This is a genomic window from Enterobacter cloacae complex sp. IR5384, assembly GCF_049237265.1.
GTDB classification, from domain to species: Bacteria; Pseudomonadota; Gammaproteobacteria; order Enterobacterales; family Enterobacteriaceae; genus Enterobacter; species Enterobacter cloacae.
Genome location: NZ_JBMKHJ010000004.1, coordinates 114,812 through 230,154, shown reverse-complemented (window position 1 = coordinate 230,154; position 115,343 = coordinate 114,812). Strand labels below are relative to the sequence as shown.

Below are 115,343 nucleotides of genomic sequence, written 5' to 3'. Positions count from 1 at the left end.
TACGGGGTTGGGCGTTTCGCATCTGGTTCATGTTGATAAGCGCTGGGTGAGTCTGCCGGGTGAAGGTGGTCACGTGGATTTTGCGCCAAACAGCGAAGAAGAGGGCATTATTCTGGAAGAGCTACGCGCTGAGATCGGCCACGTGTCGGCTGAGCGCGTGCTTTCCGGCCCGGGGCTGGTGAACCTGTATCGTGCGATTGTGAAGTCTGACGGCCGTCTGCCGGAAAATCTGCAGCCGAAAGACGTGACCGAGCGCGCACTGGCAGACAGCTGCATCGACTGCCGTCGCGCACTGTCGCTGTTCTGCGTGATCATGGGGCGTTTTGGTGGAAACCTGGCGCTTACGCTCGGCACCTTTGGTGGCGTTTACATTGCCGGTGGCATTGTGCCGCGCTTCCTGGAGTTCTTCAAAGCGTCAGGCTTCCGCGGCGGGTTCGAAGACAAAGGACGTTTTAAAAGCTACGTGCAGGACATTCCTGTTTATCTGATTGTGCACGACAACCCGGGTTTACTTGGCTCGGGCGCCCACCTGCGTCAGGTGCTCGGCCAGATCCTCTAAAACCCAGCCCCTCTCTTGCGGGAGAGGGGATTTACAGGTGCATTAACTGGCGGAACTCTTTGACCTTGCTGCGGCTCACTGGCACCTGAAAATCAAGATCCTTCAGGCGCAAAATGTAGGTATTGTTAAACCACGGCTCGATCTCGCGGATCTTGTTTAAATTCACACAAAACGAGCGGTGACAGCGGAAGAAATGCGCTGTCGGCAGCTTGCTGCAAAACTCGGTAATGTTCATCGCCATCACGTACGATTCCCGCCGCGTATAAACAAACGTCATCTTTTCATGGGCTTCGGCATAGTAGATATCGTTAACCGGCGTCACGATGATACGTTCATCCTTCACCAGGTTAATCGTGTCATTCTCACGTACTGCGGGGCTTGCGGTGACAGGGGTGTTCTGCTGTTGCCACGCCGCCTCCAGCTTTTGCAGCATGGTGACGATGCGCGACTCCTGGTAAGGCTTAAGGATATAGTCAAACGCCTCCAGCTCGAAGGCTTCAACCGCATGCTCCTTCCATGCGGTGACGAAGACAATAAACGGCTTATGGGCAAACTGATTGATGTTTTGCGCCAGTAATACGCCATCCAGTGACGGAATGTTGATATCAAGAAAAATGGCGTCAACGCGGTTATGCTGCAAAAACTTCAGCACGTCCAGACCATCGTCAAACGTGCCCACGATCTCCATCTGACTGTGCGTTTTGATGAGCCAGCTCAGCTCCTGTTGAGCCAGAAACTCATCTTCTACAATGATCACTTTCACGGGTTACTCCGGCCTAAGGCAACAGGGATGTAGACGCATGAACGGGAGAGCGTTCATTCGGGATATAAAAGGCGATCTCGGTGCCCGGTTCAAGGCGCTGAATATGCAGCCCGTCGCCGTACAGCAGTTTGACCCGGTGGTGTACATTCAGCAGCCCAATCTTATTCCCAGGCATCTCGTTGGCCTCAACGCGCTCAATGACTTTAGGATCAATTCCGTGGCCGGTATCGCGCACGGCAATTCGCACGCGGTTGCCGCTTTCGGTCACGCTGATGGTCACCACCCCTTTTCCTTTACACGGCTGAATCCCGTGGACAATAGCGTTCTCAACCAGCGGCTGGATCAGCAGGCTTGGGATCACACAGTTGACCTCTTCATCAATATCGTAAATGACCGTGAGTTTGTCACCAAAGCGCGCCTGCTCAATCGCAATGTAATCCTTGATCTGATAAAGCTCTTTTTTAATGTCGATCTGCTCGTCATCTTTTAGCTCAATGTTGTAGCGCAGGTAGCGTGACAGATTGAAAATCAGCTGACGTGCGGTATCCGGATTAAGTCGAATGGACGAGGAGATCGCATTCAGCGCGTTAAACAGAAAATGAGGATTAATTTTACTTTGCAGCGCGCGCAGCTCTGCCTTATTTGCCATCTCGCGCAGCTGTTCCGCGCGGGAGACCTCCAGCTGGGTAGAGATAATCTGCGACAGCCCGATGGCCATCTCCTGCAGGGAGGAGGTGATCTGGTGCGCGTGGCAGTAGTAAATTTTCAGGGTTCCCGTCACCACGCCTTTCTCCCACAGCGGGATCACCAGCATGGAGTGAATTTCTGGGGTTCTGTGGGCTTCATCATTGTTTTTAATGATGATTTTACCGTAATTGATCGCCTGCCTGGTGGTGGGGCTGATGGTGTCATCGCTGTCCTGATAGTTATGCTCACCTACGCCAACATAGGCCAGGACGTGGTCGATATTGGTAATGGCCACGGCATCGGCATGAATATCGCGACGGATGATATCGCAGACCTGACGTAAGGATTCGGCGTTAACATGGCGGAAGAGCGGCAGCGTTTTGTTGGCGATATCCAGCGCCAGCTTGGCCTGACGTGCGGCGCTGGCCTCTTTTTCCCCTTCAACGCTTTGCACCAGCAGCACGATAAAACCGATACAGACGCTGCCGAGGATCATCGGAATACCGATTTTAGAGACAATATCCAGCCCCAGCGCAATGGTGGGAGCCCAGACGACCACCAGAACCATGGTCAGCGTTTCGCATAGCATGCCCGCGATGATCCCGGCGCGCCAGTGCTGCTTTTTCGGTATTTTGCGGTTAATCCAGCCGGAAAGGACACCGGCGATGATGCTGGTGATAAAACACGGCACCGCCGTCACGCCGCCGATATCTATCAGGTAACGATGTGTCCCGGCAATGAGACCCGTAATAATGCCCACCCAGGGGCCAAACAAGATCCCACCGGACATCACGGCGATAACACGCACGTTGACCAGCGACCCTTCTACCGGCACCCCGGACCAGGTGCTGAACAGGGCGAACAGTGAAAAGATGGCGGTAACGGCCAGCAGCTCTTTTGCCGAGTGGGCGGACTTGTGCAAAAGCTCGCGGAACAGGCGAATACGAATGAGGAAAAACAGGCAAATCAGCATTAATGCCGCACGGTCAAAAACCGCCAGCAGCATATCGAATATTTCGTGCACGAGTCGACCAGCGAAAAGAGGAAAGCCCAATGATAAAAAACCTGACGCCTGTTGACCAGCTATCCGTCGGGTTTATCAAATGAGGAAAAACCATAATCTTCAAAGGGGATTGAGGGTGACTTCCTGAAGATGCCAGTTTTTTAACTCCTGGAGAGCGACAAGGTAACAGCTTTGATATCATCATGTTAAACACTGGGTATTAAAATTGCGCAATTAGCAGGAACGCTTCCGCTTTCGGTATCTGAAGGTTCCCGTTTTTAACGCGACATCTTTTTTTTTGCTTAACCCCTCGACAGCATGTTTTTTTTCAGGTTATTTTCTAAACACGCCACATAAGTGGCAGCGTCGCTCGGACGGTCCGGGCGCTAACGTTAATCTGAGGAATCTATGGCTGAATTCAGTCCTGAACGCCGTTTTACGCGTATCGATCGTCTCCCCCCTTATGTTTTCAATATCACTGCTGAACTGAAGATGGCTGCGCGTCGTCGCGGCGAAGATATTATCGATTTCAGCATGGGTAACCCTGACGGCCCAACGCCTGCGCATATTGTTGAGAAGCTCTGCACGGTCGCCCAGCGCCCGGATACGCACGGTTACTCCACCTCTCGCGGCATTCCTCGATTACGTCGCGCGATCTCTCGCTGGTACCAGGATCGCTATCAGGTTGACATCGATCCGGAAAGTGAAGCCATTGTCACCATTGGCTCGAAAGAGGGGCTGGCGCACCTGATGCTGGCTACGCTGGATCATGGTGATACGGTGCTGGTGCCTAATCCAAGCTACCCCATCCATATTTACGGCGCGGTGATTGCCGGCGCGCAGGTTCGCTCCGTGCCGCTGGTGGAAGGGGTCGATTTCTTTAACGAGCTGGAACGTGCGATTCGTGAAAGCTATCCGAAACCGAAGATGATGATCCTCGGCTTCCCGTCTAACCCTACGGCGCAGTGCGTAGAACTCGACTTCTTTGAGAAAGTCGTCGCACTGGCGAAGCGTTACGATGTGCTGGTGGTACACGACTTAGCCTACGCCGATATTGTGTACGACGGCTGGAAAGCGCCTTCCATTATGCAGGTTCCGGGCGCACGTGATGTGGCGGTGGAATTCTTTACCCTGTCGAAAAGCTACAACATGGCGGGGTGGCGTATTGGCTTTATGGTGGGTAACAAAACGCTGGTGAGTGCACTGGCGCGTATTAAGAGTTACCACGATTACGGCACTTTTACCCCATTGCAGGTGGCCGCTATCGCCGCGCTGGAAGGCGATCAGCAGTGTGTTCATGATATTGCCGCCCAGTATAAACGCCGTCGCGATGTGCTGGTGAAAGGGCTGCATGAGGCTGGCTGGATGGTGGAAATGCCGAAAGCGTCAATGTATGTCTGGGCAAAAATCCCTGAGCCTTACGCGGCGATGGGGTCACTGGAGTTTGCCAAAAAGCTGTTGCAGGACGCGAAGGTCTGCGTCTCGCCGGGCATTGGCTTCGGTGATTATGGCGATACCCATGTACGGTTCGCGCTGATTGAAAACAGCGACCGTATTCGCCAGGCGGTGAGGGGCATTAAGAGTATGTTCCGCGCCGACGGGCTTCTCGCATCAAAGAGTGCCGCTGAACAGCACGAATCTTAATGACATAAAAAAACAGGAGCCAACGGCCCCTGTTTTTTTGACTGCATGTTCTTCGCTAGATCATCAGGGCGAAGGTTCCGGCCCACACTAAAACAATCACCGAAATGCCCATAAAGAAATATTTCACGTTTCATCGCTCCGCGTATCTTCTGGTACGCACTTAAAAACAGAGTCCACCTGATTATAGAGAACTGACATTTGCCTGCGACGGAAATGAGAATTATCCCGTTACGATGCAAACTCCAGCTCAGAATTCTGTGCTTTCCTGTTGCCAGACGGCGCTAATGTACGCCTAAAAATGAGGGGTGACAAGAGGCATTTTTTTAAATACTTTCCGTAACTTACGGGTGTCGTGGAACGGCGACAGTTTGATTTCAGAGCGCAATAAATCCACGTTGAGCGACGGCAAGAAAAGACAATTACTCAGGGTGATTACAGGTGATTGAAAAGGTTAGTTTCTTAGCGAAACTAACCTTTCTCCACATTAAATATAGAGAGACGCTTCGCCATGCGGCCGCGTTTTGAAACGGCGATGCATCCACAGATACTGCTCCGGCGCGCGCATAATTTCGGTCTCGATAACTTTATTGATGAACGCTGCGGCTTCGCATTCATTTTCCGGATAGTTTGCCATCTCCGGTGAGATGTGCAGACGATAGCCAGATTTATCAACCTTTCTCACCATTGTCACGGTCAGCATTGCGGCGCCTGACAGACGCGAAATCACGAACGTGCCGTTGGTGGTGGCGACATTTTTAACCGCAAAGAAGGGCGCAAAACTGCTGCCTTTACGTCCGTAGTCCTGATCGGGTGCAAACCAGACGGCTTCGCCTTTCTTCAGGGCGCCGACCATACCGCGCAGATTGTTACGGCTGATCATCGCCTTATTGGAACGCATGCGACCACGGGTTTGTACCCACTCCATCAGCGGACTGTTGTGCGGGCGGTAGGTGGCCATCATCGGCTGACAAAGCCCCATTACTCGGCCGCCCAGCTCCAGCGACATAAAGTGGACACCAACTACCATCACGCCATGGTTTTGCATTTGCGCGCGTTTCAGGTTTTCGAGACCTTCCACGTCAAACCATTTGCGGACGCGCTCATCAGGCCAGAACCAGGCCATGCCGGTTTCAAGCAATGCCATGCCGATAGATTTAAAGTTCTCGGCAATCAGTGTTTCGCGCTGCTGCGCATTATACTGGGGAAAGCACAGTTCGAGATTTTTACGGGCAATAGATTCACGACGTTTGAGGAAGTGGCGGGACGCGCTGCCGAGCCTGGAGCCCAGTACGCGGATCACAGGATAAGGAAGTTGAACCAGAAGCCAGAGTACGCCAAGACCAAACCATGTAAACCAGTAACGCGGGTGTAAAAACGCACGTTTGAAGTGGGATTGAGACAAAATAGTGAACCTATGTAAAGCCTTTGAAAGTAACGCATAAAGCGATACCACGTGCCAATTAGACCGTTGGACAAGGTCATGGTTGCAGGCTTTACCGATCTTTACGGCGTTGCCTGACCACTGCTGACGTTGGGTGGGCGGCGTAATGTAGCACCGTTATACGATATGTGCTATTACTCGTTTTTGATTAAAAAATCGGCACCTGGAAAGGGTGTTGATTTTGTTGCTGTTGTTGATTATCACGCATGCCAGACGGTGAATCCGTGCGCTCAATTCCCGTCGGACAAGCTAACGATCTCCCCTGGAGGGTGTAAATGGAAACCTATTTACAAACCGTAAGGGATGAGTGGATTCAGTTAATCAATGAAACGGATCCCCTCGTTCATCAACTTACTGCGCAACTGGCCAGCGATCATGCTTCTGGTCTGATTACGGAGTTTTATCGTGTGGTCCTGGCCGACCCTCATGCAGCGGAGTTTCTGACCACTGAGCAGGTTGAAAGGCAGCTGCAGGAGGCGCTGCGCCGTTGGCTTGTTGATGTTCTCTCCTGCCGGGTTGAACAGGTTGATGAACAGATGCGGGCTCAGCAGCGCGCCGCCGATGTTCACGCCCGAATAGGTATATCAGTCGACCTGGTTGAGATGGGTTTTCGGATCCTGAAAAAGCTGTTGTTACCTCTTATTAATGCCACACCACACCCTTCTGAGACCAAGTTAAGCATCTATCACTACGCCATTAACAGCATTGATCTGGCAATGGAGGTGATGTCGCGCGCGTATGTCTTCAGCGAGAACAATGCGGCAAAAGAGGACGAGAACTATCGAATCTTCTCGCTGATGGAAAATGCGGAAGTTGAGAAGGAACGGCAGACCGCCGCATTACTGACGTGGGAACTGTCGCTGCTTTATAAAGTGATGCTGGACTCCAGCATCGACAATAGCCGGCCGCTCGGGCAGTCCGACTTTGGGCTGTGGTTCAGTCATAAGGGACGTCACTACTTCAGTGGTATTGCCGAAGCAGGGCATATCTCTCGTCTTATCCAGGAGTTCGACGCGGCTTTTCATGACGTTCGTCAGACAGACGATGCCCTTCACGACAGACTGCGACAGGTGCAATTTTTGCGGCTGACGCGAACGACCTTCTCGCAAATCGTGACCCTGCTGCATGAGCTGTTTGATGAGGTAGCCCGGCACGAGGTGGGCGTGGATGTGCTCACTCGTCTGCTTAACCGTCGCTTCCTGCCAACCATTTTTAAACGTGAAATTACCCAGGCAAGTCGTTCTGGTACGCCGCTGTCGGTGTTGCTTATTGATGTCGATAAGTTCAAGCAAATCAACGATACCTGGGGGCACAACACGGGAGATGAAATATTAAGAAAGGTTGCCGGGGCGTTTTATGACAACGTTCGCACCTGTGACTATGTCTTCCGCTACGGCGGAGATGAGTTTTTGATTGTGCTAACGGAAATCACCGAAGCCGATACCCTGCGCATTGCCGAGCGGATCCGCCGACGCGTGGAAAAAATTAAGGTTCATTCCCCGACAGGCGAGCCAATACCGTTGTCGCTTTCGATTGGGGCGGCCATGTTTAATGGTCATCCTGACTACGAACGTCTGATTCAGGCTGCGGATGAGGCGTTGTATGGGGCAAAACGACGGGGGCGAAACTGCGTGGAGTTATGGAAAGCGCAGTGATGTTTACTATCAAAGTGTCCCCTGCAGGAATCGAACCTGCAACTAGCCCTTAGGAGGGGCTCGTTATATCCATTTAACTAAGGGGACGAGGCGGCACGAGTATACCGTTATTTACACTTTGCGTTAAGCGCATTGCCGCCCGACTGCTCAAAGAGTCACCATTCAGGCCGATTTATTTGCCGACTTTTCATAATTTTCCTGCGCTTTCAGCTCGGCTTTACGCTTATTAGACATGTCGTTACGGATCTGGGCATGACTCAACAGCGCAAAAATAAAGGTTCCGCCGCAGATGTTGCCCGCAAGCGTGGGCAGTGCAAATGGCCAGAAGAAACCGGTCCAGTGAAGCGTGCCGTTAAACACCAGATAGAGGATTTCTACAGTACCCACCACGATATGGGTGGTGTCGGCCAGCGCAATCAGCCACGTCATTAATATGATTACCACAATTTTGGCGCTGCCTGCGGAAGGGAACATCCAGACCATTGTCGCGATAATCCAGCCAGAGATAATGGCGTTAGAGAACATCTCCACGGGCGTGTTTTTCATCACATCCATACCGATTTTCACAAACGCATCCCGGGTGGGTTCATCAAATATCGGCATATATTCAAACGCCCAGGCGGCGATACCTGTGCCGATAAGGTTGCCCAGCAGGACCACGCTCCACAGACGCATCAGTAAGCCAAAGTTACCCAGGGTCGGGTTTTGCATGACCGGCAGAACGGCGGTGACCGTGTTTTCAGTAAAAAGCTGCTGGCGGGCCATAATGACGATGATAAAGCCGAAGGTGTAGCCCAGGTTCTCCAGCAAAAAGCCACCGGGTACACCTTCAAGCTGCACATGGAAAATGCCCTTCGCAAGTAGCGATGCCCCCATCGAGAGGCCTGCCGCGATAGCGGACCACAGCAGGGCCATGGCATCGCGCTCCATCTCCTTTTCCCCATCCTGACGGATATGTTCATGGATCGCCATCGCGCGGGAGGGAAGGCGATCTTCATCAATTTCTATCTTTTCACCGCGCTCTTTTTCCTCGCTCTCAATTTCAAGTTCTTCATTGCTCTCGCCAATTTTCTCTTCGCCCACGTCTTTCATAACCGCTCCAGTTGGGTGTTCTTTCTTTTAAGCGTAGCGGCTTTTAACAAAATGCCCGTGGGGATGCTCTTAAAGTGAGGGTAATGGCAACAAAGGTGAGACATCTCATTCAAAGCCATTATAAAATTGCCAGCGAAACGAATTCTAAAAGCCAGGCTATGCTGAGATCAGAGTGACGGTGGTTACTGCCCGTAATTGTGCTCATAGACATCGGTAAACGTGCTGATACAATCACTTGCACGTTTACAGACGGAGCATCAAATGCTCCGTTACGGATGGCAATCAACGATAGCCATACTGAACAGGGAGAATTTTATGAAACTTCGGCTGTCGGCGCTTGCGCTGGGCGCGACGATGCTTGTGGGCTGCGCCAGCTCCGGGGAGCAAACGGGACGCTCCGATCCTCTCGAAGGATTTAACCGCTCAATGTATAGCTTCAACTATAACGTGCTGGATCCGTATGTGGTTCGCCCGGTGGCGGTTGCATGGCGTGATTATGTTCCCCAGCCTGCGCGTAACGGGTTGAGCAATTTCACCAGTAACCTTGAAGAGCCAGCGGTGATGGTCAACTACTTCCTGCAAGGCGATCCGTATCAGGGGATGGTGCACTTTACTCGCTTCTTCCTGAACTCCCTGCTGGGGATGGGGGGCTTTATCGATGTCGCCGGCATGGCGAACCCGAAACTGCAGCGTGAACAGCCGCACCGCTTCGGGAGTACGCTGGGTCATTATGGCGTCGGTTACGGCCCTTACGTTCATCTGCCGTTCTATGGCAGCTTTACCGTACGTGATGATGGCGGTGATATGGTGGATACGCTGTATCCGGTTCTTTCGTGGCTGACCTGGCCGCTGTCGATTGGTAAATGGACGGTAGAAGGAATTGAAACACGTGCGCAACTGCTCGATTCCGACGGTCTGCTGCGTCAGTCTTCCGATCCATACATCATGGTGCGTGAAGCTTACTTCCAGAATCATGACTTTATTGCCAATGGTGGCAAGCTGAAGCCGGAAGAGAATCCAAACGCGAAGGCAATCGAGAACGAATTAAAAGATATCGATTCGGAATAAATAAAAAAGGTGAGCGATGCTCACCTTTTTTGATCCCTGCGCGAATTAGAACGCGTAGTTGAAGTTCAGGCCATACAGCCAGGCTTTACCTTCGGAAGAGAACTCATACGGACCTTCCTTGAAGCTGACTTTTTGACCGTGCATATACGAAACACCCGCATCGACAGAGGCATCTTTGTTGAATGCATAGGTCGCACCGGCGCTCAGCCAGAAGCGGTCCTGATCCGGAATGGAGATAGAACGTTTGTCAGCCGGAACCGGGCTATCATCGAAGGCAATACCGGTACGGAACGTCCAGTTGTCATCCATATAGTAGGTGGTACCCAGTGCGATGCGGTAGGCATCACGGAAGCTTTCATCTTTATAGAACAGCGTGTCGCCTTTGCTGTTGGTCGCTTTCAGCTCCTGGAACTGGCTCCAGCTGGTGTAGGTCAGGCTATAGTGAATCGCCCACTGTGGTGCCACGCGGTTATAACCGGACAATTCCCACATTTCCGGTAAGTGCAGACTCAGAGAACCGCCAGTGGTACGGCCATCGGTGCCCATTGGCAGGCCGAAGGTGCCGAGGATCTGGTTATAAGCAGAAGGCAGGCTGCTCTTGTAGTCGCCGTCAAAGTCGATTTTCACTTCGGAACGGTAGGTGAAACCGTAACGGTTGTTTTTATCGAGTTCATAAAGGATACCGGCGTTCCAGCCAAAGCCCCACTCGTCACCCTTCAGATACGCGATCTGGGTGTCTGCCGGGATCCCTGCAACCTGTTGTGCCAGAGGCGGCGGCAGTGCGCCGGAGCCCGCAACGATTTTGCCGAGATCGCCCGCGTAACGTTCGATTTTCGCTTTAGCATAAACGGCATCAAAGCCAACGCCGAAGCTCCAGTTACTGTTCAGACGGTAAGCACCGCTCAGGTTCAGGTTCAGAGTCTCAAGGTCGGTCTTACCGCCATAGGCTCCTGCTGCGTAGTCGTTATTAAACTCGGTCGCTAAACCATAGTTAGAGGTTACGGATGCACCCCAGCCAAACTGGTCGTTGATTGGCGCAACGAAGTGCAGGTTTGGCACCCATGCCGTTGGTGCGATGTTATCGGAATTCAGGCTGGCTCCGCTCGGGGAACGGCCCGTAATATCCACACCCGGATCAACAAAGATGGCGCCCGCTGAGAACGTTGGGCGATCAAACATCATGATCAGCGCAGGGTTACGACTGGCGTTACCTGCATCATCAGCAATTGCACCTTCCCCGGAATACGCACGGCCAAGGCCAGAGGAAGAAAATTCGTTTAACTGGAAGCCCGCTGACCAGGCGGACGTAGAGACGATTGCCACTGCGACTGCCAGCGCAGTCTTGTTGAACAGGGTTTTCTGGCTCATGACCATAACCTCATTGAGTTATTTTTATTCAATAATTGTTACATACCGTAACAGGAGCGCGAAGTGTAGGGTCTGAGGTATGACTTACAAATCAGACCAGTGGCCAGAGTATAGGTCTGACCAGCTAGAATGTTGCAAGTTTGTTTATTAATATTTTCAAACATGTTTCTTGAAACGAGATCTGGTTGGCAAAAATGTGACCATCACGACTCACCCAAAAGGGCGAATTTTGTTTTAGATCATTTTTTAGTGTGATATTGGTCACTTATCCCGTTTTGCGCCATTAACGGCTGGAGAGCGTCTGCATCGGGGCGTAAAATATCAGCATCGTGTTTGTCTCGCGTCCTGCGCGAATACAGAGGAAATTGAGATATGAGTAAATGCAGTGCTGATGAAACCCCGGTTTGCTGCTGTATGGATGTTGGTACCATCATGGACAACTCCGATTGCACCGCCTCTTACAGCCGCGTGTTCACCAACCGTGCCGAAGCGGAAGAAACCCTGGCGGCGCTGAGCAAGCGCGCGCGCGACGTAGAATCCGATCCGTGTGAAATCAAGTCCACCTTCACGGAAGTGGACGGCGGCGTGAAGCTGGATATCGACTTTGTCTTCGCCTGCGAAGCTGAAACGCTGATTTTCCAACTCGGTCTGCGTTAATCTCCGCGGCCTGATGCCCTCTCCCACAGGTGAGGGTGCAAACACTCAAAACGGTAACCTCTGGGTTACCGTTTTGTTTTTACCTCGGGGCATTTTCTTTTTTCTTCTCTGTGTTTTAGTTCGCATTTTTTCGTTTCCCCAATTGGCTGAATGTAAAAAAATGGTTAAGACTATTTATCAGGTCAGACCACTTTATGTTTGCAAAATTTTTACAGGGGAATGTTATGAGTCAGGCATTACCGCTTATCACCCGACAAGGTGACCGCATTGCCATTGTCAGTGGATTGCGTACGCCGTTTGCGCGTCAGGCGACAGCGTTTCACGGCATACCGGCCGTCGATCTGGGGAAAATGGTGGTGGGGGAGATGCTGGCTCGCAGCGAAATACCGCCTGATGTCATTGAGCAGCTGGTTTTTGGCCAGGTTGTTCAGATGCCAGAAGCTCCCAACATTGCACGAGAAATTGTCCTTGGCACCGGAATGAACGTGCATACGGATGCTTACAGCGTCAGCCGTGCGTGTGCAACCAGCTTTCAGGCGGTGGCAAACGTGGCCGAAAGCCTGATGGCGGGCACCATTCGCGCGGGGATCGCCGGCGGGGCAGACTCGTCCTCCGTGCTGCCGATAGGGGTCAGTAAAAAGCTGGCCCGCATTCTGGTGGATGCAAATAAAGCGCGCACCACCGGGCAAAAACTCAAGCTCTTCTCGCGTTTACGCCTTCGTGACCTGATGCCTGTTCCACCTGCGGTGGCTGAATACTCCACCGGCCTGCGCATGGGCGACACCGCCGAGCAGATGGCCAAAACCTACGGCATTACCCGGGAGCAGCAGGATGCGCTGGCTCACCGTTCCCATCAGCTGGCGGCGAAAGCCTGGTCGGAAGGCAAGCTTAACGACGAGGTGATGACCGCGTATATCCCGCCTTACCGCGAACCGCTGGTGGAAGATAACAACATTCGTGGCACCTCGACGCTGGCGGACTATGCCAGACTGCGTCCTGCATTCGACCGCAAACACGGCACCGTTACGGCCGCCAACAGTACTCCGCTGACGGATGGTGCTGCCGCGGTGATCCTGATGACCGAATCGCGAGCCAAAGAGCTGGGCCTTACCCCGCTCGGTTATCTGCGCAGCTACGCATTTACGGCAATCGACGTCTGGCAGGACATGCTGTTAGGCCCGGCCTGGTCCACGCCGCTGGCGCTGGATCGCGCAGGGTTGACCCTCGCTGATTTAACGCTGATTGATATGCACGAGGCCTTTGCCGCACAAACCCTGGCCAACGTCCAGCTACTGGCCAGCGAACGTTTTGCTCGCGATGTGCTTGGCCGCGCCCATGCCACTGGAGAAGTGGATCAAAGCAAATTTAACGTACTGGGCGGCTCTATCGCCTACGGTCATCCGTTTGCGGCAACGGGCGCAAGGATGATCACCCAAACATTACATGAGTTACGTCGCCGTGGCGGCGGTTTTGGCCTCGTCACCGCCTGCGCGGCGGGCGGTCTTGGGGCAGCAATGGTTCTGGAGGCTGAATAATGGCAATGGCATCTGCATTTAATCTGACGGTTCGCCTCGATAACGTGGCTGTGATTACCATTGATGTCCCCGACGAAAAGATGAACACCCTGAAGGCGGAATTTGGCGTTCAGGTGCGCGAGATGTTAAAGCAGATCCGCGAGAACAAAGCGATTCGCGGCCTGGTGTTTATCTCGGCAAAGCCAGACAACTTTATTGCCGGGGCCGATATCAACATGATCGCCCGGGCGCAAAGCGCGCAGGAGGCGGAAGAGCTGGCGCGCCAGGGGCAGCAGGTGATGGCGGAGATCCATTCGCTGCCGATCCCGGCGATCGCCGCGATCCACGGTGCATGCCTGGGCGGTGGGCTGGAGCTGGCGCTGGCCTGTCACAGCCGTATTTGTACTGACGACGCGAAAACCGTTCTTGGGTTGCCGGAAGTACAGCTAGGGCTGCTTCCCGGCTCCGGTGGAACGCAGCGTCTGCCGCGGCTGGTTGGCGTTAGTACAGCGCTGGAGATGATCTTAACTGGCAAACAGCTGCGCGCCCGTCAGGCGCTGAAAGCGGGGCTGGTTGATGACGTCGTTCCGCATTCCATTTTGCTGGAAGCCGCCGTAGAGCTGGCGCTGAAGGGACGTCAGGCAAGACGTGCTCTGCCGGTACGTGAGCGCGTCCTGGCCGGGCCGCTGGGGCGGGCGCTGCTGTTTAGCATGGTGGGCAAGAAAACCGAACAAAAGACCAAAGGCAACTATCCGGCGACGAAGCGCATTCTTGAGGTGATTGAAACCGGGTTGTCGCAGGGCAGCAGCAGCGGTTATGCCGCGGAGGCAAAAGCCTTTGGTGAACTGGCGATGACGCCGCAATCGCAGGCGTTGCGCAGCATCTTCTTTGCCAGCACTGACGTTAAAAAAGATCCGGGTAGTGACGCTGAACCTGCGCCGCTCAACGCCGTTGGCGTTCTCGGGGGCGGACTGATGGGCGGTGGTATTGCGTTTGTCACAGCCAGCAAAGCCAAATTGCCCGTACGTATCAAAGACATCAACCCGAAAGGGATTAACCACGCGCTGCAGTACAGCTGGCAGAACCTTGATCGGAAGGTTAAACGCCGCCATATCAAGGCAAGCGAGCGTGATAAAACCGTGGCCATGATCAGCGGCACTACGGACTACCGTGGTTTTGCCCATCGCGATCTGGTGATTGAAGCGGTGTTTGAAGATCTGGCGCTTAAGCAGCAGATGGTTGCGGACGTTGAGCAACATTGTGCGCCGCACACGATTTTCGCCTCGAATACCTCTTCATTACCGATCGGTGATATCGCAGCGAAAGCCGCGCGTCCTGAGCAGGTGATTGGCCTGCACTTTTTTAGTCCGGTTGAAAAAATGCCGCTGGTTGAAGTTATTCCACACGCGTCAACCAGCCCGCAGACTGTCTCTACGGTAGTGAAACTGGCGAAAATGCAGGGCAAAACCCCGATCGTCGTGGCAGATAAAGCGGGTTTCTACGTCAACCGAATTCTGGCGCCGTATATCAACGAAGCGATGCGCCTGCTGGTGGAAGGGGAGAAGATCGAACACGTCGACGAGGCGCTGGTCAAGTTTGGTTTCCCCGTTGGCCCAATCCAACTTTTGGATGAGGTAGGAATAGACACCGGCACTAAAATTATACCTGTGCTGGAGGCCGCATATGGCGAGCGTTTTAGCCCGCCTGCAAACATTGTTTCTGCAATTTTGAAGGACGATCGCAAAGGCAGAAAAAATGAACGCGGTTTCTATCTTTACCGCGCAAAAGGGCGTAAAAGCAAGAAACAGGTCGACCCTTCGGTCTATGGGCTTATCCCAACAACCGGACAGGCGAAACTGTCTGCCGTTCAGTGTGCTGAACGCTGTGTGATGATGATGCTTAATGAAGCCGCACGCTGTTTTGGCGAGCAGGTGATTAAAAGCGCACGCGATGGCGATATTGGCGCCGTATTTGGTATTGGTTTCCCGCCGTTCCTTGGCGGCCCGTTCCGTTACATGGACAACCTCGGAGCGGGTGAAGTGGTTGCGATTCTGCAACGTCTTGCCACGCAGTATGGTCCCCGGTTTACACCCTGTGACGAATTATTGCAGATGGCGGAACGGGGCCAGACATTTTGGCCAGCAAGGGAAACTGTCCTCGTAAGTTGAGGTCAAAGAAGGGTAAATCCGGCGGTGAATGAATCTGATTTGGCGATTTTGTAAACAGAGATTGACTATACTTACGCCATTGAGGTAAAAAACAGCGTTTCATTCACCGAATGGATCAGGCACAATGCCCGGCCATCGGGTTTTCTACCTCAAGCATTAATCGCGGGTAGTTAACGCCGGTGATTCTGGTTAACAAAAGCGGTGCAATATGCAAGTTTTTATCATGCGTCACGGCGACGCGGCACTCGATGCCGCCAGTGACTCAGTACGTCCTTTAACCGTCTGCGGCTGCGACGAATCTCGTCAGATGGCGAACTGGCTTAAAGGTCAAAAAGTGGACATTGAACGCGTTCTGGTGAGTCCGTTCCTGCGTGCTGAACAGACGCTGGATGTGGTAGGGGAGTGTATGAACCTGCCGACCAGCGTGGATGTTCTCCCTGAACTCACGCCGTGTGGTGATGTCGGCCTTGTCAGTGCCTACCTGCAGGCGCTGTGCAATGAAGGTGTCGCTTCTGCACTGGTCATTTCCCACCTGCCACTGGTTGGCTATCTGGTATCTGAACTGTGCCCGGGCGAGACGCCACCGATGTTTACAACCTCCGCCATTGCCAACGTCACCCTCGACGAAACCGGCAAAGGGGTCTTCAACTGGCAAATGAGTCCATGCAATCTCCGGATGGCGAAAGCAATCTGAGGTGACGTGCGATAAGGCGGGAGCCACTATGCCTCCCGCCATGTTCTCAGGGCAGTTCTGGCGGTTGCCACTCCTCAACTTCTATCAACACCAGCAAGGCGGCATCTCCGCCGTACTCTTTGGGCGCCTGATGAAACGCCATCACGTGTGGATGCTGAGCCAGCCACAGCGGCGTTTGTTGCTTAAGAACATGTTTACCGTGGCCGTGCATCACGCAGGCACAAAACACATGTTCGCGGCGACAGGCGGCAATCAACGCCCCCAGCTCCTGTTTCGCCTGCATCTGCGTCAAACCATGCAAATCGAGAAACAGCTCGGGTGAATAATCTCCCCGGCGTAATTTTTTCAGCTCAAAGTGGCTGACATCTTCGCGAACGTACTTGACCGCACCCTGCGTGTTAAGCAGCGGCTGAAACTCATCGGAAAAATAGTGGCTATTATCCGCCTGCTCCTGCAATAGCCTTTTGACCGGTACTTCGCTGACTTTTTTGCGCATCGGCCGGTGGACAATGGTGTCCTGCTTGATTTGACGCGTCCCGGTCATGAGCTGACGGAAGAGCGCCTGATCCTCCTCGCTGAGCGATGTTTTCTTTTTCATTCGTCGTTCTCATCTCGTATTTCCGATAGTGTACCCGACTAAACGCATTTTTTAACCTCAAGCGGTACGCGTCATTGCTGATTTATCGCCGTCTTCATGGCAAACTAGCCGCCGAAAATTATGCGAGCATGCCCTGGAGGAAAGAGTGGATAAAATTTTTGTCGATGAAGCAGTAAACGAGCTGCATACCATACAGGACATGTTGCGCTGGTCGGTTAGCCGCTTCAGCGCCGCCAATATCTGGTACGGACACGGCACGGATAACCCGTGGGATGAAGCTGTTCAACTGGTGCTGCCTTCTCTCTACCTGCCGCTCGATATTCCGGAAGACATGCGCACCGCGCGTCTGACCTCCAGCGAAAAGCACCGCATCGTTGAGCGTGTGATCCGCCGCGTGAACGAGCGTATTCCGGTAGCCTATCTGACCAACAAAGCCTGGTTCTGCGGTCACGAATTCTATGTTGATGAACGCGTGCTGGTGCCGCGCTCGCCGATTGGTGAGCTGATCAACAACCACTTCGAAGGGCTGATTAACCGTCAACCGCAGCACATTCTGGATATGTGTACCGGCAGCGGCTGCATTGCCATTGCCTGCGCTTATGCCTTCCCGGAAGCGGAAGTGGACGCGGTGGACATCTCCACCGACGCACTGGCGGTAACCGAGCACAACATTGAAGAACACGGGCTGATCCACCATGTTACGCCTATCCGCTCCGATCTGTTCCGTGACCTGCCGACGCTGCAGTACGATCTGATCGTAACCAACCCGCCGTACGTGGATGCGGAAGATATGTCCGATCTGCCGAACGAATATCGTCACGAGCCAGAATTGGGCCTGGCATCGGGTTCTGACGGCCTGAAGCTGACCCGCCGCATTCTGGCCTGCGCACCGGATTATCTGACCGACGACGGTGTTCTGATTTGTGAAGTGGGCAACAGCATGGTACATCTGATAGAGCAGTACCCGGATGTGCCGTTCACCTGGCTTGAGTTCGACAACGGCGGTGACGGCGTCTTTATGCTGACCAAAGCGCAGCTGCTCGACGCGCGCGAACATTTCAGCATCTACAAAGATTAATCCAGCGGGCTTCGGCCCGTTTCACAACGCTCACACACAAATAACGACATCGGAGCCGTGATGGCAGGAAACAGTATTGGACAAATATTCCGCGTGACCACCTTTGGTGAGTCGCACGGGCTGGCACTGGGCTGTATCGTTGACGGCGTACCGCCAGGCATCGAACTCACCGAAGCCGATTTACAGCACGACCTTGACCGTCGTCGTCCGGGCACCTCTCGCTACACCACGCAGCGTCGCGAGCCGGACCAGGTCAAAATTCTCTCAGGCGTTTTTGAAGGCCGTACCACCGGGACCAGTATTGGTCTGCTGATTGAAAACACTGACCAGCGTTCTCAGGACTACGGTGCCATCAAAGATGTGTTCCGTCCGGGCCACGCTGACTACACCTACGAACAAAAGTACGGTTTTCGCGACTATCGCGGCGGTGGACGCTCCTCCGCCCGTGAAACTGCGATGCGCGTCGCCGCAGGGGCGATTGCCAAGAAATACCTGCAGCAGAAATTTGGCATCGTGATCCGCGGGTGCCTGACCCAGATGGGTGACATTCCGCTGGCCATTAAAGACTGGGAGCAGGTTGAACAAAACCCGTTCTTCTGTGCTGATGTTGAGAAGCTGGAGGCGCTGGACGAGCTGATGCGTGGCCTGAAAAAAGAGGGCGACTCTATCGGTGCAAAAGTGACCGTGGTGGCTGACGGCGTACCGCCAGGCTGGGGTGAGCCTGTATTTGACCGTCTGGACGCGGACATTGCCCACGCGCTGATGAGCATCAATGCGGTGAAGGGCGTCGAAATTGGCGACGGTTTTGACGTGGTTCAGCTTCGCGGCAGCCAGAACCGTGACGAAATTACAAAAGAGGGCTTCCAGAGCAACCATGCGGGTGGCATTCTCGGCGGCATCAGCAGCGGGCAGCAGATTATTGCCAATATCGCGCTGAAGCCAACGTCCAGCATTACCGTGCCGGGCCACACGATTAACCGCTCTGGTGAAGAAGTTGAGATGATCACCAAAGGACGTCACGATCCGTGTGTCGGGATCCGCGCGGTGCCGATCGCAGAAGCCATGCTGGCAATCGTGTTGATGGATCACTTCCTGCGCCAGCGTGCGCAGAATGCGGATGTGACGACCACCATTCCACGCTGGTAACTATGAAAAAAACCGCAATTGCTCTGCTGGCGCTACTCGCCAGTGGGGCCAGTCTGGCCGCCACGCCATGGCAAAAAATCACTCACCCGGTGGCGGGAAGCGCGCAGTCGATTGGTGCGTTCTCCAATGGCTGTATCGTTGGTGCGCAGGAGCTTCCTCTGCAGTCGGATACTTATCAGGTGATGCGTACCGACCAGCGTCGTTACTTCGGCCACCCGGATCTGGTGCTGTTTATCCAGCGTCTGGGTAACCAGGTGCATAACCTGGGGCTGGGTACGATGCTGATTGGCGATATGGGTATGCCTGCTGGCGGTCGTTTCAACGGTGGGCACGCCAGTCACCAGACCGGGCTGGATGTGGATATTTTCCTGCAGTTGCCTAAAACGCGCTGGACCTCGGCCCAACTGCTGAAGCCGCAGGCGCTGGATCTGGTGGCGCGCGACGGCAAAAGCGTTGTGCCGTCGCTGTGGACCCCGGATGTTTTCAGTCTGATTAAGCTGGCAGCGAAGGACAACGAGGTCACGCGGATCTTCGTTAACCCGGCCATCAAGCAGCAGCTCTGCCTGGATGAGGGAACCGATCGCGACTGGCTGCGCAAAGTGCGTCCGTGGTTCCAGCATCGTGCGCATATGCACGTACGTCTGCGCTGCCCGGCAAACAGTCTGGAATGTGAAGATCAGCCGCTACCACCGCCAGGCGATGGCTGCGGTGCGGAACTGCAAAGCTGGTTTGAACCGGCAAAACCTGGAACCTCTAAGCCTGAGAAGAAGACACCGCCTCCGTTGCCGCCTTCCTGCCAGGCGCTACTGGATGAGCATGTACTTTAATGGATAATTTCGTCGACCTGTTTATGGTGTCACCGCTGCTGCTGGTGGTGCTGTTCTTTGTGGCAATGCTGGCCGGTTTTATCGATGCCCTCGCGGGCGGTGGCGGGTTGCTTACCGTTCCGGCGCTGCTGGCGGCGGGCATGAGCCCGGCTCAGGCGCTTGCCACCAACAAGCTTCAGGCCTGCGGCGGGTCCCTTTCCGCGTCGCTCTATTTTATTCGCCGTAAGGTGGTCAATCTAGCCGACCAGAAGCTCAATATTCTGATGACCTTCATCGGCTCAACCTCCGGTGCGCTGTTGGTTCAGCACGTACAGTCTGACATTCTGCGTCAGATCCTGCCGGTGCTGGTCATCTGTATTGGACTCTACTTTCTGCTGATGCCTAAGCTCGGTGAAGAGGACAGGCAGCGTCGGCTGCATGGTCTGCCGTTCGCGCTTATCGCAGGCGGCTGCGTCGGGTTTTACGATGGCTTCTTTGGCCCGGGCGCCGGGTCGTTCTATGCCCTGGCGTTTGTCACGCTGGCCGGATTTAACCTCGCCAAATCAACCGCCCACGCTAAAGTGCTGAATGCCACCTCGAACGTCGGCGGCCTGCTGCTGTTTATCATCGGCGGCAAGGTTATCTGGGCAACCGGGTTTGTGATGATGGCGGGGCAGTTTTTAGGCGCGCGCGCGGGCTCGCGTCTGGTATTAAGCAAAGGACAGAAGCTGATTCGCCCGATGATCGTCATCGTCTCGGCGGTGATGAGCGCCAAGCTTCTTTATGACAGCCATGGACAGGAGATCCTCACCTGGCTGGGGATGAACGCATGAACAGTACGCATAACTATGAACAGCTGATTGAGATTTTTGACGGCTGTTTTGCTGATGATTTTAATACCCGTCTGATTAAAGGCGACGACGAACCGATCTATCTTCCTGCTGATGCAGAGGTGCCCTATAACCGCATCGTGTTTGCGCATGGTTTTTACGCCAGTGGCCTGCATGAGATTTCACACTGGTGCATTGCGGGAAAAGCGCGTCGCGAGCTGGTGGACTTTGGTTACTGGTACTGTCCGGACGGACGTGACGCGGCCACGCAGGGTCAGTTTGAAGATGTGGAAGTCAAACCGCAGGCGCTGGAGTGGCTGTTCTGTGTGGCAGCGGGTTTCCCGTTCAACGTCAGTTGTGACAATCTCGAAGGGGATTTCGAGCCAGACCGTATTCTCTTCCAGCGCCGCGTACATGCGCAGGTGATGGAGTATCTTGAGAAAGGCATCCCGGAACGCCCGGCACGCCTGATCAAGGCTTTACAGAATTATTACCATACGCCGGAGATCACGGCGGAATGCTTCCCGTGGCCGGAAGATCTTTAACAGAGGAAAGAAGATGATCGCAGAATTTGAATCACGCATTCTGGCGTTAATTGATGACATGGTGGAACACGCCAGTGATGATGAGCTGTTCGCCAGCGGTTATCTGCGTGGTCACCTGACGCTGGCCGTTGCCGAGCTGGAAGCCGGGGACGATCACTCTGCCGAAGCCATTCATGATGAAGTGAGCCGCAGCCTGGAAAAAGCCATCCAGGCGGGCGAGCTTTCTCCCCGCGACCAGTCTCTGGTGCTGGGTATGTGGGACAACCTGTTCCAGCAGGCGAAAGCGAAGTAAGCGTTTCACCTCCCTCTCCCTGTGGGAGAGGGCACCCTATTTAACCTGCTTCCCCTTCAGCAATTTCCGCACCCACAAACGATTCGGATTCAGCCCTGCGAGCGTGGTGCTGTCCAGCGGAATGGGCTCATCGCTCATTTGCGCCGCTAACGCTTCAGCCAGCAGCGGTGCAGAACATAACCCGCGCGAGCCCAGCCCGCCCAGCATAAACAGCTCCGGATGAACCGGTGAGACCACAGCCGTCTCCTTGTGTTCAGCCAGATCCTGATACGCCTCAAGCGTTGCCTCATAGTCCGGTACATTTCCCGCCATGGGCAGATGATCGCGGGTGGCGCAGCGTACGCCGCAGCGCGCTTCGCCCCCGCTGACGTCAACCTCTCTCGCCCACGCCGAGTCCGGGAAGCAGTCAATCAGGCGCTGGCGGTTCTGCTGCTGATCTTCCTCGCGGTAATGCGTGTCTGTTTCACCGCGATGGTAACTGGCACCAATGCAATGATGAGCATTAGACGGATTTTGCGGCGTCAGGTAGCCGTCATAGCACAGCACCTGGCGCAGTTGGCTCAGTGCAGGTGCGGTCGGAATATGGCTCACCTGGCCGCCAACCGGATAAACGGGCAATGTCTCTGTCTGGACAAACTGATTGATGTGATGTCCGTTTGCCAGCACAACGCTGGCATGCGTGGCCTCTTTGCCATCGGCAAAGCGCAGGGTCCAGTGGGCTGTACGGCTAAGCGATGCAACCTTATGAGCATAATGCACCGTCAGCCCGCGTGACTGTGCCAGGGTAATCGCCGCAGTGGTCAATTCGGCAGGGCACAGCCAGCCGCCGAGCGGATACTGAATACCGCCGCAGCCCGTCTCAACGCCGGTGGTGTCTGTCACCGTTTGCGCACTTACCGCGCGGGCAATCTCTTCCGGCAGGCCCAGCGACAGCATCTGCGCGATTTTTTGCTGGCTCTTTTCATCCCAGCCGAGCTGCGTCACGCCGCACCAGTCATGATCGAACGCCACCGGAAGGGTGTCGTATACGCGACGGGCAAAGGTAAAGGCCGCGGGGAAAAACTGGAACAGCGCCGGGTCGTGCGCGCTTAAAAGCGGATAAAGGGCTCCCTGACGGTTGCCGGAGGCGCCGTTTGCCGGAGCCGGGTCAGCACAGTAGAGCGTCACCTGCCAGCCGCGGTGTAAAAGCGCGAGCGAAAGCAGGGCGCTGGCAATCCCTCCGCCGATTAACGCCACCTCACGGGAGGCGCTGGCGCGGCGTGCAAACCAGGGCGCCCGGGCGGGGATCGCCAGCGTCTGCTCCATCGTCCCGACCAGCATGTCGCGCTTGCGGCCAAACCCTTTGGTTTTTCGCATCGTAAAGCCTGCTTCCTGTAAGCCGCGGCGGACAAACCCCGCCGAGGTAAAGGTCGCGAGCGTTGCGCCAGGCCGCGCCAGACGCGCCATGGCGCTAAACAGATGCTGACTCCACATCTCCGGGTTTTTGGCTGGCGCAAACCCGTCAAGGAACCACGCGTCCACCTTCTGGTTCATCGAATCATCAAGCTTATCGGTCAGTTCGTTGATATCGCCGAGCCATAAGTCCAGCGTGACGCGTCCACCGTCCAGCAGCAGACGATGGCAACCGCCGATGGCGGGCGGCCACTGCGCCTGAAGCTGTTCAGCCCAAGGGGCAAGCTCCGGCCAGCGCTGGTGCGCCAGGTGCAGGTCGTGCGCGGTGAGTGGAAATTTTTCGAAACTGATGAAATGTAATCTTTGTAGCGTAGCCTCAGGATGGGCAGCGTGAAACTGGTCGAAAGCCTGCCAGAGGGTCAAAAAATTCAGGCCGGTACCGAACCCGCTCTCTGCGACGACAAACAGACTGCGCGGATGGGCGGGAAAGCGTGCGCTGAGCTGATTTCCGTCGAGGAAAACATAGCGGGTTTCTTCCAGTCCGTTATCATTAGAAAAATAGACGTCATCAAAATCTCGGGAAACAGGTGTACCCTCAGCGTTGAATTCGAGGTTGGCGGGTTGTATAGCGTTTTGTTTCACGTAAGTTACTCGTCTGACAGGCAGTGGCACGATCTTAACGATGTGAGTCCATCGGTGCAAATTTCCGCAGAAAATGTCTGATCGGACTTGTTCGGCGTACAAGTGTACGCTATTGTGCGACTCGAAACTTACTATAGTGCGACTTACAGAGGTATTGAATGAAACGTGCAGTGATTACTGGCCTGGGCATTGTTTCCAGCATCGGTAATAACCAGCAGGAAGTCCTGGCATCTCTGCGTGAAGGACGCTCCGGGATCACTTTCTCTGAAGAGTTTAAAGATTCAGGTATGCGTAGCCACGTATGGGGTAACGTCAAACTGGACACCACCGGTTTGATTGACCGTAAAGTGGTTCGTTTCATGAACGATGCCTCTATTTATGCTTATCTCTCCATGCAGGAAGCGATCAAAGATTCTGGCTTGAGCGAAGAGTTTTACCAGAACAACCCGCGCGTGGGTCTGATTGCCGGTTCCGGTGGTTCATCCAAAGCGCAGGTATTCGGTGCTGACGCCATGCGTAGCCCGCGTGGTCTGAAAGCAGTAGGTCCGTACGTGGTAACCAAAGCCATGGGTTCTGCGGTCTCCGCGTGCCTGGCAACCCCATTCAAAATTCACGGTGTAAACTACTCCATCAGTTCTGCATGTGCGACGTCCGCACACTGCATCGGTAATGCTGTTGAGCAGATCCAACTGGGTAAACAGGACATCGTATTTGCTGGCGGCGGCGAAGAGCTGGGCTGGGAAATGGCTTGTGAATTCGACGCAATGGGTGCCCTGTCTACCAAATACAATGAAACCCCGGCTAAAGCATCCCGTACCTATGATGCGCACCGTGACGGTTTTGTTATCGCAGGCGGCGGCGGTATGGTTGTGGTTGAAGAGCTGGAACACGCTCTGGCACGTGGCGCGCACATCTACGCTGAGATCGTGGGCTACGGTGCAACGTCTGACGGCGCTGACATGGTTGCTCCATCCGGCGAAGGCGCGGTGCGCTGCATGAAGATGGCGATGCACGGCGTTGATACCCCAATCGACTACCTGAACTCCCACGGGACTTCTACGCCAGTAGGCGATGTGAAAGAACTGGGTGCGATCCGTGAAGTCTTCGGCGACAACAGCCCGGCAATCTCCGCGACCAAAGCCATGACCGGTCACTCTCTGGGTGCAGCTGGCGTGCAGGAAGCAATCTACTCTCTGCTGATGCTGGAAAATGGCTTTATCGCGCCAAGCATCAACATCGAAGAGATGGACGAGCAGGCAGCGGGCCTGAACATCGTGACCGAAACCACTGAACGTGAGTTGACGACCGTGATGTCCAACAGCTTCGGTTTTGGCGGCACCAACGCCACGCTGGTCATGCGCAAGCTGAAAGCGTAAGCGTTTGAAGGTATAGTAGAAGGGAGCCGCGAGGCTCCCTTTTTTTATGCCTGAACACGGAGTTACGCATGAAGGCCGTTATCCCTGAGAAGAGTACCCCTTCCGGGAACCTTTCCCTTTTCCGTATCGCCTTTGCGGTATTTCTGACCTACATGACCGTTGGCCTGCCGCTGCCTGTTATCCCGCTGTTTGTTCACCAGGAGCTGGGCTACGGCAATACCCTGGTTGGCATCGCCGTGGGTATTCAGTTTTTAGCTACCGTATTAACCCGCGGCTACGCCGGGCGTCTGGCGGACCAGCACGGTGCCAAACGCTCAGCGCTGCAGGGCATGTTTGCCTGCGGGCTGGCGGGCGCAGCGTGGCTGCTTGCCGCGCTTCTGCCGGTCGACGCAGCGTATAAATTTGCCCTGCTGGTGGTGGGACGTTTGATTCTCGGCTTTGGTGAAAGCCAGTTGCTGACCGGCACCCTGACCTGGGGAATGGGGCTGGTAGGCCCTGCGCGCTCGGGCAAGGTGATGTCCTGGAACGGTATGGCTATCTATGGCGCACTCGCGGCAGGTGCGCCGCTGGGGCTGTTGATCCACAGCCAGTTCGGTTTTGCCGCGCTGGCGGCCACCACCATGCTGTTACCGCTGCTGGCATGGGCGTTTAACGGCTCGGTGCGCAAAGTACCTGCCCATAAAGGTGAGCGTCCTTCCCTGTGGAGCGTAATAGGTCAAATCTGGCAGCCGGGGCTGGGGCTGGCGCTACAAGGCGTGGGCTTCGCGGTGATTGGGACATTCGTTTCGCTGTACTTTATGAGCCGCGGCTGGGCGATGGCGGGCTTTACGCTAACCGCCTTTGGTGGGGCGTTTGTCCTGATGCGCGTGCTGTTCGGCTGGATGCCGGATCGCTTTGGTGGCGTGAAGGTGGCCGTGGCGTCGCTGGTGATTGAAACCCTCGGTTTGCTGCTGCTGTGGTATGCCCCTGTGGCCTCCGTTGCCCTTCTCGGAGCGGCACTGACCGGCTGCGGCTGTTCCCTGATCTTCCCGGCGCTGGGGGTTGAGGTGGTAAAACGCGTTGCGCCACAGGTGCGCGGTACGGCGTTGGGCGGTTATGCGGCGTTTCAGGACATCTCATACGGTGTCACCGGACCGCTGGCGGGGCTCCTGGCCACGTCGTTTGGTTATCCGTCCGTCTTCCTGGCAGGTGCGGTTTCAGCCGTTGTTGGGATCGTGGTGACGCTGGTGGCGTTTCGCAGGCCTTGAGCCGTTGTTGCCGGGTGGCGGCTTCGCCTTACCCGGCCTACCGTTCGGGTCGTTGTAGGCCCGGTAAGCGCAGCGCCACCGGGCAAAACATCAGGCAACCAGCCAGAAAATTGCCAGCGCAATCAGTAACGCAATAAACAGTAATCCCGGACGGGCAGAGAGGTTTCTGAAGGTCTCCACCACCGGCGCAAACAGCGGGCTGTAGATCGGCTGAATATCCCTGACTTCCGGCACGCCGCCTTCGCGCTCGGCGCGGCGAATAAAGATCTGATTCAGCAAATCTTGCACCTGCGCGGTGGTCAGTACCGTTTGCGGCGTGGCCTGCCAGGTCTGCTGGGCGTAATCCCGAATCACCTCAAATTCATGCGGCTCCAGCGGCTGCTTCAGTGCCGCCTGTAGCGTATGCAGGGTAGGGGTACTTTGGGTGCTCAGCGTCTGGCGAGCCTGTAGCCAGGTGACCAGATGCGTAAACTGTTTGGCCGGGATCAGCTCGCCCGCTTTCACGCCGGAAAGCTCCAGCATCGACTGCCAGATAAGCTTCGTTGATTCGCCGGTGGCGGCGGCCAGCCTGGTCACCATCTGGTTCAACGTATTGTGTTCAGCAGGCAGCAGCGGACGCTCGGTTGACGGACGCTGTTGCGGTTGCGGAATGGTCAGCTGATTGGTTTGCAGCAGCGTCAGCACGGTTTTCAGCTGCTCTGGCGTTAGCTGGCTCAGGGCGGTCTGGCCAAACTGCTGGCGAATAAAATCACTGACTGCCTGACGGTTGTTGCCCTGGCTCAACAGCTCGGTTAACTGCGCGACAATCTGGCGAGTGGTGTGATTTTGCTGTGCGGCGGTAATACGCTGATTCAGATTTTGCTCGGCCGCAGGGAAGTGGCGCGACTGCAACGGTGCATCGTTGCGGACGCCTAAATCATGCTTTACCCCGGCCCAGACTTCCGCATTTTGCTGTGAAGTGAGCGCGATCAGGCGCGTGATCAGGCGCTCCAGCACGGTGCGCTGTTGCGTGGAAAGCGGTTGTTCACCTGCAACGTTTGGCGTGACAGGGCCTTCACCCGGAGGGCGTGGTGGCGTACCTGAAATAGGCTGCATCGTCAAAAATCCTTAAAGTCAAAACTCAGCGTAAACCCGGCATGCATATATGCCTGGCGGCCAGATTATGGCACACTTGGCAGGTTTTCTTCCTCTCAAACAGGTACTCAGACGTGAAAATCCTCGTTGATGAAAATATGCCTTACGCCCGCGAGCTCTTTAGCCGCCTTGGTAATGTTAAGGCTGTCCCTGGTCGACCCATTCCGGTAAACGAGCTGGATGATGCCGATGCCCTGATGGTGCGCTCGGTGACCAAAGTAAATGAGGCGTTGCTCTCCGGCAAAGCGATTAAATTCGTCGGAACCGCAACGGCCGGGACGGATCATGTGGATGACAAATGGCTTAAGCAGGCGGGGATCGGGTTTTCCGCCGCGCCTGGCTGTAACGCCATTGCGGTAGTGGAATACGTTTTCTCTTCTCTGCTGATGCTGGCAGAGCGCGACGGTTTTGCGCTGAAAGACCGCACCGTAGGCATTGTCGGGGTGGGCAACGTGGGAGGACGCCTGCAAAAACGCCTTGAGGCGTTAGGCATTCGCACCCTGCTGTGTGACCCGCCGCGTAAAGACAACGGTGATGAAGGCGACTTCCGCCCCCTGGATGAGCTGGTTGAAGCATGCGACGTCATCACCTTCCATACGCCCCTCTTCAAAGAGGGGGCCTATAAGACGCTCCATCTTGCTGATGAGGCGCTGATCCGTCGTCTGAAGGCTAGCACTATTCTGATAAATGCCTGTCGTGGCCCGGTCGTCGATAACGCCGCGTTGCTGAAATGTCTGGAAGAGGGGCAGGATCTCAGCGTGGTGCTGGACGTCTGGGAGCCGGAGCCCGATCTCAACGTTGCGCTGCTGAACAAGGTCGACGTTGCAACCGCGCATATTGCGGGTTATACGCTCGAAGGAAAGGCCCGTGGTACAACCCAGGTCTTTGAGGCCTATAGCGCCTTTATTGGCCGTCCGCAGCAGGTGGCGCTGGACACCTTACTCCCCGCGCCTGAATTTGGCCGCATTACCCTGCATGGCCCGCTCGATCAGGCAACGCTGAAAAGGCTGGTGCATTTGGTGTATGATGTGCGCCGCGATGATGCGCTGCTGCGTAAAGTGGCGGGGATCCCGGGGGAGTTTGACAAGCTGCGCAAGAATTACGTTGAGCGCCGTGAATGGTCTTCTCTGTATGTCATGTGCGATGACGCGTCGGCGGCAGCGCTGCTGCATAAACTGGGTTTTAACGCCGTTCATCACCCGGCGCATTAATGTCTTCTTAACGCTCCCTGTTGGATACTCCGACAGGGACGCTTTTTTATTTCTGGAGTAAACCACCATGTCTGAAGGCTGGAACATTGCCATTTTAGGTGCCACGGGTGCCGTGGGTGAAGCCCTGCTCGAAACCCTTGCTGAGCGTCAGTTCCCGGTGGGTGATATCTATGCACTGGCGCGCACTGACAGCGCCGGTGAGCATCTGCGTTTTGGCGGCAAATCCGTCATGGTTCAGGATGCCGCCGAATTCGACTGGACGCAGGCGCAGCTGGCCTTTTTTGCGGCAGGTGCTGAAGCCACCGCGTCGTACATTGAAGACGCGACGAATTCTGGCTGTCTGGTGATCGATCTGAGCGGCCTGTTCTCGATGGAGCCGGATGTCCCGCTGGTGGTGCCGGACGTGAACCCGTTTGTCCTGGCCGACTACCGTAACCGCAATATCATTGCGGTTCCCAATAGCCTGACCAGCCAGCTGCTGACCGCTCTTAAACCTTTAATCGACGATGGCGGTCTGTCGCGTATCACCGTGACCAGCCTGCTTTCCGCTTCTGCGCAAGGCAAAAAGGCCGTCGACGCGCTGGCCGGACAGAGTGCGAAGCTCCTGAACGGCATCCCGATTGACGAAGACGATTTCTTCGGCCGTCAGCTGGCATTCAATATGCTGCCGCTGCTGCCGGATCGTGAAGGCTCCGTGCGTGAAGAGCGCCGTATCGTCGACGAAGCGCGCAAAATTCTGCAGGACGAGGGGCTGATGATCTCCGCAAACGTCGTGCAGTCGCCGGTCTTTTACGGTCATGCGCAGATGGTAGGTTTCGAAGCCCTGCGTCCGCTGGCCGCTGAAGAAGCGCGTGATGCGTTCGGCCGCGGTGAAGACATTGTGCTCTCCGAAGAGAGTGAATTCCCGACGCAGGTTGGCGATGCCACCGGCAGCGCACACCTCTCGGTGGGCTGCGTACGGAATGATTACGGTATGCCGGAGCAGGTTCAGTTCTGGTCCGTAGCCGATAACGTGCGCTTCGGCGGCGCGCTGATGGCGGTCAAAATCGCTGAAAAACTGGTGCAGGAGTATCTGTACTGATGTCAGACGTGGAACAAAAGCCGGTTCATAAAGTCGCCCTCGGTATCGAGTACGACGGCAGTAAATATTATGGCTGGCAGCGTCAAAATGAGGTGCGCAGTGTCCAGGAAAAACTGGAGAAAGCGCTCTCTCAGGTGGCGAACGAACCGATTAACGTCCTGTGTGCAGGACGCACTGACGCCGGTGTCCACGGAACGGGGCAGGTGGTTCACTTTGAAACCACCGCCGTGCGCAAGGACGCTGCCTGGACGTTGGGTGTAAATGCGAATTTACCTGGTGACATTGCGGTGCGCTGGGTGAAAGCTGTGCCGGATGATTTTCATGCGCGTTTCAGCGCCACTGCGCGCCGTTATCGCTATGTCATCTACAATCAGCGTCTTCGTCCGGCGGTGTTAAGCCAGGGCGTGACGCATTTTTATGAACCGCTGGATGCAGAACGTATGCATCGTGCGGCGCAGTGTCTGATTGGTGAAAATGACTTTACCTCGTTCCGTGCGGTGCAGTGTCAGTCCCGCACGCCGTGGCGTAACGTCATGCACATAAACGTCAGCCGTTTTGGCGCGTATGTGGTGGTGGATATCAAAGCCAATGCCTTTGTACATCATATGGTGCGGAATATTGTGGGCAGCCTGATGGACGTGGGTGCCGGACACCAGCCGGAGAGCTGGATTGCAGAACTGCTGGCAGCGAAGGACAGAACGCTTGCGGCAGCAACGGCGAAAGCGGAAGGGCTGTATCTGGTCTCGGTGGACTATCCGGACCGGTTTGACCTGCCAAAACCGCCAATGGGCCCGCTGTTCCTGGCGGACTAAACAAAGGTGCAATTAAGGCTTAGACAATATGGACGTAATACGTTTTCTGATTGATTTCATTCTGCATATTGATGTTCACCTGGCGGAGCTGGTCGCGCAGTATGGCGTCTGGGTGTATGCCATTCTGTTCCTCATTCTGTTCTGTGAAACCGGTCTGGTAGTCACGCCGTTTCTACCGGGGGATTCGCTGCTGTTCGTCGCGGGGGCGTTATCTGCGCTGCCTGGCAACGATTTGAATGTGCACATAATGGTGGTGCTGATGGTGATCGCCGCAATTGTCGGTGACGCGGTCAACTACACCATTGGACGGGTCTTCGGTGAGCGCTTATTCAGCAATCCGGACTCAAAAATATTCCGTCGTAGCTATTTAGATAAAACCCATGCGTTTTATGAGCGCCACGGTGGAAAAACTATTATCCTTGCGCGTTTTGTGCCTATTGTGCGTACATTTGCGCCATTTGTGGCGGGAATGGGGCACATGTCCTATCGTCATTTTGCGGCATACAACGTCATTGGCGCGCTGCTGTGGGTGCTGCTCTTTACCTATGCAGGCTACCTGTTTGGCGATCTCCCTGTAGTTCAGGAAAACCTTAAGTTACTGATTGTAGCGATTATTGTGCTTTCTGTTTTACCGGGTGTTATCGAAATTATTCGTCACAAGCGCGCGGCAGCAAAGCAAGCGAAGTAAATGCACGCAGGCGGTTCGACCACTTTTTTATCCAAAGTTTCGGGCTGTTATGTTTTAATGTGCAACATTCATGGTCTGTTGGAGGCAAAAATGGCATTATTCGCCTCTTACAGCAAAACTGGCATACGACCAGGTTCAGGCAGAAAGGTTATCAATGAGCTGGATTGAACGAATTAAAAGCAACATTACCCCAACGCGTAAAGCGAGCATTCCTGAAGGGGTATGGACGAAGTGTGATAGCTGTGGTCAGGTTCTGTATCGCGCAGAACTGGAACGCAATCTTGAGGTGTGTCCGAAGTGTGACCACCACATGCGCATGACGGCGCGTAATCGCCTGCACAGCCTGCTGGACGAAGGTTCTCTGGTAGAACTGGGTAGCGAGCTTGAGCCAAAAGATGTGCTCAAGTTCCGTGATTCCAAAAAATATAAAGATCGTCTGGCCTCTGCACAGAAAGAGACCGGCGAGAAAGACGCGCTGGTCGTGATGAAAGGCACCCTGCACGAGATGCCGGTAGTGGCCGCCGCGTTTGAGTTCTCCTTCATGGGTGGCTCAATGGGTTCCGTGGTCGGTGCGCGCTTTGTGCGTGCTGTTGAGCAGGCGCTGGAAGACAACTGCCCGCTGATCTGCTTCTCCGCCTCTGGCGGTGCACGTATGCAGGAAGCGCTGATGTCCCTGATGCAGATGGCGAAAACCTCTGCTGCGCTGGCTAAAATGCAGGAGCGCGGTCTGCCGTACATCTCTGTACTGACCGACCCAACCATGGGTGGCGTCTCTGCAAGCTTTGCGATGCTGGGCGATCTGAACATCGCTGAGCCAAAAGCGCTGATCGGCTTTGCTGGTCCTCGCGTTATTGAGCAGACCGTACGTGAAAAACTGCCGCCGGGCTTCCAGCGCAGTGAGTTCCTCATTGAGAAAGGCGCGATTGACATGATCGTCCGCCGCCCGGAAATGCGCCTGAAACTGGCGAGCATCCTGGCGAAGCTGATGAATCTGCCGGCGCCGAACCCGGATGAGCCGCGCGAAGGCGTGGTAGTACCGGATCAGGAACCCGAGGCCTGATAACTGAAAAGGGCAGGGCCGGTTGGCGCTGCCCTTTTGCTTTATAAACTGTTAATGACAACCGGGCATCATGGAAAATAAAAGCATTCCCCAAGCCACGTCGCCCCTGGCCACGTGGCTTTCTTATCTGGAAAACCTGCACAGTAAAACCATTGATATGGGGCTTGAACGCGTAAGCCAGGTTGCTGCGCGTCTCGATGTGCTGAAACCTGCGCCGTTTGTTTTTACCGTCGCCGGAACCAACGGTAAAGGCACCACCTGCCGTACGCTTGAAGCTGTCCTGATGGCTGCCGGTTACAAGGTTGGTGTCTACAGCTCTCCGCACCTGGTACGTTATACCGAGCGGGTTCGCGTGCAAAACAGCGAACTGCCAGAGTCTGCGCATACGGCGTCGTTCGCAGAAATTGAAGCGGCGCGCGGTGAGATTTCATTAACCTATTTCGAATACGGCACTCTGTCGGCGCTGTGGCTGTTTAAACAGGCGCAACTGGACGTGGTGATTCTGGAAGTGGGCCTCGGCGGGCGTCTGGATGCCACCAATATGGTGGATGCCGATGTGGCGGTGGTCACCAGCATTGCCCTGGATCATACCGACTGGCTGGGCCCCGATCGCGAAAGTATTGGCCGTGAGAAGGCCGGTATTTTCCGCACGAATAAGCCCGCGGTGGTTGGCGAGCCGGATATGCCGCACACCATTGCCGACGTGGCAAAAGAGAAGGGCGCTCACCTGCTGCGCCGGGGTGTGGACTGGCAGTATGAGGTTCAGAACAACGGCTGGCGCTTCACCGATGCGCAGGGAACGCTGGAGAATCTGCCCCTGCCGCAGGTACCGCAACCTAATGCCGCCACCGCCCTGGCGGCATTGCGCGCAAGCGGGCTGGCGGTGAGCGAACAGGCCATCCGCGACGGTATTCAGAATGCGATTCTGCCCGGGCGTTTTCAGATTGTCAGCGACGCTCCGCGGCTGATACTGGATGTCGCGCATAACCCGCATGCTGCGGCGTATCTCGCCGCGCGTCTCAAATCGTTACCAAAAACCGGGCGCGTGCTGGCGGTTATCGGTATGCTTCATGATAAAGATATCGGCGGTACGCTGGCTTGCATGGAGAGTGTGGTCGATAGCTGGTATTGTGCTCCTCTGGAGGGGCCGCGCGGTGCGACGGCTGAGCAGTTGCTGGAACATCTCGGCAAAGGCGCAATCTACAATAGCGTGGCTCAGGCCTGGCAAGCCGCGATGGCGGATGCTAAACCAGAAGATACCGTGCTGGTGTGTGGTTCGTTCCACACGGTGGCACATGTCATGGAAGTGATGGACGCGGGGAGAACCGGTGGCGAGTAAGTTTCAGAACCGTTTAACAGGAACCATTGTGCTGGTCGCGCTCGGGGTGATTATCCTCCCGGGTCTGCTCGACGGGCAGAAAAAGCATTACCAGGATGAATTTGCAGCCATTCCGCTGGTGCCGAAGCCGGGCGATCGCGACGAACCGGATATGCTGCCTGCGGCGACCCAGGCGCTGCCTGCTCAGCCGCCGGAAGGGGCGGCTGAAGAGGTGCGTGCCGGGGATGCGGCCGCGCCGTCCCTCGATCCGTCTCGTCTGGCGGCGAATAACAACATCGAAATCGATCCGGTGCCGGTAGAGCAGCCGAAACCGGTTGAAAAACCGAAGCCGGTGGAAAAAACACAGCCGAAACCGCAGCGGGATAAAGCAGCAGAACAACTGGCCGCGGCTTCAGAGACGCCGCCTGCGGCAAAACCGGCCCAGCAAGAGGCTGCACCGACGGGTAAAGCCTACGTTGTGCAGTTGGGTGCGCTGAAAAATGCCGATAAGGTCAATGAGGTAGTGGGTAAGCTGCGCAGTGCGGGTTATCGCGTTTACACTTCACCTTCCACGCCGGTGCAGGGTAAAATCACCCGTATCCTTGTGGGGCCAGAAGCGTCTAAGGATAAGCTCAAAGGCTCGCTCGGTGAGCTGAAGCAGATCTCTGGCCTGAGCGGTGTGGTGATGAACTACAGCGCGAACTGATAAGGTTCCCCTCACCCCGGCCCTCTTCCCAAAGGGGAGAGGGTGAGGGGGAGTGGCAGACGTCCAAAGAGACGTAATAAGCCAACGGCGTTGAACATTTTTTCAGCGCCTTTTTTATTTACGCGCGGGAAGGAAATCCCTACGCAAACGTTTTCTTTTTCTGTTAGAATTCGCCCCGAACTGGATGACAGGGCGTTAAATCGTGGGACACATATGGTCTGGATTGATTACGCCATCATTGCGGTGATTGGTTTTTCCTGTCTGGTTAGCCTGATCCGTGGCTTTGTTCGTGAAGCGTTATCGCTGGTGACTTGGGGTTGTGCTTTCTTTGTTGCCAGTCATTACTACACTTACCTGTCTGTCTGGTTCACGGGCTTTGAAGATGAACTGGTCCGAAATGGAATCGCCATCGCGGTGCTGTTTATCGCGACGCTGATTGTCGGCGCTATCGTGAATTACGTGATAGGTCAGCTGGTCGAGAAAACCGGTCTGTCAGGAACGGACAGGGTGCTCGGGATCTGTTTCGGGGCATTACGAGGCGTGCTGATTGTGGCCGCGATACTGTTCTTCCTGGATACCTTTACCGGGTTCTCCAAAAGCGAAGACTGGCAGAAATCGCAGCTCATTCCAGAGTTCAGCTTCATCATCAGGTGGTTCTTTGACTATCTGCAAAGCTCGTCGAGTTTCTTGCCCAGAGCGTAACCCGCTCTGAGATGTGGCTTAACGAGGAAAAGACGAATGTGCGGTATTGTCGGTATCGCCGGTTTCATGCCGGTAAACCAGTCGATTTATGACGCGTTAACGGTGCTTCAGCACCGTGGGCAGGATGCTGCGGGTATCATCACCATTGATGCAAACAACTGCTTCCGTTTACGTAAGGCGAATGGCCTGGTAAACGATGTGTTTGAAGCCCGCCATATGCAGCGTCTGCAAGGTAATATGGGGATCGGTCACGTTCGTTATCCTACTGCTGGCAGTTCCAGCGCCTCTGAGGCACAGCCTTTCTACGTCAACTCACCGTATGGCATCACGCTTGCTCACAACGGCAACCTGACCAACGCGCATGAGCTGCGTAAAAAGCTGTTTGAAGAGAAACGTCGCCACATTAACACCACCTCTGATTCAGAAATCCTGCTCAACGTGTTCGCGAGCGAGCTGGATAATTTCCGCCACTATCCGCTGGAAGCAGACAATATCTTTGCCGCCGTTGCTGCGACAAACCGCCAGATCCGCGGTGCCTACGCCTGCGTGGCGATGATTATCGGTCACGGAATGGTCGCCTTCCGCGATCCAAACGGTATCCGCCCGCTGGTGCTCGGTAAGCGTGACCTGGGTGATGGCCGTACCGAATATATGGTTGCCTCTGAAAGCGTGGCGCTGGACACCCTGGGCTTCGAATTCTTGCGTGATGTAGCCCCTGGCGAAGCGGTCTATATCACTGAGAAGGGCCAGCTGTTTACCCGCCAGTGTGCAGACAACCCGGTCAGCAACCCGTGCCTGTTCGAATACGTGTATTTTGCCCGTCCGGACTCGTTTATCGATAAGATCTCCGTCTACAGCGCCCGCGTGAACATGGGAACCAAGCTGGGTGAGAAGATTGCCCGCGAGTGGGACGATCTGGACATCGACGTGGTCATTCCTATCCCGGAAACGTCCTGTGATATCGCGCTGGAAATCGCCCGCATTCTGGATAAGCCATACCGTCAGGGCTTCGTGAAGAACCGCTACGTTGGCCGTACCTTTATCATGCCGGGTCAGCAGCTGCGCCGTAAGTCCGTGCGTCGTAAACTGAACGCTAACCGCGCTGAGTTCCGCGACAAGAACGTGCTGCTGGTGGATGACTCCATTGTACGTGGCACCACCTCAGAGCAGATTATCGAGATGGCGCGTGAAGCCGGTGCGAAGAAAGTGTATCTGGCCTCTGCGGCGCCAGAGATTCGCTTCCCGAACGTGTATGGCATTGATATGCCTACCGCGAACGAGCTGATTGCCCACGGCCGTGAAGTGGACGAGATTCGCCAGATCATCGGTGCCGATGGCCTGATTTTCCAGGATCTGAACGATCTTATCGACGCGGTGCGCGCCGAGAACCCGGATATTCAGCAGTTTGAATGTTCCGTGTTTAACGGGGTTTACGTCACCAAAGATGTTGATCAGCAGTATCTGGACTATCTCGATTCGCTGCGCAACGACGATGCGAAAGCCGTCCAGCTGCAAAACGATCTCGAAAGCTTAGAGATGCACAACGAAGGTTAATTGTGCAGGCAGGTGAGGGCCTTCGCCCTCACTTGCAACTCCCCGCAAAATCCTGCACAGTCTGCCCTGAAATCAGTAAGGGCGAAAATCATGAAACGACTCATTGTTGGGCTTAGCGGCGCCAGTGGCGCGATCTACGGCGTGCGTCTGCTGCAGGTGCTGCGTGACGTGGCGGAAGTCGAAACCCATCTGGTGGTGAGCCAGGCTGCGCGTCAGACCCTCTCCCTCGAAACCGATCTCTCCCTGCGCGATGTCCAGGGGCTGGCGGATGTGGTACACGATGCCCGCGATATCGCTGCCAGCATCTCCTCCGGCTCGTTTAAAACCGCGGGCATGGTGATATTGCCTTGTTCAATTAAGACCCTCTCCGGCATCGTTAACAGCTATACCGACACGCTGGTGACGCGTGCGGCGGACGTGGTGCTGAAGGAGCGTCGTCCTCTGGTGCTTTGCGTGCGCGAAACGCCGCTGCATCTGGGGCATCTGCGTTTAATGACCCAGGCCGCTGAACTGGGCGCGGTGATCATGCCGCCGGTGCCGGCGTTTTATCATCGTCCGGCCTCGCTCGATGACGTGATTAATCAGACAGTGAACCGCGTGCTGGATCAGTTTGATATCGACCTGCCCGAAGACCTCTTCACCCGCTGGCAGGGCGCCTGATTCTGTGCACAAACAGCGTGCATGAACAGAGACGATGCCCTGTTTCAGGGCAAAATTGCAACGGCGATCATATCCTCGACATTTAATTCGTTTTTTCCCTTTTTCTCTTTCCGGTTCGTTCGGCAGACCTGCTATCTTTCACCATTAAGGCAATATCGCAACGTTTTATTAACATATTTAACGTCGAAGTTTTGACCCGACGGCAATGTGGCATAAGACCTGCAAGAGAAGCCTGCAACACAACACACAACACAATACATAATAAAATCACGGTACTTGAGGGTAAATGTATGAAGAAGACGGTTCTGGCTCTGTCTTTGCTGGTGGGGTTAAGTGCAGCAGCAGGTAGCTATGCAGCGCTTCCACAGACAGTGCGTATCGGTACAGACGCAACCTACGCGCCATTCTCTTCCAAGGATGCGAAAGGCGATTTCGTAGGGTTTGATATCGATCTGGGTAATGAGATGTGCAAACGCATTGCGGTGAAATGCACATGGGTGGGCAGCGACTTTGACGCGTTAATTCCGTCGCTGAAAGCCAAGAAAATCGACGCCATTATCTCTTCTCTTTCCATCACCGAAAAACGTCAGCAGGAGATTGCCTTCTCTGACAAGCTCTACGCCGCGGATTCCCGTCTGATTGCGGCAAAAGGCTCCCCCATTCAGCCAACCATTGACTCCCTGAAAGGCAAGCATGTCGGCGTGCTGCAGGGGTCGACTCAGGAAGGTTATGCCAATGCAAACTGGCGTGAGAAGGGCGTTGACATGGTGGCTTACCAGAACCAGGATCTGATTTATTCTGACCTGGCGGCCGGTCGTCTGGATGCGGCATTCCAGGATGAGGTTGCCGCAAGTGAAGGCTTCCTGAAACAGCCGGCAGGTAAAGACTACGCCTTTGCTGGCCCGTCCGTGAAAGACAAAAAATACTTTGGTGACGGCACCGGTATTGGCCTGCGTAAAGATGATACCGAGCTGAAAGCCGCCTTCGACAAAGCGTTTGCAGAACTGCGCAAAGACGGTACCTACGACAAACTGGCGAAGAAATACTTCGACTTCAACGTCTACGGTGATTGATACTCGATGATGGTGCACTGTTCTGGTGCATTGCGGGTGTGATTGATCCAATATGGTGCGTTTCGTGCACCGTATTGGATCGCTGTGTGCATACTTACGCATTTATCATGCAAAAAATCTCGCCTGAAAGGCATTAATCTTTGCCTGATGGCGTGGATTGATGGCACATTAGCACCACCCCGTCGTCGTAAAAATCACGTAAGAAGACAGTTTGTTGAGGACAGATATGAAAAAACTCGTGTTGTCGTTATCTCTGGTGCTGGCCTTTTCCAGCGCTACCGCGGCGTTCGCAGCAATTCCGCAGAAAATTCGTATTGGTACCGACCCTACCTATGCCCCGTTCGAATCTAAGAATTCGAAGGGTGAACTGGTCGGTTTTGACATTGATCTGGCCAATGAGCTGTGCAAACGCATCAAAGCGCAGTGTACCTACGTTGAGAACCCGCTGGATGCACTGATCCCATCACTGAAAGCCAAAAAAATCGACGTTATCATGTCCTCGCTTTCCATCACTGAAAAACGTCAGCAGGAGATTGCCTTCACCGACAAACTCTATGCGGCAGATTCTCGTCTGGTGGTGGCTAAATCGTCTGATATCCAGCCTACCCTCGAATCACTGAAAGGCAAACGCGTGGGCGTGCTGCAGGGCACTACCCAGGAAACCTACGGTAATGAACACTGGGCACCGAAGGGGATTGAAATCGTCTCTTATCAGGGCCAGGAAAATATCTACGCTGATCTGACGGCAGGCCGTATCGACGCCGCTTTCCAGGATGAAGTCGCCGCGAGCGAAGGCTTCCTGAAGACGCCGGTAGGTAAAGATTACAAATTTGGCGGCCCATCCATTAAAGATGTGAAGTTGTTTGGTGTCGGCACCGGTATGGGCCTGCGTAAAGAAGACAACGAGCTGCGCGAAGCGCTGAACAAAGCGTTTGCTGAAATGCGCGCTGACGGCACGTACGACAAACTGGCGAAAAAGTACTTCGATTTTAATGTTTACGGCGGCTAATCGCCCCGTCAAATAACGTGCGGCCCCTCCCGCTCAGGGAGGGGATAAGACACGGTCCATCACTCACGATACGACAGGGCTCGCGGTATGCTGTACGGATTTTCTGGCGTTATTTTACAGGGCGCGCTTGTCACCCTTGAGCTGGCTATCAGCTCCGTGGTGCTGGCGGTGCTGATAGGTCTGGCAGGCGCAGGGGCGAAGCTTTCGGCTAACAAACCGCTGGCGCTGATTTTTGAAGGTTATACCACGCTGATTCGCGGCGTTCCCGATCTGGTGCTGATGCTGCTTATCTTTTACGGGCTGCAGATCGCGCTTAACAGCGTGACGGACGCCATGGGAATGGAGCAGATCGATATCGACCCGATGGTGGCCGGTATTATCACTCTCGGTTTTATCTACGGCGCGTACTTTACCGAAACTTTCCGCGGTGCTTATATGGCGGTACCGAAAGGACACATAGAAGCGGCGACCGCCTACGGTTTTACCTCCTCCCAGACGTTTCGCCGGATTATGTTCCCGGCCATGATGCGCTACGCGCTTCCGGGCATTGGCAACAACTGGCAGGTTATCCTCAAGGCCACGGCGCTGGTCTCTCTGCTGGGGCTTGAAGATGTGGTAAAGGCCACGCAGCTTGCCGGTAAAAGTACCTGGGAGCCGTTCTACTTTGCGGTAGTGTGTGGCGTGATCTATCTGGTTTTTACGACGGTCTCCAATGGTGTGCTGCTTCTGCTCGAACGTCGCTACTCCGTGGGTGTGAAGAGGGCTGACCTGTGATTGAGATTATTCAGGAATACTGGAAATCGCTGCTGTGGACGGACGGCTATCGCTTTACCGGCGTGGCCATTACGCTGTGGCTGCTGATCTCTTCGGTGGTGATGGGTGGCATTCTGGCGGTGTTTCTTGCCATTGGCCGCGTGTCGAACAATAAATTTATTCAGTTCCCGATCTGGCTGTTTACCTACGTATTCCGTGGTACACCACTTTACGTACAGCTGCTGGTGTTCTATTCGGGCATGTATACGCTGGAGATTGTGAAAGGCACCGAGATGCTGAACGCCTTCTTCCGCAGCGGCCTGAACTGTACGGTGCTGGCGTTGACGCTCAACACCTGCGCCTACACCACCGAGATTTTCGCCGGGGCTATCCGCTCCGTTCCTTACGGAGAAATCGAAGCGGCGCGCGCGTACGGTTTCTCGTCGGTGAAACTGTACCGCTGCATTATTCTGCCGTCGGCGCTGCGTATCGCATTGCCAGCCTACAGTAACGAAGTGATTTTAATGCTCCACTCCACCGCGCTGGCCTTTACCGCCACGGTGCCGGACCTGCTTAAAATCGCCCGCGATATCAACTCTGCGACCTATCAGCCGTTTACCGCGTTTGGCATTGCGGCAGTGCTCTATTTGATTATTTCATACGTCCTGATTAGCCTGTTCCGTAAGGCAGAAAAGCGCTGGTTGCAGCATATAAAACCCTCTTCGACGCACTGAGAATGATGATGGCTGAGAACAAATTAAACGTAATTGATTTGCACAAACGCTACGGCGAACATGAAGTGCTGAAAGGGGTGTCGCTGCAGGCAAATGCAGGCGACGTGATCAGTATTATCGGATCATCCGGCTCGGGGAAAAGTACCTTCCTGCGCTGCATCAACTTCCTCGAAAAGCCGAGTGAAGGCTCAATTGTGGTGAGCGGGCAGAATATCAATCTGACCCGGGATAAAGACGGCCAACTGAAGGTGGCAGATAAGAACCAGCTGCGCCTGCTGCGCACGCGACTGACAATGGTTTTCCAGCACTTCAACCTCTGGAGCCACATGACGGTGCTGGAGAACGTGATGGAAGCACCGGTTCAGGTGCTGGGTTTAAGCAAGCAGGAGGCCCGTGAGCGCGCGGTGAAATACCTGGCGAAAGTGGGTATCGATGAGCGACAGCAGATAAAGTACCCGGTGCATCTCTCTGGTGGTCAGCAGCAGCGTGTCTCTATCGCCCGCGCGCTGGCGATGGAGCCTGAAGTATTGCTGTTCGACGAACCGACCTCAGCACTTGACCCGGAACTGGTTGGCGAAGTACTGCGCATCATGCAGAAGCTGGCGGAAGAGGGTAAAACCATGGTCGTGGTAACGCACGAGATGGGCTTTGCCCGCAACGTCTCGAACCACGTGATCTTCCTGCATCAGGGGAAAATCGAAGAGCAGGGACATCCGGATGAGGTGCTGGCGAATCCGCAAAGCCCGCGTTTGCAGCAGTTCCTGAAGGGCTCTTTGAAGTAGGTTTTGCCTCCTCTCCCTCTCCTCCAGGGAGAGGGCCACAGTGCAGCCCAATCGCCCGGTGGCGCTTCGCTTACCGGGCCTACAGGCTGGGTTTTCTCCCTCTCCTGTGGGAGAGGGCCGGGGTGAGGGCATCAGACCGCACCGCACTCCAGCCGATACACCCAGTCGTCATACCGTACGCCGTCAATCTCGTACGCCTTCTCCAGCACCCGCACCGACCCGCCGTTGTCCGCCAGTACGTAGGCGTTAATCGCTTTCACGCCGGTCTGGTTAAACGCATATTCACATACCGCGCGCAACGCCTCACTGGCGATACCTTTCCCCTGCGCGGCAGGCACAACCGTATAGCCAATATCAGCCTCTTCACGATTCTCTGGGCTGATCTGCAGGCCGATATCGCCCAGCGGCGTGTCATCATCATGAAAACGAATCACAAAAACGTGCGCCGCCGTTAAGCGCGCAGCAAATACGCGCCGGGTCTCTTTTTCCGGCGCGATGGCGGCCATGTAACGCATGATATTGCGATCTTCCCGCAACGAGCGGAAGAAGGCCCAGTCAGTGGGTTCGAAAGGGGTGAGGTGAAGCCGGGGTGTGGTAATGGTTGCCATTGTTACGCCATTTCATCGGGACATGGCGTACAAATGTAACATATTCACCCCACCACATCCCTCAACGCCTCTTCTAAGTCATACCAGCGAAACGCAAACCCGGCCGCTTCCAGCCGTTTAGGCAGCGCGCGCTGCCCGCCCAGCACCAGCACGGACGCTTCACCCATCATCAGGCGAATCACCGTTGCGGGCACGCGTAAAATCGCCGGGCGATGCAGGGCATGGCCCAGCGCGTGGGCAAACTGCTCGTTACGCACCGGGTACGGCGCAACCATATTGAACGGCCCACGCAGATCGTTATCCAGCAGCCAGAGAATACCGTTGACCATATCGTCGATGTGGATCCACGGCAGATACTGACGGCCATTACCGATGGGGCCGCCCAGTCCGAGCCGGAACGGAGGAAGCATTTTCGCCAGAATGCCGCCTTTCGGCGCGAGAACGACGCCGGTACGCAGCAGGCACACGCGGGTATTATCGCTCTGGGCAGCACAGGCAATACGTTCCCACTGAGCGCAGAGCTTATGGGTAAACTCGTTGTGCGGCGGCTCTTCTTCGGTCACGACCACCTCACCGAGATCGCCGTAATAGCCTACCGCAGAACCGGAAATCAGTACCGATGGCGGGGTATGGCTGTTACGGATGAGCTCGACCAGCTTTTCGGTGATGTTCCAGCGGCTGCTGCATAACAGCTGTTTTTGCTCTTCCGTCCAGCGTTTGTCGGCGATAGGTTCACCGGCCAGGTTGATGACGGCGTCAAAACCGTCCAGATTCTGCCGGTCAGCCAGATTTTTCCAGATGTCGATACCGGCACCCAGCACCTGGCGCGCTTTCTCAGGGCTGCGCGTTACCACGGTAATGTCGTGATGTAACGCCTGCAGGCGCGCAATGAGATGACGGCCAATCAGGCCTGTACCGCCGGTCAGCAGAATCTTCATACAACCTCCAGGTTTACGCCCGGCGCTGCCAGCTTAACGTCATGGAGACGGAGTCGGCATAACGCAGGGCGTGAAGTTTATCGATCTCTACTTCAGCATAAGTGACCCAGTGATGTTCGCGTGCGATGTCGAGCACATCATGAGTTAATTTTTCCAGCAGAGAGAAGCGGTTATTTTCCACGTACTGAATGATGCTTTTCGTAATCGTGCGATAGTTCAGCGCGTCATTGATATCTTCACTGCCTCTCGCTTTGTCTGCCGGATAGTGGATAACCACATTAATCACGATATCCTGACGGTTGGCGATCTCCTCGTCTTTGATACCGATAAAAGTACGTAAGCGTAAATTTTTTATACGAATAATAGCGTCATGCTGCGACATTGCAGGTCTTCTCCGTGTCAGTATTTCCTCCCCATAATACATGAGAGCCTGACACGCGCCCAACCGGGCGCAGGCCTAAATCTCCTGGATTTTTTTCATCGCACGCTCGGTCGCCGGGCGGGTGCGGATACGTTCAAACCAGTTGTTAACCGCCGGGTAAGAGGCTAAATCAATACGGTGACGTTCATGGGTATTCACCCACGGCCAGCAGGCGATATCGGCGATACTGTAATGATCGCCCCCGAGCCACGGTGATTTTTCCAGCCGACGGTTCAGTACGCCGTACAGCCGCTGCGTTTCCACCTGATAGCGCTCTATCGCATACGGGATGGGTTGTGGCGCGTAAGCGGTAAAGTGGTGGTTCTGCCCCAGCATCGGGCCCAGGCCGCTTGTCTGCCAGAACAGCCACTGTAGCGTGTGGTGACGCTCGCGCAGTTCCTCGCTCAGCAGTTTGCCGGTTTTCTCCGCCAGATACAGCAAAATCTCCCCGGATTCAAACAGGCTCAACGGTTTGCCGCCATCAGCTGGCAGGTTATCGATGATGGCCGGGATTTTGTTGTTCGGTGAGATGGCCAGAAAGAGAGGCCTGAACTGATCGCCTTTGCTGATATCCACGCGGATGATCCTGTATTCCAGCTCGGCTTCTTCAAGAAAGAGGGTGATCTTATGGCCGTTTGGAGTAGGGGCGTAATAAAGGTCGATCATTCTCAACTCCTGTCAGTGTGAAGTGTAATGCCATGACCAATCAGTATAGGTGGTTGTGCAAAATCGTGAGTTTTCATCAAGTGACAGCGGCGTAAAGAGACTATATGTTGAGGGAATACCGATCAGCCGATGAGGATGTTATGAACCAGCCTGTAATCACGTTGTGGTCCGATGCCCAATTCTTTTCACCCTATGTCATGAGCGTGTACGTGGCGCTGGCGGAAAAAGGGCTGTCATTTAGCCTGAAAACCGTTGATCTGGACGGCGGTGAACACCTGAAACCGCAGTGGCAGGGCTACGATCTGACCCGGCGCGTGCCGGTACTGGACATTGATGGTTTCGCCCTGAGCGAATCGTCGGCGATCGATGAATACCTGGAAGATCGGTTCGCGCCACCAGAGTGGGAGCGTATTTATCCTCACGATCTGCAAAAGCGGGCCCGGGCACGGCAAATCCAGGCGTGGTTACGCAGCGATTTGGTGCCGATTCGCGTTGAACGCTCCACGGATGTGGTATTTGCGGGTGTGAAAAAGCCCGCCCTAAGTACTGAGGGGGCGCAGAGCGCGCAAAAGCTGATTGACACCGCCACCTCGCTGCTGGCCCACGGTAACCCGAACCTGTTTGGCGAATGGTGTATTGCCGATACCGACCTGGCGCTGATGCTGAACCGCTTGATCCTTAACGGCGATGACGTCCCCCAGCTGCTGGTGGATTACGCCACTTTCCAGTGGCAACGTGCGTCGGTGCAGCGCTATGTGGCACTCTCCGCTAAGCGCGTCGGCTGATAAGCCCTGGCGCTTAAGGTATGATAAGGGCAGTCTGTTTTTCTGAGGAGTGACTGATGAAACTGATGTTTGCGTCGGATATCCATGGATCGCTGCCCGCGACCGAGCGCGTTCTTTCCCTGTTCGCACAAAGTGGGGCGCAGTGGCTGGTTATTCTGGGTGACGTGTTGAACCATGGTCCACGTAACGCATTGCCGGAAGGCTATGCCCCTGCGCAGGTGGCGGAAAAACTCAACCCCTATGCCTCGCGCATTATTGCCGTGCGCGGTAACTGCGACAGCGAAGTGGACCAGATGCTGCTGCACTTCCCCATGACCGCTCCGTGGCAACAGGTGCTGCTGGAAAAATGCCGTCTGTTCCTCACCCATGGTCATCTTTTTAGCCCGGATAATCTCCCGGCGCTGGCCGCTGGCGATGTCCTGGTTTACGGCCATACTCATATTCCGGTAGCAGAAAAACGCGGGGAGATTTATCACTTCAACCCAGGTTCGGTCAGCATTCCGAAAGGCGGATACCCGGCGAGCTATGGCATGCTTGATGAGCATACGTTAAGCGTTATCGCACTTAATGATCAGCAAGTTATTGCACAGGTAGCGATTAATCCGTAAGTTACACCTCAACTGTAAACGCGCCGTAAGAGCGCTTAGACGAGAAGGTTTCCCGATGGTGGAGCAGAGTCATTTGGCAAGTACAGAGTGGGTTGACATTGTCAACGAAGAGAATGAAGTGATCGCGCAGGCCAGCCGCGAACAAATGCGCGCTGAACGCCTGCGTCATCGTGCGACGTATATTGTTGTTCATGACGGCATGGGCAAAATTTTGGTTCAACGCCGCACGGACACCAAAGATTTTCTCCCTGGTATGCTGGATGCCACTGCGGGCGGTGTCGTTCAGGCGGATGAGGTCCTGCTGGATTCCGCACGCCGTGAAGCGGAAGAAGAGCTAGGCATTGCGGGCGTACCGTTTGCCGAACATGGGCAGTTCTATTTTGAAGACGAACATTGCCGTGTCTGGGGCGGGCTGTTTAGCTGCGTTTCCCACGGGCCGTTCGCCCTGCAGGAAGAAGAAGTGAGCGAAGTGAGCTGGATGACGCCGGAAGAGATCACCGCGCGTTGTGACGAGTTCACGCCGGATTCGTTAAAAGCACTGGCGCTGTGGATGACCCGCAACGCCAAAAACGAATCGACCAAATCTGAGAAAGAAGAAGAGGCCGAATAAGCTTTAGCAGCTCTCCCTCAGACACAGACTGGATGCGATGGGTTTCTGATCGCGCCAGTCTCCGTCATTCAGACGTTCCAGCAATGCACGTCCCGCTTCAATACCAATCTTACGATGGGGTACTGCCATCGTCGTCAGCGGCGGCTGACAGACACGGCTGACGTCGCTGTCGCCAAACCCGACCACGGCCAGATCGTCCGGCACCTTGATCCGCCTGCGCTGGCACTCGTACAGCGCGCCACAGGCCAGTTCATCTGAGACGCAAACCAGCGCATCCAGCTCCGGCCACGCCAGCAGAAATTCAGGAAGTTGTGCGGCCCCCGTCGAAAAGCTCGGCGGCATGGCGGCGTTAATCACCCGGTTAGGCGACATATGGTGGCGCAGCATCGCTTTGTACCAGCCCTGCAAATGCTGCTGGAAAATCCACTGCTCCTGGTTGGCACACAGCAGGCCGATGTTCTGGTAGCCGCGTTTGATGACCATTTCCGTGAGTTCATACATGGCCGCGACGTTATCAATCCCGATATTCATATCGATAGGATCGGCGCGCATGGCGCCCATCTCCATCACCGGAATCGAGGCGTTTTTTAGCCAGTGACGCACGGTGTCAGTATGTTCGACGCTGAGCAAAATCGCTGCGGCGATATTTGACGCCAGCAGCGTTTCCAGCAATTTCTCTTCCTGTTCAAGACGATGCTGGGATTCGGCCAGCATGATCTGATAGCCGGCGGGCTGTAACACCTGCTGGAGCCCGGCGAACATTTCGGAACAACCGGCTTCGGAAAGATTGGGGACGACCATCGCGATCGTCCACGACGAGGCCGAAGCCAGCGCACTGGCTGCAAGATTCGGCATATAGCCTAACTCTTGTACCGCGGCTTCTATTTTTTCTCGCAGTTTATCGGAAACCTGTTCAGGCGTGCGGAGAGCACGGGACACGGTCATTGTGCCCACACCGGCAAGCTGTGCGACATCGGCAAGTGTCACTTTACCGGTACTGCGCCGTTTTCGGGTTAGAGACATACACCTTCCTGCTGACAGGACGCCACTCATTTCATCCTTCGCTTCACGTGACAGGCAGTATACGCCTTAAATCCCTTTTTTTGCTGTGATTTCGCGCCAGGATGTTAATTTGATAGCGCTATCACACTTCTGAATGTTAGATCTTGGTAGCGCTATCTTTGTGATCGCGATCGCAGCCAATTCGTTATGCGTTGAATAAAGTTTGTTCATCTTTAGCGCGATGCCGGGAGGGGAAATGCTCAAAAAGTGGATATATGATACAACCATCACGCTGCAGGCTAGCGTTGAGAGTTGGCCGCAGGCGCTGGAGATATGCGCGAAACCGTTGCTGGAGCTGCAGGTCATTGCGCCGGAATACGTAACGGCCATCATTGAGCAGCACCACACTTTAGGACCCTATTATGTGCTGGCACCAGGGCTGGCCATGCCGCATGCGCGGCCGGAAGAGGGGGCAAAAGGACTGGGCCTCTCATTATTAAAACTCAGGAAGGGCGTTTCATTCGGTGCAGGCGAATTTGATCCCGTCGATGTGATCGTTATGCTGGCGGCACCGGATAAACACAGCCATATCGAAATGATCTCTGCGCTGGCTGAATTATTTTCAAGCGATGAGGATATGGCGGAATTACATCAGGCGAATACCCTGGAGGAAATTAAAAAGATAATCGACCGCTTCTGATTTAATTATTTAATCCGACTCGTCACACACATTACGCGCAAGCGTGATGGGACATACTCTACGCAAAAAAGGGGACAACAATGAAAATCATGGCTATATGCGGTTCTGGCCTGGGCAGTAGTTTTATGGTCGAAATGAATATTAAAAAAGTGCTTAAGAAGCTGGACATTGACGCCGAGGTTGAGCACTCCGATCTCTCTTCAGCCACGCCCGGTGCGGCCGATCTTTTCGTGATGGCGAAAGATATTGCCTCCAGCGCCAGCGTGCCGGAAAACCAGCTGGTGGTGATCAACAACATCATCGATATCAACGAACTTGAAGCGCAGCTGCGTGCCTGGTTCGAAAGACAATAACCCTGATAAGGCGAGGTGGATATGTTTATCCTTGAAACGCTGAATTTCGTTGTCGATATTTTAAAAGTCCCTTCCGTGCTGGTGGGCCTGATTGCCTTAATTGGTCTCGTTGCGCAGAAAAAAGCCTTTTCTGACGTTGTAAAAGGGACCATTAAAACTATTCTCGGGTTTATTGTGCTGGGCGGTGGCGCCACCGTGCTGGTGGGGTCATTAAATCCATTAGGCGGTATGTTTGAACACGCCTTTAATATCCAGGGCATTATTCCCAATAATGAAGCGATTGTTTCCATTGCGCTGGAAAAATATGGGGCCTCGACTGCGCTGATTATGGCGTTTGGGATGGTGGCCAATATTCTCGTCGCCCGCTTTACCCGTCTGAAGTATATCTTCCTGACCGGACACCACACGTTCTACATGGCGTGCATGATTGGGGTGATCCTCACGGTTGCGGGCTTTGAAGGGGTAGGGCTGGTCTTTACGGGGTCGCTGATCCTCGGGCTGGTCATGGCCTTCTTCCCGGCGATTGCGCAGCGTTACATGAAGCGCATTACCGGCAACGATGATATTGCTTTCGGCCATTTCGGCACCCTGGGCTACGTGCTGTCCGGCTGGATTGGCAGCAAGGTCGGCAAAGGTTCACGTTCAACCGAAGAGATGAACCTGCCGAAGAACCTGAGCTTCCTGCGTGACAGCTCGATCTCCATCTCTCTGACCATGATGATTATCTACCTGATCATGGCGGTGAGCGCCGGGCGTGAATACGTCGAGGCGACCTTCAGCGGCGGTCAGAACTACCTGGTCTACGCCATTATCATGGCAATCACCTTCGCCGCAGGGGTGTTCATCATCCTGCAGGGTGTACGCCTGATTCTGGCAGAAATCGTCCCGGCCTTTACCGGCTTCTCAGAAAAACTGGTGCCCAATGCGCGTCCGGCCCTGGACTGCCCGGTGGTCTATCCGTATGCGCCCAACGCGGTGCTGATTGGCTTCCTGTTCAGCTTCCTCGGGGGGATCGTGGGGTTAATTATCTGCGGCCAGTTTAACTGGGTGCTGATCCTGCCGGGCGTGGTGCCGCACTTCTTCACCGGCGCAACCGCGGGCGTGTTTGGTAACGCCACCGGTGGACGTCGCGGGGCAATGATTGGCGCCTTTGCCAACGGGCTCTTAATCACCTTCCTGCCGGTGCTGCTGCTGCCAGTACTGGGAGCCATTGGCTTTGCCAATACCACTTTCTCGGACGCTGACTTCGGCGCCGTCGGGATTGTGCTTGGCAACCTGGCGCGCTTCCTGTCACCACTGGCCATCACCGGGCTTGTCGTTGCGTTGTTCGCGCTGCTGGTGGCGTACAACGTGTTAGCGAAAAACAAATCTGCGGGTGGTAATGCGCAGGAAAACACCGGAGCCAAATCATGAACGAGAATGAGATAACCGAACTCGCGCGTCAAATTCGACTCGAGACCCTGAAATCGCTGACGCAGCTGGGATTTGGTCACTACGGCGGCAGTATGTCGGTCGTCGAAACCCTGGCCGTACTGTACGGTGCGGTAATGAAAATTGACCCGGCAGACCCGGACTGGCCAGAACGAGACTACTTTGTCCTGTCGAAGGGCCATGCGGGACCGGCCCTGTACAGTACGCTGGCGATTAAGGGCTATTTCCCGATGGAAGAGCTGAGCACGCTTAACCAGAACGGCACACGCCTGCCAAGCCATCCGGACCGGCTAAAAACACGCGGTGTGGATGCCACGACCGGTTCGCTTGGCCAGGGGATCTCCATCGCGGGCGGCATGGCGCTGTCGCATAAGCTGGCCGGGCGGTCAAATCGGGTCTTTTGCATCGTCGGTGACGGCGAGCTGAACGAAGGGCAGTGCTGGGAAGCGTTCCAGTTTATTGCCCACCATCGTCTTAACAACCTGACGATATTTGTGGACTGGAACAAACAACAGCTTGATGGCGAGCTGGATGAGATCATCTGCGCGTTCGATCTGGAAGGGAAATTCCGCGCCTTTGGTTTTGACGTGGTGACGGTGAAAGGAGATGACATCCCGGCACTGCTGAAGGTCACCGCACCGGTTCCGCCAGCGGATGCGCGTCCGCGGGTGGTGATCCTCGACAGCATCAAAGGACAGGGAGTGGCGTATCTGGAACAGCTGGGTAACTCGCACCATCTGCGATTGACCCCGGAGAGCAAAGCGGCCCTTGACGAGGCGATCCGCCAGCTGGAGGTAACTCATGATTAAGGTTGCACCTGCAGGACAGAAAGATGTGATAGAGATGCGTAAGGTCTACGCGGGCTTTGTGGCAAAACAGATTGAAGCCGGGAGCGAGATCATCGCCCTGGAAGCGGATCTGATGAGCTCAATGGCGATGGACGGCGTGGCGCGCGATTATCCGCAACATGTGATCAACTGCGGCATTATGGAGGCCAACGTGATCGGTACCGCGGCCGGGCTGTCACTCACCGGCCGCAAGCCGTTTGTTCATACCTTTACCGCCTTTGCCAGCCGTCGCTGCTTCGACCAGCTGTTTATGTCCCTGGACTACCAGCGTAATAACGTGAAGGTCATTGCCTCGGATGCGGGCGTGACGGCCTGCCACAACGGCGGGACGCATATGTCGTTCGAGGATATGGGCATTGTGCGCGGTCTGGCGCATTCGGTAGTGCTGGAGGTGACCGACGCGGTGATGTTTGAAGACATACTGCGCCAGCTTATCGACCTCGACGGGTTCTACTGGGTGCGTACTATCCGTAAGCAGGCGCCAAGCGTGTATGCCCCGGGTTCAACGTTTACCATCGGCAAAGGCAATGTGCTGCGCGAAGGAAGCGACATTACCCTGATTGCCAACGGCATTATGGTGGCCGAAGCGCTGGAAGCGGCCCGTCAGCTTGAGCAGGAGGGCGTTAGCGCGGCAGTGATAGACATGTTTACCCTGAAGCCCATCGACCGGATGCTGGTGAAAAACTACGCCGAGAAAACCGGGCGGATCGTGACCTGCGAAAACCACAGCATTCACAACGGGCTGGGCTCGGCGGTGGCGGAAGTGCTGGTGGAGACCTGCCCGGTGCCGATGCGTCGCGTGGGGGTGAAGGAGCGTTATGGCCAGGTAGGGACGCAGGAATTCCTGCAGAAGGAGTATGGCCTGACGGCGCATGACATCGTTTCAGCGGCGCGAGAGTTGCTGTAAATAAAAAAGGCGACCCGTGAGCGGTCGCCTTTTTGTTGCCCGGTGGCGCTAGCGCTTACCGGGCCTACGGTCCTGTAGGCCGGATAAGCGAAGCGCCATCCGGCAAGACCTTATTTACTGCTGCTGCGAAGACTGGATCGCCGTCAGCGCGATGGTGTAGACGATATCGTCTACCAGCGCGCCACGGGACAGGTCGTTCACAGGTTTGCGCATACCCTGCAGCATTGGCCCGATGGAGATCAGGTCTGCTGAACGCTGTACCGCTTTGTAGGTGGTGTTACCGGTGTTCAGATCCGGGAAGATGAACACGGTAGCGCGACCTGCAACCGGGGAGTTTGGCGCTTTGGATTTCGCAACGTCAGCCATAACTGCGGCATCGTACTGCAGCGGGCCGTCGATCATCAGATCAGGGCGTTTTTCCTGTGCAATACGGGTCGCTTCACGCACTTTCTCTACGTCGCTACCTGCACCAGAAGTGCCGGTAGAGTAGGAAAGCATCGCGACGCGTGGTTCGATACCGAAGGCAATCGCGGAGTCCGCGGACTGGATTGCGATTTCAGCCAGCTGCTCTGCGGTTGGATCCGGGTTGATCGCACAGTCGCCGTAAACGTAAACCTGTTCAGGCAGCAGCATGAAGAACACGGAGGAAACCAGAGAGCTGCCTGGAGCCGTTTTGATCAGCTGCAGCGGTGGACGGATGGTGTTCGCGGTAGTGTGAACCGCACCGGATACCAGGCCGTCAACTTCGTCCTGCTCCAGCATCAGCGTACCCAGCACCACGTTGTCTTCCAGCTGCTCACGCGCAACGGCTTCGGTCATGCCTTTGTTCTTACGCAGTTCGACCAGACGGGCAACGTAGCTTTCGCGAACCACTTCTGGATCAACGATTTCGATGCCAGCACCCAGCTCAACGCCCTGGGATGCCGCAACGCGGTTAATCTCATCCGGGTTACCCAGCAGCACACAGGTCGCGATGCCGCGCTCTGCACAGATAGCTGCCGCTTTCACGGTACGTGGTTCGTCGCCTTCTGGCAGAACAACACGTTTGCCCGCTTTACGCGCCAGCTCGGTCAGCTGGTAACGGAAGGCCGGAGGAGACAGACGACGGCTGCGCTCGGAGGTTGCGGTCAGGGATTCGATCCAGTCTGCGTTGATGTAGCTTGCAACGTATTCCTGAACTTTCTCGATACGCTCGTGGTCATCAACCGGCACTTCCAGGTTGAAGCTCTGCAGGCTCAGGGAGGTCTGCCAGGTGTTGGTGTTGACCATAAATACCGGCAGGCCAGTCGCGAACGCGCGTTCGCACAGCTTGCTGACGCGTGGATCCATCTCGTAAGCACCGGTCAGCAGGATAGCGCCGATTTCTACGCCATTCATCGCGGCCAGGCAGGCAGCAACCAGCACGTCTGGACGGTCTGCGGAGGTTACCAGCAGGGAACCTGCACGGAAGTGCTCCAGCATGTGCGGAATGCTGCGGGCGCAGAAGGTCACGGATTTCACGCGGCGGGTATTGATGTCGCCTTCGTTGATCACGGTGGCGTTCAGGTGACGCGCCATATCGATGGCACGGGTGGCAATCAGATCGAAGCTCCACGGCACCGCGCCCAGAACCGGCAGCGGGCTGGATTCCTGCAGTTTAGCCGGGTCAACTTTAATGACTTTCGCTTTGGAAGAGTCGTCGAAGATCTCGGACAGGTCAGGACGCGTACGGCCCTGCTCATCCACAGGCGCATTCAGTTTGTTGACGATTACGCCCGTGATGTTGGTGTTTTTAGTACCACCGAAGCTGCTGCGGGTCAGTTCGATACGCTCTTTCAGCTGCTCTGGGGTATCTGTGCCCTGAGACATCACAAAGACGATCTCGGCGTTCAGGGTTTTCGCAATTTCGAAGTTCAGCGACTGGGCAAACTGGTGTTTGCGGGTCGGAACCAGGCCTTCAACCAGCACAACTTCCGCGTCTTTTGTATTGGCGTGGTAGTTGGCGATGATCTCTTCCATCAGCACGTCTTTCTGGTTGCTGGAGAGCAGAGATTCAACGTGGTTCATCTTCAGCGGTTCGGCCGCTGGCAGATTGGAGTTCTTACGAACGATGGTGGTGGTCTGGTCTGGCGCATCGCCACCGGCACGTGGCTGGGCGATTGGCTTAAAGACGCTCAGACGAACGCCTTTGCGTTCCATAGCACGGATCACGCCAAGGCTGACGCTGGTCAGGCCGACGCTGGTTCCGGTAGGGATCAGCATAATAGTACGGGACACGGTTTATCCTCTTTCGTTACCGCCTGATTGTGGCGGGTGACAAAACAGCACCGCCAGCAGAGCTGGCGGTGTGGAATCAAGCAGTCAGACGGTGCGCGTCTTGCGCGATGACCAGCTCTTCGTTTGTTGGGATAACGAGAGCAGGGCGGGTGCCTTCTTTGTTGATGAAGCCAGACTTGCCGAAGCGGGCAGCCAGGTTACGCTCGTGATCAACCTCAAAGCCCAGAACGCCCAGTTTGCCCAGGGACAGTTCGCGAACCATGGCCGCGTTCTCACCGATACCACCGGTGAAGACAACAGCGTCAAGACGGCCATCCATCAGCGCAGTGTAAGAGCCGATGTATTTCGCCAGACGGTGGCAGTAAACGTCCATTGCACGTTTAGCGTCTTCTTTCTCTGCGTAGTTGTCTTCAACGTAACGGCAGTCGCTGGTGACTTCGGTCAGACCCAGCAGGCCAGACTCTTTGGTCAGCATTTTGTTGATCTGGTCAACGCTCATGCCCAGGGTGTCGTGCAGGTGGAAGATGATCGCCGGGTCGATGTCACCGGAACGCGTACCCATCACCAGACCTTCCAGCGGGGTCAGACCCATGGAGGTATCAACACATTTACCGTTGCGGATTGCAGAAACGGAACCACCGTTGCCCAGGTGGCAGGTGATGATGTTCACTTCTTCAACCGGTTTGTTCAGCACTTTTGCCGCTTCCTGAGTCACATAGAAGTGGCTGGTGCCGTGCGCGCCATAGCGACGAACACCGTGCTCTTTGTAGAGGCTGTATGGCAGGGCATAGAGGTAAGACTCTTCCGGCATGGTCTGATGGAACGCGGTGTCAAACACGGCCACGTTTTTGTCTTTCAGATTCGGGAAGGATTTCAGCGCTTCAGCGATACCGATCAGGTGCGCCGGGTTGTGCAGCGGTGCAAAAGATGCAGAGTCTTTGATGCCCTGGATAACAGAGTCGTCAATCACGACGGAACTGGTGTATTTCTCGCCACCATGGACGATACGGTGACCAATCGCAGTCAGCTGAGCAGACAGTTCTGGTTTTTGTGCCAGAATAGTGTTAACGATAAAGTTCAGCGCTTCACTGTGAGCGGCGCCTGCACCTAAAGCCGCTTCTTGTTTGCTGCCGTCCATCTTCCACTTGATACGTGCTTCAGGCAGATGGAAACATTCGGCCAAACCAGAGAGGTACTCGTCACCGTTGAGCGCATCGATGATGGCGAATTTCAGTGAGGAGCTACCGCAGTTCAGAACCAGTACTAACTTACTCGACATGGAAGTACCTATAATTGATACGTGGCTAAAAAAACGTCAAAGAGTCTAAAAGCGTAACGCATGCTGACCCAGACATTTATGATTAACATCATGCCAAACGAACATTCTGGCAGGATGGAAGAAATACCTATGATTTTAAGCCATTTTGAACATTTTTCAGACAATGGCATAATATGCGATAATTTGACGAGTTAACGATTCTCGTCTACGGCCCTATCAGGCTGGCACAGGATACCCGATACGGGGTAGTGATGACAAAATATTTTGAACGTTGTCATAGCTTGTTGTGGTTTTGCACGAAAATTTTAATTTTTATATGTGAAGTTGAGGTATGCCATGTCGACACCTGAGATCCCGTCCGTGAATTTTTTTAGTCTGTTTCGTCGGGGACAGCATTACGCGAAGACGTGGCCGATGGAAAAACGCCTTGCGCCCATGTTCATTGAGAATCGCACAATCCGCGCCACGCGCTACGCGATTCGCTTCATGCCTCCTGTCGCTATTTTTACCCTCTGCTGGCAAATTGCGCTGGGCGGACAGCTCGGCCCTGCCGTGGCGACGGCGCTTTTTGCGTTGAGCCTGCCGATGCAGGGGCTGTGGTGGTTAGGTAAGCGTTCAATCACACCTCTGCCGCCTTCTATTTTACACTGGTTTTATGATGTTCGCGGGAAACTGGAAGAAGCCGGTCAGGCGCTCGCTCCGGTTGAAGGCAAGCCCGATTATCAGGCGCTGGCTGACACGCTTAAGCGAGCTTTTAAGCAACTTGATAAAACATTCCTCGATGATTTGTGATTGATCATCGAAACGACTAATAAAAGAAGGCACAGTAACACACCGTTACCGTGTCTTTTTTTTCAAGTGCCATGCGCTACAGGAGTCGAAAGATGGAAATGACCCATGCTCAACGTCTGATTTTGTCCAACCAGTACAAAATGATGACTATGCTTGATCCCGATAACGCTGAGCGCTACAGCCGCCTGCAGACCATCGTCGAACGCGGCTTTGGTTTGCAGATGCGTGAACTGGACCGCGAGTTTGGCGAGCTGAAAGAAGAAACCTGCCGCATCGTGATCGACATTATGGAGATGTACCACGCGCTTCACGTGTCCTGGACCAACCTGAAAGATCAGCAGTCCATTGACGAGCGCCGCGTCACTTTCTTAGGCTTTGATGCCGCAACGGAAGCGCGCTATCTGAGCTATGTCCGCTTTATGGTGAATACAGAAGGGCGTTATACGCACTTTGATGCGGGCACCCACGGCTTTAACGCGCAGACCCCTATGTGGGAAAAATACCAGCGCATGCTGAGCGCATGGCACGCCTGCCCGCGCCAGTACCACTTAAGCAGCAACGAAATTCAACAAATCATTAATGCCTGACGGAGGTGCGTGTGCAGTGTAGAGGTTTTCTGTTTGATCTGGACGGTACGCTGGTGGATTCGCTACCGGTTGTAGAGCGTTCATGGTGCCATTGGGCGGACAGACATGGCATCGACCATCAGGACGTGCTGAATTTTATCCACGGCAAACAGGCCATAACCTCGCTCCGCCATTTTCTGGCGGGACGCTCTGAGGACGAAATTCAGGCAGAGTTTAAATATCTGGAACACATTGAAGCCACCGATACGGACGGCATTACCGCGTTACCCGGTGCTCGTGAACTGCTTGAGCATTTGAATGAAGCGCAAATTCCGTGGGCCATTGTCACCTCCGGCTCGGTTCCCGTGGCTCACGCTCGTCATAAGGCGGCGGGTTTACCCACGCCGGACGTGTTCATTACCGCTGAGCGCGTGAAACGCGGCAAACCGGAACCTGATGCCTTTTTGCTGGGTGCAGAACTGCTGGGCATCCCCCCGGCGGAGTGCGTGGTGGTGGAAGATGCGGCAGCGGGCGTGCTGGCCGGGTTGAACGCTGGCAGCCACGTTATCGCCGTCAACGTACCGGCCGATTCTCCCCGGCTGGACGAGGCGGACTTTGTGCTCAATACGCTGACCGCGCTTGATATCGCTAAGGCGCCAGACGGTATTGTAACCGTCTCGCTAAAAGTGTAATCCCATGATTTAGCCCCACGCTGCTGGGGCTTTTTTATGGCACAATTTCGCATCTCTCTCTGACAAGGACATGTTGTGAACGGTGAACTGATCTGGGTGCTCAGCCTGCTTTTAATCGCCATCATTCTGTTTGCTACAGGCAAAGTGCGCATGGATGCCGTCGCTTTGTTTGTTATCGTTGCGTTTGCGCTGAGCGGTACGCTCACGCTGCCGGAAGCCTTCTCGGGGTTTAGCGATCCCAACGTCATTCTGATTGCCGCGCTGTTTATTATCGGCGACGGGCTGGTGCGCACCGGCGTGGCGACCCTCGTGGGGGCATGGCTGGTGAGGGTGGCCGGCAACAGCGAAACCAAAATGCTGATCTACCTCATGCTTACGGTCGCCGGGCTGGGAGCCTTTATGAGCTCGACGGGCGTCGTTGCCATCTTTATCCCGGTGGTGTTGAGCGTCTCAATGCGGATGCAAACCTCACCGTCGCGCCTGATGATGCCCCTGAGCTTTGCCGGGCTCATCAGCGGTATGATGACCCTGGTGGCCACGCCGCCAAACCTGGTGGTCAACAGCGAGCTGATACGTGAAGGGCTGGAGGGCTTTAGCTTCTTCAGCGTCACCCCGCTTGGGCTGGTCATTTTGTTGATGGGTGTGGTGTATATGCTGCTGACTCGCTTCGCCCTGAAAGGCGAGAAGCAGGATAAAACTAAAGATGGCTGGAAACGACGCACCTTCCGCGATCTGATCAAAGAGTACCGTCTGGCCGGCCGCGCCCGCCGTCTGGCTATTCGTCCCGGTTCGCCAATGGTCGGCCAGCGCCTGGATGACCTGAAGCTGCGCGAACGGTATGGCGCGAACGTGATCGGCGTGGAGCGCTGGCGTCGCTTTCGCCGGGTCATCGTCAACGTGAACGGGGTGTCCGAATTCCGGGCGCGTGACGTTCTGCTGATCGATATGTCCACCGCAGAGGTCGATCTGCGTGAGTTTTGCAGTGAGCAGCTGCTGGAGCCGATGGTGCTACGCGGAGAGTATTTCTCCGACCAGGCGCTGGATGTGGGTATGGCGGAAGTGTCGCTGATCCCGGAATCGGAATTGTTGGGCAAAACCGTGCGTGAAATGGGGTTCCGTACCCGCTACGGCCTTAATGTCGTCGGCCTGAAGCGTGATGGCGTGGCGATGGAAGGGGCCGTGGTGGATGAGCCCATCCTGCTGGGCGATATTTTTCTCGTGGTGGGTAACTGGAAGCTTATCAGCCAGCTCGGACAAAAAGGCCGCGATTTTGTGGTACTCAACATGCCCGTTGAGGAGAGCGATGCCTCTCCGGCCCACAGCCAGGCGCCTCACGCCATTTTTTGTCTGGTGCTGATGGTGGCACTAATGCTCACCGACGAGATCCCGAACCCGGTGGCGGCGATTATTGCCTGCCTGTTAATGGGCAAGTTTCGCTGTATTGATGCCGAGAGCGCCTATAAAGCAATTCACTGGCCAAGCATCATTTTGATTGTCGGGATGATGCCATTCGCCCTTGCCCTGCAAAAAACTGGTGGGGTGGATTTAGTGGTTAAAGGGCTCATGGACATCGGCGGGGGATACGGTCCGTATATGATGATGGTGTGCCTGTTCGTGATGTGCGCCACGATAGGGCTGTTCATTTCCAATACCGCCACGGCGGTGCTGATGGCGCCCATTGCACTGGCGATGGCGAAATCGATGGGCGTGTCGCCGTACCCCTTTGCGATGATGGTGGCGATGGCGGCCTCAGCGGCATTTATGACGCCGGTCTCTTCGCCGGTTAACACGCTGGTACTGGGGCCGGGTAATTACCGCTTTAGCGATTTCGTGAAGATTGGCGTACCGTTCACCATACTGGTGATGCTGGTATGTGTGGTGCTGATTCCGGTGTTATTCCCGTTTTAGCGTGAGCGCAGAAACGTTGGCCGGGTAAGGCGAAGCCGCCACCCGGCGAAAAATTACAACGGAGAATCCTGGCTGATCTCATCCAGCGATAAATGGAAGCTCGGCACAAACACCTGCATAAAATAATCCATCTCTTCGCTGCGGCGGGATTCCAGCGTTTTTTCCAGACGCGTTTTGGCCAGTAAAAACTCGTTATTCCCCGCAGACAACTCTTCCAGACATTTCAGGTAGGCGCAGAGCGCGTCCGCCTGCTTCACCAGTGACTTTTCCTCTTCCGTATACTGATGTTCGTCAATCAGCGGCTCAAAGACGTCGCGTAGCTCTTCCGGGACCATCTCAATCAGTTTCTGCTGGGCAATCTTCTCAATGGCCTTATATTCCTGTGCAATCTGCGAATTGAAGTATTTCACCGGCGTGGGGAGATCCCCGGTCAGCACTTCTGACGCATCGTGATACATCGCCAGCAGCGCGATACGTTCCGCATTGACCTGACCGTTGAATTTGCGGTTTTTAATGGCCGCAAGGGCATGCGCGACCATTGCAACCTGCAGACTATGTTCTGAGACATTTTCGGTGCGCACATTGCGCATCAAAGGCCAGCGGTTGATGAGTTTCAGGCGGGAGAGGTGGGCAAAAAAATGACTCTGACTCATAGGTTACCTTTTGTCTTCACTGCGACAGACTTCATTGTGCGGGGAGGGGAGGGAAGATGCAAATTTGCGGATTTTGAAGGCCGGGTTAGCGCAGCGCCACCCGGCAGAATGCTTGTGTTACTGGTGGTAGCCGGAGAGGAATCGCCCGAAGCGGCTGATGGCCATTTCGAGGTCGTCTTCGCGCGGCAACGTCACGATACGAACGTGATCCGGCCATGGCCAGTTAAAGGCCGTGCCCTGAACCAGCAGCACTTTTTCCTGCAGCAGGAAATCAAGCACCATTTTTTGGTCATCGTGAATGTTGAAGCGCTTCGCGTCGATTTTCGGGAACATGTAAAGCGCACCGTTAGGCTTCACGCATGAGACGCCAGGGATGTCGTTGATCAGCTCCCAGGCGCGGTTACGCTGTTCGTACAGGCGGCCGCCGGGCACGATGAACTCGCTGATGCTCTGATAACCGCCCAGCGCCGTCTGGATCGCGTGCTGGGCCGGAACGTTGGCACACAAACGCATGGAAGCCAGCATCTCCAGCCCTTCAATGTAACCTTTCGCATGTTTTTTCGGACCGTTGAGGACCATCCAGCCCTGGCGGAAACCGGCCACACGGTAAGTTTTAGACAGGCCGTTAAAGGTGACGGTCAGCAGGTCTGGCGCCAGCGCGGCGATAGAGTGGTGCTGCGCGGCGTCATACAGGATCTTGTCGTAAATTTCATCAGCGAAGATGATCAGGTTATGCTGACGGGCGATCTCCACGATCTCCATCAGCAGCGCTTTAGAGTAGACGGCACCCGTCGGGTTGTTCGGGTTAATAATCACGATGCCGCGCGTACGCGGGGTGATTTTCGCACGAATATCATCGAGGTCCGGGAACCAGTCAGAGGATTCGTCGCAGAGATAGTGCACCGCCTTACCGCTGGAGAGTGATACGGCCGCCGTCCACAGCGGGTAATCCGGGGCGGGTACCAGCATTTCGTCGCCGCTGTTCAGCAATGCCTGCATGGCCTGCACGATCAGCTCAGAGACGCCGTTGCCGATATAAATATCCTCAACGGTAACGTCACGCATACCGCGTGCCTGGTAGTGCTGCATAATGGCTTTGCGTGCGGAGTAGAGTCCTTTTGAATCACAATAGCCTTGTGCAGTAGGCAGGTTGCGGATCACATCAACCAGGATTTCATCCGGCGCTTCAAAACCAAACGGCGCAGGGTTACCAATGTTGAGTTTCAGAACCTTATTGCCTTCTTCTTCCAGGCGTTTTGCCTCTTTGAGAACCGGGCCACGGATGTCGTAACAGACGTTATCTAGCTTGCTGGATTTTTCGATAGGGGACATGAACCTTTAACCTTTTCGCTATTATTGCCGCTCCCTGCCGTGGAAGTCAGCACGGAACAATGTACTCCCCCCTCGCTTCGTTTTGAAGGGTAAACAGAAGAAGATTTTGTGCAATAGAAAAAATTCTGGTGAATCTCTTTCGCTGCCTGCGTTGAAATTTTCTGGTCTAAAGTTATGCATGAAAGCGTTTTATTAGGTTAATTGTGCTGTTAATTTTAATCTTTGTTGCATATTGTGCTATTAAAAATAAAATAGCGGCCAGGGTTAAGGCGGAAGTTTACCTGCGTGACTTTTCGTAAAATCTGAGTGCTTCAATAGATCACGCTGTAATAGCAGGCTTTGGTTAAAAGTTGCTCATGTGAAATTAATGTTAAGTGTTATTAATGATTGGCCTTAATCTAAATTAAAATTTATTTATTATTAACCTACAAAATGCAACTTTAGTTAATTTTAATAAAATTAGTTTAGAAGCCTAACAACAACCTTTAATCCTGAATATTGCGATAAGACTTATAAATAAAGTGGATTTGAGTTAAGATGTCTTTAAGGAAAGCAGAGGAAAGACGTATGTGATTTGTATATCTTGCTCTGATTTTCTGAATTAATTGATTGTTATTGTTGGAGTTATCTCTGGCTGGCGTGTGCAAAGCACAACCTGCAACGTTGACAGCGCTGCGATAAAGATGGCAGAAAAGGTGTCATACCTTTAATGTAATTTACATTAACCTGCGATCATCTAAATATCCTGAACGTTAAAGAGAATAAAAATAACGTCATGAAACGTGCTTTCTGACTGTTGATATATACACTAAAGCAGCACAATAACTATCTGTCAGGCAGTCTGCCGGGCCGGGATGCGAGGGAAAACTCCAGAAGGAATTGCTTAACTGTTACACACAGCTTCAACCCGGGCAGCTCCGCACGAGCAACCTGAAAGTGAATAGATATGATAAATGCAAATCGTCCGATAATGAATCTCGACCTCGATCTGCTGAGAACGTTTGTTGCGGTCGCAGACCTCAACACTTTTGCAGCAGCTGCTGCCGCAGTTTGCCGAACCCAGTCCGCCGTCAGTCAGCAAATGCAGCGTCTGGAACAACTGGTTGGTAAAGAGCTTTTTGCCCGTCATGGCCGTAATAAGCTCTTAACGGAACACGGTATTCAGCTACTGGGTTATGCCAGGAAAATACTTCGCTTTAATGACGAAGCATGTATGTCATTAATGTTTAGCAACCTTCAGGGTGTGCTAACGTTAGGTGCATCTGATGAGTCAGCGGATACTATATTGCCGTTCCTTCTTAATCGAATCAGTTCGGTTTATCCGAAGCTTGCGCTGGATGTTAGCGTGAAGCGTAACGCTTTTATGATTGAGATGTTAAAAGAGAACGAGGTTGACCTCGTGGTCACCACGCATCGTCCCGGCCAATTTAATTGCCTGACGCTGCGAACGTCTCCTACGCACTGGTATTGCGCGGCGGAATATGTGCTTCAGCAAGGCGAGCCGGTTCCTCTGGTCTTACTGGACGATCCGAGCCCATTCCGCGATATGGTGCTGGCGGCGCTCAACGAGGCCAACATTCCGTGGCGGCTGGCGTATGTGGCCTCCACATTGCCTGCCGTTCGCGCAGCGGTCAAAGCCGGCCTTGGCGTAACGGCGCGTCCGGTGGAGATGATGAGCCCGGATCTGCGGGTGCTGGGAAAATCCGATGGACTCCCTCCGCTGCCGGATACGGAGTATCTGCTGTGCCACAACACGTCCAGTAACAACGAGTTGGCGAAAGTGGTGTTCGAAGCAATGGAGAACTACCATAACCCGTGGCAGTTCGAGCATGTTACCCACGAAGGGGGGGATGACTCCCTGATCGTTGAAGGTGACTTTGAGTGATCGAGAGCTCAAAATTCTGGTAACAAAATGTAAGTGTAAAAAAATGCCACTCGCGCGATTTTCGCATGGAGTGGCTTTTTTTTTGCACAAATTCTCTCCGCTAAAGCGAGTTAAATGAAAAGAGTTCTTAATTATCAATGAGTAAAATACAGTTGATTAAAGTCTGAACAAATTCTTTTCTCACTTCCTTCCCGCGCCAGGCATGTTAATAAAACAGGAAAGATGTTGCCGTTTTACTGGTTGAATTAACAAAAGCGTGTCTCAGATCAAGAAAATACTCCCATTTAGGGGGAGGAATCGTTGGCAAATCCTGTCAAAATAGGAGGGTTATTTTTTTTACTTCCAAAACGGACACGATTCAACAACATGCATTTGACGAAAAGTCAGGTAACCACCAGGGTTAAAGGGCACCAAATGTTAATGAGAATCGCTCGATGTAATTTAATGTGAAGAAACCTTTGTTAAAGTTGACAATAGGTTATAGAAAGGAGTAAAAAACCCCATCATTTTGCTGTCTACGTCTCATTTCTGACAGTTAGTGTAAGGTTATTTGTTCCTCCCCATGAATCGATGTGATGCCCATCTGCCAGCAAGAGCAGTGTCGTTGGTATCACTTTTGATGAGTAAGCAATGAGTATGTCAACATCCACAGAAGTCATCGCTCATCACTGGGCATTCGCAATCTTTCTTATTGTAGCCATTGGCCTGTGCTGCCTGATGTTAGTCGGCGGCTGGTTCCTGGGCGGTCGCGCCCGCGCAAGGCACAAAAACACCCCTTTCGAATCAGGTATTGATTCAGTAGGTTCCGCTCGCTTACGCCTGTCTGCCAAGTTCTATCTGATAGCCATGTTCTTCGTCATCTTTGACGTGGAAGCGCTTTACCTTTTCGCATGGTCGACCTCCATCCGCGAAAGTGGTTGGGTAGGCTTTGTCGAGGCCGCAATTTTCATTTTAGTGCTACTGGCCGGTCTGGTTTATCTGGTGCGTATTGGCGCGCTTGACTGGACGCCTGCGCGTTCACGTCGTGAACACATCAACCCGGAAAACAGTATCTCTAATCGTCAGCAGTAACAGCGAGGCAATAAGATGGATTATACGCTCACCCGCATAGATCCTAACGGTGAGAATGACCGTTACCCCCTGCAAAAACAGGAGATCGTAACCGACCCCCTGGAGCAAGAAGTCAATAAAAGCGTGTACATGGGCAAGCTCGAACATGCCATGCACGATATGGTCAACTGGGGTCGTAAGAACTCCATCTGGCCATACAACTTTGGCCTTTCCTGCTGCTACGTTGAAATGGTGACGTCATTCACTGCGGTGCATGACGTTGCGCGTTTTGGGGCAGAGGTACTGCGTGCATCCCCACGTCAGGCTGACCTGATGGTGGTGGCCGGTACGTGCTTTACCAAGATGGCACCGGTTATTCAGCGTCTTTATGACCAGATGCTGGAGCCAAAATGGGTTATCTCCATGGGCGCATGTGCAAACTCTGGCGGTATGTACGACATTTATTCCGTTGTGCAGGGCGTAGATAAGTTTATTCCAGTGGATGTATACATCCCGGGTTGCCCGCCACGTCCGGAAGCTTACATGCAAGCGCTGATGCTGCTGCAGGAGTCTATCGGTAAAGAACGCCGCCCGCTGTCGTGGGTTGTTGGCGATCAGGGTGTCTATCGCGCGAACATGCAGTCTGAGCGCGAGCGTAAACGTGGTGAACGTATTGCCGTCACCAACCTGCGTACGCCTGACGAAATTTAATTTGCGCCTGTGGGCCTGGAGAACACCTTCGCATATCACTACTCAAATAGCGCGAAGCCAGGCTTAACAGTCACCACGGACCATTTGCAATGGTGAACAATATGACCGACTTAACCGCGCAAGAAGCCGCCTGGCAGACCCGGGATCATCTGGATGACCCCGTCATTGGCGAACTGCGCAACCGTTTTGGGCCGGATGCCTTTACTGTTCAGGCGACCCGCACCGGGGTACCCGTTGTTTGGGTGAAGCGTGAACAATTGCTGGAAGTTGTCGATTTCCTCAAGAAATTGCCAAAACCTTACGTCATGCTGTTTGACTTACACGGCATGGATGAACGTCTGCGCACGCACCGCCAGGGTCTCCCTGCTGCGGATTTTTCCGTTTTCTACCACCTGATCTCAATAGACCGCAATACGGATATCATGCTCAAGGTGGCATTGTCTGAAAACGACATGCATCTGCCGACGCTCACAAAACTTTTCCCGAACGCCAACTGGTACGAGCGTGAAACCTGGGAAATGTTCGGTATGACCTTCGACGGCCACCCGCATCTGACGCGCATCATGATGCCGCAGACCTGGACCGGCCACCCGCTGCGTAAAGACTACCCGGCACGTGCGACTGAATTCGATCCGTTTGAGCTGACCAAAGCCAAGCAGGATCTGGAGATGGAAGCGCTGACCTTCAAGCCGGAAGACTGGGGCATGAAGCGCGGTACCGAAAACGAGGACTTCATGTTCCTCAACCTCGGTCCAAACCACCCGTCTGCGCACGGTGCATTTCGTATTATTCTTCAGCTTGATGGCGAAGAGATTGTCGACTGCGTTCCGGATATCGGTTACCACCACCGTGGTGCTGAGAAAATGGGCGAGCGCCAGTCCTGGCACAGCTACATTCCGTATACCGACCGTATCGAGTACCTCGGCGGCTGCGTAAACGAAATGCCTTATGTGCTGGCCGTTGAGAAACTGGCAGGCATCACCGTGCCGGATCGCGTTAATGTGATTCGCGTTATGCTGTCAGAACTGTTCCGTATTAACAGCCACCTGCTGTACATCTCCACGTTCATTCAGGACGTTGGCGCGATGACCCCAGTCTTCTTCGCCTTTACCGACCGTCAGAAAATTTACGATCTGGTGGAAGCGATTACCGGTTTCCGTATGCACCCGGCCTGGTTCCGTATCGGCGGTGTGGCACACGATCTGCCGCGCGGCTGGGACCGTCTGCTGCGTGAATTCCTCGACTGGATGCCGAAACGTCTGGCCTCGTATGAGAAAGCCGCGCTGCGTAACTCCATCCTGAAAGGCCGTTCCCAGGGCGTTGCTGCCTACGGCGCGAAAGAGGCGCTGGAGTGGGGGACCACCGGTGCTGGCCTGCGTGCGACCGGTATTGATTTCGACGTGCGTAAAGCGCGTCCTTACTCTGGCTATGAGAACTTCGACTTTGAAGTCCCGGTTGGCGGCGGTGTTTCCGACTGCTATACCCGCGTGATGCTGAAAGTAGAAGAGTTGCGCCAGAGTCTGCGCATCCTTGAGCAGTGCCTCAACAACATGCCGGAAGGCCCGTTCAAGGCGGATCACCCGCTGACGACGCCGCCACCGAAAGAGCGCACGCTGCAACATATCGAAACCCTGATCACCCACTTCCTGCAGGTTTCCTGGGGCCCGGTCATGCCGGCACAAGAATCCTTCCAGATGATCGAAGCGACCAAGGGTATTAACAGTTACTACCTGACCAGTGACGGCAGCACCATGAGCTACCGTACCCGCGTGCGTACGCCGAGCTTTGCGCACCTGCAGCAGATCCCGTCCGCCATCCGCGGCAGTCTGGTCTCCGACCTGATTGTGTATCTGGGTAGTATCGATTTTGTTATGTCAGATGTGGACCGCTAATTATGCACGAGAATCAACAACCACAAACCGAGGCTTTTGAGCTGAGTGAAGCAGAGCGTGCCGCCATTGAGCACGAGATGCACCACTACGAAGACCCGCGTGCGGCGTCCATTGAAGCGCTGAAAATCGTACAGAAACAGCGTGGTTGGGTGCCGGATGGGGCGATCTATGCGATCGCAGAAGTGCTGGGTATCCCGGCCAGTGACGTAGAAGGCGTAGCCACGTTCTACAGCCAGATCTTCCGTCAGCCGGTGGGCCGCCATGTGATCCGCTACTGTGACAGCGTTGTCTGTCACATTACCGGTTATCAGGGCATTCAGGCTGCGATTGAGAAAAAACTCAATATCAAGCCGGGCCAGACCACGTTCGATGGTCGCTTTACTCTGCTGCCAACCTGCTGCCTGGGTAACTGCGACAAGGGGCCGACCATGATGATTGATGAGGATACTCACAGCCATCTGACGCCGGAAGCCATTCCTGACCTGCTGGAGCAGTACAAATGAAAACTGTAATTCGTACTGCTGAGACACATCCGCTGACCTGGCGTCTGCGCGATGACAAACAGCCGGTATGGCTCGACGAATACCAGAGCAAAAACGGCTATGCCGGGGCGCGTAAAGCCCTGGGCGGCATGGCGCCAGACGACATCGTTAATGCGGTGAAAGAGTCGGGTCTGAAAGGCCGCGGCGGCGCGGGCTTCTCCACCGGTCTGAAGTGGAGCCTGATGCCAAAAGATGAATCCATGAACATCCGTTACCTGCTGTGTAACGCGGATGAAATGGAGCCGGGTACCTATAAAGACCGTCTGCTGATGGAGCAACTGCCGCACCTGCTGGTAGAAGGCATGTTGATCTCCGCGTTCGCGCTGAAAGCGTACCGTGGTTACATCTTCCTGCGCGGTGAGTACATCGAAGCGGCGGAAAACCTGCGTCGCGCGATTGCCGAAGCGACCGAAGCGGGCCTGCTTGGCAAAAACATTCTCGGCACCGGGTTTGACTTCGAGCTGTTCGTGCACACCGGTGCAGGGCGTTATATCTGCGGTGAAGAGACCGCGCTGATTAACTCCCTGGAAGGCCGCCGTGCGAACCCGCGTTCCAAGCCGCCTTTCCCGGCAAGCTCCGGCGTGTGGGGTAAACCGACCTGTGTGAACAATGTCGAAACCCTGTGTAACGTTCCGGCTATCCTCGCCAACGGCGTGGAGTGGTATCAGGGCATCTCCTCAAGCAAAGATGCCGGTACCAAGCTGATGGGCTTCTCCGGCCGCGTGAAAAACCCTGGCGTCTGGGAACTGCCGTTCGGTACTACCGCCCGCGAAATTCTTGAAGACTACGCCGGTGGCATGCGCGATGGCCTGAAATTTAAAGCCTGGCAGCCGGGTGGAGCAGGGACAGACTTCCTGACCGAAGCCCACCTTGACCTGCCGATGGAGTTCGAAAGCATTGGTAAAGCAGGCAGCCGTCTGGGTACGGCGCTGGCGATGGCCGTCGACCACGAGATCGGCATGGTCTCGCTGGTGCGTAACCTGGAAGAGTTCTTCGCCCGTGAGTCCTGCGGCTGGTGTACACCGTGCCGTGACGGTCTGCCGTGGAGCGTGAAGATCCTGCGTGCTATCGAGCGCGGCGAAGGCCAGCCTGGTGATATCGAGACACTTGAGCAACTGTGTCGATTCTTAGGGCCGGGCAAAACCTTCTGTGCCCACGCACCGGGTGCCGTCGAGCCGCTGCAGAGCGCGATTAAATATTTCCGCGACGAATTCGAAGCAGGCATCAAGCAGCCGTTCAGCAATACCCATTCAATCAATGGTATTCAGCCGAACCTGCTGAAAGCACGCTGGTAAAAACAGAATTTTGATTAACGCTCGAAGCAATTCGAGACAACTGGAAGCATGCTAATGGCTACGATTCATGTAGACGGCAAAGAATACGAAGTCAACGGGGCGGACAACCTGCTGGAAGCTTGTCTGTCTCTTGGCCTCGATATTCCGTACTTTTGCTGGCATCCGGCGCTGGGCAGCGTCGGTGCTTGCCGCCAGTGTGCGGTGAAGCAATATCAAAACGCGGAAGACACGCGTGGTCGCCTGGTGATGTCCTGTATGACGCCAGCCACCGAAGGCACCTTTATTTCGATTGATGACGAAGAAGCAAAACAGTTCCGTGAAAGCGTTGTGGAATGGTTGATGACCAACCACCCGCACGACTGCCCGGTCTGTGAAGAGGGCGGCAACTGCCACCTTCAGGATATGACCGTAATGACCGGTCACAGCTTCCGTCGCTATCGCTTTACTAAACGTACTCACCGTAACCAGGACCTGGGGCCGTTCATCTCTCACGAAATGAACCGCTGCATCGCCTGCTACCGCTGCGTGCGTTACTACAAAGATTACGCAGACGGTCAGGATCTGGGCGTGTATGGCGCACATGACAACGTCTACTTCGGTCGTCCGGAAGACGGTACGCTTGAGAGCGAATTCTCCGGTAACCTGGTAGAAATCTGTCCGACCGGCGTATTCACCGATAAAACACACTCCGAGCGTTACAACCGTAAGTGGGACATGCAGTTTGCACCAAGCATCTGCCAGCAGTGTTCGCTGGGCTGTAACACCAGCCCGGGTGAGCGCTACGGCGAACTGCGTCGTATCGAAAACCGTTACAACGGTACCGTAAACCATTACTTCCTGTGCGACCGCGGTCGTTTCGGCTATGGCTATGTGAACCTGAAAGACCGTCCGCGTCAGCCGGTTCAGCGCCGTGGCGACGACTTCATCACCCTGAACGCTGAACAGGCGATGCAGGGTGCGGCAGATATTCTGCGTCAGTCGAAGAAAGTGATCGGTATCGGCTCCCCGCGTGCCAGCATCGAAAGCAACTTCGCGCTGCGTGAGCTGGTGGGGGCAGAAAACTTCTACACCGGTATCGCTCAGGGCGAGCAGGAACGTCTGCAGCTGGTACTGAAAGTGCTGCGCGAAGGCGGTATTCATACCCCTGCGCTGCGCGAAATCGAATCGTATGATGCGGTTCTGGTGCTGGGCGAAGATCTGACGCAGACCGGCGCTCGCGCGGCTCTGGCGGTTCGCCAGGCGGTGAAGGGTAAAGCACGTGAAATGGCAGCGGCACAGAAAGTGGCTGACTGGCAGATTGCGGCAATCCTTAACATCGGCCAGCGCGCGAAGCATCCTCTGTTTGTGACGAACGTCGACAACACCCGTCTGGACGATATCGCCGCGTGGACCTACTGCGCGCCGGTTGAAGATCAGGCGCGTCTTGGCTTTGCCATTGCTCATGCGCTGGACAACAATTCTCCGGCCGTTGAACTGGATCGTAACCTGCAAAGCAAAGTCGACGTGATTGTTCAGGCGCTGGCGGGGGCGAAGAAACCACTGATTATCTCCGGGACAAACGCCGGTAGCGCCGAGATCATTCAGGCTGCAGCGAACGTCGCCAAAGCCCTGAAAGGCCGCGGTGCGGACGTTGGTGTCACCATGATTGCCCGTGCGGTGAACAGCATTGGTTTGGGTATGATTGGCGGCGGCTCGCTGGAAGAAGCGTTAAGCGAACTGGAGTCCGGTGCTGCTGACGCCGTTGTGGTGCTGGAAAATGACCTGCATCGCCATGCCTCTGCCGCGCGCGTTGACGCTGCGCTCTCTAAAGCACCGCTGGTGATGGTAATCGACCATCAGCGCACCGCGATTATGGATAAAGCGCACCTGGTGCTCTCTGCGGCAAGCTTTGCAGAAAGCGACGGTACGGTTATCAACAACGAAGGCCGCGCACAGCGTTTCTTCCAGGTTTATGACCCGGCGTACTACGACAGCAACACCGTGATGCTGGAAAGCTGGCGCTGGCTGCACTCCCTGCACAGCACCGTGCAGAGCCGTGAAGTGGACTGGACGCAGCTCGACCACGTTATCGATGCGGTAGTCGAAAAACTGCCTCAGCTGGCGGGCATTAAAGATGCTGCGCCTGAAGCGAGCTTCCGTATTCGCGGCCAGAAACTGGCGCGTGAACCGCACCGTTACAGTGGCCGTACCGCGATGCGTGCCAATATCAGCGTGCACGAACCGCGTCAGCCGCAGGATAAAGACACCATGTTCGCCTTCTCCATGGAAGGGAACAACCAGCCGTCTGCGCCGCGTTCACAGATCCCATTCGCATGGGCGCCGGGCTGGAACTCCCCGCAGGCGTGGAACAAGTTCCAGGCGGAAGTGGGCGGTTCACTGCGTCACGGCGATCCGGGCGTGCGTCTGATTGAAGCCTCCGAAACCGGTCTGGACTTCTTCACCACCGTTCCGGCGAGCTTCCAGGCGCAGGACGGTAGCTGGCGTATTGCGCCGTACTACCATCTGTTTGGTAGCGACGAGCTGTCCCAGCGTTCACCGGTATTCCAGCAGCGTATGCCGCAGCCGTACATCAAGCTCAACTCGGCAGACGCCGCGAAGCTTGGCGTGAACGCGGGTGCGAACATTGCCTTTAGCTACGAGGGCCAGACCATCAGCCTGCCGCTGATTATCTCTGAAAGCCTGACAGCAGGGCAGGTCGGTCTGCCGATGGGTATGCCTGGCATCGCGCCGGTACTGGCGGGTGCGCGTCTTGATAACCTGCAGGAGGCAAAAGCATGAGTTGGTTAACGCCGGATCTTATCGACATCCTGCTGAGCATTCTGAAAGCGATTGTCATTCTGCTGGTGGTGGTCACCTGTGGTGCGTTCATGAGCTTTGGTGAACGTCGTCTGCTTGGTCTGTTCCAGAACCGTTATGGACCAAACCGCGTTGGCTGGGGGGGATCACTCCAGCTGGTTGCGGACATGATCAAGATGTTCTTCAAAGAGGACTGGATCCCACGCTTCTCGGATCGCGTGATCTTTACGCTGGCACCGATGATCGCCTTCACCTCGCTGCTGCTGGCGTTTGCTATCGTTCCTGTCAGCCCGACCTGGGTGGTGGCTGACCTGAACATCGGCATTCTGTTCTTCCTGATGATGGCAGGGCTCGCGGTTTACGCGGTACTGTTCGCAGGCTGGTCCAGTAACAACAAATACTCGCTGCTGGGTGCGATGCGTGCTTCCGCGCAGACGCTGAGCTACGAAGTGTTCCTGGGGCTCTCCCTGATGGGCGTGGTGGCGCAGGCCGGTTCATTCAACATGACCGACATCGTTAACAACCAGGCCGACATCTGGAACGTTATCCCGCAGTTCTTTGGTTTTGTTACCTTTGCTATCGCGGGCGTGGCGGTGTGTCACCGTCACCCGTTTGACCAGCCAGAAGCCGAACAGGAACTGGCCGACGGTTACCACATTGAATATTCCGGTATGAAATTCGGTCTGTTCTTCGTGGGCGAGTACATCGGTATCGTCACCATTTCCGCATTGATGGTAACGCTGTTCTTTGGTGGCTGGCATGGCCCGTTCTTACCGCCGTTCATCTGGTTCGCGCTGAAAACCGCGTTCTTCATGATGATGTTCATTTTGATTCGCGCAGCGTTACCGCGTCCGCGTTATGACCAGGTAATGTCCTTCGGCTGGAAAGTGTGCCTGCCGCTGACGCTCGTCAACTTGTTGGTAACGGCGGCTGTCATTCTCTGGCAGCAGCCATAAGGGGCTATAGACCATGACCTTAAAAGAATTACTGGTAGGCTTTGGTACCCAGGTACGCAGTATCTGGATGATCGGCCTGCACGCGTTTGCCAAACGCGAAACCCGGATGTACCCGGAAGAGCCGGTATATCTGCCGCCGCGCTACCGTGGCCGTATCGTGCTGACGCGCGACCCGGACGGCTCCGAGCGCTGCGTTGCCTGTAACCTGTGTGCGGTAGCGTGTCCGGTAGGCTGTATCTCTCTGCAGAAAGCAGAGACGGTAGACGGCCGCTGGTACCCTGAGTTCTTCCGCATCAACTTCTCACGCTGCATCTTCTGTGGTCTGTGTGAAGAAGCGTGCCCAACCACGGCGATTCAGCTCACCCCAGACTTCGAACTGGGTGAGTACAAGCGTCAGGACCTGGTGTACGAGAAAGAGGATCTGCTGATTTCCGGTCCGGGCAAATACCCGGAATATAACTTCTACCGGATGGCGGGTATGGCAATCGACGGCAAAGATAAGGGCGAAGCAGAGAACGAAGCCAAGCCTATCGACGTCAAGAGCCTGTTACCGTAAGGAGAGGGCAATGGAATTCGCTTTTTATATCTGTGGCCTTATCGCCATCCTGGCTACGCTACGAGTGATTACGCACACCAATCCGGTGCATGCGCTGCTGTACTTAATCATTTCGCTGCTGGCTATTTCCGGGGTGTTCTTTGCGCTCGGCGCGCACTTTGCCGGTGCGCTGGAAATCATCGTTTACGCCGGTGCCATCATGGTGCTGTTCGTCTTCGTGGTGATGATGCTGAACCTGGGCGGCTCTGAAATTGAGCAGGAACGTCAGTGGTTAAAACCGCAGGTGTGGATTGGCCCGGCAATTTTGTCGGCCATCATGCTGGTGGTGATTGTTTATGCCATTCTCGGCGTGAACGACCAGGGCATCGACGGTACGCCAATCGGCGCGAAAGAAGTGGGTATCACGCTGTTTGGCCCATACGTTCTGGCGGTTGAACTGGCCTCTATGCTGCTGCTGGCGGGTCTGGTTGTTGCCTTCCACGTTGGCCGCGAAGAGCGTGCTGGTGAGGTGCTGAGCAACCGCACTGACGACCGCGCGAAAAGAAAAACGGAGGAACGCGCATGATCCCCTTAACACATGGACTGATCCTCGCTGCGATTTTATTCGTTCTGGGCTTAACCGGTCTGGTTATCCGCCGCAATCTGCTGTTTATGCTGATCGGTCTGGAAATCATGATTAACGCCTCCGCGCTGGCCTTCGTGGTCGCCGGAAGCTACTGGGGCCAGACCGATGGTCAGGTGATGTACATTCTCGCCATCAGCCTCGCGGCTGCCGAAGCGAGTATTGGCCTGGCGCTGTTGCTGCAGCTCCATCGTCGCCGCCAGAACCTGAACATCGATTCAGTAAGTGAGTTGCGTGGATGAACATGCTTGCCTTAACCATTATTTTTCCGCTGATTGGCTTCGTGCTGCTGGCGTTTTCTCGCGGCCGCTGGTCTGAGAATCTGTCTGCGACCGTCGGCATGGGATCTGTCGGTCTGGCTGCGCTGGTAACAGCGTATGCGGGTATCGATTTCTTCAACAACGGGCGTCAGGCCTTCAGCGTGCCGCTGTGGACCTGGATGTCGGTCGGTGATTTCAACATCGGTTTTAACCTGGTGCTGGATGGTCTCTCGCTGACCATGCTCTCCGTGGTGACCGGCGTGGGCTTCCTGATCCATATGTTCGCCTCCTGGTACATGCGCGGTGAAGAGGGATACTCCCGCTTCTTCGCCTACACCAACCTGTTTATCGCCAGCATGGTGGTTCTGGTGCTGGCCGATAACCTGCTGCTGATGTATCTGGGCTGGGAAGGCGTGGGTCTCTGTTCGTACCTGCTGATCGGGTTCTATTACACCGATCCGAAGAATGGCGCAGCGGCCATGAAAGCGTTCGTCGTGACCCGTGTGGGTGACGTCTTCCTCGCGTTCGCGCTGTTCATTCTCTATAACGAACTGGGCACGCTGAACTTCCGCGAAATGGTGGAACTGGCTCCTGCACACTTCGCCGCAGGCAACAACATGCTGTGGTGGGCAACGCTGATGCTGCTGGGTGGTGCTGTGGGTAAATCTGCACAGCTGCCGTTGCAGACATGGCTGGCCGACGCGATGGCGGGTCCAACCCCTGTCTCCGCGCTGATCCACGCCGCGACCATGGTCACCGCCGGTGTGTACCTGATTGCGCGTACCCATGGCCTGTTCCTGATGACCCCGGAAATTCTGCATCTGGTGGGTATCGTCGGTGCGGTCACGCTGGTCCTGGCAGGCTTTGCTGCGCTGGTGCAGACCGACATCAAACGCGTTCTTGCTTATTCCACCATGAGCCAGATTGGCTACATGTTCCTGGCGCTGGGCGTTCAGGCGTGGGACGCGGCGATTTTCCACCTGATGACGCACGCGTTCTTTAAAGCGCTGCTGTTCCTCTCATCCGGTTCCGTGATCCTGGCCTGCCATCACGAGCAGAACATCTTCAAGATGGGCGGACTGCGTAAGTCCATCCCGCTGGTGTATGTCTGCTTCCTGGTGGGCGGCGCGGCGCTGGCGGCACTGCCGCTGATTACCGCGGGCTTCTTCAGTAAGGACGAAATCCTTGCCGGTGCCATGGCGAATGGTCATATCAATCTGATGGTTGCGGGTCTGGTCGGTGCGTTCATGACCTCCCTGTATACCTTCCGTATGATTTTCATCGTATTCCACGGTAAAGAACAAATTCACGCTCATGCAGGGAAGGGGATTACTCACCACCTGCCGCTGATTGTGCTGCTGGTCCTGTCCACCTTCGTTGGCGCGATGATTGTGCCGCCGCTGCAGTGTGTACTGCCAGACACCACCGAGCTTGAGCACGGCCGCGTTCTGACGCTTGAAATCACCTCTGGTGTGGTCGCTATCGCGGGTATCCTGATTGCTGCATGGCTGTGGCTGGGCAAACGCACGCTGGTGACAGCCGTTGCCAACAGTGCGCCAGGCCGCCTGCTGGGCACCTGGTGGTACAACGCGTGGGGCTTCGACTGGCTGTACGACATGATCTTCGTTAAGCCGTTCCTGGGCATTGCGTGGCTGCTGAAGCGCGACCCACTGAACAGCCTGATGAATATCCCGGCGATCCTCTCCCGCTTTGCAGGTAAAGGCCTGCTGTACAGCGAGAACGGTTACCTGCGCTGGTATGTGGCGTCCATGAGCATCGGTGCGGTTGTCGTGCTGGCGCTGCTGATGGTGTTGCGTTGATCGTAAAGTGAATTTTATTCGAATTCGTTGAAAATCAGGCCCCTTCTGGGGGCCTTAAAAAGGAATGTAAATCGCCATGTTACTACCCTGGCTAATATTAATTCCCTTCATCGGCGGCTTCCTGTGCTGGCAGACTGAACGCTTTGGCGTGAAGATGCCGCGCTGGATCGCGCTGATCACCATGGGATTGACGCTCGCGCTTGGTCTGCAACTCTGGTTGCAGGGTGGCTACTCCCTGACCCAGTCTGCGGGCATTCCGCAGTGGCAGTCTGAGTTTATCCTGCCGTGGATCCCGCGTTTCGGCATTACGATCCACCTGGCGATTGACGGTCTGTCGCTGCTGATGGTGGTGCTGACCGGTCTGCTCGGCGTTCTGGCGGTACTTTGCTCCTGGCGAGAAATCGAAAAATACCAGGGCTTCTTCCACCTGAACCTGATGTGGATCCTGGGCGGCGTAATCGGCGTGTTCCTTGCCATCGACATGTTCCTGTTCTTCTTCTTCTGGGAGATGATGCTGGTGCCGATGTACTTCCTGATCGCGCTGTGGGGCCATAAGGCGTCCGACGGTAAAACGCGTATCACGGCGGCCACCAAGTTCTTCATCTATACCCAGGCGAGTGGTCTGGTGATGCTGATTGCCATTCTGGCGCTGGTGTTTGTGCACCACAATGCGACCGGTGTCTGGACCTTCAACTACGAAGACCTGCTGAAGACCCCGATGTCTCACGGTGTGGAATACCTGCTGATGCTCGGCTTCTTCATCGCTTTCGCGGTGAAAATGCCGGTAGTACCGCTGCACGGCTGGCTGCCAGATGCGCACTCTCAGGCGCCAACCGCAGGTTCTGTTGACCTGGCGGGCATCTTGCTGAAAACGGCAGCCTACGGTCTGCTGCGTTTCGCGCTGCCACTGTTCCCGAACGCGTCCGCTGAGTTCGCACCGATTGCCATGTGGCTGGGTGTGATTGGTATCTTCTACGGCGCCTGGATGGCGTTCACGCAGTACGACATCAAACGTCTGATTGCGTACACCTCTGTTTCCCACATGGGCTTCGTGCTGATTGCTATCTACACCGGCAGCCAGCTGGCGTACCAGGGCGCGGTGATCCAGATGATTGCGCACGGTCTGTCCGCAGCCGGTCTCTTCATCCTCTGTGGTCAGCTGTACGAACGTCTGCATACCCGTGACATGCGTATGATGGGCGGTCTGTGGAGCAAAATTAAGTGGCTGCCGGCGCTGTCCATGTTCTTCGCGGTGGCGACCCTGGGTATGCCAGGTACCGGTAACTTCGTCGGCGAATTTATGATTCTGTTCGGCAGCTTCAAAGTGGTACCGATGATTACCGTCATCTCCACCTTTGGTCTGGTGTTCGCGTCCGTCTACTCGCTGGCGATGCTGCACCGTGCTTACTTCGGTAAAGCGAAGAGCGAAATTGCTGCACAAGAACTGCCGGGGATGTCGCTGCGTGAGCTGTTCATCATCCTGCTGCTGGTCGTACTGCTGGTGCTGCTGGGCTTCTTCCCGCAGCCGATTCTGGATACCTCGCACTCCGCGATGGGTAATATCCAGCAGTGGTTTGTTAATTCTGCTTCTACTACAAGGCCGTAATTCGCCATGACAATAACTCCACAACAACTGATCGCGCTGCTACCGCTGCTGATCGTCGGATTGACGGTGGTGGTTGTGATGCTCTCCATTGCGTGGCGACGCAATCACTTCCTGAATGCCACGCTGTCGGTCATCGGACTGAATGCCGCGTTAGTCTCTCTCTGGTTTGTTGGCCAGGGCGGGGCGATGGACGTCACCCCGCTGATGCGCGTTGACGGCTATGCCATGCTGTACACGGGGCTGGTTCTGCTGGCGAGCCTGGCGACCTGTACCTTTGCCTATCCGTGGCTCGAAGGCTACAACGACAACAAAGAAGAGTTTTACCTGCTGGTACTGATTGCCGCACTCGGCGGCATTCTGCTGGCGAATGCAAACCATCTGGCTGCGCTGTTCCTCGGCATTGAGCTTATCTCTCTGCCGCTGTTCGGCCTGATTGGTTACGCCTTCCGTCAGAAGCGTTCTCTGGAAGCGAGCATCAAGTACACCATCCTGTCTGCTGCTGCCTCGTCCTTCCTGTTGTTTGGTATTGCGCTGCTGTACGCGCAGACCGGTAACCTTTCGTTCATGGCGCTTGGCAAGAGCCTCGGCGACGGCATGCTGCACGAGCCGCTGCTGCTGGCGGGTCTGGGCATGATGATTGTTGGCCTCGGCTTTAAACTCTCTCTGGTTCCGTTCCACCTGTGGACCCCGGACGTTTACCAGGGCGCACCGGCGCCGGTTTCTACCTTCCTGGCGACGGCGAGCAAAATCGCTATCTTCGGTGTGGTCATGCGCCTGTTCCTGTACGCACCGGTAGGTGACAGCGAAGCAGTTCGCACGGTGCTGGGGATTATCGCGTTCGTCTCCATCATCTTCGGTAACCTGATGGCGCTGAGCCAGACCAACATTAAACGTCTGCTGGGTTACTCCTCCATCTCTCATCTGGGCTACCTGCTGGTGGCACTGATTGCGCTGCAGAGCGGTGAGATGTCGATGGAAACCGTAGGCGTTTACCTGGCCGGTTACCTGTTCAGCAGCCTCGGCGCGTTCGGCGTGGTGAGCCTGATGTCCAGCCCGTACCGTGGCCCGGATGCAGATTCACTGTTCTCCTACCGTGGCCTGTTCTGGCACCGTCCGATCCTGTCTGCGGTGATGACTGTGATGATGCTCTCTCTGGCGGGTATCCCAATGACGCTGGGCTTCATCGGTAAGTTCTACGTGCTGGCTGTCGGTGTGCAGGCGCACCTGTGGTGGCTGACTGCGGGCGTGGTTATCGGCTCGGCAATCGGTCTGTACTACTATCTGCGTGTGGCCGTGAGCCTGTACCTGAGCGCGCCTCAACAGCTCAACCGTGACGCACCAGGCAACTGGCAGTACAGCGCAGGTGGTATTGTGGTGCTGATCTCCGCGCTGCTGGTGCTGATCTTCGGTATCTATCCGCAGCCGCTGATTGATATCGTGCAGCGAGCAATGCCGCTGATGTAAAAGCAAAAAACCCGCCTCGGCGGGTTTTTTTATGGTTTTCGCCCTCTCCCTGTGGGAGAGGGGCGGGGTGAGGGCTCCAGCCCGCACCAGACTTAAGCCAGCTGTTTCCTGCTAATCAACGGCCCGTCAATCTTCTTCATCGAACGGTCCAGCACCTCTTCAATCACCGACGACAGCTCGTTCAGCTCAAACTTCGCCACGTAGCCGTCGGCCTTCACTTTACGAATATGATCTTCGTTGGCGTTGCCCGAAAGCGAAGAGTGGATCACAACAGGAATATCTTTCAGCAGCGGATCGGTTTTGATTTTGCGCGTCAGCGTGAAACCGTCCATCTCTGGCATTTCGAGGTCGGTCAGCACCAGGGCAATTTTATCGGTGATCGGCACCCCTTCAGCCTGCGCCTGCGCGGCCAGCACGCCAATTTTCTCCCATGCGTCTTTACCGGTGATATGCAGCTGCGCCGGGATCTCCATAGCCTGCAGACCCTTCTCCAGCATGGAGCGCGCAACTTTGGAATCTTCCGCCACAATCGCCACAGCGCCAGGCTTGATGTGGAACTTAGTGGTCTGCAGATTCGTGGCGTGCAGATCGTGGTTGGCCGGCGTGATGTCATACAGGATCTGCTCAACGTCCAGCACCATCGCCAGCTCGTTGGTATCGGTCTTTTCGTCCAGACAGGCGATACTGGTGATGTAACGTCCGCTGACGGCGGTTTCCGCCGCGTGGACCTGCTTCCAGTCGAGGCGCATGATGTTCTCAACCGATTCCACCGCAAACGCCTGCACGCTGCGGGCATATTCGGTGATCAGCAGGATGTTGAGCCCCGTCGTCGGCTTACAGCCCGCCACCGCGGCCAGGTCGATCACCGGGATCACCTGATCGCGGATATTCACCATCCCCATCAGCGGGGACTTCATCCCTGCGGGTTTGGTGAATTCCGGCATCGGCACAATTTCACGCAGCTTAAAGACGTTAATGCCAAACAGTTCGGATTTATTTTCATTCAGAGACGTGCCCAGACGGAACAGCAACAGCTCAAAACGATTCGACAGGGTGAGATTTGCCCTGTCATCAATATCTTTCTGGAAATTATCCATTCTACCCTCAAGTGAAATGCTGCCCTTTTAATCGTTATCGGCATCCTGAGAGAAAAATGAAGGACTAAACGCTGACCTTAGTGAAATCGTTGGCCAGCTCACACGCCGGGAACACGTCGCGGCACTCTGCCAGCAGTTTTTCACAGCCGCGGGCGTCATAGCGCGAGCTGACATGGGTGACAATCAATCTTCCGACGTTCGCTTCACGGGCAAGCGCCGCCGCCTGACGTGTTGAGCTGTGACCCCGGCTGTTGGCTTTCTCTTCCATCGCCGTTTCAAGCGTGGCTTCGTGCACCATCACATCCACCTCTCGCGCCAGTTGCAGGGCCGCAGGGCAGGGCGCGGTATCGCCAAAAATCGCCAGTTTTTTCCCCGGCTGCGGTGGGGCGAGATAGTCCTGGCCATTAATCGTGCGGCCGTCCTCAAGCGTGACGGTATCGCCCTGTTTCAGTCGCTGGAAAAGCGGTCCGGGCTTCACACCATCGGCAACCAGCGCAGCGGCGTCGAGCGCGCCGGGCTTATCATGCGCTTCGATGCGGTAGCCATAGCACTCAACCGGATGGTTGAGCGGCCGGGCGGTGACGGTATAGTCCCCGTCATCCAAAACCAGCCCCTCGGTTATCTCAATCACCTCCAGCGGATAATCTGTCCACGACCCGCTCAGGCGCAGCGTGGTTTCAACAAACTCACCAGTACCCGCCGGCCCGTAAATCGTCAGCGGGTTGGCATTACCCGCCATCGAACGGCTGCACAGCAGGCCCGGCAGGCCAAACAGGTGATCGCCATGCAGATGGGTGATAAAGATCTTATCCAGCTTACCGGGATGATAAGCGGTGTGTAACAACTGATGCTGCGTTCCTTCGCCACAGTCAAACAGCCACAGTCCGCCACGGGTTGGGTGCTGCAGATCCAGCAGGATCGCGGTCACGTTTCGTGTGCGTGTTGGCACGCCAGCGGACGTACCCAGAAAAATCAGTTCCATAACGCAATCAGCCCTTTGCCGAATGGGGGAGGGTTTAGTATAACGTGATGAACCCAGGAAGGAGACCGACATGATCCAGTGGCAAGATTTACACCATAGTGAACTCACCGTTCAGACACTGTACGCCCTGCTCAAACTGCGCTGCGAAGTGTTTGTTGTGGAACAAACCTGCCCGTATCAGGACATCGATGGCGATGATCTGGTGGGCGAGAACCGTCATATTCTCGGCTGGAGGGATAACGAGCTGGTGGCGTATGCGAGGATTCTGAAAAGCGGGGACGATTTTGAGCCTGTCGTTATTGGTCGCGTCATTATTAGCGGCAAGGCGCGCGGTGAAAAAACTGGGCTATCAGCTGATGGAAAAAACGCTGGAGGCATGCCAAAAACAGTGGCCAGACAAGGTGTTATACCTTGGCGCACAGGCGCACCTTCAGTCTTTCTACGGCCACTTTGGCTTTATGCCGGTCACGGACGTGTACGACGAAGACGGCATTCCTCATATCGGTATGGCGCGGGAAGTGAAACAGGCGTAATGGCAGGTCGTTGGCTATAGTTAGCGGACTGGTGTACTAACATGGAGAAAAATATGTCATTTCAATCCTGGGATACCCGTGTCGATGACGACCTGACGTTACTGAGCGAAACGCTGGAAGAGGTGTTACGTTCGTCCGGCGACCCTGCCGATCAGAAATATATCGAACTCAAGGCACGTGCCGAACAGGCGCTACATGATGTCAAAACCCGCGTCAGCCATGCGTCCGACAATTACTACTACCGCGCAAAAAAAGCGGTGTATCGCGCCGATGATTACGTCCATGAAAAACCGTGGCAAGGGATTGGTGTCGGTGCGGCGGTCGGTCTGGTGCTGGGGCTGCTTCTGGCCCGTCGTTAACCCCTGAATCGGACGCTTAACCCCTCCCTATACGTGGGTACTGATATTTCTGATGGTACCCCGTATACTAAGCGTTTTTACAGGGAGAGGTTCGCGTGCATTCGATTTCCAACGCGCTGGAACGTCTGCGTACTCAGCTTGCGCAAGCGTTACCCGCTACACCCGGCTTACGTCACGTTGACGTCTCTTTCCCGTTAAACGACGCTTTCGACCCTCTCGCCTGGCTTGGTGCTCAGTGCCTCTTTCCCCAGTTTTACTGGCAGCAGCGTAACGGTGATGAAGAGCTGGCTGCGCTGGGCGCCGTCATCCATTTTTCCTCCCTGGCTCAGGCTTCGCAGTTTTTACAGCAACAGCCTGTAGCGAACGACACGCGGATCTGCGGCCTGAATGCCTTCACCCCGGAGCAGGGCAGTCTCTTTTTACCCCGCCTGCTGTGGCGACGTTCTGCCGGGACCGCCACGTTGCGTCTGCAGCTGTGGAGTGACGGTTCCCTTCAGGAGGATGCCGACGCGGCGCTGGCGTTCTTACAGCAGCTTCGCGATGCCCGCCCAATCCGCCCGCTCTCCGCCCAGGTAGTGCAGGAGACCCATCAGCCGCAAAAACCGGAATGGCTGCGCCTTATCCGTCAGGCGACAGAGACCATTGCGCGCGGCGAAGTCGAAAAGGTGGTGCTCGCCCGGGCAACCGATCTGCAGTGCAGTCAGCCGGTGAATGCCGTGGCGCTGATGGCGGCCAGCCGTGCCCTGAATCTGAACTGCTATCATTTCTGCATGGTTTTCGATGCCAGCAACGCGTTTCTTGGCTCCACACCTGAACGGCTGTGGCGGCGGCGCGGCAACCTGCTGCGTACCGAAGCGCTGGCCGGTACCGTCGCCAGCCATCCCGATGACAAGCAGGCCCGCCTTCTGGGCGACTGGCTGATGAACGATGATAAAAACCAGCGTGAAAACATGCTGGTGGTAGAGGATATCTGCCAGCGGCTGCAGCACCATACCCGGACGCTGGAGGTCCTGCCAGCACAGGTTATGCGGTTGCGCAAAGTGCAGCATCTTCGCCGCTGCATCTGGACCGAGCTCAAGCATGCGGATGATGAGCAATGTCTGCATGTGCTGCAGCCGACGGCTGCGGTTGCCGGGTTACCGCGCCAGCCAGCACGCGAATTCATACACCGCGTTGAACCTTTCGACCGGGAATGGTATGCCGGATCCGCCGGATATCTGTCGCCAGAACAAAGCGAGTTCTGCGTGGCCCTGCGCTCGGCGCGCGTCCATGACGCCACCGTCCGTCTTTACGCCGGGGCGGGGATCGTCAGCGGTTCCGATCCGGAACAGGAGTGGCAGGAGATCGAAAATAAAGCCGCAGGCTTGCGCTCTCTGCTCCTGAAGGATTAGTACTGATTCGCGCAATCCCGATTCATATCAAAATTCTATTTTTTTCTATTATTTATACTGTGTCGCATTCTTGATACCGGACAATCTCATGTCAGTAAGTTCTTTTAACCGACGCTGGGCGACGGTGATCCTTGAAGCCCTGACTCGCCATGGCGTCAGGCATGTGTGTATTGCGCCGGGCTCACGCTCCACACCGCTGACGCTGGCGGCAGCAGAGAACCGGGCATTTATTCACCACACCCATTTTGACGAGCGCGGCCTGGGCCACCTGGCTCTGGGGCTGGCAAAGGTCAGCAAGGAACCGGTGGCGGTGATCGTCACCTCCGGTACTGCCGTGGCAAACCTCTATCCGGCCCTTATCGAAGCCGGGCTGACCGGTGAGAAACTGGTTCTGCTGACGGCCGATCGCCCGCCCGAGCTTATTGACTGCGGAGCGAACCAGGCTATTCGTCAGCCGGGCCTCTTTGCCTCGCATCCTTCGCAGACGGTTTCGTTACCCCGACCCACGCAGGACATTCCCGCAAGCTGGCTGGTCTCGACCGTCGATCACGCCATGGAGACGTTGCGCAGCGGGGCGTTACATATTAACTGTCCGTTTGCCGAGCCGTTGTACGGCGAAATGGACGACACCGGTCTTGCCTGGCAGCAGCAGCTTGGCGACTGGTGGGAGAGCGAAAAGCCGTGGCTGCGCGAGCAGACACACCTTGAGAGCGCAAAGCAACGTGACTGGTTCTTCTGGCGACAAAAACGCGGCGTGGTTATTGCCGGGCGCATGAGCGCCGCCGAAGGCAGGCAGGTGGCCGAATGGGCACACACCCTTGGCTGGCCGCTGATTGGCGACGTGCTGTCCCAGACCGGACAGCCGCTGCCGTGTGCCGATCTCTGGCTCGGGAATGCGAAAGCGGTGACTGAACTGGCGCAGGCGCAGATTGTGGTTCAGCTGGGCGCAAGCTTGACCGGCAAACGGTTACTGCAGTGGCAGGCAACCTGTAGCCCGGAAGAGTACTGGCTGGTGGATCCGCTGGAAGGGCGGCTCGATCCGGCGCACCATCGCGGTCGTCGTCTGGTGAGCGACATTGACGCCTGGCTGGCGCTCCACCCGGCGGAAAAGCGCGCCCCGTGGGCCGTTGAGATCCCGGCGCTGTCGCGTCAGGCGTGGGAGTTGACCCGTGCAAAATGCGAAGAGTTTGGTGAAGCGGAGCTGGCGCACCGTATTTACCGGTATCTGCCGGAGCAGGGGCAACTGTTTGTCGGCAACAGCCTGGTGGTGCGTCTGATTGATGCGTTCTCAAAACTGCCTGCGGGCTATCCGGTCTACAGTAACCGGGGAGCCAGCGGCATTGACGGGCTGATCTCCACGGCGGCGGGTGTGCAGCGAGCCAGCGCGAAATCCACGCTGGCGATCGTGGGCGATCTTTCGGCGCTGTACGATCTCAATGCGCTGGCGCTGCTGCGGCAGGTGTCGGCGCCGTTTGTGCTGATTGTGGTCAACAATAACGGCGGGCAGATCTTCTCCCTGCTGCCGACACCGCAGAGCGAACGCGAGCGCTTCTATCTGATGCCGCAGAACGTGCAGTTTGAACATGCCGCAGCGATGTTTAACCTGAAATACCACCGCCCGGAAAACTGGGAAGCGCTGGATGCAGTCCTGAGCAGCGCCTGGCGACAGCCCGGTGCAACGCTGATTGAACTGGTCGTCAACGAGGCTGACGGTGCGCAGAAGCTGCAAAGTCTGCTGGCGCAGGTGAGCCACCTGTGATCCTCGCAGGCGCGCAACAGGCCGGTAAGCCAGGTTACCCCTGGCTGGTCTTTTTGCATGGATTTTCTGGCGATTGCCGCGAGTGGCAGACGGTCGGCGAGGCGCTCAGCGATTATCCCCGGCTTTATCTCGACCTGCCGGGGCATGGCCGGTCCGCCAGTATGGCCGTCACGGGGTTCGAAGAGATGAGTGACGTGCTTACCCGAACCCTTGTTAGTTACAACATACTTAACTACTGGCTGGTGGGGTACTCCCTTGGCGGCCGCATTGCGATGTTTCATGCCTGCCAGGATCCTGCGGGGCTTTGCGGCATCATGGTGGAAGGCGGACATCCGGGCCTGAAGGGGGTCGCAGCACGAGAGGCAAGAGCAGCATCCGACCATCTGTGGGCGCAGCGTTTTCGCACGCAGCCCCTCTCAAACGTCTTTGCCGACTGGTATCAACAGCCTGTCTTTGCCTCCCTGACGGACAGCCAGCGCAGGGCGCTCATCGCCCTGCGCTGTCGCAACGCGGGCACAAACCTGGCGATGATGCTTGAGGCAACCTCGCTCGCCGTGCAACCAGACCTGCGTGCCGCCCTCAGCGCGCGAAATTTCCCTTTTGATTATCTCTATGGCGAACGTGACGAGAAGTTCGCGGCCCTGGCCGCTGAACTGAACGCTGTTCGCCATGTCATTCCAAACGCCGGACACAACGCCCACCGGGAAAATCCCGGGGCGGTTAGCGCGAGTCTGGCTCAGATACTGCGTCGTCGAATAAAGGACACTCTATGATCTATCCTGATGAAAACATGCTCTATGCACCGGTTGAATGGCAAGACTGCTCCGAAGGTTACACCGACATTCGTTACCACAAATCGGCTGACGGTATCGCCAAAATCACCATTAATCGTCCGCAGGTGCGTAACGCCTTCCGTCCCCTGACCGTAAAAGAGATGATTCAGGCCCTGGCGGATGCGCGCTATGACGACAACATCGGCGTTATCGTCCTGACCGGGGAAGGCGAAAAAGCGTTCTGCTCCGGTGGCGATCAGAAAGTACGCGGTGACTACGGCGGATACCAGGACGATGCGGGTACCCATCACCTGAACGTGCTTGATTTCCAGCGTCAAATCCGTACCTGCCCAAAACCCGTGGTGGCCATGGTGGCAGGCTACTCCATCGGCGGCGGCCACGTGCTGCACATGATGTGCGATCTGACCATTGCCGCAGAGAACGCCATCTTCGGTCAGACGGGCCCGAAAGTCGGCTCTTTTGACGGCGGCTGGGGGGCTTCTTACATGGCGCGCATTGTCGGTCAGAAAAAAGCCCGCGAAATCTGGTTCCTGTGCCGTCAGTACAACGCCCAGGAAGCGCTGGATATGGGCCTGGTTAACACCGTGGTGCCGATTGCCGATCTCGAAAAAGAGACCGTTCGCTGGTGTCGCGAAATGCTGCAGAACAGCCCAATGGCGCTGCGCTGCCTGAAAGCGGCCCTGAACGCTGACTGTGACGGTCAGGCGGGGCTGCAGGAGCTGGCGGGTAACGCCACTATGCTGTTCTACATGACCGAAGAGGGTCAGGAAGGACGCAACGCGTTTAACGAAAAACGCCAGCCAGACTTCAGTAAATACAAACGGAACCCGTAATGCGTCGCGCGCAGGTTTACCGCTGGCAGATACCGATGGACGCGGGCGTGGTGCTGCGTGAACGGCGGTTAAAAACCCGTGATGGCTTCTTCGTGCAATTGCAGCAGGGTGAAGGGCAGGGCTGGGGCGAGATTTCGCCTCTGCCGGGCTTTAGCCTGGAGTCGCTGGAGGAGGCGCAGGCTGCGCTGATGGCATGGGTAGAGGAATGGCGTACAGGCCTGAATCCGCCGCTGCCCGATCTCCCTTCCGCCGCATTTGGCATCAGCTGCGCGCTCGCGGAGCTCGACGGCAGCCTGCCTGATGAGGCCGATTACCGTGCCGCGCCGCTCTGCACGGGCGATCCGGACGAGCTGTTTGCCTTGCTCATCGCAATGCCCGGCGAGAAAGTGGCGAAAATCAAAGTCGGTCTTTACGAAGCGGTACGCGACGGCATGGTCGCTAACCTCTTGCTGGAGGCGATCCCCGATCTGCGCCTGCGTCTGGATGCCAACCGCGCCTGGACGCCGCTTAAGGCGCAGCAGTTCGCGAAGTACGTCAACCCGGCGTACCGCAGCCGCATCGCTTTTCTGGAAGAGCCGTGTAAAACCCGTGAGGATTCACGCGCTTTTGCCCGAGAAACCGGCATTGCCATCGCCTGGGATGAAAGCCTGCGCGAGGCGGACTTTGCCTTTAGCGCCGAGCCAGGCGTCAGCGCCGTGGTCATAAAACCGACGCTAACGGGCAGTCTGGCGAAGGTGCGCGAACAGGTGGCGGCAGCGCATGAGGCAGGGCTGACGGCGGTGATCAGCTCCTCCATCGAATCCAGCCTTGGGCTGACGCAGCTGGCGCGCATTGCCGCCTGGTTAACGCCCGACACCATCCCGGGGCTGGATACGTTAAACCTGATGCAAACCCAGCTCATTCGCCCGTGGCCGGGGAGCGCGCTGCCGTGCGCGGGCGTTGAGGCGCTGGAGCCGTTGCAATGAGTTTTAGCGACTGGCCGTGGCGGCACTGGCGCGAGCAGCGTGCTGATACACCGGCTCTGCGTCTAAACGACGAGGTGCTGAGCTGGCAACAGCTCTGCACCCGCATCGACAATCTGGCTGCAGGGTTTCATCAGCAGGGCGTGGAGGCGGGTGACGGCGTGCTGCTGCTCGCCCATAATCACCCGCAGACCCTGCTGGCATGGCTGGCGCTGCTCCAGTGCGGCGCGCGAATTCTTCCGGTTAATCCCCAGCTCCCGCATCCCCTGCTGGAGGTATTACTTCCTCAGATGACGCTGCGTTTTGTGCTGGTGCTGGACGGTCACTATGACGGGCTCGCCGCGCTTAGCGTGCATGCTCCGTCCGGCGAATACCGCGTGGCATGGCAGCCTGAGCGGCTGGCCTCGATGACGCTCACCTCCGGCTCCACCGGGCTGCCGAAAGCGGCCGTTCATACCTGCGGGGCGCATCTTGCAAGCGCTGAGGGCGTCCTCGCGCTGATGCCCTACGGCGACGATGACGACTGGCTGCTTTCGCTGCCGCTGTTTCATGTCTCCGGGCAGGGGATTTTATGGCGCTGGCTGCAGGCTGGCGCGCGCTTAACCGTACGCGAGAAGCAGCCGCTGGAGCAGGCCTTGCAGGGGTGTACGCATGCCTCGCTGGTGCCAACCCAGCTCTGGCGTCTGCTCAATACCCACCAGCGGATCGCGCTGAAAGCGGTACTGCTGGGCGGGGCCGCCATCCCCGTTGAGTTGACGCAACAGGCGCGCGCGCAGGGTATTTCTACGTTTTGTGGCTATGGCCTGACGGAGTTTGCCTCTACCGTCTGCGCGAAAGAGGCTGACGGTGAGCCGGACGTGGGCAGCGCATTGCCGGGCAGGGAGGTTCAGGTCGTTAACGGTGAAGTGTGGATCAAGGCGCAAAGCATGGCCTCAGGCTACTGGCGCGACGGCGCGTTGCTGCCGCTCACGAATTCAGAGGGCTGGTTTGCCACCCGCGATCGCGGCGAACTGCATGACGGTCGCCTGACGATCCTCGGTCGGATGGATAACCTCTTTTTCAGCGGAGGCGAGGGCATTCAGCCGGAGAGTCTTGAGCGGATTATCGCGACCCATCCGCACATCAGCCAGGTCTTCATTGTTCCGCTGAATGACGCCGAATTCGGTCAGCGTCCGGTAGCGGTGGTGGAGTGTGAACCGGGAACGGATATCACCCGCTTGCCGGAATGGGTACAGGGCAAACTGGCACGATTTGAACAGCCCGTCCACTGGCTGGTACTGCCTGCGGAGTTAAAAAATGGCGGGATTAAGATCTCCCGCCAGGCGTTAAAACAGTGGGTGAATGCCCAGCTGTCTGGTTAATTAGCCGACATCGGGCTGCGGCTTACGCTGACGACGCAGCAGGCGCAGCACCGGCGGCACGACCACCACCACAATAGCCAGCACCAGCAGGATCTTCGCCACATTGCTGTCCCACAGAATGGCGACATCGCCATTGCTGATGGACAGGGCGCGGCGCAGGTTCTGCTCCAGCATCTCACCCAGCACAAAGCCCAGAATCAACGGCGACATCGGGAAGTGCATTTTACGCAAGATGTAGCCGAACACCCCCAGCACCACCATCAGAATCAGGTCGAAGGTGGTGCTGTGTACCGCATACACCCCCACCGCCGAGACGGCTGCGATTGCGGGTACCAGGAACCACAGCGGAATGGTCAGCATACGGGTGAACAGGCCAATCAGCGGAATGTTCATGACCAGCAACATCACGTTGGCAATCAGCAGTGCCGCAATCAGCCCCCAGACGATATCCGGCTGTTCGGTGAACATCGCCGGTCCTGGCGTGATGTTATAGAGCGTCAGCGCCCCCATCATCACCGCCGTGGTACCGGAGCCGGGCACGCCGAGCGTCAGCATGGGAATAAACGAGCCACAGGCCGAGGCATTGTTAGCCGCCTCGGGTGCGGCGACGCCGCGAATATCGCCTTTACCAAAGCTGTCGCTGTTGCCGCTGAGTTTTTTCTCCGTCATGTAGGTGATGGCGCTGGCGATGGTCGCCCCGGCGCCCGGCAGAATGCCAACAAAGAAGCCAATGACCGCTGAACGCAGCGTGGTACCGATACACTGCACCCCCTCTTTGGCGTTAAAGAGCATCCGGCCAGTTTTACGCACCAGCGTCTGCCCGCTGCTGGTATGTTCCAGCATCAGTAAGATCTCAGAGACAGAGAACAGACCAATCACGACCACGATAAACTGCACGCCGTCGGACAGGTGAACGCTGTCGAAGGTAAAGCGATAGACCCCGGTGTTGGCATCCACGCCGACGGTGGCTAACCCTAAGCCAATCAGCGCAGACAAAAACGATTTCAGTGGGTTTTGTGCCATCATGCTGCCGAGACAGGCAATGGCGAAGACCATCAGGGCAAAATACTCTGCCGGACCAAACGCCAGCGACCACTGGGCCAGCGCAGGCGCAAACAGAATGATGCCGCCAATGGCAATCAGCGAGCCAAAGAACGAACTGACGGCGGAAATAGACAGCGCCACGCCGCCGCGCCCCTGCCGCGCCATCGGGTAACCATCCAGCGCGGTCATAATGGCCGCCGCATCCCCGGGCACGTTGAGCAGTATTGACGAGATTCGGCCGCCATATTCACAGCCGATGTAGACCGTCGCCAGCAGGATCAGCGCTGATTCCGCAGGCAGATGCAGGGCAAACGCCAGCGGGAGCAAAATAGCGACCCCGTTGATGGGCCCAAGCCCAGGCAACAGACCGACGATCGTCCCGACGAAGCAGCCGATCAGGGCGATCACCAGGTTTTCCGGGGTCATCGCCACAGCGAACCCCTGTGAGAGGTAAATCCAGGTATCCATAGCGTGCTCCGTTAATTAAGCCAGGCGCCAAGCGGCAACGTCACATCCAGCAGGCGGTCAAAGGCGTACCACAGGAAAATGCCCATCACCACGCCCGAGATCCCCGCCGCAGGCAGGCTGGCGTTAAACAGCGTGCCGATGACCATCGTCAGGATGGCGGTCGCTACCGGGAAGCCGAGCCATTCAAAGCCCCAGGCATACATCAGCAGCACAATGACCATCACCAGCAGCCGCTGCAAAATGCGCTTAGGCGGCCACTCTACGGTATCCGGGTGGCGTAACAGCATGGCCACCGAGCAAAGCAGCATCAGGCCGACAATGCCCATTGGAAAGGGGCGGGGCCCCACGGGTTCATAGCTGTATTCGCTGTGGATCTGCCAGGCGACGAACATCCCGCCAATGCAGAGCAACAACCAGATCCCGGCAAAAATGCGATCGCTCATAGCGCCTCCGGTTATTTGGCCAGGCCAAACGCTTTTGCTTTCTCGCGGTAGTCATTCACCTGTTTTTTGACATACTCGTCCAGCTGCTTGCCGTTCAGGTTGAACTCAAACAGCCCGCGCAGATCGCGCTGCTTTTTAAATTCGTCTGTCTGCTGCAATTTGTTAAAGGTGTCGACCCACCACTGGTATTCGGCATCGGTCACTTTTGGCCCGACAAAGAAGCCGCGGATAATCGGCCAGACGAGGTCATAACCCTGTTCTTTTGCAGTCGGCACGTTTGCCAGCTGTCCCGGCAGACGGTTTTCGGAGAAGACCGCCAGCACGCGGATTTTATCGCCGTTCAGGTAGGGCACCATTTCACTAAGGTCACCGGAAACTGCCTGCACGTGGTTGCCCATCAGCGCCGTCACCGGTTCACCGCCGCCCTCAAACGCCACGTAACGCATTTTGTGCGGATCCACTTTCGCCTGCTGCGCCAGCAGGGCGGCTTTCATCCAGTCCTGGCTGCCGATGGAGGCGCCTGCACCAATCACCACGCTGTTGGGGTCTTTTTCCATGGCGGTGAGCAAATCCTTCAGGGATTTCCACGGGGAATCTGCTCGCACGGCAATCATGCCGTAGTCGGTACCGACGGTGGCCAGCCAGCGCACGTCATCCACGCCGTAGCGGCCAAACTTGCCCTGGGAGAGGTTAAGCAGCGAGCCGCCGGAGAAGGCCACCACTGTGCCGGCTTCCGCCGGACGTTGCGCGACAATCGCGTTATAGGCCACCGCGCCCACGCCGCCTGGCATGTAGGTCACGCGCATCGGTTTTTCAATGGCCTTCGTCTCCAGCAGGCTGACCTGAATCAACTTGCAGGTGAGATCGAAACCGCCGCCCGGTTTGGCCGGAGCGATACATTCGGTGCGGGACGGGGCGTCCTGCGCCTGGACAACAGAGGCACTCAACATTAAAACGCTTGCAGCAATCGTTGAAAGTAATTGTTTTTTCATCGTTTATCCTCACGCCGGCGATCCGGGGGTACGGGTACTGGTTTTTTTCTGATTATGTGAACCACCTTGTAGCGGTTCCGTTGCGTGATTGTTAAAACAATAACCTTTCATTTCCCTTTCAACGCGACACCAACTTTACAGGATGTGATATGCGTCTCTTACTGGCGGAAGATAATCGTGAGCTGGCTCACTGGCTGGAGAAAGCGCTGGTGCAGGAAGGCTTTGCCGTAGACTGCGTTTCTGACGGGCGCGCGGCCGATCATCTGCTGCAGGGGGAAAATTACGCGGTGGCGATACTGGACATCGGTATGCCCGGTTTTGACGGCCTGGAGGTGGTGCACCGTTTACGTAAACGCGGCCAGACCTTGCCGGTGCTGTTTCTCACCGCACGCAGCAACGTGGCGGATCGGGTGAAAGGCCTGAACGCCGGGGCGGATGATTATCTGCCAAAACCGTTTGAGCTGGAGGAGCTGGACGCCAGGCTTCGCGCCCTGCTGCGCAGAAGCGAGGGGAGAACCCAGGAACGCCAGCGCCTTGGGGAGCTGGAGTATGACGACGACGGTTTTTTCCTGCTGCGCGACGAGCCGCTCTCGCTCACCCCGCGCGAACTGTCGCTGCTGAAGGTGCTGATGCATCGTCGCACCCGCCCCGTTTCCCGGCAGCAGTTGTTCGATCAGGTGTTTAGCCTGAACGACGACGTCAGCCCGGAGAGTCTCGATCTTTACATTCATCGCCTGCGCAAAAAGCTGAGCGGCAGCGGCGTGCGGATCACCACCCTGCGCGGACTGGGCTATGTGCTGGAGTGCGGCGATGAAGTGGGTTAAGCCTCAGTCGCTTTATCTGCAACTGCTGCTTTTTCTCGGCCTGCCGCTGCTGTTGCTGTGGGGATTATCGGCTTTTAACAGTTACGTCAGCGCCCTGCAGGCGGCGACCCAGGCGTACGACCGCACGCTGTTATCTTCGGCGCGTACCGTCTCTGAGCGGCTGGAGGTGCACAACGGCAAGCTGCTGGTTGATGTTCCCTGGGTGGTGCTCGACAGCTTTGAGCTGAACATGAACGATCGTCTCTATTACAAGGTGGTTGACCCGGAGGGGCGGGTGATCTCCGGCTATGACGATCTGCCGAACATGCCCCCCTCCACGTCGCGCACCACGCACTATCCCGCGCTGGCCTGGTTTTATCATACCGAGTATCGCGGCCAGGCGATCCGCGTGGCGAAGCTGCTCCAGCCAATTAACGAAGACAATGTTTCCGGTATGGCGGAGATCTACGTCGCCGAAACCTTGCAGTCGCGGCGCTATCTCGCCACTCAGCTTCTGTTTTCATCGCTCGTTTCGCAGGGGCTGCTGGTGCTGCTGACGTTGGTCTTAACCGCCTGGCTGCTGCGCCGCGTGCTGCGCCCGATGCGTCAGCTCTCCTCGCTGATGGTGCGCCGTGAGCCTGGGCTGCTGGCCCCGCTGCCGGAGCTGCTGCCCTGGTCGGAAACGCGGCTGCTGATCGTGGCTTTTAACCGTTATATCGACAGATTACGCGGCGTGCTTTCCCGCCAGGAGCGCTTCAACGCCGATGCGTCTCATCAGCTCAAAACGCCGCTGGCGGTGCTCAAAACCCAGGTTTCCGTTGCCCTGACGCGAAACGATCCGGCCCTGTGGCAGGAGAGTTTACGCGCCATGAACGTGACGCTGGATAACACCATCGTCCTCACCGAACGGCTGCTGCAACTCTCCACGGTGAGGCGCAAAGAGCAGGGGGATCGCCAGTTTGCGCCGGTGGACCTGGTTCAGGTGGTGCAGAACTGCTGTTTCTCCAGACTGACGCAGGCGCGCAGCAAGGCGATCGATTTGGGTTATGACGGCATTCAGCAACCCGTCTTGATAGACGGTGATGAGGTGCTGCTGGGGGAGCTGTGCGCCAACCTGCTTGAGAACGCGATCAAGTACACCCCGGCAGGAGGCATCGTCACCGTGTTCCTGCACACAGACGCGGGCGGCGTTGAGCTCAGCGTGGAGGATAGCGGGCCCGGCATCGAAGACAGCCAGATTCATCAGGCAGTACTGCCTTTCCATCGGCTGGACAACGTCGGGGACGCCAGCGGATCGGGTATCGGGCTGGCGCTGGCGAGCGATATCGCCCGGCTTCACCGAAGCCACCTGCAGCTTTCCCGCAGTGAGGCACTGGGAGGGCTGAGCGTAAAAATGCGCTTTCTGTTGCTGACGTAAAAAAACCGCGCGTTTCAAATCGTTACAATCTACTTGCCCGCCGCACGCAGAGTGCTTGATCGCCAGGCGTCTCAGGTTAAAATCTCGCGGTTTTTTTGGGACTTTTCTATAAATTGCGCGGGAACACGATAATGAAAAAAGTGGCATTGATGGGCTTAGGCCTGATATTCGTTTCGGCGGCAGCTAACGCCATCAGCTTTAACGGCTCTGCGGGTCAGGATTATACCCACCTGGGCTTTGGCCTGGGTACCGAGACCGCCGGTCTGGCGATGACCGGCGGCTGGACGCATAACGACGACGATGGCGATGCGGCAAGCCTCGGCCTGGGTCTGAATATTCCTCTTGGCCCGTTCCTGGCCACCGTCGGCGGTAAAGGTATCTACACCAACCCGAACGACGGCGACGAAGGGTATGCGGCAGCGGTGGGCGGCGGTCTGCAGTGGAAAATTGGCGACAGCTTCGGCCTGTTTGGTGAGTACTACTACTCGCCGGACTCCCTCTCCAGCGGTATCGACAGCTATGAAGAAGCCAACGCGGGTGCGCGCTGGACCATCATGCGCCCAATTACCATTGAAGCGGGTTATCGTTATCTGAATCTGGCGGGCAAAGACGGCAACCGCGACAACGCGCTGGCTGACGGCCCGTATGTGGGCGTCAGCGCAGGCTTCTAACCCCTCCGGCGCGGCGTCCGTCGCGCCAGTTTCTCTCCTCTCCATGCCGGTGATTGCGCTATAGTGTTTTCACCATATAAGCGGGAGAACACAATGATTAACGTGGAGATGTTATCCACCGGCGACGAAGTGCTGCATGGACAGATTATTGATACCAATGCTGCCTGGCTTGCCGATCTTTTCTTTGAGCAAGGATTACCGTTAACGCGCCGCAATACCGTAGGCGACAGTCTTGAGTCGCTGGTGACCGTTCTGCGCGAGCGTAGCGAACACTGCGACGTGCTGATTGTGAACGGTGGGCTCGGCCCTACCAGCGACGATCTCAGCGCGCTGGCTGCCGCGACCGCCAAAGGCGAAGGGCTGGTGTTGCACGAGGAGTGGCTGGCCCACATGGAGCGTTTCTTCTCCGAACGTGGCCGCGTGATGGCCCCCAGCAACCGCAAACAGGCTGAAATCCCGGCCAGCGCCGAACTGGTCGATAACCCGGTGGGTACCGCCTGCGGTTTCGCCGTTCAACTGAACCGCTGCCTGATGTTCTTCACGCCGGGTGTCCCGTCTGAATTTAAAGTGATGGTCGAACAGCAGATCCTGCCGCGCCTTCGTCAACGTTTTACCCTGCCTGAACCGCCAGTCTGCCTGCGCCTGACCACCTTTGGCCGTTCGGAAAGCGATCTGGCGCAGAGCCTCGATCACCTGCCGCTGCCGCCTGGGGTATCCATGGGCTATCGCTCTTCCATGCCGATCATTGAACTCAAGCTCACCGGGCCTGCCACGCAGAAAGCGGCGATGCTGGCGCTCTGGCCGGAAGTGCAGCGCGTGGCGGGCGAAAGTCTGATTTTCGAGGGCACGGAAGGGCTACCGGCGCAGATTGCGAAGCATCTGCAGTCGCGCCAGCTGAGCGTCACCCTCAGCGAGCAGTTCACCGGCGGCCTGCTGGCGCTGCAACTGTCGCGCGTTAATGCTCCGCTGCTGGCCAGCGAGGTGGTGCCGTTCCAGCAGGAGACGCTGGCGCAGACGGCGCACTGGGCGTCAGAACGCCGGGTCAACCATTTTGCCGGGCTGGCGCTGTTTGTCGGGGGGATGGATGAGGAATATCTCAACTTTGCGCTGGCTACGCCGGAAGGGACGCATGCCTTAAGAGTCAAAATGAGTATCACCCGCCACAGCCTGGCGGTGCGTCAGGACGTCTGCGCCATGATGGCGCTGAACATGCTGCGTCGCTGGCTGGCAGGTAAAGAGGTGGCCAGCGAGCACGGCTGGATCAACGTGGTGGAATCGCTGTTCGTTGAGTGACCGGTTTGCCGGGGCGGCGGCCCCGGCGATACCTAACCCAGGGCCTTCGCCAGCAACGTGATCGGATGCTCGCAGCGCTTGCTGGTGGACATCTCTATCTGCCATTTGCAGGTTTCGCAGTCGGTCACCACGATATCCGCGCCGCTCTCCTCAATCTGGCGGAACAGCGGCGCGCCAATTGCCTGTGATGTTTCGTAATTTTCACGCTTAAAGCCGTACGTCCCCGCAATGCCGCAGCAGCGCGAATCCAGCACCGTCAGCTCCAGCCCCGGAATTAACCGCAACAGTTCCAGCGTGTAAAGCGCCCAGCCCATTTTTTCCATATGGCACGGCGTGTGGTAGACCACTTTCAGGGGTAAATTTTTCAGCGGTAGCGTCTGCCCGCTGTCCAGCTTGCGCCACAGGAAACGGGTTGCCAGCTCGATATGTTCGCGCAGGCCGGTATTGTCCACGTCCAGCAGGTGCGGATACTCGTCGCGCAGCGTGAAGGTACAGGTCGAGGAGGTGGCCAGCACCGGAATGCCTTTATCGACGATGGCCTCGCGCAGCGACGAGACGTTGCTTCTGGCCTGTTTGCGCGCTTTATCGGTAAACCCGTTGGCGATCAGCGGCACGCCGCAGCATTTCTCCTTGTTCAGTAACTGCATGCCTGTACCCATGGCGTTCAGCACTTTCAGCAGATCTTTACCCAGTTGCGGATGGTTGTAATTCACGTAGCAGCCATGGAAGAACGCGACCTGGTCGGCATACCGCGCCTGGTCTGCCGCTACGGATTTGTACCAGCGGCGGAAGGTGCCGTGGGAATATTTGGGCAAACTGCGGTGATGGTCGATCTTAAGCGTGGCATCCAGCAGCTGGCGCACCGGTTTCAGCGAGGTCGCGGCGTTCACCAGCGGGGCAAATGGCGTGGAGACGCTGCCCATCAGATCGGTATGGCTAAGAATGGCATCGCGCAGCGACGGTTTTTGCGTGCTATAGCGTGCCCGGGCGCGCTGAATAATGTCGCCGATTTTCACATCCGACGGACAGGCGACTTCACAACGTTTGCAGTTGATGCAGTATTTCAGCGCGTCATCGTACAGCGCGCCGTCCTTCAGACGCAGGCGCTCGCCGTCCGGCCCGGCCTGTTTCGGACCGGGATAGCGCGGGTTGACGCCGCTGACCGGGCAGACGGTGGTGCAGACCGTGCATTTGATGCAGCTTTCAAAGCGGGTATCGTTCATTGTTCAGCCTCCGTGCGCTGGCAAATCTGCTCTGCCACATAGAGCGCCGTTATGGCGCAGACGCCGCCGCCGCAGCCCTGGGCGATAGGATCGTATCCACCCAAAAGCGAGCCGATGGCGTAGAGATTCGGTACTGACTTTCCTGAAAGTTGCGGATGCAGCTGGTTATCCACGATTACGCCGAACTGCTGCCACGGCTGCGGGGCAAAGAAATCGCTCTGATACCAGTCCGCGCGAGAGGCGCTCTGGCGGACGTCCAGCCCCATAATCGCCTCGCGAATGCCGTCCCGACTGCTCAGCAGACCGTTGCTGAAGAAACTGCCGCTTGCCAGCACCGCGTAACGCGTACGAAGCGGAATATCGTCGTGGTTGCGGGTCCAGATTTCGCTCACCGAGCCGTCAGTCAGGGTGATTTTTTTCACTTCATCACCCCCCATCCACACGCCTCCCTGGGCCACAAACTGGCGCTGAAGCTGGGTATGCAGGCGAATACCGGGCACCGACGGAGGAAGCGTTGGCAGCAGGCCGAGCGAGCAGGGCAGGCGGTCGGACAGCCAGCGCCACAGCCGGTTGTCCTGTAAGCCAAAGCAGGCGGGCATAAACAGCGCATCGCATCCCTCTGCAAGCGGTTTGAGCGCCTCATACAGCAGCGGCCATTTCTCTTCGTTATCGAGCAAACGGGCAATATTCACCGCGCGGAACTCGCTGGGGTTGTCGCGCAGGACATCCAGCTCAGGAAGGTCAATCTCTGCCGTTTCAGCGTTGACCCCCTGGCGACTGAGCGAGGCCGCTGCCAGATGGGGCTGAAAATCCAGAAAACCGCTAATGCCCACCACCCGCACGCGCGTGGCCTTGAACGGGGCAACGGGCACCTCCTCCGGGCTGAGCCAGGCGGAACGCAGGGTGCCAAGCGGCGTGACGCGCGCGTGATTTTGCCTGGCGCTCCCCTGCATACGTGCGCCGCAATCAGCCAGCAGCGCTTCGGTCTCCAGGGCAAAGCGGTCAATGTGCTGCGCGCCAGTCAGGTGATAAGGATGCTCTGCCAGCAGTTTTTCGCGGTACGTTTCGTCCACCAGATCCAGCGAGCCCGACGAGAAGTGCAGGGCGCTCTGGCCCCGGGTGATAATGGCGCAGCGCAGTCCCTGCTTCGTGAGTTTGATGCCACAGAGCAGACCCGCCAGCCCGCCGCCGACGATCACCGTATCAAATTTCATCGCGTTGCTCCTTCTCAAGACCGCAAAGCCCCTGGTACACCCAGCGGGTAAATTCGCTTTCACGCAGGGCATCGCCCCAGGCGACAGGCTGAATGCCTTTCCAGCGCTCGTTCAGAAAATCGCTGAGCTGATCGAGCGACTGGGTGGCGGTGGTGGTATGAAAACGCTGCAGCAGCCCGGCGGCACGGCAGGCACACAGCTCCCCCTGACAGGTGCCCATCCCGACGCGGGTGCGGCGGCGGAGATCGAGCAGGCTATTCACCGTCAGATTCTCCACCGCGTATTGCACTTCCCCGGCGGTAACGGCCTCGCACTCGCATACCAGACTGCGGCTCAGCCGTCCTTCACCCAGCCAGACCGGTGTTCTGTCGCCATGGCGATAGACAGCCGAACCACGCAGGGGGGCAGGCAGGGAGATAATTTTTTGCAGCGTTTTCTCGGTGGACTGGCGCGAGCCGGGCAGGGGCTGTTCTGCGGTCACGCACGGTTCGCTATTGCCCAGCTTGCGGCAGACAGCATCCGTCGCCCATTCGGCCATCAGGCGGTAGGTCATCAATTTACCGCCGGTGATGGTGATGAAGCCGTCCAGCCCGTCACGCGCGGCATGGTCAAGCAGCACAATGCCGCGGCTGACATTGCGTCCGCTCGGGTCGTTATCGCTGGCGACAAGCGGACGCACACCCGCGTAGGCGCGCAGGATGCGGGTCTGGGCCATCACCGGCGCCAGTTTTACTCCTTCTCGCAGCAGGATGTCGACCTCTTCTGCGGTGACCCGATTGTAGTCAATCTCGCTGTAGTCAACGTGGGTGGAGGTGGTCCCAATTAACGAAATGGTATCGCCGGGGACAAGGATGTCTGCGTCAGACGGTTTTCGGCAGCGGTTGATGACATGGTTATTAATGCGGTGGTCGAGGATCAGCAGCGAGCCTTTGGCCGGGAACATGCGCACAGATAAATCGGCGTATTCTGCGATGTGTTGCCCCCAGATCCCCGCCGCGTTGACCACCACGGCGGCATACAGCTCGCTGTGTTCGTTGTACTGCGTATCCAGGACCCGCACGCCCACGATGCGATGCCCCTCACGGATAAGCCCGGTGACCTGATGGCCGGTCAGGATCCGCGCGCTGTGCTCGCGGGCGTCCAGCATGTTGGCCGCCGTCAGACGAAACGGATCCACGGTGCCGTCCGGGACTTTTACTGCACCCGTCAGTGCCGGATTAACCGAAGGTTCGATGCGGCGTGCGAGGGCCGGGTCAATGGCTTGCGCCTGAATTCCCGCGGCCTGGCAGGCGGTAATGAAAGTTGACTGAAAGGCGAGATCGTCTTCGGGAAGCGTAATAAACAGGCCGTCGGTCGGTTCAATACAGTGGCGGGCGATACGTCGCAGGATCTGATTTTCGGCGATACATTCGCGTGCCGATTCGCCGTCGGTAACGGCGTAGCGGGCGCCGCTGTGCAGCAGGCCATGATTGCGTCCGGTAGCGCCGGTCGCAATATCATGGCGCTCCAGGAGCGTGACGCTCAGCCCTCTGAGCGCACAGTCGCGTGCGATGCCAGCGCCGGTCGCGCCCCCGCCAATGATAATCACATCGCTGTAGCGTGGATCGTGAATTGTCATTGTCATCCCTCTGTGTTCGTTTTTTATCATTTAGCCACATGAAAACTGTGGTTTGTTTGATTTCGAACACAAACGAGCGAAATTCGAAAGTGAAACGTGATTTCATGCGCTTTTTTGCGCATGTTGTCATATTTCTGTAACAATTTGTGCGTTGATTCACAGTAACAATCACCGTGATTTCTTAACATCCCCGCCTTGCTGGAGTTTGGGGCAGTTAAACCCCTGTAAATTCAATACATGGCCACGGAGGCTGTCATGCTCAGTATCTTTAAACCTGCGCCGCACCGGGCGCGTCTGCCTGAGGCAGAAATAGATCCGCTTTACCGCCGCCTGCGCTGGCAAATTTTCCTGGGGATCTTCTTCGGGTATGCGGCGTATTACCTTGTGCGTAAAAACTTTGCCCTCGCCATGCCTTATCTGGTTGAGCAGGGCTTTTCGCGTGGCGATCTCGGGTTCGCGCTGTCGGGGATCTCCATCGCCTACGGCTTTTCGAAATTCATCATGGGATCGGTGTCGGATCGCTCGAATCCGCGCGTGTTCCTGCCAGCCGGTCTGATCCTGGCGGCGGCGGTGATGCTGTTTATGGGCTTTGTGCCATGGGCAACGTCCAGCATCGCCATTATGTTTGTGCTGCTGTTCCTGTGCGGCTGGTTCCAGGGGATGGGATGGCCGCCATGCGGGCGTACCATGGTGCACTGGTGGTCGCAAAAGGAGCGTGGCGGCATTGTGTCGGTGTGGAACTGCGCGCATAACGTGGGTGGCGGCATTCCGCCTCTGCTGTTCCTGCTGGGGATGGCCTGGTTTAACGACTGGCACGCTGCGCTCTATATGCCTGCCTTTGGCGCCATTCTGGTGGCGATTATCGCCTTTGCGCTGATGCGTGATACACCGCAGTCCTGCGGCCTGCCGCCGATTGAGGAGTACAAAAACGACTATCCGGATGATTACAGCGAGAAGCACGAAGAAGAGCTGACGGCAAAGCAGATCTTCATGAAGTACGTGTTGCCGAACAAACTGCTGTGGTACATCGCGGTTGCGAACGTGTTTGTTTACCTGCTGCGTTACGGCATCCTCGACTGGTCACCGACCTACCTGAAAGAGGTGAAGCATTTCGCGCTGGATAAATCCTCCTGGGCCTACTTCCTGTACGAATACGCGGGGATCCCGGGGACGCTGATTTGCGGCTGGATGTCGGACAAAGTATTTAAGGGCAACCGTGGCGCAACGGGCGTCTTCTTTATGACGCTCGTGACCATTGCCACCGTCGTCTACTGGCTCAACCCGCCGGGTAACCCGGGCGTGGATATGACCTGTATGATCGTCATCGGCTTCCTGATTTATGGTCCTGTTATGTTGATCGGTCTGCATGCGCTGGAACTGGCACCGAAAAAAGCAGCCGGTACGGCGGCAGGCTTTACCGGTCTGTTTGGCTACCTGGGCGGTTCGGTCGCGGCGAGCGCCATCGTGGGCTATACCGTTGACTTCTTCGGCTGGGACGGCGGCTTTATGGTGATGATCGGCGGCAGCGTGCTGGCGGTACTGCTGCTGATTGTTGTGATGATCGGTGAAAAACGTCACCACGCGGACGTGCTGGCGCGTCGTCAATAAGGAGCATTGCCATGAAATTAACTCAATTAGCGACCGGTCTGCTGCTGGCGGGCCTGATGACCGGCTCCGCACTGGCGGCGGACAAGATCGTTATTGCTCATCGCGGCGCAAGCGGCTATCTGCCGGAGCATACGCTACCGGCGAAAGCGATGGCCTACGCGCAGGGGGCCGATTATCTTGAGCAGGATCTGGTGATGACAAAGGACGACCAGCTGGTCGTCCTGCATGACCACTATCTTGATCGCGTGACCGATGTGGCGGAGCGTTTCCCGGACCGCGCCCGTAAAGATGGCCGTTTTTACGCCATCGATTTTACTCTGGATGAAATCCGTTCTCTGAAGTTTACCGAAGGCTTCGAGATTGAAAACGGCAAGAAGGTGCAGGTTTATCCGGGACGTTTCCCGATGGGTAAATCTGACTTCCGTATCCATACCTTCCAGGAAGAGATTGAGTTTGTTCAGGGGCTGAACCACTCAACGGGCAAAAATATCGGTATCTATCCGGAAATTAAAGCCCCGTGGTTCCATCACCAGGAAGGGAAAGACATTGCCGCGAAGACGCTGGAGGTGCTGAAGCAGTACGGCTACACCAGCAAGAAGGACAAAGTTTATCTCCAGTGTTTTGACGCCGCAGAACTGAAGCGCATCAAAACCGAGCTGGAGCCTAAGATGGGGATGGATCTCAATCTGGTCCAGCTGATTGCCTATACCGACTGGAACGAAACCCAGGAGAAGCAGGCAGACGGCAAGTGGGTAAACTACAACTACGACTGGATGTTCAAACCGGGTGCCATGAAGCAGATCGCGCAGTACGCCGACGGGATCGGGCCGGATTACCACATGCTGGTGGCGGAAGGTTCAACCCCGGGCCACGTGAAGCTGACGGCGATGGTAAAAGAGGCACACGCCAGCAAGATGCAGGTGCATCCGTATACGGTGCGTGCTGACCAGTTACCGCCGTACGCCACGGACGTGAATCAGCTTTACGAGGTGTTGTATAAGCAGGCGGACGTAGACGGGTTGTTTACGGATTTCCCGGATAAAGCAGTTTCATTCCTGCATAACAAGTAATACAAGGGGCCGTAAGGCCCTTTTTTATTCGGGCAGTAGGCCCGCCAGCCTTAGCTTTTTTTCCCATTCTGGCTCTGGCCCTAGCTGTTCTGCGACCAGGTTGACCAGCGCCTGGATCACCGGCGAGGCGCGACGCGTCTGGCGATACAGGGCCACAATGTTGCCACCATCCGGTTGCCAGCCGGGTAAAATAATATTCAGTTCTCCGCGCAATATCGCATCAGCACCTAAAAATAACGGCATGACCACAATCCCAAGCCCTGCTTTGGCGGCTTCCAGCAGGCTGAAAGCATTATCCGAACGCAGACGATTTCTGACGCGCCAGTTCTGGCGCTGCCCGTTATGCAGTAGCTGCCAGCAACCGCCTGGCGCACGGTGGGTATATAACAGTCCGTCATGCTGCTCCAGCTCAACGGGGTGCACAGGCGTGCCCCGTTGCGCCAGATAGTCCGGGCTCGCGCACAGCCAGGTCAGATTGCGCGCCAGCGTGCGGGCGATGAGCGTAGAGTCCGGGACGAGACCGAGGCGGATGGCGATATCAAAGTCGGGCTGATGCATATTAATCTGCCGATCTTCTGTCGAGATATCGAGAGACAGCCCCGGATGAGCGCCAATAAATCCGGCCAGGATCCTCGACAGATGGGTGGTCATAAAGGTATGCGAGGTGGCGATACGCAGCTCGCCGTGAAGCTCGCTGCGTGAGGGTGCCACGGCTTCTTCCGCCTGTGTGACTTCGTCAAGGATACGCACGCACTCCTGATAAAAAAGCAGACCCGCTTCCGTCAGGCTAAGGCGGGGCCCACGCTCCAGCAAGCTTGCGCCAAGCCGTTTCTCCAGCATCTTGACGCGCTGGCTGATCACCGATTTTGATGTCCCCAGTTTTGCCGCCGCGCCAGCAAAGCTTTGCGACTCAACAACCGAAACAAACGTGCTCATCTCCACGAACTTGTTCACACAGGCGCTCCTTTATGGCTTATTCGGTTTACTATGCGCCGTTCAGGGAGCCGGAAAAACGGCTGGCGAGATATTCTGCCGCCATGATCACATCCGGGTTAGTCGCCTGAGAGGGAACGTCCGGGAACAGCGAGGCATCGACGACAAACAGCCCGTTAATGCCGAAGACGTTGCCGCACGCGTCCACTACTGCTGCCGGATCGCTTTCTTTACCCATCGGTGCTGTCGCGCTGAGGTGTAGATTGCTTTTCACCGTCGCACGCTGCTCCTCTGCTATCTGCTGGTCTGTTTTGGCGAGTTTACCGCCTTTAACTGCCGGGACTTCGCCAGTAACCAGTGCCTGCAATGGACCTTCCTGCACCAGTGCCCGTGACAACTTCACCGCTTCGACCATCCGTATGACGTCGCGCTCGTCGCCCAGCAGATTGAGATCGATACTGGGGGCGAGCAGCGGATTGCGGCTCGTCAGTGTCAGGCGCCCACGGGCGCAGGGGCGAGCCACGGTGAAAAAGAGCTGGAAACCCGCCCCGTGTGGAAACAGTCCCGGATCGACGAAGTGGTTATTGCTGATATACAGATCCAGTTCGTCGGCTGCGGCCAGCGAAGATTGCGTCCAGAGCGTTGCACCTATTGGGGGATAGCTGGCATGTTCTGCAGAGGTCGCCAGCATGATCCCGTTCACGGGTTGTTCCTGCAAATTGCGGCCAACGGGGAGATCCTGTTTTAGCGGGATTTCCAGACGGCGTAAATCGTCAGCAGGACCAATGCCGGAGCGTAACAGAATGGCTGGCGTACCGGCCGCACCGGCACAAAGGAACACGCAGTCGGCAGCGATCCGTGTCCCATCCGCAAGCTGTATGCCGTTCACCCGCGAATTGTCTATCAGCGCTTTATCCACAACCGTCATGCCGACAATTGACAGATTCTTGCGCGCCCGAACCTCCGCCGTCAGGTAGACCATGCCAGTGTTTTGCCGGATGCCGTTGACAACATTCAGTGGATAGATGGCGACGCCGTGTTGTTGTTCGCCGTTAATATCGTCAATGGCGGCAAAGCCGTGAGCGCGACAGGCGTGATAAAACGCCTGACTTGCCGGACTGAGTGTCTCAAGCGCAGGTAATCGCACCGGAACGGGGCCGTGGCGGCCATGCCAGCGATCGTCGCCATAGTCGGCATTTTCAAGCCGTTTGAACCACGGTAAAACCTTATCAAACGACCAGTCGCTCAGGCCGCGCTTTACCCAGCGGTCAAAATCGGATTTAGGGGCGCGAACAAACGCGCCTGCGTTGATCGTGGAGCCGCCACCGAGCACTTTGGCCCGCAGATGACCAGAGGTATGATCGGTTCCCGTCGCCGCGCCGTGTTCCCAGACGTAATCACCGCCGCCAACAGAGTGACTTTGCGTCAGTTCATCCGGCCAGCCATCGGGGGCAAAGACGGGGCCGCCCTCCAGCAGCAATACCTGGCAGTCAGGGTTCTCGCTAAGACGTGCGGCGAGAACCGCACCCGCTGAACCACCGCCTGCGACTATGACGTCGTACGATTGTTTCATTATCCTGGCGCTGTTTTCCGGCTTGATGGATACCATTTTTCCTCTCCTCATGAATATCGTTACGCAGCGCATCAGCCAGTTTTTCTGCCATCATGATGATGGTCGGATTGAGGTTGATGAGCGGGATTTCGGGCAGGATCGATGCGTCGATGACCCGTAAGTCATGCAGACCATAGAGGCACCCGTTTTCATCCACCACGGCATAGGGGTCATCAGGGGGCCCCATCGGTGCGGTGGAGCAGGGGTGCTGGAGGGTGCTAACCCCCTGCGCCAGAGCCTGGCGAATGTCAGATTCATCATCCCCGACCGAGACTCCGGGGCTGATTTCGTACTCAATGAGCTGGCGTAGCGGCGGCATATCCGCCAGCAGGCGTGCCAGACGAAAACACTCGACCATCCGGCGCATGTCATCTTCTGTCGTCAGGTGATTAAGCGCTATTTCCGGTGCATCGTGAGGGTCACGGCTCTTCAGGCGGATGTAGCCTGTGGAGCTGCAATGCATGAGTTCCAGCCCGAGGGAGAAGGCGACGCCGGTTGGGCTGAGGTCTGCAGGTAACAGATGCGAAGGGGAAATGGCAATGTCCATTTCGCAGGCTGATCTGGCAAAGCTTGAATTCGTCCAGATCTGGGCGGCGACAACCGGATGCTCGTGGCCCTTAAGTTCGGCTTTTCCGGCGAAGTTTATCCAGTAGAAGGCGTGATCCCGCAGACGCTCACCCACCGGGGCCTCTTTCACGACGGGGATCGACAGCGATTCCAGATGGTGGCGTGGGCCGATGCCTGAGCGCAGCAATATCGCGGCGGAACCATAGGCGCCGGCGCTGAGGATTGTCTGGCGGGCAAAGCACTGTTTCCCGTCGGCAAGCTGCACGCCTTTGACCCGGTTCTCCTCAACGATCAGCTTGTCCGTGAGCGCCCCATACACGATGGTCAGGTTCGGGCGCTGGCGCACCTTGCGGGTAAGCCATGCCATTCCGGTATTCACCCGAACGCCGTTAATGATATTCATCGGATTGGGCCCGGCGCCGTTGTTGGCTTCTGGGTGGTTAAAGTCTTCAACCCGCGCAAAACCCAACTGCCACGCCGCTTCCAGGGTGGCCCGCTGAACTGGGGTGATCTCCTCTAACGTCATCTGATGGATCGGAAGTGGACCTTCACGACCATGATATTTATCCTCACCCAAAGGGTAGGTTTCCATCTTTTTGTAGTAGGGCAGCACATCCTCATATTTCCAGCCCTTAAGCCCTTTTGCCGTGATGCGTTCGAAATCCCAGGGGAGCGCCCGGCAGGCGACGGCGGCGTTAATGGCTGAACTTCCGCCGAGGGTTTTGCCGCGCGGAGTATAGACGGGATCGGGCTGGCTGACCGGGCTGGCGTAATAGCCCCATTCATATCGCTGATCGCCATTCGCCGCGATAATATTGCCGCTGTAAAGCAGTTCCGGATAGCCATCGGGATCAAAAGACGGACCATATTCCAGCAGCAGAACACGTGTCTGCTCATCTTCGCTAAGACGTGCTGCCAGCACTGCCCCGGCAGAGCCCGCGCCAACGATAATAATATCGTAGGGCATCGGCTCAGGGGATGTGGTCATGAATTGTTCTAAGGATAAAACGGACATTGCTGATGGCCTCCTCAGGTGGATATACCGTTAGAGTAAGCGGCATGAGGAGGGGTGAACAGGTGAGGAAAGGCGAATCACGGGTTCGTAAATCACGAACCCGAAAGGAGGGGTTGGCGCTATATTTCTATTTCAATATCACCTTTTGCCCGGCAGCAGCAGGGCAAAATTTCCCCTTCATTGATAAAGGCCAGCGGTTCGGTCAGCCAGTCCACCTGGCCGGTGACCAGGCGGCAGCGGCAGGAGCCGCAATAGCCTTCACGACACTGATACTCTACCGTCACCTGATTCGCCTCAAGGGCTGCCAGCAGGGAAGGGTGCTCTTCCTGGCACAGCACTTCTGTGCCCGAAAGACTCAGCGTTACGCGTGTCATCAGAGCTGGAAATTGCTCAGGTCGTCAGTGTTGACTTCAGAATCAATCTGACCGACCAGGTAAGAACTCACTTCCACTTCCTGTGGCGCCACCTGCACGTTATCGGACACCAGCCAGGTGTTGATCCACGGGATCGGGTTGGAGCGCGTCTGGAATGGCAGATCGAGACCGACCGCCTGCATACGGATGTTGGTGATGTACTCAACGTACTGGCACAGAATGTCTTTGTTCAGGCCAATCATGGAGCCGTCGCGGAACAGGTAGTCTGCCCACTCTTTCTCCTGCTGTGCGGCCAGCACGAACAGGTCGTAGCACTCCTGCTTGCACTCTTCAGCGATTTCCGCCATCTCCGGGTCGTCTGCACCGCTGCGCAACAGGTTCAGCATGTGCTGGGTGCCGGTCAGGTGCAGGGCTTCGTCACGGGCGATCAGACGGATGATTTTGGCGTTACCTTCCATCAGCTTGCGCTCGGCAAACGCAAAGGAGCAGGCAAAGCTCACGTAGAAGCGGATGGCTTCCAGGGCGTTAACGCTCATCAGGCACAGGTACAGCTGCTTTTTCAGCGCGCGCAGATTCACGGTGACGGTTTTGCCGTTCACGTTGTGGGTCCCTTCGCCCAGCAGGTGCCAGTAGCTGGTCATCTCGATCAGCTCGTCGTAGTAGTGGGCAATCCCTTCCGCGCGTTTCTGAATCTGCTCGTTGGTGACGATATCGTCAAACACCACCGCCGGATCGTTAACGATGTTGCGGATAATGTGGGTGTAAGAGCGGGAGTGGATCGTTTCCGAGAACGCCCAGGTTTCCACCCAGGTTTCCAGTTCCGGAATGGAGATCAGCGGCAGCAGGGCAACGTTCGGGCTGCGGCCCTGAATGGAGTCCAGCAGCGTCTGGTACTTCAGGTTGCTGATGAAAATGTGTTTTTCATGCTCCGGCAACGCCTGGAAATCGATACGATCGCGGGAAACGTCAACTTCCTCCGGACGCCAGAAGAAGGAGAGTTGCTTTTCAATCAGCTTTTCGAAGATGTCATATTTTTGCTGATCGTAGCGTGCCACATTGACCGGCTGGCCGAAGAACATCGGCTCTTTGAGCTGGTCGTTTTTCGTCTGTGAAAAGGTGGTATATGCCATGAGTGTGTCCTGTGGTGTTATTTCCCCCTCATCCCGGCCCTCTCCCACAGGGAGAGGGGGAAAGAGTTCCCTCTCCCTGTGGGAGAGGGTTAGGGTGAGGGGATTTATTAGATCTTACATGCGCCGCTTTCGCAGCCATCATCCTGAATTGACGGTGCCAGATCGTCCTGCGCGTCTTCTGCACCATCACGGGTGTTGTGATAATACAGAGTTTTCACGCCAAATTTGTACGCGGTGAGCAGGTCTTTCAGCAGTTGCTGCATGGGCACTTTACCAGACGGGAAACGCGTCGGGTCGTAGTTGGTATTGGCAGAGATCGACTGATCGATGAATTTCTGCATGATACCCACCAGCTGCAGATAGCCGTCATTGTTTGGCATTTCCCACAGCAGCTCGTAGTTGTCTTTCAGCAGTTCGTAATCCGGCACCACCTGGCGCAGGATACCGTCTTTCGACGCTTTAATGCTGACGTGACCGCGCGGCGGCTCGATACCGTTGGTGGCGTTAGAGATCTGCGAAGAGGTCTCAGACGGCATCAGGGCAGAGAGCGTGGAGTTGCGCAGGCCGTGAGTCTTAATGGACTCGCGCAGAGCTTCCCAGTCCAGATGCAGCGGCGCGTTTGCAATCGCATCCAGGTCTTTCTTGTAGGTGTCGATTGGCAGAATGCCTTTCGCATAGGTGGTTTCGTTAAACCACGGGCATGCGCCTTGCTCTTTCGCCAGCTCGTTAGACGCTTTCAGCAGGTAATACTGGATCGCTTCGAACGTTTCGTGGGTCAGGTTGTTCGCGCTGCCGTCGGAGTAACGCTTACCGTGTTTCGCCAGCCAGTAGGCGAAGTTGATGACGCCGATACCCAGCGTACGACGGCCCATTGCGCCGCGTTTCGCCGCCGGGATTGGGTAATCCTGGTAGTCCAGCAGGGCGTCGAGCGCACGGACGGCCAGCACTGCCAGCTCTTCCAGCTCGTCCAGGCTCTTAATTGCACCCAGGTTGAACGCAGACAGCGTACACAGCGCGATTTCGCCGTTTTCGTCGTTCACGTCTTCCAGCGGTTTGGTCGGCAGGGCGATCTCCAGGCACAGGTTAGACTGGCGCACTGGCGCAACAACCGGATCAAACGGGCTGTGGGTGTTGCAGTGGTCAACGTTCTGGATGTAGATACGGCCGGTAGAGGCACGTTCCTGCATCATCAGGGAGAACAGATCGACCGCCTTCACGCGCTGTTTACGGATGCTGTCGTCTTTTTCGTATTTGGTGTACAGACGTTCAAACTCGTCCTGATCGGCGAAGAACGCATCATACAGACCCGGGACATCGGACGGGCTGAACAGGGTAATGTCTTCACCTTTCAGCAGACGGGTGTACATCAGTTTGTTGATCTGTACGCCGTAGTCCATGTGACGTACGCGGTTACCTTCAACCCCACGGTTGTTTTTCAGTACCAGCAGGCTTTCGACTTCCAGGTGCCACATTGGGTAGAACAGGGTTGCCGCACCACCGCGCACGCCGCCCTGAGAGCAGGATTTTACTGCCGTCTGGAAGTGCTTGTAGAACGGGATACAACCGGTATGGAACGCTTCACCGCCGCGAATTGGGCTGCCCAGGGCACGAATGCGACCGGCGTTGATACCGATACCGGCACGCTGGGAGACGTATTTGACAATCGCGCTGGAGGTCGCGTTGATGGAATCCAGGCTGTCGCCGCACTCGATCAGTACGCAGGAGCTGAACTGACGGGTTGGGGTACGCACGCCAGACATAATCGGCGTCGGCAGAGAAATCTTGAACGTAGAGACCGCATCATAGAAACGCTTAACGTATTCCAGACGGGTGTCACGCGGGTAGTTTGAGAACAGGCAGGCGGCCACCAGAATATAGAGGAACTGGGCGCTCTCGTAGATTTCGCCCGTGACACGGTTCTGGACCAGGTATTTGCCTTCGAGCTGTTTCACCGCTGCGTAGGAGAAGTTCATATCACGCCAGTGATCGATAAACCCGTTCATCTGCTCGAACTCTTCTTCCGTATAGTCTTCCAGCAGATGCGTGTCGTATTTACCCAGCTCAACCATTTTCACCACGTGGTCGTAAAGCGCAGGCGGCTCGAACTGGCCGTAGGCTTTTTTACGCAGGTGGAAAATCGCCAGACGTGCAGCGAGGTACTGATAATCCGGCGCTTCGCGGGAGATCAGATCCGCCGCCGCTTTGATGATGGTTTCGTGGATATCAGACGTTTTGATGCCGTCGTAGAACTGAATATGGGAACGCAGTTCAACCTGGGAGATAGATACGTTGTTCAGGCCTTCTGCTGCCCAGTCGAGAACTCGATGGATTTTGTCCAGATTGATACGCTCGGTAGTACCGTCGCGCTTTGTCACCAGCAGACTCTGATTCATGTGGGTTTTACCTGTCCGTGAAATAAAAAAATATCCCCCGTTTATCCACAGATCCGCCTTGTGACTAACTCTGTGGATAAATACTACATATAGGGGGTTTGCGATAAGAGAAACGCTATATGGTGAGTATTCTAGTAAGGATTCTTTTCAGTACAAGGGTTGATTTTGACGTTAAATTGAGGTTGTGAAAGGGTAAAAAAGGCTAAGTCCTCATGCTGTAAGGCCTGGAAGAGATGTCAATAATTAAGAAAAAAAATTCAAAATTTGATCGAGTGCTGATTTCTTCAACGGGAGGTCAGAATTGCGCAACATGATGTCGCGCAATCTTTATAAGAATAATGGATGACGTTAGTCGTTTTTGGCGGTGGTGTGCAACATATAGTTAACATCCACGCCCGGGGCGAGTTTGAATTTATCGGTCAGCGGATTGTAGTGCAGACCGGTGATGTGCTGCTCCTTGAGCCACGTCTGGTCAACCCAGCCCAGTAACTCGGCAGGCTTGATGAATTTCTTCACGTCGTGTGTACCTTTGGGCACCATGCGCAGTACATACTCTGCGCCGACGACGGCCATCAGCCAGGCTTTGCCGTTACGGTTGATGGTGGAGAAGAAGACCTGGCCGCCCGGTTTCACCAGTTTTGCGCAGGCGTTGACGACGGACTGCGGGTCGGGAACGTGCTCCAGCATCTCCATGCAGGTGACCACGTCGTACTGGTGCGCATGTTTTGCCGCGTGTTCCTCAACGGTTTCCTGTACGTACTCCACCTGAATCCCGGACTCCAGCGCATGCAGACGGGCAACCTGCAACGGTTCAAAACCCATATCCAGGCCGGTGACGCTGGCCCCTTCGCGCGCCATGCTCTCTGCCAGGATGCCGCCGCCGCAGCCGACGTCGAGCACTTTTTTACCGAACAGACCGCCGGAACGCTCCGCGATATAGCCCAGACGCAGCGGGTTGATGCGATGCAGAGGTTTGAACTCACCTTCGAGATCCCACCAGCGGGACGCCACCGCTTCAAATTTGGCAATCTCTTCGTGGTCTACGTTGTGAGTCACCGGGGATTTTTCGGCATTCATGGGCGCTTTTACTCCTTATTTAGCAAGACGAATGAGTATATCAGGCAATCCCTGTGAATAAAGCGTATAGGTTTACCTGTATCACCGCGGCTGTGTTATAATTTGCGACCTTTGAATCCGGGATACAGTAGAGGGATAGCGGTTAGATGAGCGACCTTGCGAGAGAAATTACACCGGTTAACATCGAGGAAGAGCTGAAGAGCTCCTATCTGGACTATGCGATGTCGGTCATTGTTGGCCGTGCGCTGCCGGACGTCCGCGATGGCCTGAAGCCGGTACACCGTCGCGTACTATACGCCATGAACGTATTGGGCAATGACTGGAATAAAGCCTACAAAAAATCTGCCCGTGTCGTTGGTGACGTAATCGGTAAATACCATCCCCATGGTGATTCCGCGGTGTACGACACCATCGTTCGTATGGCGCAGCCTTTCTCGCTGCGTTACATGCTGGTAGATGGTCAGGGTAACTTTGGTTCTATCGACGGCGACTCCGCCGCGGCAATGCGTTATACGGAAATCCGTCTGGCGAAAATTGCCCATGAGCTGATGGCCGACCTGGAAAAAGAGACGGTTGATTTCGTTGATAACTACGATGGCACGGAAAAAATTCCTGACGTCATGCCAACGAAGATCCCTAACCTGCTGGTGAACGGTTCGTCCGGTATCGCCGTAGGGATGGCGACCAACATTCCGCCGCACAACATCACCGAAGTGATCAACGGCTGCCTGGCCTATATCGACGATGAAGACATCAGCATTGAAGGGCTGATGGAACACATCCCGGGCCCGGACTTCCCGACGGCGGCCATCATCAACGGTCGTCGTGGTATTGAAGAAGCGTACCGCACCGGTCGCGGCAAGATTTACATCCGTGCCCGCGCCGAAGTGGAAGCAGATGCCAAAACCGGCCGTGAAACCATCATTGTTCACGAGATCCCGTATCAGGTGAACAAAGCGCGACTGATTGAAAAAATCGCCGAGCTGGTAAAAGAAAAACGTGTTGAAGGCATCAGCGCGCTGCGTGACGAGTCTGATAAAGACGGTATGCGCATCGTGATTGAAATCAAACGCGACGCGGTGGGCGAGGTTGTGCTGAACAACCTGTACTCCCAGACCCAGCTGCAGGTCTCCTTCGGTATCAACATGGTTGCACTGCACCATGGTCAGCCGAAGATCATGAACCTGAAAGAGATCCTAAGCGCGTTTGTCCGTCACCGCCGCGAAGTGGTGACCCGTCGTACTATTTTCGAACTGCGTAAAGCGCGTGACCGTGCCCACATCCTTGAGGCACTGGCCGTGGCGCTGGCCAACATCGATCCGATCATCGAGCTGATCCGTCGCGCGCCAACCCCGGCGGAAGCGAAAACCGCGCTGATTTCCCGTCCGTGGGATCTGGGCAACGTTGCGGCAATGCTGGAGCGTGCCGGTGATGACGCCGCGCGTCCTGAGTGGCTGGAACCTGAATTCGGCGTGCGTGATGGTCAGTACTACCTGACTGAACAGCAGGCCCAGGCGATTCTGGATCTGCGTCTGCAGAAACTGACCGGCCTTGAGCATGAAAAACTGCTCGACGAATATAAAGAGCTGCTGGAGCAGATCGCTGAACTGCTGCACATCCTGGGCAGCGCAGAGCGTCTGATGGAAGTGATCCGCGAAGAGCTGGAGCTGATCCGCGATCAGTTCGGTGATGAGCGTCGCACCGAAATCACCGCCAACTCCGCAGATATCAACATCGAAGACCTGATCAACCAGGAAGACGTTGTTGTGACCCTGTCTCACCAGGGCTACGTGAAGTATCAGCCGTTAACTGACTACGAAGCACAGCGTCGTGGTGGTAAAGGCAAATCTGCGGCACGTATTAAAGAAGAAGACTTTATCGACCGTCTGCTGGTGGCGAACACCCATGACACCATCCTCTGCTTCTCCAGCCGGGGTCGTCTGTACTGGATGAAGGTCTACCAGTTGCCGGAAGCGAGCCGTGGTGCACGTGGTCGTCCGATCGTTAACCTGCTGCCGCTGGAAGCGAACGAACGTATCACCGCCATTCTGCCGGTACGCGAGTACGAAGAGGGCGTGAACGTCTTTATGGCGACCGCCAGCGGTACCGTGAAGAAAACCGCGCTGACCGAGTTCAGCCGTCCACGTTCTGCCGGTATCATCGCGGTGAACCTGAACGAAGGCGATGAGCTGATTGGCGTCGATCTGACTTCAGGCAAAGATGAAGTCATGCTCTTCTCCGCAGCCGGTAAAGTGGTGCGCTTCAAAGAAGACGCCGTCCGCGCAATGGGTCGTACCGCAACGGGCGTTCGCGGTATCAAACTGGCGGGCGAAGACAGCGTCGTTTCTCTGATTATTCCGCGCGGGGAAGGGGCTATCCTGACCGTGACGCAGAATGGTTACGGTAAACGTACCGCGGAAGGGGAATACCCAACCAAGTCGCGTGGCACGCAGGGCGTTATCTCTATCAAGGTGACCGAGCGCAACGGTTCCGTTGTGGGCGCGGTGCAGGTAGACGATGCCGACCAGATCATGATGATCACCGATGCCGGTACGCTGGTGCGTACCCGCGTGTCGGAGATTAGCGTGGTGGGTCGTAATACCCAGGGCGTTATCCTCATCCGTACGGCGGAAGATGAAAACGTGGTGGGTCTGCAACGTGTTGCTGAGCCGGTGGACGACGAAGAGCTCGACTCCATCGACGGTAGCGTCGCGGAAGGTGATGATGACATTGCACCGGAAGTGGACACCGACGATGATGCAGCGGATGACGCTGAGGAGTAATGTCTCCTGACGCATAAAGGGCCGGATTCCGGCCCTTTTCTTTTGCAGATGCAGACAAGTCAACGTTGCGACAAGCCGCGTTTACCGCTACCTTAACCACATTCTTTTTGACCCCGACGGCGGAGCCTCGCCCCTTTGAAATACCTCGTCTCCTTTCGAACCACGCTGAAAGTCTCTCGCTATCTGTTTCGGGCGCTGGCGCTCTTGCTTTGGTTACTGGTGGCCTTGTCCTCGGTGTTTTACATCGTCAACGCGCTGCACCAGAAAGAAGCGGAGATCCGCCAGGAATTTAACCTAAGTTCCGATCAGGCCCAGCGCTATATTCAGCGCACCTCCGACGTGATGAAGGAGCTGAAGTACATAGCCGAAAATCGCCTGACGGCGGAAAACGGTATTCTTGCCATCCGCGGCCGTAATGACAAAACCGAAGTACCGGATTTCGAGCCGCTGTTCCCGGATTCCGACTGCTCCGCCATGAGCAACACCTGGCGCGGTTCCCTGGAATCGCTCTCCTGGTTTATGCGCTACTGGCGCGACAACTTCTCCGCCGCCTATGACCTGAACCGCGTATTCCTGATTGGCAGCGAAAACCTCTGTATGGCCGACTTTGGCCTTCGCGATGTGCCCGTCGAACGTGATGATGCGCTGAAAAGCCTGCATGAACGCATTTTGAAATACCGCAATGCGCCGCAGGACGAGCGCGGGAATAACATCTTCTGGATAAGCCAGGGGCCGCGCATGGGCGTGGGCTATTTCTATGCGCTGACGCCAGTTTATCTGGGCAATCGCCTGCAGGCGCTACTGGGCATTGAACAGACCATCCGCATGGAAAACTTCTTCACGCCGGGCAGCCTGCCGATGGGAGTGACCATTCTGGATGAGAACGGCCATCCCCTGATTTCACTCACCGGGCCGGATAATCGCCTGAACGTCGATCCGCACTGGATGCAGGAGCGTTCGTGGTTTGGCTATACCTCAGGATTCCGTGAGCTGGTGCTGAAGAAAAGCTTACCGCCATCGTCGCTGAGTATTGTCTATTCCCTGCCGGTGGATATGGTGCTTGAGCGGATCCGTATTCTTATCATGAATGCCATCCTGCTGAACGTGCTGGCCGGTGGCGCGCTGTTTACCCTGGCGCGGATGTATGAGCGGAAGATTTTTATCCCCGCTGA

105 protein-coding genes, 1 tRNA gene and 1 pseudogene (2 of these 107 running past the window's edge) are annotated in these 115,343 nt (G+C 56.0%); 73 read left to right on the top strand and 34 right to left on the bottom strand.

The window, feature by feature from the left end; translation table 11 throughout:
• Positions 1 to 559 carry the 3' portion of a glucokinase gene (gene glk / locus ACOTX3_RS05935; RefSeq protein ID WP_058678211.1) on the top strand. 407 nt of this gene lie to the left of the window's left edge, so only the last 559 of its 966 coding nucleotides appear in the window; its start codon lies off the left edge, out of view; the stop codon is at positions 557 to 559.
• Between the two features lie 31 nt (positions 560 to 590).
• Here the strand turns inward: glk and ACOTX3_RS05930 are convergent, their stop codons facing one another.
• The gene (locus ACOTX3_RS05930) at positions 591 to 1,322 is read right to left on the bottom strand and encodes a LytR/AlgR family response regulator transcription factor (RefSeq protein WP_045903404.1); all 732 of its coding nucleotides are present in this window, start codon (positions 1,320 to 1,322) and stop codon (positions 591 to 593) included.
• Positions 1,323 to 1,335: 13 nt separating this feature from the next.
• Entirely contained in the window at positions 1,336 to 3,033 is a 1,698-nt protein-coding gene (locus ACOTX3_RS05925) for a sensor histidine kinase (RefSeq protein ID WP_032618314.1), read from the bottom strand.
• 387 nt (positions 3,034 to 3,420) lie between these two features.
• Between ACOTX3_RS05925 and alaC the strand changes: the two genes are divergently transcribed.
• The gene (gene alaC / locus ACOTX3_RS05920) at positions 3,421 to 4,656 is read left to right on the top strand and encodes an alanine transaminase (RefSeq protein WP_023619791.1); all 1,236 of its coding nucleotides are present in this window, start codon (positions 3,421 to 3,423) and stop codon (positions 4,654 to 4,656) included.
• Between the two features lie 55 nt (positions 4,657 to 4,711).
• On the opposite strand, the gene ypdK is transcribed toward alaC, so the two are convergent.
• Positions 4,712 to 4,783 carry a membrane protein YpdK gene (gene ypdK / locus ACOTX3_RS05915; RefSeq protein WP_099458937.1) on the bottom strand — a complete coding sequence of 24 codons (72 nt, stop codon included), beginning with the start codon at positions 4,781 to 4,783 and terminating at the stop codon, positions 4,712 to 4,714.
• A gap of 357 nt (positions 4,784 to 5,140) precedes the next feature.
• Positions 5,141 to 6,061 (bottom strand): kdo(2)-lipid IV(A) palmitoleoyltransferase, encoded by a 921-nt coding sequence (lpxP, locus tag ACOTX3_RS05910; protein ID WP_176601165.1) that lies wholly within the window; start codon positions 6,059 to 6,061, stop codon positions 5,141 to 5,143.
• 311 nt (positions 6,062 to 6,372) lie between these two features.
• Here lpxP and ACOTX3_RS05905 point away from each other — a divergent pair, with 311 nt between their 5' ends.
• On the top strand, positions 6,373 to 7,752 hold the full coding sequence (locus ACOTX3_RS05905; protein ID WP_013098174.1) for a diguanylate cyclase: 1,380 nt from the start codon (positions 6,373 to 6,375) through the stop codon (positions 7,750 to 7,752).
• A 15-nt stretch (positions 7,753 to 7,767) separates the two neighbouring features.
• On the opposite strand, the gene ACOTX3_RS05900 is transcribed toward ACOTX3_RS05905, so the two are convergent.
• Positions 7,768 to 7,839 (bottom strand) — tRNA-Arg (locus ACOTX3_RS05900).
• A gap of 75 nt (positions 7,840 to 7,914) precedes the next feature.
• Positions 7,915 to 8,844 (bottom strand): formate/nitrite transporter family protein, encoded by a 930-nt coding sequence (locus tag ACOTX3_RS05895; RefSeq protein WP_058678209.1) that lies wholly within the window; start codon positions 8,842 to 8,844, stop codon positions 7,915 to 7,917.
• Between the two features lie 315 nt (positions 8,845 to 9,159).
• Between ACOTX3_RS05895 and mlaA the strand changes: the two genes are divergently transcribed.
• Positions 9,160 to 9,912 carry a phospholipid-binding lipoprotein MlaA gene (gene mlaA, locus ACOTX3_RS05890; RefSeq protein WP_013098159.1) on the top strand — a complete coding sequence of 251 codons (753 nt, stop codon included), beginning with the start codon at positions 9,160 to 9,162 and terminating at the stop codon, positions 9,910 to 9,912.
• Between the two features lie 45 nt (positions 9,913 to 9,957).
• On the opposite strand, the gene fadL is transcribed toward mlaA, so the two are convergent.
• A complete protein-coding gene (fadL, locus tag ACOTX3_RS05885; protein WP_014832806.1) occupies positions 9,958 to 11,280 on the bottom strand; it encodes a long-chain fatty acid transporter FadL in 1,323 nt (440 codons plus the stop codon).
• A 372-nt stretch (positions 11,281 to 11,652) separates the two neighbouring features.
• Between fadL and ACOTX3_RS05880 the strand changes: the two genes are divergently transcribed.
• The 4 genes from ACOTX3_RS05880 to sixA all read left to right on the top strand — a co-directional run bounded on the left by ACOTX3_RS05880 (position 11,653) and on the right by sixA (position 16,313).
• A complete protein-coding gene (locus ACOTX3_RS05880; RefSeq protein WP_014832805.1) occupies positions 11,653 to 11,937 on the top strand; it encodes a YfcZ/YiiS family protein in 285 nt (94 codons plus the stop codon).
• A 224-nt stretch (positions 11,938 to 12,161) separates the two neighbouring features.
• On the top strand, positions 12,162 to 13,472 hold the full coding sequence (gene fadI, locus ACOTX3_RS05875) for an acetyl-CoA C-acyltransferase FadI (protein ID WP_045903402.1): 1,311 nt from the start codon (positions 12,162 to 12,164) through the stop codon (positions 13,470 to 13,472).
• The gene (gene fadJ, locus ACOTX3_RS05870) at positions 13,472 to 15,619 is read left to right on the top strand and encodes a fatty acid oxidation complex subunit alpha FadJ (protein ID WP_058678208.1); all 2,148 of its coding nucleotides are present in this window, start codon (positions 13,472 to 13,474) and stop codon (positions 15,617 to 15,619) included. Before fadI ends, fadJ begins: the two co-directional genes overlap by 1 nt.
• A 208-nt stretch (positions 15,620 to 15,827) precedes the next feature.
• Positions 15,828 to 16,313, top strand: a complete 486-nt coding sequence (gene sixA, locus ACOTX3_RS05865) for a phosphohistidine phosphatase SixA (protein WP_014832802.1) — start codon at positions 15,828 to 15,830, stop codon at positions 16,311 to 16,313.
• Between the two features lie 46 nt (positions 16,314 to 16,359).
• On the opposite strand, the gene smrB is transcribed toward sixA, so the two are convergent.
• Positions 16,360 to 16,911 carry an endonuclease SmrB gene (smrB, locus tag ACOTX3_RS05860; protein WP_013098153.1) on the bottom strand — a complete coding sequence of 184 codons (552 nt, stop codon included), beginning with the start codon at positions 16,909 to 16,911 and terminating at the stop codon, positions 16,360 to 16,362.
• A 145-nt stretch (positions 16,912 to 17,056) separates the two neighbouring features.
• Between smrB and prmB the strand changes: the two genes are divergently transcribed.
• Genes prmB through ACOTX3_RS05830 form a run of 6 tightly spaced genes read left to right on the top strand, consistent with a single transcriptional unit; the run spans position 17,057 to position 21,608 of the window.
• A complete protein-coding gene (gene prmB / locus ACOTX3_RS05855; protein WP_013098152.1) occupies positions 17,057 to 17,989 on the top strand; it encodes a 50S ribosomal protein L3 N(5)-glutamine methyltransferase in 933 nt (310 codons plus the stop codon).
• Positions 17,990 to 18,049: 60 nt separating this feature from the next.
• A complete protein-coding gene (gene aroC, locus ACOTX3_RS05850; RefSeq protein WP_023619788.1) occupies positions 18,050 to 19,135 on the top strand; it encodes a chorismate synthase in 1,086 nt (361 codons plus the stop codon).
• Positions 19,136 to 19,137: 2 nt separating this feature from the next.
• Positions 19,138 to 19,962: a penicillin-insensitive murein endopeptidase gene (mepA, locus tag ACOTX3_RS05845; RefSeq protein ID WP_020690615.1), complete on the top strand. Its 825-nt coding sequence runs from the start codon at positions 19,138 to 19,140 to the stop codon at positions 19,960 to 19,962.
• Complete coding sequence (locus tag ACOTX3_RS05840) at positions 19,962 to 20,774, top strand: sulfite exporter TauE/SafE family protein (RefSeq protein ID WP_013098149.1); 813 nt, start codon at positions 19,962 to 19,964, stop codon at positions 20,772 to 20,774. The genes mepA and ACOTX3_RS05840 overlap by 1 nt, the downstream gene beginning before the upstream one ends.
• Positions 20,771 to 21,316, top strand: coding sequence for an elongation factor P hydroxylase (locus tag ACOTX3_RS05835; RefSeq protein WP_013098148.1), 546 nt, complete (start codon positions 20,771 to 20,773; stop codon positions 21,314 to 21,316). The genes ACOTX3_RS05840 and ACOTX3_RS05835 overlap by 4 nt, the downstream gene beginning before the upstream one ends.
• Before the next feature lie 13 nt (positions 21,317 to 21,329).
• A complete protein-coding gene (locus tag ACOTX3_RS05830; RefSeq protein ID WP_013098147.1) occupies positions 21,330 to 21,608 on the top strand; it encodes a YfcL family protein in 279 nt (92 codons plus the stop codon).
• Between the two features lie 36 nt (positions 21,609 to 21,644).
• Here ACOTX3_RS05830 and mnmC read toward each other — a convergent pair whose 3' ends face one another.
• Positions 21,645 to 23,642, bottom strand: coding sequence for a bifunctional tRNA (5-methylaminomethyl-2-thiouridine)(34)-methyltransferase MnmD/FAD-dependent 5-carboxymethylaminomethyl-2-thiouridine(34) oxidoreductase MnmC (gene mnmC, locus ACOTX3_RS05825; protein ID WP_058678207.1), 1,998 nt, complete (start codon positions 23,640 to 23,642; stop codon positions 21,645 to 21,647).
• Between the two features lie 158 nt (positions 23,643 to 23,800).
• On the opposite strand from mnmC, the gene fabB reads away from it, so the two are divergent.
• Both fabB and ACOTX3_RS05815 read left to right on the top strand, forming a co-directional pair.
• On the top strand, positions 23,801 to 25,018 hold the full coding sequence (gene fabB, locus ACOTX3_RS05820) for a beta-ketoacyl-ACP synthase I (RefSeq protein ID WP_058678206.1): 1,218 nt from the start codon (positions 23,801 to 23,803) through the stop codon (positions 25,016 to 25,018).
• Between the two features lie 68 nt (positions 25,019 to 25,086).
• Positions 25,087 to 26,265 carry an MFS transporter gene (locus ACOTX3_RS05815; RefSeq protein ID WP_047023797.1) on the top strand — a complete coding sequence of 393 codons (1,179 nt, stop codon included), beginning with the start codon at positions 25,087 to 25,089 and terminating at the stop codon, positions 26,263 to 26,265.
• Positions 26,266 to 26,355: 90 nt separating this feature from the next.
• Here ACOTX3_RS05815 and flk read toward each other — a convergent pair whose 3' ends face one another.
• Entirely contained in the window at positions 26,356 to 27,360 is a 1,005-nt protein-coding gene (gene flk, locus ACOTX3_RS05810) for a flagella biosynthesis regulator Flk (RefSeq protein ID WP_045903398.1), read from the bottom strand.
• Positions 27,361 to 27,473: 113 nt separating this feature from the next.
• Here flk and pdxB point away from each other — a divergent pair, with 113 nt between their 5' ends.
• The 15 genes from pdxB to hisP all read left to right on the top strand — a co-directional run bounded on the left by pdxB (position 27,474) and on the right by hisP (position 41,542).
• Complete coding sequence (gene pdxB / locus ACOTX3_RS05805) at positions 27,474 to 28,610, top strand: 4-phosphoerythronate dehydrogenase PdxB (protein ID WP_058678205.1); 1,137 nt, start codon at positions 27,474 to 27,476, stop codon at positions 28,608 to 28,610.
• Between the two features lie 67 nt (positions 28,611 to 28,677).
• The gene (locus ACOTX3_RS05800) at positions 28,678 to 29,691 is read left to right on the top strand and encodes an aspartate-semialdehyde dehydrogenase (RefSeq protein ID WP_013098141.1); all 1,014 of its coding nucleotides are present in this window, start codon (positions 28,678 to 28,680) and stop codon (positions 29,689 to 29,691) included.
• Complete coding sequence (truA, locus tag ACOTX3_RS05795; protein ID WP_058678204.1) at positions 29,691 to 30,503, top strand: tRNA pseudouridine(38-40) synthase TruA; 813 nt, start codon at positions 29,691 to 29,693, stop codon at positions 30,501 to 30,503. Before ACOTX3_RS05800 ends, truA begins: the two co-directional genes overlap by 1 nt.
• A 28-nt stretch (positions 30,504 to 30,531) precedes the next feature.
• Positions 30,532 to 31,191, top strand: coding sequence for a DedA family protein (locus ACOTX3_RS05790; RefSeq protein WP_013098139.1), 660 nt, complete (start codon positions 30,532 to 30,534; stop codon positions 31,189 to 31,191).
• A gap of 154 nt (positions 31,192 to 31,345) precedes the next feature.
• Positions 31,346 to 32,251, top strand: coding sequence for an acetyl-CoA carboxylase, carboxyltransferase subunit beta (accD, locus tag ACOTX3_RS05785; RefSeq protein ID WP_013098138.1), 906 nt, complete (start codon positions 31,346 to 31,348; stop codon positions 32,249 to 32,251).
• 70 nt (positions 32,252 to 32,321) lie between these two features.
• Positions 32,322 to 33,590, top strand: a complete 1,269-nt coding sequence (folC, locus tag ACOTX3_RS05780) for a bifunctional tetrahydrofolate synthase/dihydrofolate synthase (protein WP_058662059.1) — start codon at positions 32,322 to 32,324, stop codon at positions 33,588 to 33,590.
• Complete coding sequence (gene dedD, locus ACOTX3_RS05775; RefSeq protein ID WP_014832787.1) at positions 33,580 to 34,275, top strand: cell division protein DedD; 696 nt, start codon at positions 33,580 to 33,582, stop codon at positions 34,273 to 34,275. The genes folC and dedD overlap by 11 nt, the downstream gene beginning before the upstream one ends.
• Before the next feature lie 213 nt (positions 34,276 to 34,488).
• Entirely contained in the window at positions 34,489 to 34,977 is a 489-nt protein-coding gene (gene cvpA / locus ACOTX3_RS05770; protein WP_000262116.1) for a colicin V production protein, read from the top strand.
• Between the two features lie 36 nt (positions 34,978 to 35,013).
• Entirely contained in the window at positions 35,014 to 36,531 is a 1,518-nt protein-coding gene (purF, locus tag ACOTX3_RS05765) for an amidophosphoribosyltransferase (protein WP_014832786.1), read from the top strand.
• A gap of 90 nt (positions 36,532 to 36,621) precedes the next feature.
• The gene (locus ACOTX3_RS05760; RefSeq protein WP_058678203.1) at positions 36,622 to 37,191 is read left to right on the top strand and encodes a UbiX family flavin prenyltransferase; all 570 of its coding nucleotides are present in this window, start codon (positions 36,622 to 36,624) and stop codon (positions 37,189 to 37,191) included.
• 290 nt (positions 37,192 to 37,481) lie between these two features.
• On the top strand, positions 37,482 to 38,264 hold the full coding sequence (gene argT, locus ACOTX3_RS05755) for a lysine/arginine/ornithine ABC transporter substrate-binding protein ArgT (RefSeq protein ID WP_058678202.1): 783 nt from the start codon (positions 37,482 to 37,484) through the stop codon (positions 38,262 to 38,264).
• Positions 38,265 to 38,490: 226 nt separating this feature from the next.
• On the top strand, positions 38,491 to 39,273 hold the full coding sequence (hisJ, locus tag ACOTX3_RS05750) for a histidine ABC transporter substrate-binding protein HisJ (protein WP_008502592.1): 783 nt from the start codon (positions 38,491 to 38,493) through the stop codon (positions 39,271 to 39,273).
• An 87-nt stretch (positions 39,274 to 39,360) separates the two neighbouring features.
• On the top strand, positions 39,361 to 40,047 hold the full coding sequence (locus ACOTX3_RS05745) for a histidine ABC transporter permease HisQ (protein ID WP_058678201.1): 687 nt from the start codon (positions 39,361 to 39,363) through the stop codon (positions 40,045 to 40,047).
• Positions 40,044 to 40,760, top strand: coding sequence for an ABC transporter permease (locus ACOTX3_RS05740; RefSeq protein WP_008502590.1), 717 nt, complete (start codon positions 40,044 to 40,046; stop codon positions 40,758 to 40,760). The genes ACOTX3_RS05745 and ACOTX3_RS05740 overlap by 4 nt, the downstream gene beginning before the upstream one ends.
• An 8-nt stretch (positions 40,761 to 40,768) precedes the next feature.
• Positions 40,769 to 41,542 carry a histidine ABC transporter ATP-binding protein HisP gene (gene hisP, locus ACOTX3_RS05735; protein WP_020690627.1) on the top strand — a complete coding sequence of 258 codons (774 nt, stop codon included), beginning with the start codon at positions 40,769 to 40,771 and terminating at the stop codon, positions 41,540 to 41,542.
• 131 nt (positions 41,543 to 41,673) lie between these two features.
• Here the strand turns inward: hisP and ACOTX3_RS05730 are convergent, their stop codons facing one another.
• From ACOTX3_RS05730 to yfcG, 4 genes are all read right to left on the bottom strand, one after another.
• Positions 41,674 to 42,150, bottom strand: coding sequence for a GNAT family N-acetyltransferase (locus ACOTX3_RS05730; protein WP_127869149.1), 477 nt, complete (start codon positions 42,148 to 42,150; stop codon positions 41,674 to 41,676).
• 44 nt (positions 42,151 to 42,194) lie between these two features.
• Positions 42,195 to 43,088: a TIGR01777 family oxidoreductase gene (locus ACOTX3_RS05725; RefSeq protein WP_013098128.1), complete on the bottom strand. Its 894-nt coding sequence runs from the start codon at positions 43,086 to 43,088 to the stop codon at positions 42,195 to 42,197.
• Between the two features lie 13 nt (positions 43,089 to 43,101).
• Positions 43,102 to 43,470: a dihydroneopterin triphosphate 2'-epimerase gene (gene folX / locus ACOTX3_RS05720; protein WP_058678200.1), complete on the bottom strand. Its 369-nt coding sequence runs from the start codon at positions 43,468 to 43,470 to the stop codon at positions 43,102 to 43,104.
• A gap of 75 nt (positions 43,471 to 43,545) precedes the next feature.
• Positions 43,546 to 44,175 (bottom strand): GSH-dependent disulfide bond oxidoreductase, encoded by a 630-nt coding sequence (gene yfcG / locus ACOTX3_RS05715; protein ID WP_013098126.1) that lies wholly within the window; start codon positions 44,173 to 44,175, stop codon positions 43,546 to 43,548.
• 140 nt (positions 44,176 to 44,315) lie between these two features.
• Here yfcG and yfcF point away from each other — a divergent pair, with 140 nt between their 5' ends.
• Genes yfcF through yfcD form a run of 3 tightly spaced genes read left to right on the top strand, consistent with a single transcriptional unit; the run spans position 44,316 to position 46,178 of the window.
• Entirely contained in the window at positions 44,316 to 44,960 is a 645-nt protein-coding gene (gene yfcF / locus ACOTX3_RS05710; RefSeq protein ID WP_013098125.1) for a glutathione transferase, read from the top strand.
• Positions 44,961 to 45,016: 56 nt separating this feature from the next.
• On the top strand, positions 45,017 to 45,568 hold the full coding sequence (gene yfcE, locus ACOTX3_RS05705) for a phosphodiesterase (RefSeq protein ID WP_013098124.1): 552 nt from the start codon (positions 45,017 to 45,019) through the stop codon (positions 45,566 to 45,568).
• 55 nt (positions 45,569 to 45,623) lie between these two features.
• Positions 45,624 to 46,178, top strand: coding sequence for an NUDIX hydrolase YfcD (gene yfcD / locus ACOTX3_RS05700; RefSeq protein ID WP_013098123.1), 555 nt, complete (start codon positions 45,624 to 45,626; stop codon positions 46,176 to 46,178).
• Positions 46,179 to 46,181: 3 nt separating this feature from the next.
• Here yfcD and ACOTX3_RS05695 read toward each other — a convergent pair whose 3' ends face one another.
• Positions 46,182 to 47,201 carry a LacI family DNA-binding transcriptional regulator gene (locus ACOTX3_RS05695; protein ID WP_013098122.1) on the bottom strand — a complete coding sequence of 340 codons (1,020 nt, stop codon included), beginning with the start codon at positions 47,199 to 47,201 and terminating at the stop codon, positions 46,182 to 46,184.
• A gap of 235 nt (positions 47,202 to 47,436) precedes the next feature.
• On the opposite strand from ACOTX3_RS05695, the gene ACOTX3_RS05690 reads away from it, so the two are divergent.
• The 5 genes from ACOTX3_RS05690 to ACOTX3_RS05670 all read left to right on the top strand — a co-directional run bounded on the left by ACOTX3_RS05690 (position 47,437) and on the right by ACOTX3_RS05670 (position 51,419).
• On the top strand, positions 47,437 to 47,880 hold the full coding sequence (locus ACOTX3_RS05690; RefSeq protein ID WP_045292173.1) for a PTS sugar transporter subunit IIA: 444 nt from the start codon (positions 47,437 to 47,439) through the stop codon (positions 47,878 to 47,880).
• An 80-nt stretch (positions 47,881 to 47,960) separates the two neighbouring features.
• On the top strand, positions 47,961 to 48,233 hold the full coding sequence (locus tag ACOTX3_RS05685) for a PTS sugar transporter subunit IIB (protein ID WP_013098120.1): 273 nt from the start codon (positions 47,961 to 47,963) through the stop codon (positions 48,231 to 48,233).
• Between the two features lie 21 nt (positions 48,234 to 48,254).
• Positions 48,255 to 49,646, top strand: coding sequence for a PTS ascorbate transporter subunit IIC (locus tag ACOTX3_RS05680; RefSeq protein ID WP_058678199.1), 1,392 nt, complete (start codon positions 48,255 to 48,257; stop codon positions 49,644 to 49,646).
• Entirely contained in the window at positions 49,643 to 50,473 is an 831-nt protein-coding gene (locus ACOTX3_RS05675) for a transketolase (protein ID WP_058651766.1), read from the top strand. The genes ACOTX3_RS05680 and ACOTX3_RS05675 overlap by 4 nt, the downstream gene beginning before the upstream one ends.
• The gene (locus tag ACOTX3_RS05670; RefSeq protein ID WP_058678198.1) at positions 50,466 to 51,419 is read left to right on the top strand and encodes a transketolase family protein; all 954 of its coding nucleotides are present in this window, start codon (positions 50,466 to 50,468) and stop codon (positions 51,417 to 51,419) included. Before ACOTX3_RS05675 ends, ACOTX3_RS05670 begins: the two co-directional genes overlap by 8 nt.
• A gap of 114 nt (positions 51,420 to 51,533) precedes the next feature.
• Here ACOTX3_RS05670 and pta read toward each other — a convergent pair whose 3' ends face one another.
• The gene (gene pta / locus ACOTX3_RS05665) at positions 51,534 to 53,675 is read right to left on the bottom strand and encodes a phosphate acetyltransferase (protein ID WP_013098116.1); all 2,142 of its coding nucleotides are present in this window, start codon (positions 53,673 to 53,675) and stop codon (positions 51,534 to 51,536) included.
• A gap of 76 nt (positions 53,676 to 53,751) precedes the next feature.
• Positions 53,752 to 54,954, bottom strand: a complete 1,203-nt coding sequence (gene ackA, locus ACOTX3_RS05660) for an acetate kinase (protein WP_013098115.1) — start codon at positions 54,952 to 54,954, stop codon at positions 53,752 to 53,754.
• Positions 54,955 to 55,290: 336 nt separating this feature from the next.
• Between ackA and yfbV the strand changes: the two genes are divergently transcribed.
• The 4 genes from yfbV (at position 55,291) to ACOTX3_RS05640 (ending at position 58,912) form a co-directional block, all read left to right on the top strand.
• The gene (yfbV, locus tag ACOTX3_RS05655; RefSeq protein ID WP_020690637.1) at positions 55,291 to 55,746 is read left to right on the top strand and encodes a terminus macrodomain insulation protein YfbV; all 456 of its coding nucleotides are present in this window, start codon (positions 55,291 to 55,293) and stop codon (positions 55,744 to 55,746) included.
• Positions 55,747 to 55,838: 92 nt separating this feature from the next.
• On the top strand, positions 55,839 to 56,333 hold the full coding sequence (locus tag ACOTX3_RS05650; protein ID WP_013098113.1) for a YfbU family protein: 495 nt from the start codon (positions 55,839 to 55,841) through the stop codon (positions 56,331 to 56,333).
• Positions 56,334 to 56,344: 11 nt separating this feature from the next.
• Positions 56,345 to 57,004, top strand: a complete 660-nt coding sequence (locus ACOTX3_RS05645) for a sugar phosphatase (protein WP_023621503.1) — start codon at positions 56,345 to 56,347, stop codon at positions 57,002 to 57,004.
• A gap of 75 nt (positions 57,005 to 57,079) precedes the next feature.
• Positions 57,080 to 58,912 carry an SLC13 family permease gene (locus tag ACOTX3_RS05640; protein WP_020690639.1) on the top strand — a complete coding sequence of 611 codons (1,833 nt, stop codon included), beginning with the start codon at positions 57,080 to 57,082 and terminating at the stop codon, positions 58,910 to 58,912.
• Between the two features lie 53 nt (positions 58,913 to 58,965).
• On the opposite strand, the gene yfbR is transcribed toward ACOTX3_RS05640, so the two are convergent.
• Together yfbR and alaA are read right to left on the bottom strand one after the other, a co-directional pair.
• Positions 58,966 to 59,565 carry a 5'-deoxynucleotidase gene (yfbR, locus tag ACOTX3_RS05635; protein WP_013098110.1) on the bottom strand — a complete coding sequence of 200 codons (600 nt, stop codon included), beginning with the start codon at positions 59,563 to 59,565 and terminating at the stop codon, positions 58,966 to 58,968.
• 117 nt (positions 59,566 to 59,682) lie between these two features.
• Positions 59,683 to 60,897 (bottom strand): alanine transaminase AlaA, encoded by a 1,215-nt coding sequence (gene alaA / locus ACOTX3_RS05630; protein ID WP_013098109.1) that lies wholly within the window; start codon positions 60,895 to 60,897, stop codon positions 59,683 to 59,685.
• Between the two features lie 946 nt (positions 60,898 to 61,843).
• Between alaA and lrhA the strand changes: the two genes are divergently transcribed.
• The 14 genes from lrhA (at position 61,844) to nuoN (ending at position 78,352) form a co-directional block, all read left to right on the top strand.
• Entirely contained in the window at positions 61,844 to 62,782 is a 939-nt protein-coding gene (lrhA, locus tag ACOTX3_RS05625; RefSeq protein WP_029881734.1) for a transcriptional regulator LrhA, read from the top strand.
• A gap of 630 nt (positions 62,783 to 63,412) precedes the next feature.
• The gene (nuoA, locus tag ACOTX3_RS05620) at positions 63,413 to 63,853 is read left to right on the top strand and encodes an NADH-quinone oxidoreductase subunit NuoA (protein ID WP_127869150.1); all 441 of its coding nucleotides are present in this window, start codon (positions 63,413 to 63,415) and stop codon (positions 63,851 to 63,853) included.
• 15 nt (positions 63,854 to 63,868) lie between these two features.
• Positions 63,869 to 64,543: an NADH-quinone oxidoreductase subunit NuoB gene (gene nuoB, locus ACOTX3_RS05615; RefSeq protein ID WP_003861482.1), complete on the top strand. Its 675-nt coding sequence runs from the start codon at positions 63,869 to 63,871 to the stop codon at positions 64,541 to 64,543.
• Between the two features lie 89 nt (positions 64,544 to 64,632).
• Positions 64,633 to 66,435, top strand: a complete 1,803-nt coding sequence (gene nuoC, locus ACOTX3_RS05610) for an NADH-quinone oxidoreductase subunit C/D (RefSeq protein WP_013098106.1) — start codon at positions 64,633 to 64,635, stop codon at positions 66,433 to 66,435.
• Between the two features lie 2 nt (positions 66,436 to 66,437).
• On the top strand, positions 66,438 to 66,938 hold the full coding sequence (gene nuoE, locus ACOTX3_RS05605) for an NADH-quinone oxidoreductase subunit NuoE (RefSeq protein WP_003861486.1): 501 nt from the start codon (positions 66,438 to 66,440) through the stop codon (positions 66,936 to 66,938).
• Positions 66,935 to 68,272, top strand: a complete 1,338-nt coding sequence (gene nuoF, locus ACOTX3_RS05600) for an NADH-quinone oxidoreductase subunit NuoF (RefSeq protein WP_003861487.1) — start codon at positions 66,935 to 66,937, stop codon at positions 68,270 to 68,272. Before nuoE ends, nuoF begins: the two co-directional genes overlap by 4 nt.
• 54 nt (positions 68,273 to 68,326) lie before the next feature.
• Positions 68,327 to 71,050: an NADH-quinone oxidoreductase subunit NuoG gene (gene nuoG, locus ACOTX3_RS05595; RefSeq protein WP_058678197.1), complete on the top strand. Its 2,724-nt coding sequence runs from the start codon at positions 68,327 to 68,329 to the stop codon at positions 71,048 to 71,050.
• The gene (gene nuoH, locus ACOTX3_RS05590; RefSeq protein WP_013098104.1) at positions 71,047 to 72,024 is read left to right on the top strand and encodes an NADH-quinone oxidoreductase subunit NuoH; all 978 of its coding nucleotides are present in this window, start codon (positions 71,047 to 71,049) and stop codon (positions 72,022 to 72,024) included. Before nuoG ends, nuoH begins: the two co-directional genes overlap by 4 nt.
• 13 nt (positions 72,025 to 72,037) lie before the next feature.
• Positions 72,038 to 72,580 (top strand): NADH-quinone oxidoreductase subunit NuoI, encoded by a 543-nt coding sequence (gene nuoI / locus ACOTX3_RS05585; RefSeq protein ID WP_003861491.1) that lies wholly within the window; start codon positions 72,038 to 72,040, stop codon positions 72,578 to 72,580.
• A gap of 10 nt (positions 72,581 to 72,590) precedes the next feature.
• Positions 72,591 to 73,145 carry an NADH-quinone oxidoreductase subunit J gene (gene nuoJ, locus ACOTX3_RS05580; protein ID WP_008500212.1) on the top strand — a complete coding sequence of 185 codons (555 nt, stop codon included), beginning with the start codon at positions 72,591 to 72,593 and terminating at the stop codon, positions 73,143 to 73,145.
• Entirely contained in the window at positions 73,142 to 73,444 is a 303-nt protein-coding gene (gene nuoK / locus ACOTX3_RS05575; protein ID WP_003861496.1) for an NADH-quinone oxidoreductase subunit NuoK, read from the top strand. Before nuoJ ends, nuoK begins: the two co-directional genes overlap by 4 nt.
• Positions 73,441 to 75,282: an NADH-quinone oxidoreductase subunit L gene (nuoL, locus tag ACOTX3_RS05570; protein ID WP_127869151.1), complete on the top strand. Its 1,842-nt coding sequence runs from the start codon at positions 73,441 to 73,443 to the stop codon at positions 75,280 to 75,282. The genes nuoK and nuoL overlap by 4 nt, the downstream gene beginning before the upstream one ends.
• Before the next feature lie 76 nt (positions 75,283 to 75,358).
• On the top strand, positions 75,359 to 76,888 hold the full coding sequence (nuoM, locus tag ACOTX3_RS05565) for an NADH-quinone oxidoreductase subunit M (RefSeq protein ID WP_013098102.1): 1,530 nt from the start codon (positions 75,359 to 75,361) through the stop codon (positions 76,886 to 76,888).
• Positions 76,889 to 76,894: 6 nt separating this feature from the next.
• Positions 76,895 to 78,352: an NADH-quinone oxidoreductase subunit NuoN gene (gene nuoN / locus ACOTX3_RS05560; RefSeq protein ID WP_014832756.1), complete on the top strand. Its 1,458-nt coding sequence runs from the start codon at positions 76,895 to 76,897 to the stop codon at positions 78,350 to 78,352.
• A gap of 92 nt (positions 78,353 to 78,444) precedes the next feature.
• Here nuoN and ACOTX3_RS05555 read toward each other — a convergent pair whose 3' ends face one another.
• Positions 78,445 to 79,449, bottom strand: coding sequence for a chemotaxis protein (locus tag ACOTX3_RS05555; protein WP_013098100.1), 1,005 nt, complete (start codon positions 79,447 to 79,449; stop codon positions 78,445 to 78,447).
• A 64-nt stretch (positions 79,450 to 79,513) separates the two neighbouring features.
• Positions 79,514 to 80,431 (bottom strand): ribonuclease BN, encoded by a 918-nt coding sequence (gene rbn, locus ACOTX3_RS05550; protein ID WP_058662053.1) that lies wholly within the window; start codon positions 80,429 to 80,431, stop codon positions 79,514 to 79,516.
• Positions 80,432 to 80,501: 70 nt separating this feature from the next.
• On the opposite strand from rbn, the pseudogene ACOTX3_RS05545 reads away from it, so the two are divergent.
• The 8 genes and pseudogenes from ACOTX3_RS05545 to menE all read left to right on the top strand — a co-directional run bounded on the left by ACOTX3_RS05545 (position 80,502) and on the right by menE (position 88,423).
• Positions 80,502 to 80,964: pseudogene (locus ACOTX3_RS05545) on the top strand (GNAT family N-acetyltransferase).
• 53 nt (positions 80,965 to 81,017) lie between these two features.
• Complete coding sequence (gene elaB, locus ACOTX3_RS05540) at positions 81,018 to 81,323, top strand: stress response protein ElaB (RefSeq protein WP_028028061.1); 306 nt, start codon at positions 81,018 to 81,020, stop codon at positions 81,321 to 81,323.
• A gap of 95 nt (positions 81,324 to 81,418) precedes the next feature.
• The gene (menF, locus tag ACOTX3_RS05535; protein WP_058678195.1) at positions 81,419 to 82,714 is read left to right on the top strand and encodes an isochorismate synthase MenF; all 1,296 of its coding nucleotides are present in this window, start codon (positions 81,419 to 81,421) and stop codon (positions 82,712 to 82,714) included.
• 88 nt (positions 82,715 to 82,802) lie between these two features.
• Positions 82,803 to 84,473, top strand: a complete 1,671-nt coding sequence (gene menD, locus ACOTX3_RS05530) for a 2-succinyl-5-enolpyruvyl-6-hydroxy-3-cyclohexene-1-carboxylic-acid synthase (protein WP_058678194.1) — start codon at positions 82,803 to 82,805, stop codon at positions 84,471 to 84,473.
• Positions 84,470 to 85,246: a 2-succinyl-6-hydroxy-2,4-cyclohexadiene-1-carboxylate synthase gene (menH, locus tag ACOTX3_RS05525; RefSeq protein ID WP_048972298.1), complete on the top strand. Its 777-nt coding sequence runs from the start codon at positions 84,470 to 84,472 to the stop codon at positions 85,244 to 85,246. The genes menD and menH overlap by 4 nt, the downstream gene beginning before the upstream one ends.
• Positions 85,243 to 86,100, top strand: coding sequence for a 1,4-dihydroxy-2-naphthoyl-CoA synthase (gene menB / locus ACOTX3_RS05520; protein WP_013098093.1), 858 nt, complete (start codon positions 85,243 to 85,245; stop codon positions 86,098 to 86,100). The genes menH and menB overlap by 4 nt, the downstream gene beginning before the upstream one ends.
• Positions 86,100 to 87,065, top strand: a complete 966-nt coding sequence (gene menC, locus ACOTX3_RS05515) for an o-succinylbenzoate synthase (RefSeq protein ID WP_058678193.1) — start codon at positions 86,100 to 86,102, stop codon at positions 87,063 to 87,065. Before menB ends, menC begins: the two co-directional genes overlap by 1 nt.
• Entirely contained in the window at positions 87,062 to 88,423 is a 1,362-nt protein-coding gene (menE, locus tag ACOTX3_RS05510) for an o-succinylbenzoate--CoA ligase (protein ID WP_058678192.1), read from the top strand. Before menC ends, menE begins: the two co-directional genes overlap by 4 nt.
• Here the strand turns inward: menE and ACOTX3_RS05505 are convergent, their stop codons facing one another.
• Genes ACOTX3_RS05505 through ACOTX3_RS05495 form a run of 3 tightly spaced genes read right to left on the bottom strand, consistent with a single transcriptional unit; the run spans position 88,424 to position 91,370 of the window.
• A complete protein-coding gene (locus tag ACOTX3_RS05505; protein WP_013098090.1) occupies positions 88,424 to 89,935 on the bottom strand; it encodes a tripartite tricarboxylate transporter permease in 1,512 nt (503 codons plus the stop codon).
• 11 nt (positions 89,936 to 89,946) lie between these two features.
• Positions 89,947 to 90,378 (bottom strand): tripartite tricarboxylate transporter TctB family protein, encoded by a 432-nt coding sequence (locus tag ACOTX3_RS05500; RefSeq protein WP_013098089.1) that lies wholly within the window; start codon positions 90,376 to 90,378, stop codon positions 89,947 to 89,949.
• Between the two features lie 11 nt (positions 90,379 to 90,389).
• Complete coding sequence (locus ACOTX3_RS05495; RefSeq protein WP_029881726.1) at positions 90,390 to 91,370, bottom strand: Bug family tripartite tricarboxylate transporter substrate binding protein; 981 nt, start codon at positions 91,368 to 91,370, stop codon at positions 90,390 to 90,392.
• A 149-nt stretch (positions 91,371 to 91,519) separates the two neighbouring features.
• Here ACOTX3_RS05495 and tctD point away from each other — a divergent pair, with 149 nt between their 5' ends.
• From tctD to ACOTX3_RS05475, 4 genes are all read left to right on the top strand, one after another.
• A complete protein-coding gene (gene tctD, locus ACOTX3_RS05490) occupies positions 91,520 to 92,194 on the top strand; it encodes a transcriptional regulator TctD (RefSeq protein WP_013098025.1) in 675 nt (224 codons plus the stop codon).
• A complete protein-coding gene (locus tag ACOTX3_RS05485) occupies positions 92,181 to 93,590 on the top strand; it encodes a sensor histidine kinase (protein ID WP_023621534.1) in 1,410 nt (469 codons plus the stop codon). The genes tctD and ACOTX3_RS05485 overlap by 14 nt, the downstream gene beginning before the upstream one ends.
• 131 nt (positions 93,591 to 93,721) lie before the next feature.
• Positions 93,722 to 94,261, top strand: a complete 540-nt coding sequence (locus ACOTX3_RS05480; RefSeq protein WP_013098023.1) for a YfaZ family outer membrane protein — start codon at positions 93,722 to 93,724, stop codon at positions 94,259 to 94,261.
• Between the two features lie 93 nt (positions 94,262 to 94,354).
• Positions 94,355 to 95,554: a nicotinamide mononucleotide deamidase-related protein YfaY gene (locus tag ACOTX3_RS05475; protein ID WP_058678191.1), complete on the top strand. Its 1,200-nt coding sequence runs from the start codon at positions 94,355 to 94,357 to the stop codon at positions 95,552 to 95,554.
• A 32-nt stretch (positions 95,555 to 95,586) separates the two neighbouring features.
• On the opposite strand, the gene glpC is transcribed toward ACOTX3_RS05475, so the two are convergent.
• The 3 genes from glpC to glpA are packed head-to-tail and all read right to left on the bottom strand — an operon-like array spanning position 95,587 to position 99,609.
• Positions 95,587 to 96,777, bottom strand: a complete 1,191-nt coding sequence (gene glpC, locus ACOTX3_RS05470; RefSeq protein ID WP_038420244.1) for an anaerobic glycerol-3-phosphate dehydrogenase subunit GlpC — start codon at positions 96,775 to 96,777, stop codon at positions 95,587 to 95,589.
• Positions 96,774 to 97,991 (bottom strand): glycerol-3-phosphate dehydrogenase subunit GlpB, encoded by a 1,218-nt coding sequence (gene glpB, locus ACOTX3_RS05465; protein WP_058678190.1) that lies wholly within the window; start codon positions 97,989 to 97,991, stop codon positions 96,774 to 96,776. Before glpB ends, glpC begins: the two co-directional genes overlap by 4 nt.
• Entirely contained in the window at positions 97,981 to 99,609 is a 1,629-nt protein-coding gene (gene glpA, locus ACOTX3_RS05460) for an anaerobic glycerol-3-phosphate dehydrogenase subunit A (protein WP_127869152.1), read from the bottom strand. Before glpA ends, glpB begins: the two co-directional genes overlap by 11 nt.
• A 255-nt stretch (positions 99,610 to 99,864) precedes the next feature.
• On the opposite strand from glpA, the gene glpT reads away from it, so the two are divergent.
• Positions 99,865 to 101,217, top strand: a complete 1,353-nt coding sequence (gene glpT, locus ACOTX3_RS05455) for a glycerol-3-phosphate transporter (protein WP_013098018.1) — start codon at positions 99,865 to 99,867, stop codon at positions 101,215 to 101,217.
• Between the two features lie 11 nt (positions 101,218 to 101,228).
• A complete protein-coding gene (gene glpQ / locus ACOTX3_RS05450) occupies positions 101,229 to 102,287 on the top strand; it encodes a glycerophosphodiester phosphodiesterase (RefSeq protein ID WP_013098017.1) in 1,059 nt (352 codons plus the stop codon).
• A gap of 24 nt (positions 102,288 to 102,311) precedes the next feature.
• On the opposite strand, the gene ACOTX3_RS05445 is transcribed toward glpQ, so the two are convergent.
• From ACOTX3_RS05445 to ubiG, 7 genes are all read right to left on the bottom strand, one after another.
• On the bottom strand, positions 102,312 to 103,241 hold the full coding sequence (locus tag ACOTX3_RS05445; RefSeq protein WP_058678188.1) for a LysR family transcriptional regulator: 930 nt from the start codon (positions 103,239 to 103,241) through the stop codon (positions 102,312 to 102,314).
• Positions 103,242 to 103,272: 31 nt separating this feature from the next.
• On the bottom strand, positions 103,273 to 104,793 hold the full coding sequence (locus ACOTX3_RS05440; protein ID WP_407205111.1) for a GMC family oxidoreductase: 1,521 nt from the start codon (positions 104,791 to 104,793) through the stop codon (positions 103,273 to 103,275).
• The gene (locus ACOTX3_RS05435) at positions 104,723 to 106,387 is read right to left on the bottom strand and encodes a GMC family oxidoreductase (protein WP_234355606.1); all 1,665 of its coding nucleotides are present in this window, start codon (positions 106,385 to 106,387) and stop codon (positions 104,723 to 104,725) included. The genes ACOTX3_RS05440 and ACOTX3_RS05435 overlap by 71 nt, the downstream gene beginning before the upstream one ends.
• A gap of 146 nt (positions 106,388 to 106,533) precedes the next feature.
• Entirely contained in the window at positions 106,534 to 106,788 is a 255-nt protein-coding gene (yfaE, locus tag ACOTX3_RS05430) for a class I ribonucleotide reductase maintenance protein YfaE (protein ID WP_013098013.1), read from the bottom strand.
• A complete protein-coding gene (gene nrdB / locus ACOTX3_RS05425) occupies positions 106,788 to 107,918 on the bottom strand; it encodes a class Ia ribonucleoside-diphosphate reductase subunit beta (protein WP_013098012.1) in 1,131 nt (376 codons plus the stop codon). The genes yfaE and nrdB overlap by 1 nt, the downstream gene beginning before the upstream one ends.
• A 107-nt stretch (positions 107,919 to 108,025) precedes the next feature.
• Positions 108,026 to 110,311, bottom strand: a complete 2,286-nt coding sequence (gene nrdA, locus ACOTX3_RS05420; RefSeq protein ID WP_020690664.1) for a class 1a ribonucleoside-diphosphate reductase subunit alpha — start codon at positions 110,309 to 110,311, stop codon at positions 108,026 to 108,028.
• Between the two features lie 348 nt (positions 110,312 to 110,659).
• The gene (gene ubiG / locus ACOTX3_RS05415) at positions 110,660 to 111,388 is read right to left on the bottom strand and encodes a bifunctional 2-polyprenyl-6-hydroxyphenol methylase/3-demethylubiquinol 3-O-methyltransferase UbiG (protein WP_058678185.1); all 729 of its coding nucleotides are present in this window, start codon (positions 111,386 to 111,388) and stop codon (positions 110,660 to 110,662) included.
• A 146-nt stretch (positions 111,389 to 111,534) separates the two neighbouring features.
• On the opposite strand from ubiG, the gene gyrA reads away from it, so the two are divergent.
• The gene (gene gyrA / locus ACOTX3_RS05410) at positions 111,535 to 114,171 is read left to right on the top strand and encodes a DNA topoisomerase (ATP-hydrolyzing) subunit A (RefSeq protein ID WP_058678184.1); all 2,637 of its coding nucleotides are present in this window, start codon (positions 111,535 to 111,537) and stop codon (positions 114,169 to 114,171) included.
• A 135-nt stretch (positions 114,172 to 114,306) separates the two neighbouring features.
• Positions 114,307 to 115,343: the start of a two-component system sensor histidine kinase RcsC gene (gene rcsC, locus ACOTX3_RS05405; protein WP_048972308.1), read on the top strand. The gene runs 1,810 nt beyond the window's last position; only the first 1,037 of its 2,847 coding nucleotides appear in the window; it begins with the start codon at positions 114,307 to 114,309; the stop codon falls past the right edge of the window.

Bases quoted from the DNA above. Each gene is read 5' to 3' on its own strand.
- glpT (WP_013098018.1), top strand. From the start codon at position 99,865: ATGCTCAGTATCTTTAAACCTGCGCCGCACCGGGCGCGTCTGCCTGAG.
- nuoK (WP_003861496.1), top strand. From the start codon at position 73,142: ATGATCCCCTTAACACATGGACTGATCCTCGCTGCGATTTTATTCGTT.
- mepA (WP_020690615.1), top strand. From the start codon at position 19,138: ATGAAAAAAACCGCAATTGCTCTGCTGGCGCTACTCGCCAGTGGGGCC.
- nuoB (WP_003861482.1), top strand. From the start codon at position 63,869: ATGGATTATACGCTCACCCGCATAGATCCTAACGGTGAGAATGACCGT.
- hisP (WP_020690627.1), top strand. From the start codon at position 40,769: ATGGCTGAGAACAAATTAAACGTAATTGATTTGCACAAACGCTACGGC.
- ACOTX3_RS05725 (WP_013098128.1), bottom strand. From the start codon at position 43,088: ATGAAGATTCTGCTGACCGGCGGTACAGGCCTGATTGGCCGTCATCTC.
- ACOTX3_RS05555 (WP_013098100.1), bottom strand. From the start codon at position 79,449: ATGGATAATTTCCAGAAAGATATTGATGACAGGGCAAATCTCACCCTG.
- nuoG (WP_058678197.1), top strand. From the start codon at position 68,327: ATGGCTACGATTCATGTAGACGGCAAAGAATACGAAGTCAACGGGGCG.
- argT (WP_058678202.1), top strand. From the start codon at position 37,482: ATGAAGAAGACGGTTCTGGCTCTGTCTTTGCTGGTGGGGTTAAGTGCA.
- nuoH (WP_013098104.1), top strand. From the start codon at position 71,047: ATGAGTTGGTTAACGCCGGATCTTATCGACATCCTGCTGAGCATTCTG.
- hisJ (WP_008502592.1), top strand. From the start codon at position 38,491: ATGAAAAAACTCGTGTTGTCGTTATCTCTGGTGCTGGCCTTTTCCAGC.
- ACOTX3_RS05440 (WP_407205111.1), bottom strand. From the start codon at position 104,793: ATGAAACAATCGTACGACGTCATAGTCGCAGGCGGTGGTTCAGCGGGT.
- ACOTX3_RS05695 (WP_013098122.1), bottom strand. From the start codon at position 47,201: ATGTCTCTAACCCGAAAACGGCGCAGTACCGGTAAAGTGACACTTGCC.
- menB (WP_013098093.1), top strand. From the start codon at position 85,243: ATGATCTATCCTGATGAAAACATGCTCTATGCACCGGTTGAATGGCAA.
- elaB (WP_028028061.1), top strand. From the start codon at position 81,018: ATGTCATTTCAATCCTGGGATACCCGTGTCGATGACGACCTGACGTTA.
- fadI (WP_045903402.1), top strand. From the start codon at position 12,162: ATGAGTCAGGCATTACCGCTTATCACCCGACAAGGTGACCGCATTGCC.
- folC (WP_058662059.1), top strand. From the start codon at position 32,322: ATGGAAAATAAAAGCATTCCCCAAGCCACGTCGCCCCTGGCCACGTGG.
- nuoA (WP_127869150.1), top strand. From the start codon at position 63,413: ATGAGTATGTCAACATCCACAGAAGTCATCGCTCATCACTGGGCATTC.
- flk (WP_045903398.1), bottom strand. From the start codon at position 27,360: ATGCAGCCTATTTCAGGTACGCCACCACGCCCTCCGGGTGAAGGCCCT.
- ACOTX3_RS05790 (WP_013098139.1), top strand. From the start codon at position 30,532: ATGGACGTAATACGTTTTCTGATTGATTTCATTCTGCATATTGATGTT.
- menC (WP_058678193.1), top strand. From the start codon at position 86,100: ATGCGTCGCGCGCAGGTTTACCGCTGGCAGATACCGATGGACGCGGGC.
- ACOTX3_RS05745 (WP_058678201.1), top strand. From the start codon at position 39,361: ATGCTGTACGGATTTTCTGGCGTTATTTTACAGGGCGCGCTTGTCACC.
- ACOTX3_RS05475 (WP_058678191.1), top strand. From the start codon at position 94,355: ATGATTAACGTGGAGATGTTATCCACCGGCGACGAAGTGCTGCATGGA.
- ACOTX3_RS05835 (WP_013098148.1), top strand. From the start codon at position 20,771: ATGAACAGTACGCATAACTATGAACAGCTGATTGAGATTTTTGACGGC.
- purF (WP_014832786.1), top strand. From the start codon at position 35,014: ATGTGCGGTATTGTCGGTATCGCCGGTTTCATGCCGGTAAACCAGTCG.
- ACOTX3_RS05895 (WP_058678209.1), bottom strand. From the start codon at position 8,844: ATGAAAGACGTGGGCGAAGAGAAAATTGGCGAGAGCAATGAAGAACTT.
- nrdA (WP_020690664.1), bottom strand. From the start codon at position 110,311: ATGAATCAGAGTCTGCTGGTGACAAAGCGCGACGGTACTACCGAGCGT.
- nuoE (WP_003861486.1), top strand. From the start codon at position 66,438: ATGCACGAGAATCAACAACCACAAACCGAGGCTTTTGAGCTGAGTGAA.
- cvpA (WP_000262116.1), top strand. From the start codon at position 34,489: ATGGTCTGGATTGATTACGCCATCATTGCGGTGATTGGTTTTTCCTGT.
- ACOTX3_RS05485 (WP_023621534.1), top strand. From the start codon at position 92,181: ATGAAGTGGGTTAAGCCTCAGTCGCTTTATCTGCAACTGCTGCTTTTT.
- ackA (WP_013098115.1), bottom strand. From the start codon at position 54,954: ATGTCGAGTAAGTTAGTACTGGTTCTGAACTGCGGTAGCTCCTCACTG.
- yfaE (WP_013098013.1), bottom strand. From the start codon at position 106,788: ATGACACGCGTAACGCTGAGTCTTTCGGGCACAGAAGTGCTGTGCCAG.
- ACOTX3_RS05690 (WP_045292173.1), top strand. From the start codon at position 47,437: ATGCTCAAAAAGTGGATATATGATACAACCATCACGCTGCAGGCTAGC.
- glpA (WP_127869152.1), bottom strand. From the start codon at position 99,609: ATGACAATTCACGATCCACGCTACAGCGATGTGATTATCATTGGCGGG.
- nuoJ (WP_008500212.1), top strand. From the start codon at position 72,591: ATGGAATTCGCTTTTTATATCTGTGGCCTTATCGCCATCCTGGCTACG.
- ACOTX3_RS05760 (WP_058678203.1), top strand. From the start codon at position 36,622: ATGAAACGACTCATTGTTGGGCTTAGCGGCGCCAGTGGCGCGATCTAC.
- ACOTX3_RS05880 (WP_014832805.1), top strand. From the start codon at position 11,653: ATGAGTAAATGCAGTGCTGATGAAACCCCGGTTTGCTGCTGTATGGAT.
- alaC (WP_023619791.1), top strand. From the start codon at position 3,421: ATGGCTGAATTCAGTCCTGAACGCCGTTTTACGCGTATCGATCGTCTC.
- ACOTX3_RS05730 (WP_127869149.1), bottom strand. From the start codon at position 42,150: ATGGCAACCATTACCACACCCCGGCTTCACCTCACCCCTTTCGAACCC.
- nrdB (WP_013098012.1), bottom strand. From the start codon at position 107,918: ATGGCATATACCACCTTTTCACAGACGAAAAACGACCAGCTCAAAGAG.
- ACOTX3_RS05505 (WP_013098090.1), bottom strand. From the start codon at position 89,935: ATGGATACCTGGATTTACCTCTCACAGGGGTTCGCTGTGGCGATGACC.
- rbn (WP_058662053.1), bottom strand. From the start codon at position 80,431: ATGGAACTGATTTTTCTGGGTACGTCCGCTGGCGTGCCAACACGCACA.
- sixA (WP_014832802.1), top strand. From the start codon at position 15,828: ATGCAAGTTTTTATCATGCGTCACGGCGACGCGGCACTCGATGCCGCC.
- fadL (WP_014832806.1), bottom strand. From the start codon at position 11,280: ATGAGCCAGAAAACCCTGTTCAACAAGACTGCGCTGGCAGTCGCAGTG.
- accD (WP_013098138.1), top strand. From the start codon at position 31,346: ATGAGCTGGATTGAACGAATTAAAAGCAACATTACCCCAACGCGTAAA.
- yfcE (WP_013098124.1), top strand. From the start codon at position 45,017: ATGAAACTGATGTTTGCGTCGGATATCCATGGATCGCTGCCCGCGACC.
- menE (WP_058678192.1), top strand. From the start codon at position 87,062: ATGAGTTTTAGCGACTGGCCGTGGCGGCACTGGCGCGAGCAGCGTGCT.
- ACOTX3_RS05815 (WP_047023797.1), top strand. From the start codon at position 25,087: ATGAAGGCCGTTATCCCTGAGAAGAGTACCCCTTCCGGGAACCTTTCC.
- nuoI (WP_003861491.1), top strand. From the start codon at position 72,038: ATGACCTTAAAAGAATTACTGGTAGGCTTTGGTACCCAGGTACGCAGT.
- ACOTX3_RS05650 (WP_013098113.1), top strand. From the start codon at position 55,839: ATGGAAATGACCCATGCTCAACGTCTGATTTTGTCCAACCAGTACAAA.
- yfcF (WP_013098125.1), top strand. From the start codon at position 44,316: ATGAACCAGCCTGTAATCACGTTGTGGTCCGATGCCCAATTCTTTTCA.
- yfcD (WP_013098123.1), top strand. From the start codon at position 45,624: ATGGTGGAGCAGAGTCATTTGGCAAGTACAGAGTGGGTTGACATTGTC.
- nuoC (WP_013098106.1), top strand. From the start codon at position 64,633: ATGGTGAACAATATGACCGACTTAACCGCGCAAGAAGCCGCCTGGCAG.
- ACOTX3_RS05480 (WP_013098023.1), top strand. From the start codon at position 93,722: ATGAAAAAAGTGGCATTGATGGGCTTAGGCCTGATATTCGTTTCGGCG.
- gyrA (WP_058678184.1), top strand. From the start codon at position 111,535: ATGAGCGACCTTGCGAGAGAAATTACACCGGTTAACATCGAGGAAGAG.
- ACOTX3_RS05670 (WP_058678198.1), top strand. From the start codon at position 50,466: ATGATTAAGGTTGCACCTGCAGGACAGAAAGATGTGATAGAGATGCGT.
- nuoF (WP_003861487.1), top strand. From the start codon at position 66,935: ATGAAAACTGTAATTCGTACTGCTGAGACACATCCGCTGACCTGGCGT.
- ACOTX3_RS05435 (WP_234355606.1), bottom strand. From the start codon at position 106,387: ATGACCACATCCCCTGAGCCGATGCCCTACGATATTATTATCGTTGGC.
- glpB (WP_058678190.1), bottom strand. From the start codon at position 97,991: ATGAAATTTGATACGGTGATCGTCGGCGGCGGGCTGGCGGGTCTGCTC.
- smrB (WP_013098153.1), bottom strand. From the start codon at position 16,911: ATGAAAAAGAAAACATCGCTCAGCGAGGAGGATCAGGCGCTCTTCCGT.
- ACOTX3_RS05840 (WP_013098149.1), top strand. From the start codon at position 19,962: ATGGATAATTTCGTCGACCTGTTTATGGTGTCACCGCTGCTGCTGGTG.
- ACOTX3_RS05500 (WP_013098089.1), bottom strand. From the start codon at position 90,378: ATGAGCGATCGCATTTTTGCCGGGATCTGGTTGTTGCTCTGCATTGGC.
- yfbV (WP_020690637.1), top strand. From the start codon at position 55,291: ATGTCGACACCTGAGATCCCGTCCGTGAATTTTTTTAGTCTGTTTCGT.
- ACOTX3_RS05675 (WP_058651766.1), top strand. From the start codon at position 49,643: ATGAACGAGAATGAGATAACCGAACTCGCGCGTCAAATTCGACTCGAG.
- ACOTX3_RS05905 (WP_013098174.1), top strand. From the start codon at position 6,373: ATGGAAACCTATTTACAAACCGTAAGGGATGAGTGGATTCAGTTAATC.
- yfbR (WP_013098110.1), bottom strand. From the start codon at position 59,565: ATGAGTCAGAGTCATTTTTTTGCCCACCTCTCCCGCCTGAAACTCATC.
- truA (WP_058678204.1), top strand. From the start codon at position 29,691: ATGTCAGACGTGGAACAAAAGCCGGTTCATAAAGTCGCCCTCGGTATC.
- ACOTX3_RS05800 (WP_013098141.1), top strand. From the start codon at position 28,678: ATGTCTGAAGGCTGGAACATTGCCATTTTAGGTGCCACGGGTGCCGTG.
- glpC (WP_038420244.1), bottom strand. From the start codon at position 96,777: ATGAACGATACCCGCTTTGAAAGCTGCATCAAATGCACGGTCTGCACC.
- ACOTX3_RS05495 (WP_029881726.1), bottom strand. From the start codon at position 91,370: ATGAAAAAACAATTACTTTCAACGATTGCTGCAAGCGTTTTAATGTTG.
- ACOTX3_RS05680 (WP_058678199.1), top strand. From the start codon at position 48,255: ATGTTTATCCTTGAAACGCTGAATTTCGTTGTCGATATTTTAAAAGTC.
- ubiG (WP_058678185.1), bottom strand. From the start codon at position 111,388: ATGAATGCCGAAAAATCCCCGGTGACTCACAACGTAGACCACGAAGAG.
- ACOTX3_RS05830 (WP_013098147.1), top strand. From the start codon at position 21,330: ATGATCGCAGAATTTGAATCACGCATTCTGGCGTTAATTGATGACATG.
- fabB (WP_058678206.1), top strand. From the start codon at position 23,801: ATGAAACGTGCAGTGATTACTGGCCTGGGCATTGTTTCCAGCATCGGT.
- aroC (WP_023619788.1), top strand. From the start codon at position 18,050: ATGGCAGGAAACAGTATTGGACAAATATTCCGCGTGACCACCTTTGGT.
- fadJ (WP_058678208.1), top strand. From the start codon at position 13,472: ATGGCAATGGCATCTGCATTTAATCTGACGGTTCGCCTCGATAACGTG.
- ACOTX3_RS05685 (WP_013098120.1), top strand. From the start codon at position 47,961: ATGAAAATCATGGCTATATGCGGTTCTGGCCTGGGCAGTAGTTTTATG.
- lrhA (WP_029881734.1), top strand. From the start codon at position 61,844: ATGATAAATGCAAATCGTCCGATAATGAATCTCGACCTCGATCTGCTG.
- glpQ (WP_013098017.1), top strand. From the start codon at position 101,229: ATGAAATTAACTCAATTAGCGACCGGTCTGCTGCTGGCGGGCCTGATG.
- menD (WP_058678194.1), top strand. From the start codon at position 82,803: ATGTCAGTAAGTTCTTTTAACCGACGCTGGGCGACGGTGATCCTTGAA.
- alaA (WP_013098109.1), bottom strand. From the start codon at position 60,897: ATGTCCCCTATCGAAAAATCCAGCAAGCTAGATAACGTCTGTTACGAC.
- mlaA (WP_013098159.1), top strand. From the start codon at position 9,160: ATGAAACTTCGGCTGTCGGCGCTTGCGCTGGGCGCGACGATGCTTGTG.
- nuoL (WP_127869151.1), top strand. From the start codon at position 73,441: ATGAACATGCTTGCCTTAACCATTATTTTTCCGCTGATTGGCTTCGTG.
- nuoM (WP_013098102.1), top strand. From the start codon at position 75,359: ATGTTACTACCCTGGCTAATATTAATTCCCTTCATCGGCGGCTTCCTG.
- folX (WP_058678200.1), bottom strand. From the start codon at position 43,470: ATGTCGCAGCATGACGCTATTATTCGTATAAAAAATTTACGCTTACGT.
- yfcG (WP_013098126.1), bottom strand. From the start codon at position 44,175: ATGATCGACCTTTATTACGCCCCTACTCCAAACGGCCATAAGATCACC.
- nuoN (WP_014832756.1), top strand. From the start codon at position 76,895: ATGACAATAACTCCACAACAACTGATCGCGCTGCTACCGCTGCTGATC.
- tctD (WP_013098025.1), top strand. From the start codon at position 91,520: ATGCGTCTCTTACTGGCGGAAGATAATCGTGAGCTGGCTCACTGGCTG.